109 protein-coding genes (1 of these 109 running past the window's edge) are annotated in these 112443 nt (G+C 70.6%); 59 read left to right on the forward strand and 50 right to left on the reverse strand.

Annotated features, from left to right (window positions below; genetic code table 11):
- The 4 genes from IEZ21_RS47615 to IEZ21_RS17345 all read right to left on the reverse strand — a co-directional run.
- The coding region (locus IEZ21_RS47615; RefSeq protein ID WP_308429634.1) for a biotin/lipoyl-containing protein at positions 1 to 274 on the reverse strand (274 nt) is incomplete at its 3' end.
- A 4-nt stretch (positions 275 to 278) separates the two neighbouring features.
- On the reverse strand, positions 279 to 1304 hold the full coding sequence (locus IEZ21_RS17335) for an alpha-ketoacid dehydrogenase subunit beta (protein ID WP_189322784.1): 1026 nt from the start codon (positions 1302 to 1304) through the stop codon (positions 279 to 281).
- A gap of 5 nt (positions 1305 to 1309) precedes the next feature.
- Positions 1310 to 2236, reverse strand: a complete 927-nt coding sequence (locus IEZ21_RS17340; protein ID WP_189322785.1) for a thiamine pyrophosphate-dependent dehydrogenase E1 component subunit alpha — start codon at positions 2234 to 2236, stop codon at positions 1310 to 1312.
- Between the two features lie 232 nt (positions 2237 to 2468).
- The gene (locus IEZ21_RS17345) at positions 2469 to 3005 is read right to left on the reverse strand and encodes a VOC family protein (RefSeq protein ID WP_189322786.1); all 537 of its coding nucleotides are present in this window, start codon (positions 3003 to 3005) and stop codon (positions 2469 to 2471) included.
- A gap of 245 nt (positions 3006 to 3250) precedes the next feature.
- On the opposite strand from IEZ21_RS17345, the gene IEZ21_RS17350 reads away from it, so the two are divergent.
- From IEZ21_RS17350 to IEZ21_RS17365, 4 genes are all read left to right on the forward strand, one after another.
- Entirely contained in the window at positions 3251 to 4519 is a 1269-nt protein-coding gene (locus IEZ21_RS17350) for an aromatic ring-hydroxylating oxygenase subunit alpha (protein WP_246567830.1), read from the forward strand.
- Positions 4516 to 5340 carry an SDR family NAD(P)-dependent oxidoreductase gene (locus IEZ21_RS17355; protein ID WP_246567832.1) on the forward strand — a complete coding sequence of 275 codons (825 nt, stop codon included), beginning with the start codon at positions 4516 to 4518 and terminating at the stop codon, positions 5338 to 5340. Before IEZ21_RS17350 ends, IEZ21_RS17355 begins: the two co-directional genes overlap by 4 nt.
- Positions 5337 to 7109 carry a PEP-utilizing enzyme gene (locus IEZ21_RS17360; RefSeq protein ID WP_246567834.1) on the forward strand — a complete coding sequence of 591 codons (1773 nt, stop codon included), beginning with the start codon at positions 5337 to 5339 and terminating at the stop codon, positions 7107 to 7109. The genes IEZ21_RS17355 and IEZ21_RS17360 overlap by 4 nt, the downstream gene beginning before the upstream one ends.
- A gap of 72 nt (positions 7110 to 7181) precedes the next feature.
- Complete coding sequence (locus IEZ21_RS17365) at positions 7182 to 7496, forward strand: putative quinol monooxygenase (RefSeq protein WP_189322787.1); 315 nt, start codon at positions 7182 to 7184, stop codon at positions 7494 to 7496.
- 18 nt (positions 7497 to 7514) lie between these two features.
- Here IEZ21_RS17365 and IEZ21_RS17370 read toward each other — a convergent pair whose 3' ends face one another.
- Genes IEZ21_RS17370 through IEZ21_RS17385 form a run of 4 tightly spaced genes read right to left on the reverse strand, consistent with a single transcriptional unit; the run spans position 7515 to position 10525 of the window.
- A complete protein-coding gene (locus tag IEZ21_RS17370; protein WP_189322788.1) occupies positions 7515 to 8567 on the reverse strand; it encodes an NADP-dependent oxidoreductase in 1053 nt (350 codons plus the stop codon).
- A gap of 4 nt (positions 8568 to 8571) precedes the next feature.
- Positions 8572 to 8787 carry a transposase gene (locus tag IEZ21_RS17375; protein ID WP_189322789.1) on the reverse strand — a complete coding sequence of 72 codons (216 nt, stop codon included), beginning with the start codon at positions 8785 to 8787 and terminating at the stop codon, positions 8572 to 8574.
- A 5-nt stretch (positions 8788 to 8792) separates the two neighbouring features.
- A complete protein-coding gene (locus IEZ21_RS17380) occupies positions 8793 to 9122 on the reverse strand; it encodes a 2Fe-2S iron-sulfur cluster-binding protein (protein WP_246567836.1) in 330 nt (109 codons plus the stop codon).
- Entirely contained in the window at positions 9119 to 10525 is a 1407-nt protein-coding gene (locus IEZ21_RS17385; protein ID WP_246567838.1) for an aromatic ring-hydroxylating oxygenase subunit alpha, read from the reverse strand. The genes IEZ21_RS17380 and IEZ21_RS17385 overlap by 4 nt, the downstream gene beginning before the upstream one ends.
- A gap of 337 nt (positions 10526 to 10862) precedes the next feature.
- On the opposite strand from IEZ21_RS17385, the gene IEZ21_RS17390 reads away from it, so the two are divergent.
- Genes IEZ21_RS17390 through IEZ21_RS17405 form a run of 4 tightly spaced genes read left to right on the forward strand, consistent with a single transcriptional unit; the run spans position 10863 to position 15830 of the window.
- On the forward strand, positions 10863 to 12005 hold the full coding sequence (locus IEZ21_RS17390) for a sugar ABC transporter substrate-binding protein (RefSeq protein WP_189322790.1): 1143 nt from the start codon (positions 10863 to 10865) through the stop codon (positions 12003 to 12005).
- Between the two features lie 60 nt (positions 12006 to 12065).
- Positions 12066 to 13655: a sugar ABC transporter ATP-binding protein gene (locus IEZ21_RS17395; RefSeq protein WP_189322791.1), complete on the forward strand. Its 1590-nt coding sequence runs from the start codon at positions 12066 to 12068 to the stop codon at positions 13653 to 13655.
- 16 nt (positions 13656 to 13671) lie between these two features.
- Complete coding sequence (locus IEZ21_RS17400) at positions 13672 to 14784, forward strand: ABC transporter permease (protein WP_189322792.1); 1113 nt, start codon at positions 13672 to 13674, stop codon at positions 14782 to 14784.
- Between the two features lie 2 nt (positions 14785 to 14786).
- Positions 14787 to 15830 carry an NAD(P)-dependent alcohol dehydrogenase gene (locus IEZ21_RS17405; protein ID WP_189322913.1) on the forward strand — a complete coding sequence of 348 codons (1044 nt, stop codon included), beginning with the start codon at positions 14787 to 14789 and terminating at the stop codon, positions 15828 to 15830.
- Between the two features lie 252 nt (positions 15831 to 16082).
- Here IEZ21_RS17405 and IEZ21_RS17410 read toward each other — a convergent pair whose 3' ends face one another.
- The 3 genes from IEZ21_RS17410 to IEZ21_RS17420 are packed head-to-tail and all read right to left on the reverse strand — an operon-like array spanning position 16083 to position 18963.
- Positions 16083 to 16910: a ThuA domain-containing protein gene (locus tag IEZ21_RS17410; RefSeq protein ID WP_189322793.1), complete on the reverse strand. Its 828-nt coding sequence runs from the start codon at positions 16908 to 16910 to the stop codon at positions 16083 to 16085.
- Positions 16911 to 16913: 3 nt separating this feature from the next.
- Positions 16914 to 17678 (reverse strand): SDR family NAD(P)-dependent oxidoreductase, encoded by a 765-nt coding sequence (locus IEZ21_RS17415; RefSeq protein ID WP_189322794.1) that lies wholly within the window; start codon positions 17676 to 17678, stop codon positions 16914 to 16916.
- A 55-nt stretch (positions 17679 to 17733) separates the two neighbouring features.
- Positions 17734 to 18963 carry an acyl-CoA dehydrogenase family protein gene (locus IEZ21_RS17420; protein WP_189322795.1) on the reverse strand — a complete coding sequence of 410 codons (1230 nt, stop codon included), beginning with the start codon at positions 18961 to 18963 and terminating at the stop codon, positions 17734 to 17736.
- Between the two features lie 196 nt (positions 18964 to 19159).
- Here IEZ21_RS17420 and IEZ21_RS17425 point away from each other — a divergent pair, with 196 nt between their 5' ends.
- The 5 genes from IEZ21_RS17425 to IEZ21_RS17445 all read left to right on the forward strand — a co-directional run bounded on the left by IEZ21_RS17425 (position 19160) and on the right by IEZ21_RS17445 (position 25205).
- Positions 19160 to 20698, forward strand: a complete 1539-nt coding sequence (locus tag IEZ21_RS17425; protein WP_189322796.1) for an AMP-binding protein — start codon at positions 19160 to 19162, stop codon at positions 20696 to 20698.
- Positions 20699 to 20747: 49 nt separating this feature from the next.
- The gene (locus IEZ21_RS17430; RefSeq protein ID WP_033318583.1) at positions 20748 to 21353 is read left to right on the forward strand and encodes a histidine phosphatase family protein; all 606 of its coding nucleotides are present in this window, start codon (positions 20748 to 20750) and stop codon (positions 21351 to 21353) included.
- Positions 21354 to 21385: 32 nt separating this feature from the next.
- Positions 21386 to 22579, forward strand: coding sequence for an acetyl-CoA C-acyltransferase (locus IEZ21_RS17435; protein WP_189322797.1), 1194 nt, complete (start codon positions 21386 to 21388; stop codon positions 22577 to 22579).
- A gap of 58 nt (positions 22580 to 22637) precedes the next feature.
- A complete protein-coding gene (locus tag IEZ21_RS17440) occupies positions 22638 to 23597 on the forward strand; it encodes a PDR/VanB family oxidoreductase (protein WP_189322798.1) in 960 nt (319 codons plus the stop codon).
- A 129-nt stretch (positions 23598 to 23726) separates the two neighbouring features.
- Positions 23727 to 25205, forward strand: a complete 1479-nt coding sequence (locus IEZ21_RS17445) for a glutamate-cysteine ligase family protein (RefSeq protein WP_189322799.1) — start codon at positions 23727 to 23729, stop codon at positions 25203 to 25205.
- A gap of 12 nt (positions 25206 to 25217) precedes the next feature.
- On the opposite strand, the gene IEZ21_RS17450 is transcribed toward IEZ21_RS17445, so the two are convergent.
- Together IEZ21_RS17450 and IEZ21_RS17455 are read right to left on the reverse strand one after the other, a co-directional pair.
- The gene (locus tag IEZ21_RS17450) at positions 25218 to 26330 is read right to left on the reverse strand and encodes a Gfo/Idh/MocA family protein (RefSeq protein ID WP_189322800.1); all 1113 of its coding nucleotides are present in this window, start codon (positions 26328 to 26330) and stop codon (positions 25218 to 25220) included.
- Positions 26309 to 27010 (reverse strand): ThuA domain-containing protein, encoded by a 702-nt coding sequence (locus IEZ21_RS17455; protein WP_189322801.1) that lies wholly within the window; start codon positions 27008 to 27010, stop codon positions 26309 to 26311. Before IEZ21_RS17455 ends, IEZ21_RS17450 begins: the two co-directional genes overlap by 22 nt.
- 435 nt (positions 27011 to 27445) lie before the next feature.
- Between IEZ21_RS17455 and IEZ21_RS17460 the strand changes: the two genes are divergently transcribed.
- Positions 27446 to 28384, forward strand: coding sequence for a pectate lyase family protein (locus IEZ21_RS17460; protein ID WP_444544976.1), 939 nt, complete (start codon positions 27446 to 27448; stop codon positions 28382 to 28384).
- 124 nt (positions 28385 to 28508) lie between these two features.
- Positions 28509 to 29132, forward strand: a complete 624-nt coding sequence (locus tag IEZ21_RS17465) for a hypothetical protein (protein ID WP_189322914.1) — start codon at positions 28509 to 28511, stop codon at positions 29130 to 29132.
- A gap of 89 nt (positions 29133 to 29221) precedes the next feature.
- Here IEZ21_RS17465 and IEZ21_RS17470 read toward each other — a convergent pair whose 3' ends face one another.
- The 4 genes from IEZ21_RS17470 to IEZ21_RS17485 all read right to left on the reverse strand — a co-directional run bounded on the left by IEZ21_RS17470 (position 29222) and on the right by IEZ21_RS17485 (position 33091).
- Entirely contained in the window at positions 29222 to 29539 is a 318-nt protein-coding gene (locus IEZ21_RS17470) for an antibiotic biosynthesis monooxygenase family protein (protein ID WP_033318577.1), read from the reverse strand.
- Positions 29540 to 29616: 77 nt separating this feature from the next.
- Entirely contained in the window at positions 29617 to 30960 is a 1344-nt protein-coding gene (locus IEZ21_RS17475) for a D-arabinono-1,4-lactone oxidase (protein WP_246567840.1), read from the reverse strand.
- Between the two features lie 72 nt (positions 30961 to 31032).
- Positions 31033 to 32265 carry an amino acid deaminase/aldolase gene (locus IEZ21_RS17480; protein WP_189322803.1) on the reverse strand — a complete coding sequence of 411 codons (1233 nt, stop codon included), beginning with the start codon at positions 32263 to 32265 and terminating at the stop codon, positions 31033 to 31035.
- A 223-nt stretch (positions 32266 to 32488) separates the two neighbouring features.
- On the reverse strand, positions 32489 to 33091 hold the full coding sequence (locus IEZ21_RS17485) for a TetR/AcrR family transcriptional regulator (protein WP_246567842.1): 603 nt from the start codon (positions 33089 to 33091) through the stop codon (positions 32489 to 32491).
- Positions 33092 to 33309: 218 nt separating this feature from the next.
- On the opposite strand from IEZ21_RS17485, the gene IEZ21_RS17490 reads away from it, so the two are divergent.
- The 3 genes from IEZ21_RS17490 (at position 33310) to IEZ21_RS17500 (ending at position 36013) form a co-directional block, all read left to right on the forward strand.
- A complete protein-coding gene (locus IEZ21_RS17490; RefSeq protein WP_189322917.1) occupies positions 33310 to 34194 on the forward strand; it encodes an SIS domain-containing protein in 885 nt (294 codons plus the stop codon).
- A gap of 42 nt (positions 34195 to 34236) precedes the next feature.
- Positions 34237 to 35091 carry a class II fructose-bisphosphate aldolase gene (locus tag IEZ21_RS17495; RefSeq protein ID WP_189322804.1) on the forward strand — a complete coding sequence of 285 codons (855 nt, stop codon included), beginning with the start codon at positions 34237 to 34239 and terminating at the stop codon, positions 35089 to 35091.
- 130 nt (positions 35092 to 35221) lie between these two features.
- On the forward strand, positions 35222 to 36013 hold the full coding sequence (locus IEZ21_RS17500) for an AraC family transcriptional regulator (protein WP_189322805.1): 792 nt from the start codon (positions 35222 to 35224) through the stop codon (positions 36011 to 36013).
- Here IEZ21_RS17500 and IEZ21_RS17505 read toward each other — a convergent pair.
- Entirely contained in the window at positions 36003 to 37163 is a 1161-nt protein-coding gene (locus IEZ21_RS17505; protein WP_189322806.1) for a methyltransferase, read from the reverse strand. The genes IEZ21_RS17500 and IEZ21_RS17505 overlap by 11 nt on opposite strands.
- Positions 37164 to 37242: 79 nt before the next feature.
- Between IEZ21_RS17505 and IEZ21_RS17510 the strand changes: the two genes are divergently transcribed.
- Both IEZ21_RS17510 and IEZ21_RS17515 read left to right on the forward strand, forming a co-directional pair.
- Positions 37243 to 37905, forward strand: coding sequence for an alpha-ketoglutarate-dependent dioxygenase AlkB (locus IEZ21_RS17510; protein ID WP_189322807.1), 663 nt, complete (start codon positions 37243 to 37245; stop codon positions 37903 to 37905).
- Positions 37906 to 37945: 40 nt separating this feature from the next.
- A complete protein-coding gene (locus IEZ21_RS17515; RefSeq protein WP_189322808.1) occupies positions 37946 to 39187 on the forward strand; it encodes an ROK family protein in 1242 nt (413 codons plus the stop codon).
- Here IEZ21_RS17515 and ilvY read toward each other — a convergent pair.
- Positions 39174 to 40025 carry an HTH-type transcriptional activator IlvY gene (gene ilvY / locus IEZ21_RS17520; RefSeq protein WP_189322809.1) on the reverse strand — a complete coding sequence of 284 codons (852 nt, stop codon included), beginning with the start codon at positions 40023 to 40025 and terminating at the stop codon, positions 39174 to 39176. The genes IEZ21_RS17515 and ilvY overlap by 14 nt on opposite strands.
- Positions 40026 to 40113: 88 nt before the next feature.
- Between ilvY and IEZ21_RS17525 the strand changes: the two genes are divergently transcribed.
- Positions 40114 to 41592 carry a ketol-acid reductoisomerase gene (locus tag IEZ21_RS17525; RefSeq protein WP_189322810.1) on the forward strand — a complete coding sequence of 493 codons (1479 nt, stop codon included), beginning with the start codon at positions 40114 to 40116 and terminating at the stop codon, positions 41590 to 41592.
- Here IEZ21_RS17525 and IEZ21_RS17530 read toward each other — a convergent pair.
- The 3 genes from IEZ21_RS17530 to IEZ21_RS17540 are packed head-to-tail and all read right to left on the reverse strand — an operon-like array spanning position 41589 to position 43219.
- On the reverse strand, positions 41589 to 42008 hold the full coding sequence (locus IEZ21_RS17530) for a tautomerase family protein (RefSeq protein WP_189322811.1): 420 nt from the start codon (positions 42006 to 42008) through the stop codon (positions 41589 to 41591). The genes IEZ21_RS17525 and IEZ21_RS17530 overlap by 4 nt on opposite strands.
- A gap of 33 nt (positions 42009 to 42041) precedes the next feature.
- On the reverse strand, positions 42042 to 42620 hold the full coding sequence (locus tag IEZ21_RS17535) for a DUF4865 family protein (protein ID WP_189322812.1): 579 nt from the start codon (positions 42618 to 42620) through the stop codon (positions 42042 to 42044).
- Positions 42621 to 42631: 11 nt separating this feature from the next.
- A complete protein-coding gene (locus IEZ21_RS17540; RefSeq protein ID WP_189322813.1) occupies positions 42632 to 43219 on the reverse strand; it encodes a TetR/AcrR family transcriptional regulator in 588 nt (195 codons plus the stop codon).
- A 181-nt stretch (positions 43220 to 43400) separates the two neighbouring features.
- Here IEZ21_RS17540 and IEZ21_RS17545 point away from each other — a divergent pair, with 181 nt between their 5' ends.
- The 3 genes from IEZ21_RS17545 to IEZ21_RS17555 are packed head-to-tail and all read left to right on the forward strand — an operon-like array spanning position 43401 to position 46992.
- Positions 43401 to 43682, forward strand: a complete 282-nt coding sequence (locus tag IEZ21_RS17545; protein WP_189322814.1) for an SHOCT domain-containing protein — start codon at positions 43401 to 43403, stop codon at positions 43680 to 43682.
- Positions 43679 to 44434, forward strand: coding sequence for an ABC transporter ATP-binding protein (locus IEZ21_RS17550; protein WP_189322815.1), 756 nt, complete (start codon positions 43679 to 43681; stop codon positions 44432 to 44434). The genes IEZ21_RS17545 and IEZ21_RS17550 overlap by 4 nt, the downstream gene beginning before the upstream one ends.
- Entirely contained in the window at positions 44431 to 46992 is a 2562-nt protein-coding gene (locus tag IEZ21_RS17555) for an ABC transporter permease (protein WP_189322816.1), read from the forward strand. The genes IEZ21_RS17550 and IEZ21_RS17555 overlap by 4 nt, the downstream gene beginning before the upstream one ends.
- 26 nt (positions 46993 to 47018) lie before the next feature.
- On the opposite strand, the gene IEZ21_RS17560 is transcribed toward IEZ21_RS17555, so the two are convergent.
- Both IEZ21_RS17560 and IEZ21_RS17565 read right to left on the reverse strand, forming a co-directional pair.
- The gene (locus IEZ21_RS17560) at positions 47019 to 47561 is read right to left on the reverse strand and encodes an ATP-binding protein (RefSeq protein ID WP_189322817.1); all 543 of its coding nucleotides are present in this window, start codon (positions 47559 to 47561) and stop codon (positions 47019 to 47021) included.
- Positions 47562 to 47746: 185 nt separating this feature from the next.
- Complete coding sequence (locus tag IEZ21_RS17565; protein WP_189322818.1) at positions 47747 to 48070, reverse strand: hypothetical protein; 324 nt, start codon at positions 48068 to 48070, stop codon at positions 47747 to 47749.
- Between the two features lie 369 nt (positions 48071 to 48439).
- Between IEZ21_RS17565 and cds1 the strand changes: the two genes are divergently transcribed.
- Positions 48440 to 49537: an L-cysteine desulfhydrase Cds1 gene (cds1, locus tag IEZ21_RS17570; protein WP_189322918.1), complete on the forward strand. Its 1098-nt coding sequence runs from the start codon at positions 48440 to 48442 to the stop codon at positions 49535 to 49537.
- A 30-nt stretch (positions 49538 to 49567) separates the two neighbouring features.
- Here the strand turns inward: cds1 and IEZ21_RS17575 are convergent, their stop codons facing one another.
- Together IEZ21_RS17575 and IEZ21_RS17580 are read right to left on the reverse strand one after the other, a co-directional pair.
- On the reverse strand, positions 49568 to 50047 hold the full coding sequence (locus IEZ21_RS17575; RefSeq protein WP_189322819.1) for an SRPBCC family protein: 480 nt from the start codon (positions 50045 to 50047) through the stop codon (positions 49568 to 49570).
- A gap of 96 nt (positions 50048 to 50143) precedes the next feature.
- A complete protein-coding gene (locus tag IEZ21_RS17580) occupies positions 50144 to 50974 on the reverse strand; it encodes a DeoR/GlpR family DNA-binding transcription regulator (RefSeq protein WP_033318559.1) in 831 nt (276 codons plus the stop codon).
- A 324-nt stretch (positions 50975 to 51298) separates the two neighbouring features.
- On the opposite strand from IEZ21_RS17580, the gene IEZ21_RS17585 reads away from it, so the two are divergent.
- The gene (locus IEZ21_RS17585; RefSeq protein ID WP_189322820.1) at positions 51299 to 53722 is read left to right on the forward strand and encodes a hypothetical protein; all 2424 of its coding nucleotides are present in this window, start codon (positions 51299 to 51301) and stop codon (positions 53720 to 53722) included.
- Here the strand turns inward: IEZ21_RS17585 and IEZ21_RS17590 are convergent.
- From IEZ21_RS17590 to IEZ21_RS17605, 4 genes are all read right to left on the reverse strand, one after another.
- Positions 53692 to 56136, reverse strand: a complete 2445-nt coding sequence (locus IEZ21_RS17590; protein WP_189322821.1) for a right-handed parallel beta-helix repeat-containing protein — start codon at positions 56134 to 56136, stop codon at positions 53692 to 53694. The genes IEZ21_RS17585 and IEZ21_RS17590 overlap by 31 nt on opposite strands.
- Positions 56137 to 56317: 181 nt before the next feature.
- Positions 56318 to 56923 carry an Rv1733c family protein gene (locus IEZ21_RS17595; RefSeq protein ID WP_189322822.1) on the reverse strand — a complete coding sequence of 202 codons (606 nt, stop codon included), beginning with the start codon at positions 56921 to 56923 and terminating at the stop codon, positions 56318 to 56320.
- A 162-nt stretch (positions 56924 to 57085) separates the two neighbouring features.
- Positions 57086 to 57910: an MOSC domain-containing protein gene (locus IEZ21_RS17600; protein WP_189322823.1), complete on the reverse strand. Its 825-nt coding sequence runs from the start codon at positions 57908 to 57910 to the stop codon at positions 57086 to 57088.
- Positions 57911 to 57975: 65 nt separating this feature from the next.
- Complete coding sequence (locus IEZ21_RS17605) at positions 57976 to 58443, reverse strand: DUF6643 family protein (RefSeq protein ID WP_189322824.1); 468 nt, start codon at positions 58441 to 58443, stop codon at positions 57976 to 57978.
- 299 nt (positions 58444 to 58742) lie between these two features.
- On the opposite strand from IEZ21_RS17605, the gene IEZ21_RS17610 reads away from it, so the two are divergent.
- Positions 58743 to 60041: a TerD family protein gene (locus tag IEZ21_RS17610; protein WP_189322825.1), complete on the forward strand. Its 1299-nt coding sequence runs from the start codon at positions 58743 to 58745 to the stop codon at positions 60039 to 60041.
- 16 nt (positions 60042 to 60057) lie between these two features.
- On the opposite strand, the gene IEZ21_RS17615 is transcribed toward IEZ21_RS17610, so the two are convergent.
- A complete protein-coding gene (locus tag IEZ21_RS17615; protein ID WP_189322826.1) occupies positions 60058 to 61233 on the reverse strand; it encodes a glycosyltransferase in 1176 nt (391 codons plus the stop codon).
- 59 nt (positions 61234 to 61292) lie between these two features.
- Between IEZ21_RS17615 and IEZ21_RS17620 the strand changes: the two genes are divergently transcribed.
- Positions 61293 to 62078, forward strand: a complete 786-nt coding sequence (locus IEZ21_RS17620; RefSeq protein ID WP_189322827.1) for a glutamate racemase — start codon at positions 61293 to 61295, stop codon at positions 62076 to 62078.
- A 96-nt stretch (positions 62079 to 62174) separates the two neighbouring features.
- Positions 62175 to 62738: a hypothetical protein gene (locus IEZ21_RS17625; RefSeq protein ID WP_033318551.1), complete on the forward strand. Its 564-nt coding sequence runs from the start codon at positions 62175 to 62177 to the stop codon at positions 62736 to 62738.
- A 10-nt stretch (positions 62739 to 62748) separates the two neighbouring features.
- Here the strand turns inward: IEZ21_RS17625 and IEZ21_RS17630 are convergent, their stop codons facing one another.
- Positions 62749 to 63813, reverse strand: a complete 1065-nt coding sequence (locus tag IEZ21_RS17630) for an O-antigen ligase family protein (RefSeq protein WP_189322919.1) — start codon at positions 63811 to 63813, stop codon at positions 62749 to 62751.
- A 218-nt stretch (positions 63814 to 64031) separates the two neighbouring features.
- On the opposite strand from IEZ21_RS17630, the gene lnt reads away from it, so the two are divergent.
- The 4 genes from lnt to IEZ21_RS17650 all read left to right on the forward strand — a co-directional run bounded on the left by lnt (position 64032) and on the right by IEZ21_RS17650 (position 69031).
- Positions 64032 to 65645, forward strand: a complete 1614-nt coding sequence (lnt, locus tag IEZ21_RS17635; RefSeq protein ID WP_189322828.1) for an apolipoprotein N-acyltransferase — start codon at positions 64032 to 64034, stop codon at positions 65643 to 65645.
- A gap of 67 nt (positions 65646 to 65712) precedes the next feature.
- Positions 65713 to 66186: an NUDIX hydrolase gene (locus tag IEZ21_RS17640; RefSeq protein WP_033318549.1), complete on the forward strand. Its 474-nt coding sequence runs from the start codon at positions 65713 to 65715 to the stop codon at positions 66184 to 66186.
- A gap of 60 nt (positions 66187 to 66246) precedes the next feature.
- Positions 66247 to 67047 (forward strand): 3-hydroxybutyrate dehydrogenase, encoded by an 801-nt coding sequence (locus IEZ21_RS17645; protein ID WP_189322829.1) that lies wholly within the window; start codon positions 66247 to 66249, stop codon positions 67045 to 67047.
- Positions 67048 to 67105: 58 nt separating this feature from the next.
- Positions 67106 to 69031 (forward strand): helix-turn-helix domain-containing protein, encoded by a 1926-nt coding sequence (locus IEZ21_RS17650; RefSeq protein ID WP_189322830.1) that lies wholly within the window; start codon positions 67106 to 67108, stop codon positions 69029 to 69031.
- 58 nt (positions 69032 to 69089) lie between these two features.
- Here IEZ21_RS17650 and IEZ21_RS17655 read toward each other — a convergent pair whose 3' ends face one another.
- Positions 69090 to 70490 (reverse strand): MFS transporter, encoded by a 1401-nt coding sequence (locus IEZ21_RS17655; protein WP_189322831.1) that lies wholly within the window; start codon positions 70488 to 70490, stop codon positions 69090 to 69092.
- Positions 70491 to 70855: 365 nt separating this feature from the next.
- On the opposite strand from IEZ21_RS17655, the gene IEZ21_RS17660 reads away from it, so the two are divergent.
- Both IEZ21_RS17660 and IEZ21_RS17665 read left to right on the forward strand, forming a co-directional pair.
- Positions 70856 to 73075 carry an NADP-dependent isocitrate dehydrogenase gene (locus tag IEZ21_RS17660; RefSeq protein ID WP_189322832.1) on the forward strand — a complete coding sequence of 740 codons (2220 nt, stop codon included), beginning with the start codon at positions 70856 to 70858 and terminating at the stop codon, positions 73073 to 73075.
- Positions 73076 to 73252: 177 nt separating this feature from the next.
- Positions 73253 to 73534 (forward strand): metal-sensitive transcriptional regulator, encoded by a 282-nt coding sequence (locus IEZ21_RS17665; RefSeq protein WP_033318546.1) that lies wholly within the window; start codon positions 73253 to 73255, stop codon positions 73532 to 73534.
- A gap of 42 nt (positions 73535 to 73576) precedes the next feature.
- Here IEZ21_RS17665 and IEZ21_RS17670 read toward each other — a convergent pair whose 3' ends face one another.
- Positions 73577 to 74842 carry an alpha-L-fucosidase gene (locus tag IEZ21_RS17670; protein ID WP_189322833.1) on the reverse strand — a complete coding sequence of 422 codons (1266 nt, stop codon included), beginning with the start codon at positions 74840 to 74842 and terminating at the stop codon, positions 73577 to 73579.
- 200 nt (positions 74843 to 75042) lie between these two features.
- Between IEZ21_RS17670 and IEZ21_RS17675 the strand changes: the two genes are divergently transcribed.
- Complete coding sequence (locus IEZ21_RS17675) at positions 75043 to 75441, forward strand: SseB family protein (RefSeq protein WP_189322834.1); 399 nt, start codon at positions 75043 to 75045, stop codon at positions 75439 to 75441.
- 13 nt (positions 75442 to 75454) lie between these two features.
- On the opposite strand, the gene IEZ21_RS17680 is transcribed toward IEZ21_RS17675, so the two are convergent.
- Together IEZ21_RS17680 and IEZ21_RS17685 are read right to left on the reverse strand one after the other, a co-directional pair.
- Positions 75455 to 75850, reverse strand: a complete 396-nt coding sequence (locus IEZ21_RS17680) for a MarR family winged helix-turn-helix transcriptional regulator (protein WP_189322835.1) — start codon at positions 75848 to 75850, stop codon at positions 75455 to 75457.
- Positions 75851 to 75953: 103 nt separating this feature from the next.
- Complete coding sequence (locus IEZ21_RS17685) at positions 75954 to 76556, reverse strand: TMEM165/GDT1 family protein (RefSeq protein WP_189322836.1); 603 nt, start codon at positions 76554 to 76556, stop codon at positions 75954 to 75956.
- 367 nt (positions 76557 to 76923) lie between these two features.
- Between IEZ21_RS17685 and IEZ21_RS17690 the strand changes: the two genes are divergently transcribed.
- Positions 76924 to 77298 carry an SseB family protein gene (locus IEZ21_RS17690; protein WP_189322837.1) on the forward strand — a complete coding sequence of 125 codons (375 nt, stop codon included), beginning with the start codon at positions 76924 to 76926 and terminating at the stop codon, positions 77296 to 77298.
- A 21-nt stretch (positions 77299 to 77319) separates the two neighbouring features.
- Here the strand turns inward: IEZ21_RS17690 and IEZ21_RS17695 are convergent, their stop codons facing one another.
- The 4 genes from IEZ21_RS17695 to IEZ21_RS17710 are packed head-to-tail and all read right to left on the reverse strand — an operon-like array spanning position 77320 to position 81501.
- Complete coding sequence (locus IEZ21_RS17695; protein WP_189322838.1) at positions 77320 to 78351, reverse strand: LacI family DNA-binding transcriptional regulator; 1032 nt, start codon at positions 78349 to 78351, stop codon at positions 77320 to 77322.
- Complete coding sequence (locus tag IEZ21_RS17700) at positions 78348 to 79253, reverse strand: carbohydrate ABC transporter permease (protein ID WP_189322839.1); 906 nt, start codon at positions 79251 to 79253, stop codon at positions 78348 to 78350. The genes IEZ21_RS17695 and IEZ21_RS17700 overlap by 4 nt, the downstream gene beginning before the upstream one ends.
- A complete protein-coding gene (locus IEZ21_RS17705; RefSeq protein WP_189322840.1) occupies positions 79250 to 80176 on the reverse strand; it encodes a carbohydrate ABC transporter permease in 927 nt (308 codons plus the stop codon). The genes IEZ21_RS17700 and IEZ21_RS17705 overlap by 4 nt, the downstream gene beginning before the upstream one ends.
- Positions 80173 to 81501, reverse strand: a complete 1329-nt coding sequence (locus IEZ21_RS17710; RefSeq protein WP_189322841.1) for an ABC transporter substrate-binding protein — start codon at positions 81499 to 81501, stop codon at positions 80173 to 80175. Before IEZ21_RS17710 ends, IEZ21_RS17705 begins: the two co-directional genes overlap by 4 nt.
- Before the next feature lie 186 nt (positions 81502 to 81687).
- On the opposite strand from IEZ21_RS17710, the gene IEZ21_RS17715 reads away from it, so the two are divergent.
- Together IEZ21_RS17715 and IEZ21_RS17720 are read left to right on the forward strand one after the other, a co-directional pair.
- Positions 81688 to 83709, forward strand: a complete 2022-nt coding sequence (locus IEZ21_RS17715; protein WP_189322842.1) for a beta-galactosidase — start codon at positions 81688 to 81690, stop codon at positions 83707 to 83709.
- 113 nt (positions 83710 to 83822) lie between these two features.
- Positions 83823 to 85385, forward strand: coding sequence for a glycoside hydrolase family 53 protein (locus IEZ21_RS17720; RefSeq protein ID WP_189322843.1), 1563 nt, complete (start codon positions 83823 to 83825; stop codon positions 85383 to 85385).
- A 64-nt stretch (positions 85386 to 85449) separates the two neighbouring features.
- On the opposite strand, the gene IEZ21_RS17725 is transcribed toward IEZ21_RS17720, so the two are convergent.
- On the reverse strand, positions 85450 to 86034 hold the full coding sequence (locus tag IEZ21_RS17725) for a PadR family transcriptional regulator (protein ID WP_189322844.1): 585 nt from the start codon (positions 86032 to 86034) through the stop codon (positions 85450 to 85452).
- 55 nt (positions 86035 to 86089) lie between these two features.
- On the opposite strand from IEZ21_RS17725, the gene IEZ21_RS17730 reads away from it, so the two are divergent.
- The 10 genes from IEZ21_RS17730 (at position 86090) to IEZ21_RS17775 (ending at position 96022) form a co-directional block, all read left to right on the forward strand.
- Entirely contained in the window at positions 86090 to 86482 is a 393-nt protein-coding gene (locus tag IEZ21_RS17730; protein WP_189322845.1) for a nuclear transport factor 2 family protein, read from the forward strand.
- A 52-nt stretch (positions 86483 to 86534) separates the two neighbouring features.
- Positions 86535 to 87008, forward strand: a complete 474-nt coding sequence (crcB, locus tag IEZ21_RS17735; RefSeq protein ID WP_189322846.1) for a fluoride efflux transporter CrcB — start codon at positions 86535 to 86537, stop codon at positions 87006 to 87008.
- 52 nt (positions 87009 to 87060) lie between these two features.
- A complete protein-coding gene (gene crcB / locus IEZ21_RS17740) occupies positions 87061 to 87435 on the forward strand; it encodes a fluoride efflux transporter CrcB (protein WP_189322847.1) in 375 nt (124 codons plus the stop codon).
- Between the two features lie 71 nt (positions 87436 to 87506).
- Positions 87507 to 88259 (forward strand): FadR/GntR family transcriptional regulator, encoded by a 753-nt coding sequence (locus IEZ21_RS17745; RefSeq protein ID WP_189322848.1) that lies wholly within the window; start codon positions 87507 to 87509, stop codon positions 88257 to 88259.
- Positions 88256 to 89698 (forward strand): amino acid permease, encoded by a 1443-nt coding sequence (locus IEZ21_RS17750; RefSeq protein ID WP_189322849.1) that lies wholly within the window; start codon positions 88256 to 88258, stop codon positions 89696 to 89698. The genes IEZ21_RS17745 and IEZ21_RS17750 overlap by 4 nt, the downstream gene beginning before the upstream one ends.
- Complete coding sequence (locus IEZ21_RS17755; RefSeq protein ID WP_246567844.1) at positions 89695 to 90726, forward strand: asparaginase; 1032 nt, start codon at positions 89695 to 89697, stop codon at positions 90724 to 90726. Before IEZ21_RS17750 ends, IEZ21_RS17755 begins: the two co-directional genes overlap by 4 nt.
- A gap of 54 nt (positions 90727 to 90780) precedes the next feature.
- Complete coding sequence (aspA, locus tag IEZ21_RS17760) at positions 90781 to 92190, forward strand: aspartate ammonia-lyase (RefSeq protein ID WP_189322851.1); 1410 nt, start codon at positions 90781 to 90783, stop codon at positions 92188 to 92190.
- A 91-nt stretch (positions 92191 to 92281) separates the two neighbouring features.
- Complete coding sequence (locus tag IEZ21_RS17765) at positions 92282 to 93223, forward strand: glutaminase (RefSeq protein ID WP_189322852.1); 942 nt, start codon at positions 92282 to 92284, stop codon at positions 93221 to 93223.
- Positions 93224 to 93356: 133 nt separating this feature from the next.
- On the forward strand, positions 93357 to 94754 hold the full coding sequence (gene mptB / locus IEZ21_RS17770) for a polyprenol phosphomannose-dependent alpha 1,6 mannosyltransferase MptB (RefSeq protein WP_189322920.1): 1398 nt from the start codon (positions 93357 to 93359) through the stop codon (positions 94752 to 94754).
- Complete coding sequence (locus tag IEZ21_RS17775) at positions 94751 to 96022, forward strand: glycosyltransferase 87 family protein (protein WP_189322853.1); 1272 nt, start codon at positions 94751 to 94753, stop codon at positions 96020 to 96022. Before mptB ends, IEZ21_RS17775 begins: the two co-directional genes overlap by 4 nt.
- Before the next feature lie 60 nt (positions 96023 to 96082).
- On the opposite strand, the gene rho is transcribed toward IEZ21_RS17775, so the two are convergent.
- On the reverse strand, positions 96083 to 97231 hold the full coding sequence (gene rho, locus IEZ21_RS17780; RefSeq protein ID WP_189322854.1) for a transcription termination factor Rho: 1149 nt from the start codon (positions 97229 to 97231) through the stop codon (positions 96083 to 96085).
- Between the two features lie 275 nt (positions 97232 to 97506).
- Positions 97507 to 98337 (reverse strand): class I SAM-dependent methyltransferase, encoded by an 831-nt coding sequence (locus IEZ21_RS17785; protein WP_373302241.1) that lies wholly within the window; start codon positions 98335 to 98337, stop codon positions 97507 to 97509.
- A gap of 157 nt (positions 98338 to 98494) precedes the next feature.
- On the opposite strand from IEZ21_RS17785, the gene IEZ21_RS17790 reads away from it, so the two are divergent.
- From IEZ21_RS17790 to IEZ21_RS17815, 6 genes are all read left to right on the forward strand, one after another.
- A complete protein-coding gene (locus tag IEZ21_RS17790; protein ID WP_189322856.1) occupies positions 98495 to 99229 on the forward strand; it encodes an SgcJ/EcaC family oxidoreductase in 735 nt (244 codons plus the stop codon).
- On the forward strand, positions 99226 to 99567 hold the full coding sequence (locus IEZ21_RS17795; protein WP_189322857.1) for a YciI family protein: 342 nt from the start codon (positions 99226 to 99228) through the stop codon (positions 99565 to 99567). The genes IEZ21_RS17790 and IEZ21_RS17795 overlap by 4 nt, the downstream gene beginning before the upstream one ends.
- Positions 99558 to 100811, forward strand: a complete 1254-nt coding sequence (locus tag IEZ21_RS17800) for an RNA polymerase sigma factor (protein WP_213089313.1) — start codon at positions 99558 to 99560, stop codon at positions 100809 to 100811. The genes IEZ21_RS17795 and IEZ21_RS17800 overlap by 10 nt, the downstream gene beginning before the upstream one ends.
- Positions 100812 to 100861: 50 nt before the next feature.
- Positions 100862 to 101008, forward strand: a complete 147-nt coding sequence (locus IEZ21_RS17805) for a hypothetical protein (protein WP_189322859.1) — start codon at positions 100862 to 100864, stop codon at positions 101006 to 101008.
- A gap of 88 nt (positions 101009 to 101096) precedes the next feature.
- The gene (locus tag IEZ21_RS17810; protein ID WP_189322860.1) at positions 101097 to 101822 is read left to right on the forward strand and encodes a class I SAM-dependent methyltransferase; all 726 of its coding nucleotides are present in this window, start codon (positions 101097 to 101099) and stop codon (positions 101820 to 101822) included.
- A 43-nt stretch (positions 101823 to 101865) separates the two neighbouring features.
- The gene (locus IEZ21_RS17815; protein ID WP_189322861.1) at positions 101866 to 102594 is read left to right on the forward strand and encodes a CPBP family intramembrane glutamic endopeptidase; all 729 of its coding nucleotides are present in this window, start codon (positions 101866 to 101868) and stop codon (positions 102592 to 102594) included.
- Positions 102595 to 102661: 67 nt separating this feature from the next.
- Here the strand turns inward: IEZ21_RS17815 and IEZ21_RS17820 are convergent, their stop codons facing one another.
- The 4 genes from IEZ21_RS17820 to IEZ21_RS17835 form a co-directional block, all read right to left on the reverse strand.
- Positions 102662 to 103627, reverse strand: coding sequence for an acetylxylan esterase (locus tag IEZ21_RS17820; RefSeq protein WP_189322862.1), 966 nt, complete (start codon positions 103625 to 103627; stop codon positions 102662 to 102664).
- Between the two features lie 104 nt (positions 103628 to 103731).
- Positions 103732 to 104316, reverse strand: a complete 585-nt coding sequence (locus tag IEZ21_RS17825; protein WP_189322863.1) for an Rv1733c family protein — start codon at positions 104314 to 104316, stop codon at positions 103732 to 103734.
- A 210-nt stretch (positions 104317 to 104526) separates the two neighbouring features.
- Positions 104527 to 105315, reverse strand: a complete 789-nt coding sequence (locus IEZ21_RS17830; protein WP_246567846.1) for a ferredoxin reductase — start codon at positions 105313 to 105315, stop codon at positions 104527 to 104529.
- A complete protein-coding gene (locus tag IEZ21_RS17835; RefSeq protein WP_189322864.1) occupies positions 105308 to 105913 on the reverse strand; it encodes a sulfite oxidase-like oxidoreductase in 606 nt (201 codons plus the stop codon). Before IEZ21_RS17835 ends, IEZ21_RS17830 begins: the two co-directional genes overlap by 8 nt.
- Positions 105914 to 106021: 108 nt before the next feature.
- Here IEZ21_RS17835 and IEZ21_RS17840 point away from each other — a divergent pair, with 108 nt between their 5' ends.
- From IEZ21_RS17840 to IEZ21_RS17855, 4 genes are all read left to right on the forward strand, one after another.
- Entirely contained in the window at positions 106022 to 106942 is a 921-nt protein-coding gene (locus IEZ21_RS17840; protein WP_189322865.1) for a quinone oxidoreductase family protein, read from the forward strand.
- 225 nt (positions 106943 to 107167) lie between these two features.
- The gene (locus tag IEZ21_RS17845; protein WP_189322866.1) at positions 107168 to 107956 is read left to right on the forward strand and encodes a putative protein N(5)-glutamine methyltransferase; all 789 of its coding nucleotides are present in this window, start codon (positions 107168 to 107170) and stop codon (positions 107954 to 107956) included.
- Positions 107957 to 108049: 93 nt separating this feature from the next.
- Positions 108050 to 110065, forward strand: coding sequence for an NADPH-dependent 2,4-dienoyl-CoA reductase (locus tag IEZ21_RS17850; RefSeq protein ID WP_189322867.1), 2016 nt, complete (start codon positions 108050 to 108052; stop codon positions 110063 to 110065).
- Between the two features lie 50 nt (positions 110066 to 110115).
- On the forward strand, positions 110116 to 110685 hold the full coding sequence (locus IEZ21_RS17855; RefSeq protein ID WP_189322868.1) for a PadR family transcriptional regulator: 570 nt from the start codon (positions 110116 to 110118) through the stop codon (positions 110683 to 110685).
- On the opposite strand, the gene IEZ21_RS17860 is transcribed toward IEZ21_RS17855, so the two are convergent.
- The 3 genes from IEZ21_RS17860 to dhaL form a co-directional block, all read right to left on the reverse strand.
- Positions 110686 to 111261, reverse strand: a complete 576-nt coding sequence (locus IEZ21_RS17860) for a hypothetical protein (protein ID WP_189322869.1) — start codon at positions 111259 to 111261, stop codon at positions 110686 to 110688.
- A gap of 257 nt (positions 111262 to 111518) precedes the next feature.
- A complete protein-coding gene (locus IEZ21_RS17865; RefSeq protein ID WP_189322870.1) occupies positions 111519 to 111929 on the reverse strand; it encodes a PTS sugar transporter subunit IIA domain-containing protein in 411 nt (136 codons plus the stop codon).
- A protein-coding gene (dhaL, locus tag IEZ21_RS17870; protein WP_189322922.1) for a dihydroxyacetone kinase subunit DhaL crosses the window boundary here: on the reverse strand, positions 111922 to 112443 show its 3' portion. Its footprint extends 78 nt past the window's final position; 522 of the gene's 600 nt are visible here — the last part of the coding sequence; the start codon falls outside the window, past its right edge; it ends in the stop codon at positions 111922 to 111924. Before dhaL ends, IEZ21_RS17865 begins: the two co-directional genes overlap by 8 nt.

Consider the following 112443-nt stretch of genomic DNA (forward strand, 5'->3'; position numbering starts at 1 on the left):
AAGCCGCCGGCGCACCCCCCGGCTCCGGCGGCTGCTCTCCCTCGGCGAGCAGCCAGCCGATGAGCGCCCCGGCGGGGACCGTGGTCCCGGCGGGGACCACGGGGTGGAACAGTCCACCGGCCTCCGCCTCGACGTCCACGTCGACCTTGTCGGTGGCCAGCCGCAGCAGGGCCTCGCCCTCCGAGACAGCGGTGCCGGTGGGCACGAGCCACTCGTCGATCGTGCCTTCCTGCATGGTCAGGCCGATCTTCGGCAGCAGAACCTCGACCGCCACTTCGTCACGACCTTTCGAGGAGACGGCGGCACCCTTGCGCGATGCGGGCGCCATCGGGGACGTACGCCTTCTCCAGAACCGGGGAGAACGGCACGGGGGAGAAGGGGGCGCCGATGCGCAGGACCGGTGCGTCCAGGTAGTCGAAGGCCGCGTCCTGGATCTGGGCGGCGATCTCCCCGCCGAGCCCGCCGAAGGTGACGGCCTCGTGCACGACGAGGACCCGGTTGGTGCGGCGCACGGAGGCGATCATGGTCTCGGTGTCCAGGGGCTGGACGGTGCGGGGGTCGATCACCTCGATCTCGACGCCCTCGGCGGCGAGTTCGTCGGCCGCGGAGAGGGCTTCGCCCACCATGCGGCCCAGCGCGATGACGGTGACGTCGGAGCCCTGGCGCGCGGTGTGGGCCTGGCCGAGCGGGATGCCGTAGATCGGCTCGGGCACCTGGCTCTTGCTGCCCAGCAGGACCTTGTTGAGCATGACGACGACCGGGTTGTCGTCCCGGATCGCCGAGACGGTCAGGCCCTTGGCGGTGTACGCGTCGCACGGCATGACGACCTTGAGGCCGGGCACATGCGCGAGCCAGGCCTCGAGGCTCTGGCTGTGCTGGGCGGCGGCACCGAGGCCCGCGCCGGAGGCGGTCGTGATGGTGAGCGGCACCGAGAGGGCGCCGCCGAACATGTACTTCATCTTGGCGGCCTGGTTGACGATCTGGTCCAGGCAGACGCCGATGAAGTCCATGAACATCAGGTCGACGACGGGGCGCAGACCACGGGCCGCGGCGCCCACGCCGAGGCCGACCAGGGCGGCCTCGGAGATCGGGGTGTCGATCATGCGGCGTGGGCCGAACTCGTCGAGCAGGTTGTCGAACATGCGGAATACGCCGCCGTATCCGGCCACGTCCTCGCCGGCGACGAAGACGTTCTCGTCCTCGCGCATGGCCTGTGCGAGTCCTTCGTTGAAGGCCTTGACGTAGGTCAGTTCGCGGGCCGTGGCGTCCAGGGCGACGGCGGGTGCTTCGGTGATGGTGGTCATGGCGGTCACCCCGAGTAGACGTTGAGGAGCAGGTCGGCGGTGTCGGGCAGCGGGCTGGCCTCGGCGTACGCGATGGCGTCGGCGATGTCGTCCCGGGTGCGCTGCCAGGTGTCGTCAAGCTCCGCGCGGGTGGCGGTGCCGTCGGAGAGGGCACGGGCTTCCAACAGGTCGATCGGGTCGCGGGTCTTCCACTCGGCGACCTCCTCGTCCGAGCGGTAGGGGTGGCGCAGTCCCTTGACGCCCTGGTGGTCGTAGAAGCGGTAGGTCTTGGCCTCGATCATCATCGGGCCCTCGCCTGCCCGGGCGCGTGCGACGGCCTCGGTGGCGGCCTGGTGGACGGCGGCCGCGTCCATGCCGTCGACGATCACGCTGGGCATGCCGTAGGCCGCGGCCCGGTCGGCGACGTCGGTGATCAGCATGTGCTTCGACTGGGGGGTGAACTCGGCGTAGCCGTTGTTCTCGCAGATGAACAGCACCGGCAGACGCAGTACGGCGGCCATGTTGGCGGCCTCGTGGAAGGTGCCGATGTTGGTCGCGCCGTCGCCGAAGAAGGAGACGGCGACGCTGTCCTCGCCCTTGTAGTGGGCGGCGAACGCGGCCCCGACGGCGATCGGGATGCCCGCGCCGACGATGCCGTTCGCGCCGAGCATGCCGAGGCTGAGGTCGTTGATGTGCATGCTGCCGCCGCGTCCCAGGCAGGCTCCGGTGACCCGGCCGTACAGCTCGGCGTACATGTGCCGGAAGCTGACGCCCTTGGCCACGGCGTGCCCGTGTCCGCGGTGGGTGGAGGTGATCTGGTCGTCGTCGCGCAGTGCCGCCATCACCCCCGCGGCCACGGCTTCCTGGCCGACGTACAGGTGCAGGAAGCCCGGCAGCTTGCCGGCCTCCATGAGCTTGCCCGCCTCGGTCTCGAACAGCCGGATGCGCACCATGCGCTCGTGCAGGTCCCTGACGACCTGCGCGGATGCCTGGGCCGCGGCCGGATCGGCCGACTTCTTCTGTGGTCTTGATGACCTGGATGTGCTTGATGTGCTTGAGGCCCGTTGAGCCATCGTCCGCCCCTTCGCCCGAGGGAGGTGTGCTGGTGTGCCACGCAATCGGACTTTGTTATGTCGGTCTACAGTAAGTAGCAGTGGGCACCTTACTGAACAGGCTCTCTAATTACTACGCCTCTGTCCGATCCGGCCCCGGATCGGCGCCCCGCCCGTCGGTCAGCTCCACCGCATTGCCTTCCGGGTCCGCCCAGAAGCTGATCCGCCGCCCCCGTGCCCGGACGACGACCGGGGACGACAGCGGGCGAGCACCGGCAGCAGGCAGTGCGGCGACGACCGGCGCGATGTCCTCCAGGTGGAACGTGAGATAGGACAAGCCGCGGCATGCGGTCAGCGGCGCGGCCGGCGGGGCGGGGACGGGTACGGCACTCACCCGAGGCTGCACCAGCTTGATCCGCCCGCCGGAGGACGTCCCGGACGCCGCCCCGACGGGCACCTGAAGCCATACGACCAGAAGCGGTCCGCCCAGCCCGGCGGGGCCACCGATCGACTGCGGGATGTGCGACCGGTGCACCGGAACACAGCCGAGCGCCTCACGGTAGAAGCGCTCCATCAGTTCCAGGTCGCACACCACGACACCGGCCTCGAAGGGTTGGGTCATCGCCGCCCCCAGGGCGGCCCTGGCCGGATCGGATGCGTCATGGGTCACCGGGCCACCTTCCGTCGGGCTGTTGCCCACCGCACTCCCGCAGCTGGAGCCGATCCCTAGAAAGATCGAGTCGGGCCAGGGCTACCCTCGCAGCAGATAGCGAAGATGACCTGCGGAATGTCGTGCAGCCGACTTCGGCACTTTCTATTGACACACAACACTAACTCCTGTTGTTGTGGCGATCGCAGCGGAGCTGTAGCACCAGAACCCTTCACCAGCTCGCGGCTGGGAGGATTGAGGACATCGTGGTCCAGATCAATTCACCGGAGATCCGAGCGGCAGGCGACGAGCGTCCCCTGCCGCCGCCCGCCCCGGAATACCACTCATGGATCGGCCAGAACCACGCCACCGATGCCGCGAGCGCGGCCATGCGGCAGGACGCGGCCGAGCTCGCCGAGCGCGTCATCGAGCACTACCGCAACAACACGACCCATGAGGCCGAGGAGCAGTGGACGGAACCCGTCGACAACTACCTCGACGCCGACCGCTGGCTGCGTGAGATGGACGCCGTCCACCGGAGTGTTCCGCTCCCCCTCGCCATGTCGTGCGAGCTTCCCGGACCGGGCACCTACAAAGCGCTGGACGTGCTCGGCATGCCGATCCTGATCACCCGGGACCGCAAGGGCGTCGTGCACGCGATGATCAACGCCTGCCGGCACCGTGGCGCCGAACTCGTCGAGCCGGGCTGCGGCGTGGCGAAGCGCATCACCTGCCCCTACCACGCCTGGTCGTACGACCTTTCGGGCGAACTGCGCGGTGTATACGCCGAGAAGACCTTCGGCGACGTACCGCGCGAGAAGCGCAGCCTTGTACAGCTCCCCGTGGGTGAGCGCGCCGGCATCGTCTTCGTATCACTGGACCCCGCCGCCGAGCACGACCTGGACGCCTGGCTCGGCGATCTGCAGCCACTGCTGGAGGGGCTCCGCTTCGCGGACTGCCACCACTACGCCACCCGTGAGCTGACCAGCCCCAACTGGAAGGTCACCCTCGACGGGTACCTGGAGACCTACCACTTCGCCTCGCTGCACACGAAGACGGTCTTCGAGACGAACTTCTCCAACATGATGGCCCACGACACCTGGGGCCCTCACCAGCGCCTCGGTGCCGCCCTGCGGCCCGTCGCCGACGTGGTGGACCTGCCGCCGGACAAGCGTGACCCCGGGGACGTGGTCGGAGCCATCTACTGGCTCTTCCCCGGCCTGGCCATCGCCGGCACCTGGCGCAACAAGATCGCCGTCTCCATCGTGATCCCTCGTACGGCCACCGAATCGGTGACGCAGCAGATCATCCTGCTGCGCGAGCCGGCCGTCACCGAGGAGGAGCGGCACGCCGCCGACCAGTTCGGCGAGTGGTTCTACGAGGTGGTCCGCGACGAGGACTACGCGACCACCTACGGAGTACAGCGGGGGCTCAAGGCCCTCGCCGGGACCGACTTCGTCTTCGGACGCAACGAGCCCGGACTCCAGCACTTCCACCGCACCATCCACCGCCTCCTGGACGAAGCGTCCAGATGACGAACCCTCAGAACCAGCAGGAGAACAGCATGGTGGCTACGGGCAGCCTCGACGGACGTGTCGCGGTGATCACGGGCAGCACGCGCAGCATCGGCCGCGCCATCGCCGAGGCCTTCCTGGCCGACGGGGCCACGGTCGTGATCAGCGGCCGTTCGGAGGTCAAGGGCAAGCAGGCCCTGGAGGAGATGGGCGCCGGGGACCGGGCGGTCTTCCACCCCTGCGACTCCAACAGCCAGGAGGACATCGAGGCACTCGCGGACTTCGCCGCGGAGCGCTTCGGCCGGCTCGACATCTGGGTCAACAACGTCGGTGGCACCTCGGGCTTCGCCCCCGTCCACCAGCTCAGCGACGAGGCCTGGCACGACGCCCTCAAGCTGAACCTCAACGCCTACTTCTACGGCACCCGCCGGGCGCTGCCGAAGATGCTGGAGGGCGGCTGGGGCCGCATCATCAACATCTCCTCCGTCGAGGGCAAGCAGGCCAACAAGCCGGCGATCAGCCACTACATCACCAACAAGCACGCCATCCACGGCCTGACCAAGGCGACCGCCTTTGAGTACGGCACCCAGGGCATCACCTGCAACGCCATCTGCCCCGGCGCCGTCGACACCGACCTGATGCGGGCCGCGGGCCCCGCCGCGGCCGAGGCCGAGGGCATCTCGTACGAGGTGTGGCTGGGCCGCTTCGCCGAGCACGCCGCCACCAAGCAGATCACCACCGTGGAGCAGATCGCGGGCGTCGCCTCGCTGCTCGCGAGCGACGCGGGAGCGGGCATCACGGGCACGCTGATCAGCGTCGACGGTGGAACGTCGCAGTGGTGAGCGAGGGAACGGACGGCGGGAGACCCATCGCCATGAAGCACTGGATCACCGACTGGCAGCGCAGTGAGCGACTGCCCCACTACACCCGGGCCAACGCGGGCGAGACCCTGCCGGAGCCGGCCAGTCCGCTGGGCTGGTCCCTGGTCTGGGGGCGCGGTCTGCAGGGCTGGCGCCGCGGCTTCGTCGAGTTCGGCATCTACCGCGGGGACGAGATCACCGGCGACCGGCCGCCGTTCGTGGGCATCTTCGGTGGTTACTTCTACCTCAACCTGTCGCACCTGCGGCTGTTCGGCATCCGCATGGGGCAGACCGCGGACGACATCGACGCGGCCTTCGTCGGCCAGCGCTCCGACACACCGGTGTACGTGCCGCATCCCGACGACCAGGACCCGGAACTGACGGCCAAGGCCGGGGGGACGCTCCAGCGGATGCTCGGCCAGGCCGACTACCCGCAGGGCGACGCCGACCAGGAGCGGCTGCGCCGGATCCGCCGCGAGCGACCCGAACTGGCGTCCCTGTCCGACATCGAGCTGGTGGCGTACGCCCGCTCCTTGCTGGACGAAGTGGAGACGACCTTCCAACGGCACGTCGAGACCTCGCTGCCCGCGTCGGTCGGACCGGCGATCCTCGGCCCGCTGTGTGCGAGCGTGGACCGTCCGGGAACCATGCTGGACCTCATCAGCGGTCTCGGCGATGTCGATTCGGCCTCCCCATCGACCGGGCTGTGGACGCTGTCCCGGCAGGTGGTGGCCTCGGCCGAACTGACCGCGCTGTTCGACCAGGGTCCGGCCGCCGTGGAGCAGGCGCTCGACGGGGCGAGCGGGGACGTGAAGGCGTTCCGCGACTCCTTCGAGGAGTTCCTGGCCGCCTCCGGCGACCGCGGGCCCAACGAGTGGGACATCCACGCGCTGTCCTGGGAGGCCTCGCCCGTCCAGGCGCTGGCCCTGGTCGACCGGATCCGGCACAGCGCCGACGACGGCTCCCCCGCCGAACGTCACCGCCGGCTGACGGAGCGGCGCGAGCAGATCGCCTCGGAGATCCGGGCCCTGCTCCCGGAGGACGCGCAGCCGATGTTCGACGCCGGAATGCACGCCTCCCAGGTGTGGATCCCGGCCCGCGAGCGGACCAAGGCGAACTGTGTGACCGTCATCAACGAGATCCGGATGACGGTACGTGAACTCGGCCGCCGCGGCGTCGAGGCGGGACGCTTCGCCCGGCCGGAGGACGTGATGATGCTGCTGGACACCGAACTCGACGACTATGTCGCCGGCCCGGAGTCCTTCGGCCCCGTCATCGCGCAGCGCCTCGAGGAGTACGCCGGACTGCACGAGTTGGAGCCGCCGTTCTTCGTCGCCGGTGACGCGCAGACCGAGATCGACAGCTGGCCGCGGCGCGCCGAGGAGCGGACCGAGGCCGCGACCGAGGGCGATGTGCTCAGCGGAGTGGGCGGCAGCCAGGGGACGTACACCGGAAAGGTCCGCGTCGTCACCGACCCGGCCTCCTGCGAGGCGCTGGAGCCGGGAGAGGTACTCGTCGCGCCGATCACCGACGCGGCCTGGACCCCGCTGTTCCTCGTCGCCGGAGCCGCCGTCGTGGACGTGGGCGCGCTCAACAGCCACGCCGTCGTGGTCTGCCGCGAACTCGGCATTCCGGCCGTCATCTCCGTCGAGGGCGGTACGCGACGGCTGCGGGACGGCATGGTGATCACGGTCGACGGCGACAAGGGAACGGTCACCGTGGACAGCGCCCCGGCGGCGCTCGTCATCTGAATCGCCGCGGGCCCGTCGCTTCCCCTGACAGGGGCGACGGGCCCGCGCGCATGACCCGTGGGAAGGACCACCGTGTCAGAGGAAGTCATCGTCGCCGGCTGGATGGACTACGAGGCCGGCGACCGGGACACGATGCTGGGGCAGCTGGTCGAACTGGGGCGCCGGACCCTCGAAGAAGAGCCCGGCTGTCTGGACTACGCCATGACCGCGGACCCCAGCGACGAGCGGCGGATCCGTGTGTACGAGCGTTGGGCATCCCAGCGGGCCCTCGACGAGCACTTCACCACCCCGCACATCAAGGACTTCCGGGCCGCCGCGGCCGGGCTGACCCGCGTGGGAGTCTCCTTGCAGGCCCACGTGATCGCAGCGACCCGCTCCATGCGCTGACGGCCAACTCCCTGCGGATTACGCGGAGTCGCCCAGCCGGACCAGCATCTTGCCGACGTTGCCACCGTCCAGCAGGGACAGCAGCGCCCCGGGAGCGTTCTCCAGACCGTCAACCACCGTCTCGCGCGCGGCGATCCGGCCCGTACGGAGCCAGCCCGCGACCCGCTCCTCGAACTCCGGCCGCAGGTCCTCGTGGTCGCGGACGATGAAGCCGCGCAGGGTCAGCCGCTTGAGGACCGCCTGGATCAACTGGTTGATGTCGGCCGACCGTTGGCCGCTGCCTGCGGACCGCCGCTCCCCGCCGAACTGCGACATCATGCCGCACAGGGCGACCCGGCCACCGGTCCGCAACGCGTGCAGGGCGGCGGCCAGTTGCTCCCCGCCCACGTTGTCGAAGTAGACGTCGATACCGTCGGGTGCCATCCGGGCCAGCGCCTCGCGCACCGGCTCGGCGCGGTAGTCCGCGGCGGCGTCGTAGCCGAACTCCTTCACCAACAGGGCGCACTTGTCCGGCCCTCCGGCGGTCCCGACGACCCGCTCCGCGCCCAGCAGCCGGGCGAACTGCCCGGCGGCACTGCCCACGGCCCCGGCCGCCGCCGACACGAAGACGGTGTCGCCGGGGCGTACCTCGGCGATCCGTGCCAGCCCGACGTACGCGGTGAAGCCGGTCTGCCCGAGCAGCCCCAACCAGGTGGGCAGCGGCGCGAGTTCGGGGTCGATACGACCGGCGCCGTCGGTGTCCGCGGCATCCAGCACGGCCCGCTCCCGCCAGCCCAGCTGGTGGCGCACATACGCCCCTGCCGGCACGGACGAACAGCGGCTCTCCTCCACGACACCCAGCGCCCGGCCGTCGAGCGGCGATCCGGGCGTGAAGTTGTGCGTGTAGTGCTTCTCGGTGCTCTCCAGTCGCCCGCGCATGGACGGGTCGACACTCATGTAGAGGTTGCGGACGAGCAGTTGACCCTCGCCGAGGGACGGCAATGGGCGCTCCTCGACGGCGAAGTCACCGGTCACCGGTTCCCCGTCGGGCCGGCGCACCAGACAGACCACCCGGGTCGTACGGGGCGTCACGGGGTCACTCCTCCGGCTGCTCGGGGACGCGACGTCGGGCGAGGCGGCCCACCCAGCCGGCCATCTGGAGGTCGGCGTGGCGCAGCTCGCCCGACTGCCAACGGGCCTGGAAGTCGAAGATGCCCCGTGCTCCGGTCTTCGGGTCGGTCACCTCGACCAGACCGTCCTCGGTGAGCCGGTACACATGCCCGGTCAGCGGATGGATCACTTGCTTGGACATGGGGCTCACTCCTGCACTCGGCGGCGTACGCCGCGCTTGGTCACGGTCACCGGGCCCTCGACCCGGAGCCGGCAGGCGAGCCGGGTCAGGCCGTCCACGGGTTTGCGGAGGGCTTCGATACCCTCGCGTTCCAGCGGGTCCACAGGTGAACAGTTCTCGGTGCCCTCCTCGACCGCCACGAAGCAGGTACGGCAGGTGCCCTTGCCGCCGCAGACGGTGGGCCAGCGGTATCCGAGCCGCTGGGCGGCGCTGAACAAGTCTTCGCCGTCGAGCACTTCGAGTTCGACGCCGGAGGGCCTGACCGACACACGATGGCCCGCCACACGGTGGGTCACGTGTTCATCCACCGGTCGAGCGTCTGGTTGAAGTGACGGATGCGGCTCTCCTGGTAGTTGGCCAGGGTGATGCCCGGCTTGCGCATCGCCTTCAGTCCCTGCTGGACGTAGGGGAGGTTCTCGCAGTCCTGGTCGAAGACGGGCCCGAGGACACCGAGTTCGGGGATGTCCGCGAATAGCATCTCCTCCGGTACCCAGCGGATCTTGGCCGGGGGCGGCATCTCGCCGGGCTTCTTCGGCGCCGACATGAAGATGATCTCGGCGGTGCAGGAGTCGGGGTCGAGACCGTTGGGTTTGAACCGGTAGATGATGTTGGACTTGGCGCCGCCCCAGGGGTTGAAGTTGGGGAACAGCAAGTAGTTGATGGCGTCCAGGAGTTCGGTGTCGGCGGTCTGGGAGAAGTCCTGGGTCGAGGTGGCCGCCAGCTGTGCGCGCATCCGCTCGGCGAGGACCTGGCGGGCTGTGCCGCCGGCCGGGATCGCCGGCATCTCGTCCCCCTCCTGCATCACCAGGTCACGGCCCTGGGCCGCCGCGTAGAACGCACGCGAGTCGTAGAACGTCTCCAGTACGTCCTCCTCCGTGACGGAGTCCGCCACGTGCGGGCTGGGAGCACCCTGGATGTTGATCATGCGGTTCCAGTTGGGCTGGTCCGCCATGACGTCGTACTGCGAGTTGGCGTCCGCCAGCCACGGCAGCATCTGCGGGTGGGTGGCGATCACATGGAAGGACTCGATGAACGCGTCCTGGGCCACCTTCCAGTTGCAGGGCAGCACCTTCGCGATGTGCAGCGACTTGTAGCGGTCCTCCAGCGGCCAGATGTAGTACTCGTCGAAGGTGCCGCGGTAGCTCTCGAAGGACTCCGCGTACGGGTCCATGTTGATGAAGACGAAGCCGCGCCAGGTGGCCACCTGGGCCTCGGGGAGCGCGAACTTCTCCGGGGTGACATGCGGGAAGTCCCAAGAGCAGGGCGGAGTCTGCATGGTGCCGTCGAGGTTCCAGGCGAAACCGTGGAACGAGCAGCGGAACTCGCCGACGTTGCCACCACTGGTGCGCAGCTTGCGGCCGCGGTGCAGACATACGTTGACGTACGCGCGGATCTCGTCGGGGGCCGTCCGTACGACGATCAGCGAGTCGTCGCCGATCTCGTAGACCTCGTGGTCGCCGACCTCCGGGATCTCGCTTTCCAGGCAGGCGAACTGCCACACGCGCCGCCACACCTGCCGCATCTCGCGCTCCGCCCATTCGCGGGAGACGAAGCGCGCGGAGTCGATGTCCTCGCTGCCGATGTAGTCGTTCCTGTCGTGCCTCAGTGCGGCGGGAACGGGGCGGCTGTCCTGGTCGAGGTAGTCCTGGACGGTGGGCCCGGGGCACCGCGCGGTGACCGACTCCGACGTTTCGTCCATCATCTCTCCTCTGGCAGAAACTTTAGAGTGAGTGTAGTTAGCAGGCGCGGCCGGGAGCAACACTCGCGACGGTGTCCGGATCCCGGATCGGCCGAGGTTGTCGAGAGAAAGTGGCGTCAGAGCGCGAATTCATGGTGACGAACCTCTCCCCAAGCCTGCCGGGGCGTGTCACACTCCGACGCACTTGAGGCTGTAGTGCCTCATAAGTTTCTTGGCCTGAGCGGAGTTGCGCCGCTTTGGCCGCAGTGCCGCCCGGTCACCCCGGCGGCCCGCGCCGTACCCCACGACGGCGGTTCACGCAGCTTTCTCGACCCTCTATGCGTGGGAGCACTCAACGATGAGTTCCAGACCCCGTCGCGCGGTCCGCCGCGCCCTCACCGCGATCGTCCCCGTCACCGCTCTGCTGACGCTCTCCGCGTGCGGCGGCGGTGCCACTCCGGCCGCCGAATCGAAGCCGGAGGCGGCGTCCGACTCCCCCGGCCTGGCCGCAGCCTCGAAGGCCATGGAGCAGTACACCCAGCGCCCGGCCAAGATCCCCGTCACCGAGCCGGTGGGCAAGAAGATCCCCAAGGGCAAGAAGATCGATTTCATCCTGTGCGGCGTCCAGTCCTGCAAGGACCTGGCCGACTACTTCACCGCCGGAGCGAAGGAGCTCGGCTGGGAAGTCAAGCAGATCCCCACCCAGGGCACCCCGGAGTCCGTGCAGGCCGCCTACGAACAGGCGGTGCGTGACAAGCCGGACGCCGTCGTCGCCTCCGGGTTCCCGCGCGCGGTGTACGCCAAGCAGTTGGCAAAACTGAAGAAGGCCGGCATCCCCGTCATCCAGTCGAACGCCGACGAAGTGGTGGGCGACGGCATCTCCCTGCTGAAGAACGGGCCGGCGGACGTCGACGTCCAGGGCACGATGATCGCCTCGTGGGTCGTGTCGAACAGCGGCGCGAAGGCCGACACCGTCTACTTCGACCTGCCCGCGTACACGATCCTCAAGCCCGTCAGGGACGGGTTCGAGACGAAGTACCGCGAGTGGTGCGAGGGCTGCGGGCTGGACACCGTCGACGTGCCGATCACCGCGATCGGCAAGGACATGCCGGACCGGGTGGTGTCGTACCTCCGCTCGCACCCGAAGGTGACCCACGTCGTCTTCTCACTGGGCCTGCTCAACGTCGGCGTCCCGGCCGCGCTGAAGACCGCCGGAATCAACGGCAAGCGCATCATCGTCAACGTCGGCGACGCACAGAGCTACCAGTACATCGAGGGCGGTCTCACCGACGCCGCCATGGCCCTGAACACGTACGAGACCGCCTGGATCCAGGTCGACGCGCTGGCCCGCCACTTCACCGGCCAGCCCATGGACGCGGACCAGAAGGCGGAGCTGCCCAACATGCTGATCACCAAGGAGAACCTGCCGTCCGCCGACGGCGACTTCCCGCTCGTCGAGGACTACCAGAAGCAGTTCAAGGCGCTCTGGGGCCTGAGTTGACCGGCACGGCCCGCCGCCGGCTCCGTGCCGGCGGCGGCGCCATCCACGGATGGAGGAGCGGTGCACGCTGACACGTCGGCGCAGACGTCGCACGGGCGGCACGCCGGGACGGCGGAGGCGGACCGCCCGGTACTACGGGTGGAGGGGCTGTCGAAGCGATTCGGCGGAACCCAGGCGCTGAAGGACGTGGACCTCGAGATCGCCCACGGCGAGATCCACGCGCTGATCGGGCCCAACGGTTCCGGCAAGTCCACCCTCATCAAGATCCTCGCCGGATATCACCACGCCGAGCCCGGAGCGGTCGCCGAACTCGACGGCGAGCCGTTCGACCTGGGCCATGTCACCGGCTCGCGGCACGACCGGCTCCGCTTCGTCCACCAGGAACTGGGACTGGTGGAGGAGCTGAGCGCCACGGACAATCTCGCGCTCAGCCGCGGCTTCGCCCGTACGGCGTTCGGCAATATCCGCTGGCCGGAGATGGAACGGCGGACGACCGCACTGGTCGAGCGATTCGGCCTCGGCATCGACGTACGCCGGCCGCTGGCCACGGCCACCCCCGTCCAGCGCGCGGTGGTGGCCATCGCCGCCGCGCTGCAGGGCTGGGAGGGCCGGCGCGGCGTGCTGGTGCTCGACGAGCCGACCGCCGTGCTGCCGCCGGGCGAGGTGGCCCGCCTCTTCCAGATCGTGCGGGAGATCCGCGACGCGGGTGCCGGCGTGCTGTACGTCTCGCACCGCATGGACGAGATCTTCGCGCTCGCCGACCGGGTCACCGTGATCCGCGGCGGACGCCGGATCGCCACCCGCCTGGTCTCTGAGCTCACTCCCCGGTCACTGGCGGAGCTGATGGCAGGTCAGGAGGCGGAGACTGCCCACCGGCCGCAGCCGCCCTCCGGCGCCGTCGGCAGGGTCGGCGAGACGGGCGAGGCCGCGCTGGAGGTCAGAGATCTGTGGGTCGGCCCGCTGCGCGGCGTCGGCTTCGACCTGGCCAGGGGCGAGCGGCTGGGCATCACGGGGCTGGTCGGCTCCGGCCATGAGGCAGTGCCGTACGCGGTGTGCGGGGCCTGGACCGGACCGGTGCGCGGCCGGGTGCGGATACCGGAACGCTCCCCACGGTGGGTCGACGCGCGGGACGCCGGCGGACTCGGCATCCCTTTGGTGCCCGCCGACCGGGCGACCGAGGGGGTGGTCGGCGACTTCTCGGTCGCCGAGAACATGACCCTCCCCCTGCTCGACCGGCTCCGCGCCCGCTTGGGCCGACTGCACCGGGGACGGGAGGGCGCCCTCGTCGAGGAGTGGATCCGGCGCGTGGAAGTGCGTACGGCCGGACGCGGGGCCCCGATCACCACACTCAGCGGCGGCAACCAGCAGAAGGTCGTCATGGCCCGCTGCCTGGCCCAGCAGCCGCCGGTGCTGGTGCTGTGCGAACCGACGGCGGGCGTCGACGTCGCGACCCGGCAGCAGCTGTACGAGCTGATCGAACGTCAGGCGGGCGACGGCATGGGGGTGATCGTGTCCTCGTCCGACACGGAGGACCTGCTCACGCTGTGCACCCGCGTCCTGGTGGTACGGGACGGCCGGATCGTGCGGGAGATCAGCGGCCGGGACATCACCGAGCCCGCGCTCGTGCACGCCATGGAAGGAACCGAGTGAGAAGGAACCGAGTGACATGACATCCACCCCGACCCGGCCGGCGGAACACCGGCCGGTCACCGACCCGGACGCCCCCGCGGTGTACACCGCGGGGACGCCCGTCGCGCTGGGCCGGCGGGCGGCGGCCGCCCTGTCGTTCCGGAACATCGGCGCCGTCTACGTGTGGCTGCTCATCGTCGTGATCTTCTCCGTGTGGGCGCCGGAGACGTTCCCGACCGCCACCACGGTCAAGCAGGTACTGAACGGCAACGCCGTGGCCGGTCTGGTGGCGCTCAGCGTTGTCGCTCCGCTGGCCGCACGCGTCTTCGACCTCTCCGTCGCCTTCACCATGTCGCTGACCAGCGTGCTGACCGCCCATTTCCTGGTCAACGCGGGCCTCGGCTCCGGCACCGCGATCACCCTGGCGATGACGGCCGCCCTGCTGGTCGGGGTGATCAACGGAATCGTGGTGGTGGTGCTGCGGGTCGACTCGTTCATCGCCACGCTGGCCACCGGCGCACTGATCCAGTCCCTGATCACCATGGTGACCAACGACAGCTCGATCACCGGCCTCCAACTGCTGGCCAAGCCGTTTGCCAGCATCGCCCAACTGGACGCCGGCGGCATCACGCTGCCCGTGCTGTATCTGCTCCTCGCCGCGACGGCCATCTGGTTCCTGCTGGAACACACCGCCACCGGCCGCCGGCTGTACGCGACCGGCTTCAACGAGAACGCGGCACGTCTACAAGGAGTACGCACCGGCCGACTGCGCTTCATGACCCTGGTGACGTCCGCGCTGCTCTCCGGTTTCGCCGGGGTCGTGTTCGCGTCCTCCGTCGGATCCGGATCGCCGACCGCCGGCACGCCGTACCTGCTGTCGGCCTACGCGGCGGCCTTCGTCGGAGCGACCCAGCTGCGTGCGGGGCGCTTCAACGCCTGGGGAACAGTGATCGCCGTACTCCTGCTCGGCACCGGCATCACCGGGCTCGGCCTCGCCACCAGCGCGCCGTGGGCCACGAGCCTGTTCACCGGCTCCGTTCTCATCGTCGCGCTGGTTCTCACGGGTGGGCGGATCGCGCTACCGGCGGTTCTGCGCCGCCGGAAGCCGTCGCCCGCCGAGCCTGTAGCCAGTCCTGACAAGAAGGTCTGATGATGAAAGCGGTTCAGTACCGGGCGGTGGGTGTCGGGCCCGAGGTGGTCGAGGTTCCGGTGCCCGAACCGGGGCCGGGCCAGGTGCTGTTGAAGGTGACAGCCGCGGGGCTGTGCCACTCCGACCTGGCGGTCATGAGCTGGCCCGAGGAAATCTTCCCTTACCCGCTGCCGATGACGCTCGGTCACGAGGGCGTCGGAACCGTCGCGGCTCTGGGTAACGGTGTCACCGAGGTGGCGGAGGGCGACGAGGTGGCGGTGTACGGACCGTGGGGCTGCGGCCGCTGCCGTACCTGCGCCGAGGGCAGGGAGAACTACTGTCCGCACGCCGCCGGGCTCGGCATCATGCCGCCCGGTCTTGGCTCTCCCGGCGCCCTCGCCGAGTACATGGTGGTGGACTCGCCCCGCCACCTGGTGCCGTTGGGTGGACTGGACCCGGTGCAGGCGGCACCGCTCACCGACGCCGGGCTGACGCCGTATCACGCGATCAGGCAGGCGCTGCCGAAGCTGGTGCCGGGCAGTACGGCGGTGGTGATCGGTGTCGGTGGGCTGGGGCATCTCGCCGTACAACTGTTGCGCGCGCTGACGTCGGCCCGGGTTGTCGCTCTCGATGTGAGCAAGGAGAAGCTGGAGTTGGCGCGCGCGGTGGGCGCTCACGAGACGCTGCTCTCCGATGAGGAGGCGGCGACACGGGTACGGGAGCTGACCGGCGGCACCGGGGCGGAGGTCGTGCTGGACTTCGTAGGGGTCGAGGCGACCTTGGCGGTGGCCGCCGCGTCGGTGGCGGTGGCGGGTGATGTGACCGTCGTCGGGATCGGGGGTGGGACTCTGGCGGTCGGCTTCGGTGGGGGGCTGCCGTTCGGGGTGTCCGCGTCGGCGCCGTACTGGGGGAGCCGGGTGGAGCTCATCGACGTCGTCGGGCTTGCGCGGGAGGGGCTGGTCTCCTCCCATGTGGAGACGTTCTCGATCGAGGACGCTCCGGCAGCGTATGAGCGCCTGCATGCCGGGGAGATCGTCGGCCGTGCGGTGGTGCTGCCGCACGGGTGAGCCGGGGCGGCCGCGAGGGTTTTCGCCCCCGCCGCCCCTACCCGTCCCATCCCTCTGGGGCTCCGCCCCAGACCCGTCGGGGGCCAGCCCCCGAACCCCCGCTCCTCAAACGCCGGAGGGGCTGATTTTCCGCGGCCTGGGCTGATTTCCGCAGCTGAGATTCCGCTGCCCGAGAGGATCCTTGCCCAGGGGGCACTTTGCAGCCCAGTCCCGCATCAAGTCAGCCCGTCCGGCGTTTGAGGACGAGGCCGTTCAGGCCGAAAGCGGGGGTCTGGGGGCGGCAGCCCCCAGGGACGGGACGGGAAGGGGCGGCGGGGGTGAAACCACCCTCTCCACACACCGCCGCAACACCGTCACGAACTCCGGCGTCTCCCAAGGCCCCCGGTCCACCCGCCCGGTGTCATCCACACCAAGGTCCTGCACGTCGTACCGCCCCCGGCAGTGCCCGAGGGTGAAGCAGCACACCTCCCCGTAGCCGTGTCGCTTCAGATACAGCACGGGCCGCGGCGCGTCGTCGAGCGCCGCCGTGTCGCCCTCGGCGAAACCGCGGCACGGCCCCGTGTACTCGGCGTGCAGCAGCACCTCCAGCTCCCCGTGCAGCTCACAGACGTACAACTCGTCGGTGACCGTGAACGGCTCGATCCCGGCGACCAGCGGATGGCCGGGCCGGGTGACCTGGACCTCGTACGGCTCGATCGGCGGGTGGGCGACAAACTGGCTGCCAAGCACCTCGGCAAGCTCCCCGAGGAGCCGCGGGGTGGTGAACACCCGCGGCCCGCCGAGGGCCGGCGCCTCGATCACCGCGTTGGTGCCGTGCAGGGCGAGCCAGCGCCCGCCTCGCTCGACGAACCGGGCCAGCGCGGCCCGCTGGGCCGGGCGGGGCCGTACGTCGCAGGTGTAGGTGACCAGCAGGTCGGCCTTCTTCAGAGCGTCGACACAGTCGTAGTCCTGGTGGACGGTGGTCCGCACTCGCGGGTGATCACCGAGCAGTTCCAGCAGCCGCAGCCGCGCATAGTCGAAGTCGTGCCATTTGCCGCCGCAGACCAGCACGGCGTCCAGGCGGCCGGCCGGGCCCGCCACGGCTCAGTACTGGACGCGGGTCAACAGCCCGCCGTCCACCACGAGGTTGACGCCGACGCAGAAGGAGCCGGTCCGCCCGAGCAGGAACGCCACCGCCGCGGCCACGTCCTCCGCGGTGCCGTAACGGCCGATGGGCAGCTTGGCGAGGACCTCCTCGTAGACCTCCGGGCGGCTGGTGCGGATGGTCTCCCAGGCGCCGCCGGGGAAGTCGATCGGGCCGGGGGAGACCGTGTTGACTCGGATGCCCTTCGGAGCGAGGGAGTGCGCCAGAGCCGAAGCATGCTGGACGACCGCGGCCTTCATGGCGGAGTAGGAGTTGGCTCCGGCAGGGCGTGCGGTGTCGGAGGCGTTGGTGGTGCCGATGGCGACCACGGCGGCCCGGTCGGAGGCCTCCAGGTAGGGCATGGCCGCCTCGACGAGTCCAGCGAACGGGACCAGGTCACCGCGCAGGCTGGCCTCCCACGACTCGGGGCCCTTGACGTTGCCTGCCGAGACATTGGACACCAGCAGGTCCAGGCCACCCAGTTCGCCGGCCGCCCGCTCCACGAAGCCCGCGAGCGCGGCCGGGTCGGTGACGTCGACCGGCTCGGCGAACACCGTCGCCCCCTCGCCGCGCAACTCGGCGGCGGCCTTCGCGAGTGCCTCCTCGCCCCGGGCGCACAGCGCCAGCGCGCAGCCCTCCGCGGCCAAGGTTCCCGCGATCGCCCGCCCGATACCCCGGCTCGCACCGGTCACCAGCGCCTTCGCACCTGTCAGTCCCAGATCCATTGAGGTCACTCCTTTGTGATGCCGTGATGGTGTGGTGGCCGTAGCGGCCGGTGTGTCAGTTGCCGGGAAGCTGTGAGAACGGCACCCGGTCCACCCGCGGTTCCGGCGGCAGTTTCAGTACGCGCTCGCCGATGAGGTTGCGCTGGATCTGGTCGGTGCCACCGGCCAGCCGGTACCCAGGGGCGCCGAGCAGGTGCTGGGTCCAGGCGAACGTGCCCGGTTCCCCGGTGTCGGCGCTGATCCGGGCGCCCAGCAGCTCGGCGGCGACCTGCCCCGTGCGGCTCAGCAGGTCGGAGGCCATGAGTTTGGTCAGGGACGCCTCCGGGCCCGGCTTGTCACCGGCGGCACTCGCCCTGGCGACGCGGTCCACGGTGGCGGCACGGAGCGCGGTACGCACGTACAGGTCGGCGAGCTGCTGGCGAACCAGCGGATCTCCCGTGCGGTCGAGCGAGCGCGCGAGGGCGAGCACGTCCGGGAAAGTGCCGCCCTTGCGCCGGTTGCCGCTGCCGGAGGCGGTCCGTTCGAAGGCGAGAGTGGTGGTGGCGACCTCCCAGCCCTGCCCCGGACGCCCGATCCGTAGCCGGTCCGGAACGCGTACGCCGCTGAGGAACACCTCGTTGAACGAGGCACCGCCGCTCATCTGGCGGATGGGGCGCACCTCTACACCGGGTGCGTCCATCGGGACCAGGAACGCGGTGATGCCCGCCTGCTTCACGACGTCCGGATCGGTGCGGGCGAGCAGCAGCCCGAAGTCGGCAAACTGGGCTCCCGAGGTCCACACCTTCTGACCGTCGATCACCCAGTCCTCGCCGTCCCGCCGGGCGCGCGTACGCACCGCGGCGAGGTCGGATCCGGCGCCGGGCTCGCTGAAGAGCTGGCAGGCCAGCAGGTCCGTACGCAGAAACGCCCGTGCGTACTCGTCGCGTTGCTCGGCCGTTCCGAACAGGGAGACCGACATCCCGACCAGGCGCACGGTGACGCTGATCAGCTCGGTGGAGGGCGGCACCTCGAAGGCCGACTCCTCCTGGGCGAAGGCCGCCACGTGGGCGGCGGTCAGGCCCGCTCCGCCCTTGTCCCCGGGGAGGGTCAGGGCCTGGTACCCGGCGTCGAAGCGGGCGCGTTGGTAGACGCGGCAGCGTTCCAGCAGCAGGCGTTCCTCGTCCTCGGGGAGGTTGTGGAAGACGGCGAGGTCACCGGTGGCCTCGGTTTCCCGGGCCGGTTCGAGCACGGTGGCCAGCCACTGCCGGACCTGTGTGCGCCATGCGTCCAGATCGGGCTGGGACATGGCTCCTCCTCAAGTGCAGTTACGAGATGGCGGGTTCAGTAACGAGGAGGGCGTGTGCGGCCCCTTGCCCGCCGGAGCCATGGGCGGATGCTTCCGGCTCGGGTCAGAGTGTTCCGTACTTTCTTGATAAACGCTACAGTCTCGCCATTGACTCTCCCACGCACCGGGAGGGGCCCGAGGAGCCGCCGGAGGAGCCATGTCTCTGCTACCACTCGACCGTCGCGCCCAGGAGACACCCCACGAGCCCGCTCTCGTCGATGATCAGGACGTGCTGACCTGGTCGGAACTCGCCGACCAGGTCGCGCGGGTGGCGGCACGGCTGCTGGAGATCGCGCCCGGCCCCGACGACCGGGTCGCCGTCCTCGGTGACAACGCGATCCCCACCCTGGTGGCCCATCTGGCCGGCCTGCGCGCCGGAGTGGGAACCGTCGCCACCTCCCGGCACCTGATGGTGGGCGAACTCGTCGACCAGATCACCGACGCGGGCGCGACCGGGATCATCTCCGGACCCGCCGGTGCGGTCGCCGCCCTGGAGGCGGCCCGCGAACTGGGCCTGCCGCTCGTGATGCACGGAACCCCGGCCATCGGGCACGCCTTCGAGTGGGACCTGTGGCTGGCAGCGGCGCCCACCGGACGGACCTTGCCGACGGGCCGGGCCGCCCGGCCGCCCCTCGTCTACACCTCCGGAACCACCGGCCGGGCACGCGGCACCGAGGTGCGCTGGGTGAGCGGCCCGGTCCCCGACAGCTCCGCGTACCTGGCCGCGATGGCGGCCCGCCCCGGATTCCCGCCGGGACCGCACCTCGTATGCGGCCCGCTGCAGCACAACGCACCGCTGACGTCCCTGCGGCACCTGACGGCCGGTCAGCAGGTGGTCGTACTCGGCGGATATGACGCGGAGGCGTTCCTGCGCCGAGTCGAGGAGTGGCGGGTCACCTCCACGGTCATGGTGCCCACCCACTTCCAACGCCTGCTCGCCCTACCGGAAGAGGTCCGAAGCCGGTACGACGTCTCCAGCCTCCTCCAGGTCTCCCACACCGGATCTGCCTGCCCGCCGGACGTGAAGCGGGCCATGATCGAGTGGTTCGGCCCGGTGCTGACCGAGTCCTACGGTGCCAGCGAGGCCGGCACCGTGGCACGCATCAGCAGCACCGAGTGGCTGGAGCATCCCGGTTCGGTGGGGCGCGTCCAGCCCCCGTACGAGGTCTTGGTGGCCGACGACGACGGCCGTCCGCTGCCGACCGGCGAGCTCGGACTGCTGGCGTTCCAGGCACCCGAGGGCAGGGGAGTGCGCTACCACGCGGACCCGGACAAGACCAAGGCCGCCTATCTCGCGCCGGGCGTCTTCACGCTCGGCGACATCGGCTACGTCGACGCGAGCGGCTACATCTTCATCACCGACCGGGCCGCCGACGTCGTGGTCTCCGGCGGGGTCAACCTGTACCCGGCCGAGAGCGAGGCCGTGCTGCGCCGGCACCCTGCGGTCGCCGAGATCGCGGTCATCGGTGTGCCCCACCCAGACTTCGGCGAGTCGCTGCGTGCGCTGGTCGTGGCCGCCGGGGACGAGCCGTCGGCCGAGGAGCTGGACCGGTTCTGCCGCGACCGGCTGGCCGCCTACAAGTGCCCCAAGTCGTACGAGTTCGTCCCGAGCCTCCTGCGCAACGCGATGGGCAAGCTCGACAAACGCGCGATGCGCCGCCCCTACTGGCGCTCCGAGCGCACCATCGCCGGCTGAGCCACCACAAGCAACCTGTGCCCGCCCCTCGTACGTACGAAGGATCCCCATGACTGAACTCCTCCTCATCCGGCACGGCCTTCCCGTGGCGGGCGTCTACGACCCGGGCCTGTCGCCGGAGGGCACCGCCCAGGCCGAGCGTCTCGCGGCCTGGCTCGTGCACGAGGACGTCGACGCCCTCTACACCAGCCCCTTCCAGCGGGCCCGCGAAACGGTGGCCCCGCTGGAGCGGCTCACCGGCATGACCGCCGCCGTCCTCGACGACCTGCGCGAGTGGGACACCGACGTCTCGCACCCCTACACGCCGCCGGAGCAGATCAACGCCGACGACCCCCGTTCGGTGGCGCTCTCCGAGGGACGGTACGAGGACTTCGTGCCCGACCTGGACTGGGACGCCTTCCGAGAGCGGGCGGCGCGGGCCATGGACACCATCCTGGACGCCCACCCCGGCGGGCGGGTCGCGGTCGTGTGCCACGGCGGCATCACCAACACCTACCTGGCGACGGTGCTCGGCCTCTCCCGCATGTTCTGGTTCCACCCCGGCTACACCTCGGTCAGCCGGGTGCGACGGATGCCGGGCGGACGCATCGTCCTTCACTCGGTGAACGAGACGGCCCACATGGTCGCCGAGCGCGCCGTCGACGCCATCGCCTGACCTGCCCCCATCCCCTTCAGGAGGTCCCGTCCGTGCCCGGATCCGTCATCGTCGCCGGCGCCAGAACACCCATCGGCAAACTGATGGGCGCCCTGAGCCCGCTGTCCGCCGCCGACCTCGGCGCACACGCCATCAGCGCCGCCCTGGCCGCCGTACACCTGGATCCGGCCGCGGTGGAAGCCGTCGTCATGGGTCACGTCGTCCAGGCCGGAGCCGGTCCCAATCCCGCACGGCAGGCCGCCGTCAGCGCAGGCATTCCGTTCGCCGTACCGGCGAGCACCGTCAACAAGCTCTGCCTGTCCGGCCTGCACGCCATCGCGCTGGCCGATCTCATGATCGCCTCCGGCCGCCACGAGGTGGTCGTCGCGGGCGGGATGGAGTCCATGTCGGGAGCGCCGCACCTGCTGCGCGGATCCCGTACCGGCTGGAAGTACGGACCGGCCGCGGTCGAGGACGCCCTCGACCGCGATGCCCTGACCTGCGCTTTCGACGGAGTCTCCATGGGTGCGGCCACCGAGCGGTACCAGCAGCCGTTCGGCTTCACCCGCGAGGAGCAGGACGAGTACAGCGCACGATCGCACCAACTCGCCCTGCGCGCCCGGGAGTCCGGCGCACTGGCCGCGGAGATCGCCCCGGTCACGGTAACCGGGCGTCGCGGCGAGGAGACGGTAGTGGCGGCCGACGAGGGGATACGGCCGGGGAGTACCGCGGAGAGCCTGGGGCGCCTGAGACCCGCGTTCTCCTCCGGGGGCACCGTCACCGCGGGCAACTCCTCACAGCTCTCCGACGGCGCCGCGGCCGTCATCGTCATGAGCGCGGAACGCGCCCGGCGGGACGGACTGACTCCCCTCGCGGAGATCGGCGCCTACGGCACCGTCGCGGGCCCCGACCCCTCCCTGCTCGTCCAGCCGGCCGGCGCGATCCGTGACGCCCTGTCCCGGGACGGCCGGCTGAAGACCGCCGACCTGGACCTGTTCGAGATCAACGAGGCGTTCGCCGGTGTGGCCCTGGCCTCCGTACGGGAGCTGGACATCCCGCTGGAGAAGGTGAACGTCAACGGCGGCGCGATCGCTCTGGGACACCCGGTCGGCATGACCGGCACCCGGTTGGTGCTGACCCTCGCGACAGAACTGGCGCGGCGTGGAGGCGGTACCGGAGCGGCGGCCCTGTGCGGGGGCGGCGGCCAGGGCGACGCACTGCTGCTGCACGTACCACCGCGAGCCTGACCCCGCACCTCCCGCCCGCGTCCGTCCCCACATCCGTACGAGACCAGGTTGACCCACCATGACCGACCAGCTGCCCCTGGACGAGGAGACCCTCGTCGTGGCGACCCGTACCCACGTCGCCGACGGCGTCGTCTCCCTCACCCTGCGCCGCCCGGACGGCCGGCCGCTCCCGTCCTGGACGCCGGGAGCGCACCTCGATCTGCTCCTGGACGGCGGCCTGATCCGCCAGTACTCGCTGTGCGGGGACCCCGCCGAACCGGACGCGTGGCGCATCGCCGTCCTGCGTGAGCCGCAGGGCCGCGGCGGCTCCGCGTACGTCCACGACCACCTGCCGGAAGGCACCGCCGTGCGCGTCCGCGGGCCGCGGAACAACTTCCCGCTGCGGCCGGCCCCACGCCATCGGTTCATCGCCGGTGGCGTCGGCATCACACCGATCCTGCCGATGGTCGAGGCCGCCGAGGCGGCCGGAGCCGACTGGCGTCTGCTCTACGGCGGCCGCACCCGCACCTCCATGGCGTTCCTGGACCGACTCATGCCGTACGGGGACCGTGTGCTCGTCCGCCCACAGGACGAGTACGGCCTGCTCGACCTCGCTGCCTTCCTCGGCTCACCCGAGGAGGGCACCCTGGTGCACGCCTGCGGCCCCGAACCCCTGCTGCGGGCGGCGCAGGAGCAGTGCGCCGACTGGCCGGGCGGCACGCTGGGCGTCGAGCGGTTCGCCCCGGTGCAGGCAGCCGAAGCCCGCCCCGCCGCGGCCTTCGAGGTGGTGCTCGCCCGCGCCGGGCTCACTCTCACCGTGCCGCCCGACCGCTCGGTGCTCGAATCCCTCGAGGAGGCAGGCGTCGACGTGGACTTCTCCTGCCGCGAAGGCACCTGCGGCACCTGCGAGACCGACGTACTCGACGGCACGCCCGACCACCGGGACTCCCTGCTCAGCGAGGACGAGCGGGCCACCGGCGACACCATGCTCATCTGCGTCTCCCGCTCCTGCGGGCCTCGCCTCGTCCTCGACTTGTGACCGGCCCGGCACCGCCCGCTCGCTCGGTACCGCGGAACCGCGCCTGTGCGCTGACTGTCCGGATTCCACCCGAAGTGCCACGCTGGGGGCACGAGAGGTATCCGCCGAGGGGACTCGGGAGGGGCCACTATGGGACGTGACGTGCCGGCCCTGGTGTTCACGCGGGAGGACCGCCGTCGGTACCGGGACAAGATGCACACCTGCCTCGATGTGCTGACGCAGATGTTGCGCGAGTCGGCTTTCGAGAGCGAGCGCCCCCAGGTCGGGCTGGAGATCGAGCTCAACCTGGTGGACGCCGACGGGCGGCCGGTCATGCGGAACACCGAGGTCCTCCAGGCGATCGCCGACCCCGCCTGGGCGAGCGAACTGGGCCGCTTCAACCTGGAGATCAACATCCCGCCCCGGCAGCTCACCGCCGGAGGTCCAGGCGACTGGGAGCAGACGATCCGCGACGCGCTCAACCACGCCGAGGAACGCGCCTCGGCCGTGGGCGCGCATCTGATCATGATCGGTATTCTGCCGACTCTGGGGGAGGCGGACGTGGGCGAGGCAGCCCTGTCCGGTGATCCCCGGTACCGGCTGCTCAACGAGCAGATCTTCGCGGCGCGGGGTGAGGACCTGCGGATCAGGGTGGACGGCGTGGAGCGCCTGTCGATGTACGCCGACGCCATCACGCCCGAGGCGGCCTGCACCAGCACCCAGTTCCACCTGCAGGTCGACCCGAAGCAGTTCGCGGCCTACTGGAACGCGGCCCAGGCCATCGCGGGCGTACAGATCGCCCTGGCGGCGAACTCGCCCTTCCTCTTCGGCAGGGAGTTGTGGCGCGAGACCCGTATCCCTCTGTTCGAGCAGGCCACCGACACCCGCCCCGAGGAGATCAAGGCTCAGGGGGTACGACCCCGGGTGTGGTTCGGAGAGCGGTGGATCACCAGCGTCTTCGACCTCTTCGAGGAGAACGTGCGGTACTACCCGGCGTTGCTGCCCCTGTGCGACGACGAGGACCCGCAGGAGGCGCTCGACCGCGGGGACATTCCGCAACTGGGGGAACTGACGCTGCACAACGGCACGATCTACCGATGGAACCGCCCCGTCTACGCCGTCACCGACGGCCGGCCACATCTGCGCATCGAGAACCGTGTCCTGCCCGCAGGCCCCACCGTGGCCGACATCATCGCCAACGGCGCCTTCTACTACGGCCTGACCCGTGCCCTGGTCGACGAGGACCGGCCGGTGTGGACACGGATGTCCTTCGCGGTCGCCGAGGAGAATCTGCACACCGCGGCCCGCGACGGCATCGACGCCCGCCTCTACTGGCCCGGCGTCGGTGAAGTACCCGTCACGGAGCTGGTGTTGAGGCGCCTGCTGCCCCTGGCCCACCGAGGCCTTGAGCTGACCGGCATGGACGCGGAGTGGCGCGAACCCCTGCTGGGGATCATCCAGCAGCGCTGCGTCACCGCCCGCAACGGCGCCCTGTGGCAGGCGGAGATGGTCCACCACCTGGAGAAGGCCGGCGCCTCCGACCGATGGGAGGCCCTGCGGCAGATGACCACGACATACATGGACTACATGCACATGAACGCGCCCGCGCACACGTGGCCCGTGGACTGACACCCGCCGACGTCACCAGGCGGCGTGTCCTCTCCACTCCTCAGCAGCCGTCAGCGGAACGGGAACGGGTGGCTCTGCCGACGTCGTCAGCTCGATCCGGCGCCCCTCGGCCGACGAGCGCAGGAGGGCACTCATCGTCTCCAGCACGTGCAGGGCGAGATCGCCGTTCGCGCGAGGCGCCCGCTGCCCGTCGGCGGCGATGAAGTCGAGCAGTCCGACGCCCCGTGCGCCTCCGGAGTAGCCCGCCGACGTCTCAAGCGTGCGCCACTGCGTGTCGCCGAGTTCGAAGAGCCGCACCTCGCCGTCGAAACCGTTCGGATCCGGAACCGTGAGGGTCCCCGTCTCGCCGTGGACCTCGATCGGCGCGGCTGTGGTGGCCACGCCGTCGAAGCTCGTCGTGATCGTCGTCAGGGTCCCGCCCACGTGCTCGAGCACACCGGAGACATGACTGTCCACCTCGACCGGTATCCGCTCGCCCGCACGCGGGCCGGAACCGATGACGCGCTCGGCACGGAGCCGGCCGGCCGCCCCGATCACGGCACGCACCGGACCCAGCAGGTGGACGAGCGATGCCAGGTAGTACGGGCCCATGTCCAGCAGGGGGCCGCCCCCGGCGGTGTAGTAGAAGTCGGGGTGGGGGTGCCAGCGTTCGTGCCCCGGGGTGACCATCACAGCCGAGGCGAACAAGGGGCGTCCGATGCTCCCCTCCTCCACCGCCGCCCGCGCCGTCTGGATTCCGGTGCCCAGGACGGTGTCCGGCGCGCACCCCACACCGACGCCCGCTTTCGCGGCGGCCTCCATGACGGCGTGGGCGTCGGGGAGGGTCGCGGCCAGCGGCTTCTCTCCGTATACGTTCTTGCCGTGGCCGATGGCGCCGAGGGCGATCTGGGCATGGGCCGCGGGAACGGTGAGGTTCAGCACCGTGTCCACGTCCGGGCTGCTCAGCAACTCCTCGACGGTCAGCGCTTCGACGCCGGGCAGTTCGGCGGCGACCGCCGCAGACCGGGAGGCGTCGAGGTCGGCGACCGCGGTGACGCGCACGGCGGGATGGCCGCCGAGCGTGTCCAGGTACGCGCGGGAGATGACCCCGAGACCCACGACGCCTATGCGGTGCGCGTCGCCCACAGCATGCCCCTTTCGACGATGGTGCGGACGTTGGGGTTCTCCAGCACGTCGAGGCTGTGCCCCGGGGTCGTCACCACGATGCGCCCGGCGCCCCACTGACGGGTCCAGACCGCCGGTGAGCGGACCGGCCGGTGCCAGGGCTGCCACGGCCGGGCGGGATGGGTGGTGGTGGCCAGGACGTCGATGAGGTCGTCGTGGAGCACCCAGTACTGCTCGGTGTCCAGCTCGAAGTCCTCGATGCCCGCGGTGACGGGGTGGTCGCGGCCGGACTCGGTGATGTTGATGGTGTGCGGCAGGTAGTTGTCCTCCGCCTCACCCCGGCGCTCGCACGGTTCCTTGCCCGGGTGGGTCGCGAACTGGCCCCCCACCAGATGGAGATAGTCGGAGGAGGCGCGGAACGAGTCGGCGATGCCGCCGTGCCAGCCGGTGAAGCCGGTGCCCGCCACGACCGCCGCACTCAGTCCCGCCAGCTGCTCGGGGGCGATCTCCGACATCGTGATGCACTGCACGACGAGGTCGGTGGCGGCCATCTCGTCCGTATCGGCGTAGACGTCGGTCGACTCCTCGACCCGGACGGTGTATCCATTGCTCTGGAGGAAGGGCAGAAACAGCTTCGTGGCCTCGACCGGCTGATGCCCCTCCCACCCGCCTCTGACCACCAGGGCTTTCTTCCGCGTCATCTTGTCCCTTCATGGGGGCCGGTAGAACAGCGCCATCACTATGCGTCAGCTGCCCGCGCCCTCGAAAGGGGTGCCGGGCATCGCGAAAGTTTCGCAAACCGGACGGGCCGCCGACCCGGGTCCAGTTCGCCAAGCACTGACCTCGCCGGCTGCAGATGCCTGTTGCGGGGTTCCGCACTCCGATCCGTTGACATGCTCAAAACACCTGATTAGCATTCAGGAAATCTTGGAAAGCGCTTTCTCCCTGCTCGTGCCTCTGCATTCACACCTCCGCGCATCCGGTGCGCGGGGTGCATCTCCTGACGGGAGAGTGCCGACATGCACTCGAGGAACCGTACGAAGGCGTCGTTCCCGAAGACGCCCGCAAGGAAGCGTCCGTTACGCACCGCCCGCGGCGTTCCCGCACTCGCGCTCGCCCTGTTGCTCGGCGCGACGATGGTGCCCGCAGGCAGCGGCAGTGCCACCGCGCAGACATCGACGCCACGGGCCGAGACGTCGCCCACCGGCTTCGCCGCGGTCAACGCGCTCGGCCAGAACGGCACCACCGGCGGAGCCGGCGGGCAGGTCGTGACCGCCACCAACACCGAGCAGTTCCTGGAGTACATCGACACAACAGGTCCGCTGGTCATCCAGGTTCAGGGCACCATCGACATCACCAGCAAGCAGGGCGTGCGCCCCAACAAGACCATCGTCGGGGTCGGTTCGTCGGCCGTCATCAACGGCGGCGGCCTGGACTTCTATCGCTCGTACAACGTCATCGTGCGGAACATCAAGTTCACCAATGCCGAAGACGACGCCGTGAACGTCGGCCAGGAGTCGCACCACATCTGGATCGACCACAACGAGTTCGTCGGGGCCGTCGACGGGGCGATCGACATCGTCCGCGGCTCCGAGTACGTCACCGTGTCGTGGAACTGGTTCAACAAGACCGACAAGAGCATGCTGCTCGGTCACTCCGACAGCAACAGCGGCCAGGACACCGGCAAGTTGAAGGTCTCCATCCACCACAACTTCTTCGACGGCTCACGGCAGCGTCACCCGCGCGTGCGGTTCGGCGAACCGGTGCACGTCTACAACAACTACTACAAGGGGAACGCCCTGTACGGCGTCGCGTCGACCATGAACGCGGGGGTGCTGGTCGAGGGCAACCACTTCGAAGGCGTTGAGTACCCCTGCTACTCCGCCTCCGGGTACGACGAGTCGGGGCCGGGCCGGCTGGTGCAGCGGAACAACGTCTTCACCGGGTCAGGAACGTGCGAGACCAACGGCACCGTGACCGAGCCGCGCACCTACTACTCGTACACGCTGGACCCGGCTGCCGACGTTCCCTCGCTCGTACGGGCAGGGGCGGGCGTCGGAAAGATCGGTGGCTGAGCGCCTGCGCTCGCCCCATGGCATTCCGCCCGCAGCGAGACGGACGGACTGATCCGCCGTCACCCCGACACCCGACGGCCCACCCCCACAGGAGGACCCTTCCATGAGCCGACGACGGACGCCGATGCTCACCGAGAGACCACCCATACCCCTCCGCAACAAGGTGGCCGTGGCGGCGCTGGCAGCCGCCATGCTGGCCGGGCCCGGCGTTGCACAGGCCGCCCCGCAGGCCGCACCGGCACCAGCGCAGGAACGGGTGGCGGCCGCCAGCATCACATGGAGCATCGAGCGGGCGAGCAACCCCACCGCGGACCAACAGGACGCCTACAACCGCATCACGGCGGCCATGAACGCCGCGGTGTCCCGCTACAACAACCTCAGCGACCTCGGTAAGAACATCAGGGTCCGCTACGAGCCGGGTGTGCCCACCGCCGACGGCAACATCAACGGAACCATCCGCTTCGGCAGCAACCGCAGCTACATGACCCAGCGGACCGCTCTGCACGAGATCGCCCACACCATCGGCGTGGGGACGAGCTCGGGCTGGTCCCGCCTCGGCGGCAGCGGCACCTGGACTGGTGCGCAGGCCACGGCACTGGTCAGGCAGTTCGACGGTTCGGGTGCCAAACTGTCCACCGGTGGTGGCCACTTCTGGCCGTACGGACTGAACTACGAGAACGAGTTCTCGAACACGGCGGCCGATCGTCACGTCCAGATCGTCGCCGCCATGGTCCGCGACGGTATGTGACCCAAGGGGTCCTGAGGGGTCCTGAGGGGCCCCAGGGGGCCGGTGCTTGGGAGCGGCCTCCGCTCCCAAGCACGTCGGCGGGAGAACGGTCAGTCGGACTTCGGTTCCGCCTGCTGCAGGACCTCCATGGTCCACACGGTCGAGCCGCTGGCAGCCGGCTTGGGCCGGTCGCTCCCGCCCTGGTGTGCTTCCTTCATCGAACCCTCCATCCAGGCCTGGAACGACGCCTCGTCGCGCCACCGGGTGTAGACGAGGTAGTTGTCCGTGCCGTCGACCGGGCGGAGGAGTTCGAACCACTCGAACCCGTCGGCACTCTCGACGAGTCCAGCTCGCGAGGCGAAGCGCTTCTCCAGCGTCTCGCGCTGCTCGGCCGGCACGGTGAGGACGTTGATCTTGACGATGCTCATGGGTTCATCCTGCCGCACAGAACCTCAGCGATGGCGGGCGGCCCAGGCGTACGGGACCTTCAGTGCACCCGGCCGGATCAGTCCCCCAGCACCTGGCGCAGATACGCGTTGCCGAAGCGCCGGTCGGGATCGAGGCGGTCCCGGAGGGCGGTGAACTCGGCGAAGCGCGGGTACGCCTTGGCGAAGTCGTCGGCGCCCCGTGTATGCAGCTTGCCCCAGTGCGGGCGGCCGTCGTGGGCGGTGAAGATGCGTTCCGCGGCGGAGAAGTACTGGTGGTACGGCGTGCCCCGGTACACGTGGACGGCGATGTAGGCGCTCTCGCGGCCCGACGCCGTGGAGAGCGTGATGTCGTCGGCGGGTGCCGTGCGGACCTCCACGGGGAAGCTGATCCGCAAGTCCGAGCGGTCGACCATGGCCTTCAGTTCGCGCAGCGTGTCGACGAGGGCCGCGCGCGGGACGGCGTACTCCATCTCTGTGAAGCGCACCCGGCGCGGCGAAGTGAACACCTTGTAGGGGATCTCCGTGTACGTGCGGGCCGACAGGGCCCGGCTCGAGATCTTCGCGATCGCCGGGATGGTGGCCGGCACGCCACGGCCCAGTGAACTGACCACCTGGAACAGCCCGTTGGAGAGGAACTCGTCCTCGAACCAGCCGCTCAGCCGTCCCACCGGGGCGAGCGGACCCGCGCTGCGGTTGTTGCGCTTGGTGTTGCAGCTGTCGGTGTGCGGGAACCAGTAGAACTCGAAGTGTTCGTTCTCCGCGTGGAGTTCGTCGAAGGTGGCGGTGACCTGGTCGAAGGTCATCGGTTCTTCGCGTGCGGTGAGGAGGAAAAGCGGTTCCACGGCGAGGGTGACCGCGGTGACGACTCCCAAGGCGCCCAAGCCGATTCGAGCAGCGGCGAACACTTCCGGGTTCTGCCGCTCCGAGCAGGTGAGCAAAGAGCCGTCCGCCGTCACGAGTTCAAGGCCGCGGACCTGTGCCGCGATCGAAGCCGACTCACGGCCGGTGCCATGGGTGCCCGTGCTGATCGCGCCCGAGACGGTCTGCTCCATGATGTCGCCCATGTTCGTGAGCGACAGGCCTTCCCGGGCCAGGGCCAGGTTCAGTGTCTTGAGCCGCGTACCCGCATCCACGGTCACCGTGCCGGCCGCACGGTCGATGGCACGGATGCCGGCGAGGTGGTCGAGCCGTACCAGGACGCCGTCGGTCACGGCGGCAGGGGTGAAGGAGTGGCCGCTGCCGACGGGCTTCACCGTCAGTCCGTCCTCGGCTGCCTGGCGTACGACGGCGCGGAGTTCCTCGACCGAGGAGGGAGCGATGTCGCGTACCGGGCGGGCGGTGACGTTGCCGTCCCAGTTCTGCCACACCCTCCTGCGCTCGTGCGCCTTGCTCCGGGGCGTACGGTAGCGGGTTGTCTCCACGACCTTCCTTCCTGATAGTGGCGTAACTGGCTGCGGAAATCGACGAGTTGGCGAGTCAGGTGAGTTGGCGGGTCAGAGGAAGGCGTGTCCCTCGCCGCGGTACGTCGGGACCTGGTCGACGACCTCCCCGCCCGCCACCAGATGGAGCGTGTTCACGCGCTCGCACAGCTCGCCCGCCTTGGCGTGCCGGAACCACACGTGGTCACCGAGCCGCAGTCCCTGCGCCGCCCTGCCGAGTACGGGTGTCTGGACTTCGCCCGCGCCCTCCAGGGGGTTCATCCGCAGGCCCTGGGGCCAACTCAGGGTGGGCAGACGGTCTTTGCCGTGCGGGCCGGAGGCGACCCAGCCGCCGCCGAGGACGGTGGCGATCCGGTCGGACGGGCGGCGTACGACGGACATGACGAAGTAGGCGGCGGGCCGCGGGCGGAAGTGCCGGTAGAAGTCGAACAGTCCCGGTCCGTAGAGCCCTGATCCCGCACCGACCTCGGTGATCACGTGCTCCGACGCGGTCTGCTCGATGGAGCCGGTGCCGCCGCCGTTGACGAACTCCAATGGCTGCACGGCCTCGACGGCGGCGATGGTCGCGGCGCGCCGCTCGGCCAACTCGCGGGCGGAGAAGCGCTGCATGGCGCGGAGCGCGGCACGCTTGAGGGGAGACCCCGGCTGGTTGTCGCCGAGTCCGGCGATCTGGCCCTCGTACGACATGACCCCGGCGAGGTGGAACCCGGGTCGGCCCACGACCGTCCTGGCGAGTTCCGCGGCCTGCCCCGGAGTGTGCACGGGGGAGCGGTACGGGCCGAGGTGGAGGCGTCCGCCGGCCAGCTCCAGTGAGGCGTCCAGATCGATGCAGACGCGGAGGTCGGGTCGGCTGGCGCCCAACACGGCGTCCATGAAGTCGAGTTGGCTGACGGAGTCGACCATGAGCGTGATACGTGAGGCCGCGCGCTCGTCCTTCGCCAGTTGCCGCAACGCGGTGCGGTCCGTGGTCGGATAGCCGATGACCACGTCTTCGTGCTCCTGCGCCAGCCACAGGGCTTCGGGCAGCGTGAACGCGAGAATGCCGCGGTAGCCCTCCCGGTCGAGCGCACGCCGGATCAGGTGGCGGCTGCGGACCGACTTGCTGGCCAGCCGGATGGTGGCGCGTGAGCCGGTCCGGCGTGCCAGATCGGCGGCGTTGGCGTCGAAGGCGTCCAGGTCCACCACGGCGAACGGCGGGTCCAAGTGCTCGGTGGCCCGGTCGAGTTGGGCCATCCGGACCTCGCTGAGACCGAGGAGGACGGAGGTTGCCGATGCCGTCTGTTGCATTCCAGAGGCTCCCTGCTGGCGCGGGGCTTACGTTGCCCGGGCTGAGTTGGTCATACGTACAGGACGCTTGACTCGTACGGGTGACCGTCTCATTCCGAATGAACAGAAGTCAACGTTCTGGGGGCACGGAGACAGGAAGCCACGGAGACAGGGAGGCACGAAGACGGGGGAGCGGGCATGGCGAAGCTCTTCGCCTCCGTAGCGGAGTATGAGCAGGGGAGCGTCAGTCGTCCTCGCCGGCGAGGGTCATGAGGTGCTCGCCCGCCAGGCGGAGGACCTCACGGCTGTGCTCGCTGTTGCGGTCGGCCAGCCAGCACAGCGTCACGCCGTCCAGCACCGCGTTGAGGTAGCGGGCCAGGACGGGAAGGGGCACGGTCCACCGGATTCCCGCGCTCTCGGCGGCTTTCACGAGGAACTCCTGGTGGACTTCCAGGTAGTGGTCGTACTGCCGGCGGGCCAGTTCCTCGAATCCGGCCTGGCGCAGGGCGTAGTGGGTGAGTTCGTAGCCCACCTGGTGCTCTCCCGGGCTGAGTTCCACACCCTCCCAGAAGGTGAACAGGGTCTTGGTGACGCGCGCGCCGAGGTCGTCGCCCTCTGCCGCGAACACGTCCCTGGCCTTGGCGACGCTGCTGTCCGTGAGGCGGGTGATGACCTCTTGCAGAAGCTCCTCGCGCGAGTTGAAGCAGTAGTGGAAGACGCCGAGCGGCATGTTCGCCTCGCCCACGACGGCGCGTGTCGTGGCCTTGGTGACGCCGTCGCGGACCATGACGCGGATCGCCGCGGCGATCAGCTCTTCCCGTCGGTCCTTCGCTGCCATGCGAGCCATTCGGCCGCCGCTCCTTCAAGCATTCAAGAGGGGATGCGTACGAGCATGCTATCGCGGTGTCTTGGACGCTCGACCAACACAACGGCGCCGGTGCGCTCGCACAGCAGCAGGTCGACCGCGGCCTCTCCCGCAAGAACACTCAGCCGGCCCATCCCCGAGCAGTACGCGACGATGGGGCCATGTCAGCCATCCAGTCGGCCATCCGGGGAGAGCGCGGCGTGAGCCATGTCGAGAACGAGCTGAACAGTCAGCCCGAGTGCTGGATCCGGGCCGCCGAGCAGGCCGCGGAGCACACGGCCGTGCTGCCCGCTGCGGGGGAGCGGGTCGCGATCGTGGGCTGCGGTACGTCGTGGTTCATGGCGCAGGCTGCCGCGGCGCTGCGCGAGCAGGCGGGCCAGGGTGAGACGGACGCCTTCGCCGCCTCAGAGTTTCCGTACGGGCGGACGTACGACCGCGTCATTGCCCTCACCCGCTCCGGCACCACCACCGAGGTGCTCGGACTCCTCGGCCGGCTGAAGGGCCGTACGCGCACCGTCGCGATCACCGCGGATCCGCGAACTCCCGTGATGGAGGCGGCGGATGACGTGATCGTGCTCGACTTCGCCGACGAACGGTCCGTGGTGCAGACCCGGTTCGCAACCACCGCGCTCACGCTGCTGCGGGCCCACCTCGGCCTGCACACCGAGGCTGTCGTCGCCGATGCCCGCACCGCACTGTCGGTGCCGCTGCCCGACGGGCTGGTCGGCTCCGTGCAGTTCACGTTCCTGGGCCGCGGCTGGAGCGTGGGGCTCGCGAACGAGGCCGGTCTCAAGATGCGCGAAGCCTCGCTGGCCTGGGCCGAGGCCTATCCGGCGATGGAGTACCGGCACGGCCCGATCAGCATCACCTCCGCCGGAACCGCGACCTGGATGCTCGGCGAGGCGCCGGACGGTCTGGCCGAACAGGTGCGGGCCACGGGCGGGTTGTGGGTCGAGGGCGACCTCGACCCGCTCGCCGAACTCGTCCGCGCCCAGCGACTCGCCGTGGCCGTCGCCGCGGCCCGCGGCCTCGACCCCGACCGGCCGCGCCACCTCACCCGCTCGGTCATCCTCACCACGCCCTGACCGGCGAGCCCGTCACGCCGAAGTCGCCGAAAGGAGAGGCTCGTGCCCCTCGCAGCAACCGGTGAGCTGGTCACCTGGGCGGCCACGGAACGCACCGCTGTCGCCGCGTTCAACATCATCACGCTGGAGCACGTCGAAGCCGTCGTCGCCGGTGCCGAATCCGTGAACGCCCCCGTCATCCTCCAAGTCAGCGAGAACGCCGTGAAGTTCCGCGGCGGACGGCTGCTCCCACTGGCCCGCGCTGCGACCGCGGCGGCCGAACAGGCCTCCGTACCCGTCGCGTTGCACCTCGACCACGTACAGAGCGACGGCCTGCTGCGACAGGCACCCGACGCCGGATTCAGCTCCGTGATGTACGACGCCTCGCGGCTGCCGTACGCCGAGAACCTCACCGCGACGCGGACTGCCGTCCAGTGGGCGCATGACCAAGGACTGTGGATCGAGGCAGAGTTGGGAGAGGTCGGCGGCAAGAACGGCCGGCCACCGCTGGACGCCCACGCCCCCGCCGCCCGGACGGATCCCGCCGAAGCACGCGCCTTCGTCGCCGACTCCGGCGTGGACGCCCTCGCCGTGGCGATCGGCAGCGTCCACGCCATGACCACCCGCACCGCCGCCCTCGACCACGACCTCCTCAAACGCCTCGCCTCCGCCCTCGACGTGCCGCTCGTCCTGCATGGCTCCTCCGGCCTCCCGGACACCGAGCTGACGACGGCCGTCACCGGCGGCATCACCAAGGTCAACTTCGGAACAGCCCTGAACCTCGCGATGACCGGCGCGATCCGCGACTTCCTCATCGCACACCCCAAGGCGGTCGACTCACGCGCGTACCTCACGGTGGCGCGCGAGGCGGTGACGGAGGAGGTGGCGCGGATCATGAGGGTGGTACGAGCTGGCTGAGGTACCGCGCTCCTAAAGGAGGCCGCAGGCCTCTTTAGGGGCGCGGGGAACTGCGCGACCAGCCACAACGCACCCGCACTGTCGAACCGGCCTTCCCAGCGGAGCGCCTAGGCGCTGGTAGATTTTCACCATGCGGGAGACAGAGATCCACCTCGGGGAGCCGCCCGCCGTGGTGAACGCCGGAGTGGGCGTGCACGGCATCGCGAGCCGTACCGATGTGTTCCGGCTGCCCGAGCTGTGGCAGCTGCACCTGTACCAGTACGACGCGGAGCTGATCGTCGACGGCACCTCGCACGCCGTCCGCCCCGGCCGGGTCAGTCTCGTACCGCCCGGCACGACGGTCCGTTTCCGCTACCAGGGCCGCTCCGAACACCTCTACGCGCATCTGCGCATCGCCCCTGCCGGACCGCCGCGCACCATCCCTGTCATGCAGGACGCGGGACCCGAACTCCCCACGCTCACCGGCCTGTTGCTCCAAGCGATCGCTTCCGTGCCCGGCGCGCCCGAACGTACCAGGGCCGAGATCTGGACGGCCCTGTGGCGCATCGCCCACCTCACTCCCGACGCCGGGCGCCCCGGACCGCACCCGGCCGCCACCGCCGCGATCGCGTACATCGAGGCGAACCTGGCCGCCCCGCTCACCGTGCCCGCCGTCGCCCGCGCCGCGGGCGTCTCGCACAACCACCTCACCCGGCTCTTCCGCACCACGACGGGCGACACGGTCGTCGCGTACGTCCGACGCCGCAGACTGGACCGCGCCCACCACCTGCTGCGCGCCTCGACCCTCTCCATCCCGGCCGTCGCCGCGTCCGTCGGCATCCCCGACCTGCAGGCCTTCAACAAGGCGTGCCGACGCGAACTGGGAGCCTCGCCACGTGCCCTGCGCGGCGAGACCGGCCCGCTGTCCGGTGCTACTTCCTGACGGCCTTCAGGACCACGAACTTCGCATCGCTTGCGACGACTTGGCTGTTGCCGAAGAGGCGGCGCAGCTTCACGTGGTAGCCGAGGTGCCGGTTGCCGACCACCCACAGCTCGCCGCCCGGCCGCAGCGCCCGGCGCGCTCCGGTGAACATCCGCCAGGCCGTGGCGTCGGTCATCGCCTGGTGCGAGTGGAAGGGCGGGTTGGTGAGCACGAGGTCGATGCTCGCGGGCGGGACGCCGGTCAGCCCGTCGCCGACGCGGAACTCCGCCTTGCCGACGGCCCCCTCGGAGTTGGCGCGGTACGTCGCCTCCGCCGAGGCCACCGCCGGGTACGACTCGTCCACGAACAGCACCTCGGCCTCCGGGTCGGCCAGCGCCATCGCCGTACCGACCACGCCATTGCCGCAGCCCAGGTCCACCACGCGCCCGGCCCCGGGCCCGTACGGCAGATGCTGGAGGAAGAACCGGGTGCCGATGTCGAGACGCTCGGCGCAGAAGACGCCCGCGTGGTTGACGACGGTGTGGCCGGAGACCGGACCGACGCCGTCGGGCAGCGTGTAGGTGTGCGGCCAGGGGTTCTTCGGCCGGGTGAGTGCGGGGTCCGGCTCGCAGAAGATCAGCCGGGCCTTCTTCTCGGCCAGGGAGGTCCTGGTCGGGCCGAGGATCCGCTCGAACAGCCGCAGCGTCGAGGTGTGGATCTCCTTGACCATGCCGGTACCGACGACGACCGTCCCCTCGTGCACGCCTGGCGCCAGACGCAGCAGCTGGTCCTCGAGGAGCGCGAGGCTCTTGGGTACGCGGATCAGGAGCACGTCGATCCGGTCGGGCGGCGGGTCCTGGGTGGTGAGCAGGCGCACCGATTCCGCGTCGACACCGCCTCGTGCCAGATTCGCGCGAGTCGCCTCCCGGGCGAGGAACGAGTCCGTGATCTGCACCGGCCGCAGCGTGTGAAGGGCGGTGACGAGGGCGCCCCAGCGGTCGCCCACCACGACGACGGTTCCGTCCAGTGGCTGTCCCCGCTCCGCGAGTTCCGCGAGATGCTGCAGCAGATACGTGTCGGAGGCGTCCCAGGCGCGCAGCCGCTCACGGGGGTCCTCGGGGAAACGGGCCAGCTCGTGCTCGCCCCATGGTGTCGCCATACGCTCGGTCATCGTGGGCCCAGGCTAACCGAGCCGCAGCTCATGACGTTTTTCGCCCGTACGTCTCCGAGCGGTGCGCGACGATGGAGCCATGAACGCCGAGCTGTTTCCCCGGAGTCGTACGGAGGTCGCGCCGGGCGCGGTGCACGTGCCGGACTGGCTGGACGCCGGGCGCCAGCGCGAACTGCTCGAAGCCTGCCGCGACTGGTCGCGCCCGCCCGCCGGCCTGCGCACGGTCCACACACCCGGCGGCGGCACGATGACATCGCAGCAGGTCTGCCTCGGCTGGCACTGGTATCCGTACGGATACGCGCGCACGGTCGTCGACGGCGACGGCGCGCCCGTGAAGCCGTTCCCGGAATGGCTGGACGAGCTCGGCCGTCGCGCGGTGGCCGATGCCTTCGGGGGCGACGACGCCTTCGAGGGCGAGCCGACAGCCCCGTACGACATCGCCCTGATCAACTTCTACGACGCCGACGCCCGCATGGGCATGCACCGCGACAGCGACGAGAAGTCCGACGCCCCGGTGGTGTCCCTGAGCCTCGGCGACACATGCGTCTTCCGCTTCGGCAACACTCAGTCGCGTACACGCCCTTACACGGACGTGGAACTGCGCAGCGGCGACCTCTTCGTCTTCGGCGGCCCCGCCCGGCTCGCGTACCACGGCGTACCGCGCGTGCACCCGGGCACCGCACCCGAGGAACTCGGCCTGACGGGCAGGCTCAACGTCACGCTGCGGGCCAGCGGCTTCTAGCCCGTCCCCCATCAGACCGGATCATGGGAGACTCCCCCTCATGAACGGCAAGCCGACCCCCCGAGCAGCGGGAGAAGGAAGCACGCGGACCCGGCTGGACCGCGGACGCGGCGCGCTCGGGCCCGCGTTGGAGCTCGTGCACACGGGACGCGCACCGACGCGGGCCGTGCTCACCGCCGAACTGGGGGTCACGCGGGCGACGGCCGGTGCGGTGGCCGCGGAGCTGGAAGCGCTCGGGCTGATCCGGGTCGACGCCCGCCCCGGCGCCGCCGCCGGCTCGCAGGGCCGGCCCTCTCACCGGCTCCGGCTCGCCGAGGATGGCCCCGTCGCCCTCGCCGCCCAGGTGCACGCCGACGGTTTCCGTGCGGCGCTGGTCGGGCTCGGCGGCCGTATCGTCGCGACCGCGCCCGGCTGCGAGATCGTCGACGCCGACCCGGCGAAGGTGCTCGGCTCGGTCGTCGACGCGGGCGCCCACCTCCTCCAGCAGACGGGACGCCACTGCGTGGGCGCCGGACTCGCCGTGCCCTCCGCCGTCGCCGAACCCGAGGGCACAGCCCTCAACCCGCTCCATCTCGCCTGGCCCGCGGGCGCACCCGTACGGGAGATCTTCGCGGAGCGGATCCACGCGGCCGGGATCACCGGCCCGGCGTTCGCCGCCAACGACGTCAACCTCGCCGCGCTCGCCGAGCACCGGCACGGCGCGGGCCGTGGCGCCCGCGACCTGCTGTGCGTGGCCACGGGACACCGCGGCGTCGGCGGCGCGCTCGTGCTCGACGGCCGTCTGCACACGGGCAGTTCGGGCCTGGCACTCGAAGTCGGCCACCTCACGGTCAACCCCGAGGGCCGGCCCTGCCACTGTGGCAGCCGAGGCTGCCTGGACGTCGAGGCGGACCCGCTCGCCTTCCTCACCGCGGCGGGCCGCGACCCCGGCCCCGAGGTCTCGCTCCTCCAGGAGGCGAACGACCTGATCCGCGACCAGTACGCCGACCCGGCCGTCCGCACGGCCGCCGAGGCACTGATCGACCGGCTGGGCCTGGGACTTGCGGGACTGGTCAACATCCTCAACCCGGACCGCATCATCCTCGGCGGACTCCACCGCACCCTCCTCGACGCCGACCCGGAGCGCCTGCGCGCCGTCGTCGCCGACCGCAGCCTGTGGGGGCAGAGCGGCGGCGTACCGATCCTCGCCTGCACGCTCGACCACAACAGCCTGGTGGGAGCGGCCGAGTTGGCCTGGCAGCCGGTGCTCGACGACCCGCTCGCCGCGCTCACGGCCCGGTAAGGCTCCACAGCGCCGACATCAACGGCCGCCGCAGATCGGTGCGTCGTACGCACAGGCCGATCGGGAACGGCTCCGGTGGGGGAGTGGCGGGCAGCACGGTCAGCCGGTCACGCACCGCGCTGTTGTCGAGCACGAGACGGGGTACGACACCGGTGCCGCAGCCGAGCGCGACCAGCGTCAACAGCCCTTCGTGGCCGTCGGGTTCGGCCGCCACGTCGGGCGTGACGCCCCGCCCGCGAAACCATCGGTCGGCCGCCTCGCGCACCAGGCCGCGGTGCGGCAGCACGAACGGCCCGTCGAGCCCGGCGTCCGCACGGTCGCGGGCCGTCACAAAGACCAGCTCGGTCACCGCCACCGTCCGACTGACCAGCGGCCCCGGCAGCCGCGCCGGAATGCCTGCGACCGCCGCGTCGACCTCGCCCTCGTCGAGCCGGGCGAGCGCGGCAGCCGCGTCGCCGGTGCGCAGGTCGAGACGTACCTGCGGATGTGCGGCGCGAAAGGGTGCGAGGAGGTCGGGCAGCAGAGCCTGACATGCCGTCACGGTCGCGAACACGGCGAGCCTGCCGGTGAGTTCGGCCGGATCCGGGTGCTCCTCGCGGTACGTGCGCCACAACCCCAGCGCCTCGATCGCGTACGCGCGGAAGCGGTGCCCCTCCGCCGTCAGCGACACCCCGCGCGGGCCACGGTCGAAGAGCTGGTGGCCGAGTCCCGCCTCGAGGCGCTGCACGGTCCGGGTGAGCGTCGCGGGGCTGACATGACAGTCCAGACTCGTCCGGCCGAAGTTGAGCGTCTGCGCCAGATGAAGGAACAGCCGCAGCTCGCGGTGGTCATTGACCATGCCATCACCTGTGTCTTTCATTTCACGCAACACCCCGCTGCACAAGTTGCGCTTGCCGCAACATACAGCCGGAGCCTACAACTCGACCATGACCTCGACTGTGACCTCGACGTACGCGTCCACCGTCTTCCCCCTCGAAACCATGACCGTCCCCGGCGGCACCGAGACGATCCTGCGCGGCGGCCGCCATCTCTTCCCCCTGCTACCGCGGGCCTTCGCGGGCGTCCACCGCATCGGCGTCATCGGCTGGGGCCCTCAAGGCCGCGCCCAGGCAAGCAACTTGAGGGACTCTCTGGCCGGTACGGACATCCGCGTCGCCGTCGGACTACGCCCCGGTTCCGCCTCGGCCGCCGACGCCCGCGCGCACGGGTTCACCGAGGCGGACGGCACGCTCGGCGACTGGCTCACCGTCACCGCCGAGAGCGACCTGGTGATCCTGCTGATCGCGGACGCAGCGCTCGCCGCCCACCACCGGGAACTCTTCGCGGCGCTGAAGCCCGGCGCCACGATCGGCCTGTCGCACGGCTTCCTGCTCGGCCATCTCCGGGAAACCGGCGGTGAGTTCCCCGCCGGGCACGGGGTGATCGCCGTCTGCCCCAAGGGCATGGGCGACTCGGTGCGACGGCTGTACCTCCAGGGCGCGGAGATCAACGGCGCCGGAATCAACAGCAGTTTCGCCGTGCACGCCGACCCCGAGGGCCACGCCGTCGACCGTGCGCTCGGCTGGTCGGTCGCGCTCGGCTCCCCGTACACCTTCCACACCACACTGGACAGCGAGTACCGCTCCGACATCGTCGGCGAGCGCGCCATCCTGCTCGGCGCCGTCCACGGCATCGTCGAGAGCCTGTACGCACGCTTCCGCCTCGCCGGCGACGACCCGGTGACCGCGTACGAACGATCCTGCGAGAACGTCACCGGCCCGATCGCCCGCACCATCTCACGCGCTGGCCTGCGGGGGGTGCGCGAGAACCTCGACCCGGCGGGGCGGGACATCTTCGACCGGGCGTACACCGCGACGTACGGGCCCGCCCGCGACCTCGTCGCCGAGATCTACGACGAGGTCACCGACGGCACCGAATTGCGCAGCGTGATCCTCGCCGAACAGCGCCTCGGCACCCGCCCGATGACCGAGATCGGCGGCTCGCCCATGTGGGCGGCGGGCGACGAGGTACGCGCCCGGCGAGCCCAACGCGCGCTGCCTGTCGACCCGTTCACGGCGGGCGTCTTCATCGCCACCATGACAGCCCAGATCGACGAGTTCGCCGAACGCGGTCACCCCTGGTCGGAGATCGTCAACGAGGCGGTCATCGAGGCCGTCGACTCACTGCTGCCGTACATGCACGCCCGCGACGTGGCCTACATGGTCGACAACTGCTCCCGCACAGCCCGCCTGGGCGCCCGCCGCTGGGGCCCACGCTTCCAGGCGGCGTACGAGCAGATCGCCTTCCCAGCCTCCGAAAACCCCGCGGACCAGGCCCTGTTGAACGCCTTCACCACAAACCCGGTACACGAGGCGCTGGCCGCGGCGGCGAAACTCCGGCCGTCCGTGGACATCGCCGTGGTCTAGCCCGAGGACGAGGGTCCGGCCGGAGCAGCGGAGGCGGAGTACTGTGCCACGCCCTCGCCGAAGGACCAGTCGATCGGCTCGTTCTCGATCAGGTTGACGAACACGTTCCGCGGCTCGGTCCCCGCGTAGTCCCGGGCGAGTTCGGCGATCCGCCGGTACAGCGCCTGCTTCTGCGCCGGGGTCCGCCCGGAGCGCAGGGTGATCGTGACGTACACGAGGCCGTCGTCCCGGTGGATCCCGAGGTAACCGTCGTCGTAGCGCAACATGCTGTGGCTGCCGTCATGGCCGACCAGGACCTGGAACCGGTCGTCGGGCGGGATCCCGATGGCCTCCACCAGGGCGTCGTGCACGGCACGGCCCAGGGCGTCGAGCCGATCGGGGTCGGCTCCCAGGGCGTCGATGCGGACGAAGGGCATGTCGGTGGCTCTCCTTCTCGACCAGGGGGTGTCTTACAGGGTTCGCGGCAACTGGTCCCGCTGCGGGGCGGACATATGCAGCACCTCGTACGCGTCGCCGTCCGCCTCGGGGGTGTCGTGCTCCCAGAGGGAGAAGTGGAGGAGCTCCCAGCGGCTGGGGTCGACGACGGCCGCCGCGAGCACCGCGCCGTCCTCACCTGCCAGCCGCTCGGCCTCCCGTGCTGCCTCAGCCCCGGCCTCTGTCAACTGGGCGCCGTTCGGCACCTGTTGGCGCCGCAATACCGCGACCCGTGCGGGGGAGTCGGCGGCGCCGCCCTCCTCGTACGCCAGTCCGGTCCACTGCCGGACCGACGGCCTCCCGAAGTCGTCGACGATGCCCTGGAAGGGACCTCCCCAGAGGAAGGAGTTCATGCTGGCCACGGTGTTCCACAGATAGAACGGGGCGTACTGGTTCACCGGTGATCCGTGCACGCCGCGCTCGCGCATGAGGTACGTCTTGAAGCCGAGGCCTTCCCAGTCGTCGAGCAGGTGCCCCTTGCGTGCGACTCGGTCGCGGATGACGGCCATGTCGTAGTCGGCGGGGAGGGTGAGCGCGTACTGCGTGGCGTGCAACGAGTGCCTCCTCAGGCGGGACGGGCGGGACGGTCTTTCGGGGCGGCGGTCGCGAGCAGGGACAGCAGCCCTCGTACACCCGCGTCGAAGGCCGCGGGTGAACCGGACGCGCGAGCCAGGACGTAACCGCCCTGGACGGTCGCGACGACGGCTGCCGCGATCTCCTCGCCGTCCAGCGAGGGCGCGAACTCGCCCTGTTCCTGGCCCTCTTCGACGATCCCGGCGAGCCGTTCCCGCAGCCAGTCGAGCGTCTCGTCGACCGGTGCGCGCAGCTCGTCGCCGGCGATCACGTCGGGGTCCATCGTCAGCCGCCCTATGGGGCAGCCGCGCAGCACATCGCGCTCGCGCCGCAGATACGCCTCGATGCGCTCGTACGGCGTTCCCGGACCGTCGAGTACTCCCGCGGCGGTAGCCCGCATCTCCTCGGCGGTCCGCCGGATCGCGGTCAGGGCGAGGTCCGGCTTCCCCTTGAAATGGTGGTACATGCTGCCCTGCCCGGCGCCCGCGCGCTCAAGGATGGCCTTGGGGCTGGTGCCCACGTAACCGCGCTCCCACAGCAGCTCACGGGTGGACTCGATCAGACGCTCCGGCGTGCTCATACAAGCACTGTACATACTAGTAGTTACAGAAGTCGATCCCCGTGAGGAGCAACGGTGAGCAGCCCGCGTACTCCCTCGGAGGTACGCGCACTGCCGCTGGCCGTACGACGACCCGGGACCCCTGCGGGACGACTCTCGGAAGCGACACGCAAGGACATCGCTACCGAGGAGTTGACCGATCATGCAAACTCTCGCGCACTTCGGCGACGGCGGGCCCGGCCCGTGGATCCTGTTCTTCCCGGTGATCTGGGCACTGGTCATCGGCGGCGGCATCGCGCTGCTGCGCCGCACGGTGTGGCGCGGACGCCGCGGCCCCTGGCGACCGGCCGCCGAGGAGAACTCGCCCATCACCGTGCTCGGCCACCGCTTCGCCTCCGGCGAGATCGACGAGGACGAGTACTGGCGCCGGCTGTCCGTCCTGGACGAGCAGTTCGGCCGGACCGGCAAGGGCGGTGCGACATGACCGCGACGACGACCACCACCACGCGCACCGCCGCCCGCGTCGTCGACGCCGTGAAGGTGTACGGCAGCGGCGACACCAGCGTGCGGGCCCTGGACGGGGTGAGCGTCGACTTTCCGGCCGGCCGCTTCACCGCGATCATGGGGCCCTCGGGCTCCGGCAAGTCCACCCTGATGCACTGTGCGGCCGGACTCGACACGCTCACCTCGGGCACCGCCCACATCGGCGACACCGAGCTGGGCACCCTCGACGACCGCCGCCTGACTCTGATGCGCCGCGATCGCGTCGGTTTCGTGTTCCAGGCGTACAACCTGGTGCCGACCCTGACCGTCGTGGAGAACATCACGCTGCCGCTGGACCTGGCGGGCGACACCGGCGACAAGGAATGGATCGACGCGCTGATCGACGTCGTCGGCCTGCGCGGCCGGCTGCATCACCGGCCCTCCGAGCTGTCCGGTGGCCAGCAGCAACGCGTCGCCGTGGCACGGGCGTTCGCCGGCCGGCCGGACGTCGTCTTCGCCGACGAGCCGACCGGCAACCTGGACTCCCGCTCCGGCGAGGAAGTCCTCGGCCTCCTCGGCCGCACGGTGCGTCAGACGGCCCGCACGGTCGTCATGGTCACCCACGACCCCGTGGCCGCCGCCCACGCCGACGAGGTCGTGTTCCTCGCGGACGGGCGCCTGGTCGACCGGATGACCTCCCCGACCGCCGACAAGGTCCTGGACCGCATGAAAGCCTTCGAGGTGCCGTCATGAACGCGTCCCTGCGCATCAGCGTGTCGTCCCTGCGCGCCCACAAGCGGCGCTTCGCCGGTACGTTCCTTGCGGTGCTTCTCGGAGTCGCCTTCCTGGCCGGCACCCTCGTCATGGGCGACACCCTGCGCGCCAGCTTCGACACGATGTTCGGCAACGCGACGAGCGGCACCGACGCCGTCGTCCGCAGCGCCGACACCATCACCACGCCGGGCGAGAGCCAGGGTGTACGGCGGCCCGTCGACACCGGCCTGGTGAAGAGGATCGAGGACACGCCCGGCGTCGCCGCCGCCGTGCCCAACATCGAGGGCGCGGGCCAGCTCATCGGCGCCGACGGCGACCCCATCGGCGGCGCGGGCCCGCCCACGCTCGCGGGCAACTGGATCGACGACCCGAAGCTCAACCCGTACCAACTCGCCGAAGGGCGCGCCCCGTCGAAGTCCGGCGAGGTTGTCGTCAACCGCGGCACCGCCGAGCGGGGCGACCTGAAGATCGGCGACACCACGACCCTGCGTACGCCCGACCCGGTCAAGGTGACGATCGTCGGTCTCGCGACCTTCGGCGGCGAGGACGGCATGGCGCAGGTGACGTTCACCGGTATGACGCAGGCCGACGCCGAGAAGTACCTGACCGCGAAGCCCGGTGAAGCCGCGGCCATCCAGGTGCGGGCCGGTCCCGGCACCAGCCAGCAGGAGCTGGTGGACGCCCTGACTCCGGTACTGCCCAAGGGAATCGAGGCGATCACCGGCCAGGAGTCGGCCGCGGAGAACACGGACATGATCTCCGGCCAGTTCCTCAGCCTGTTCACCACCTTCCTGCTGGTGTTCTCGGGCGTGGCGCTGCTGGTCGCGACCTTCTCCATCCACAACACCTTCGCGATCGTCGTGGCCCAACGCACCCGGGAGAACGCCCTGTTGCGTGCGCTTGGCGCCTCGCGTCGCCAGGTCACCGTCTCCACGCTCGTCGAGGCGAGCGCCGTCGCCGTGGTGGCGTCCGCGGCCGGCCTGGCGGGCGGTATCGGTATCGCGGCCGGGCTGCAGGCGCTGTTCCCGGCGATCGGATTCCCTTTCCCCGACGGCGACTTGGTGATCAGCGGCCTGTCGATGCTGCTGCCGCTGGTGGTCGGCGTCGTGGTCTGCCTCGGATCCGCGCTGCTGCCCGCCGTCCGCGCCGGACGCACCACACCGCTCGCCGCGCTGCGGGAGACGGCCGTCGACCAGTCCGGCGCGTCCCGCACCCGCGCCGCCGTGGGCGGCGGACTCGGCGCGCTGGCCATCGCGGTCACGCTGACCGGGGTGTTCGTGAGCCCGTCCCTGTGGCTCGCGGGCTCCGGCGCCCTCCTGGCGCTCGCCGCCTTCGTGGTCCTCGGCCCGGTCGCCTCCACCACAGCCGTACGCGCCCTCGGCAGCCCACTCGACCGGCTGCGCGGTGTCACCGGCGGACTCGCCCGCCGCAACGCCCTGCGCAGCCCGAAGCGGACCGCCGCCACCGCGAGCGCGCTGATGATCGGTGTCGCCGTCGTCTCGCTGTTCACGGTGTTCGGCGCCTCGCTGAAGGCCACCATGGACCAGACCGTGTCGCGGTCCTTCGCGGGCGACGTCGCCGTCAGTACCCCGTCGTTCGGCGCGGGCGGCAGCGGACTGAGCCCGCGGCTCGCCGGCGCCATCGCGGAGCGGCCCGAGGTGGACACGGCGGTCGGTCTCGGGCGGGGTGTCGCCGAAGTCGACGGCAAGGGGCGCGCGTTGACGGTCACCGACCCGGCCGCGCTGGAGCGGACCTTCGACCTCGGCACGGTCCAGGGCTCGATGCGGGACCTCGGCTCGGACGGTATCGCCATCACCGAGAACGAGGCCGACAAGCAGGGCCTCAAGACCGGCGACAAGACCCAACTCACCTTCACCGACGGCAAGAAGGAGACCTTCACGGTCCGCGTGCTCTACGGTCAGTCGGAACTCGCGGGCGAGTACGTCATCACCCGCGAGGCCTGGGCCCCGCACCGCACCCAGGACTCCGACACCCTCGTTGCCGTCTCCTTCAAGGACGGCGTGAGCGCGGCCGACGGCAAGGCGGCGGTCGAGAAGGTCGCGGCGGCGTACGGCAATCCCGAGGTGCAGACGCGCGACGAGTACGCACAGTCCTCCGCCGGCGGCATCGACATGATGCTCACCCTGGTCTACGCACTGCTCGCGCTCGCGGTGCTGATCGCGCTGCTCGGCATCGCCAACACGCTGACGCTCGCGATCCATGAACGCACCCGCGAACTGGGCCTGTTGAGGGCGGTCGGGCAGACCCGGGCGCAGCTGCGCGCCATGGTCCGCTGGGAGTCGGTCCTGGTCGCCGCGTTCGGCACGGTGGGCGGACTCGTCCTCGGCGGCTTCCTCGGCTGGGTGCTCGTCAAGGCGTCCGACGGCGCCAGTGACAGTGCTTTCGCCTTCTCCCTGCCGCCGGCCCAGCTCGCGCTGGTGGCGCTCGTGGGCGTCGCGGCCGGAGCCCTCGCGGGCCTGCGCCCGGCCCGGCGGGCCGCACGCCTGGACGTGCTGCGGGCCATCGCGACCGAATGAGGAGCGACGTCCTGGTCACCGCCCGGTCAGCCGGCAACGGCCGACCGGGCGGGAGCGTGTCCGGACCTGACCCTGCCCGCCACATGCTCCACCTCCGCGAAGCTGCGGGACACGGCAGACGCAGTCTCCGCGGCTGCCCGGTACGACGGACGGGCGGGCAGTTCCACCGCGGGGCAGGGCGCCGCGAGCGTGAACCACACGACCTTGCCCGACTCGCCGTCCGGCCGAACCCCCCAGCTCTCGCTCAACGCGGCGACCATCGCGAGGCCGCGACCGCAGGTGGCGGTGACGTCGGCGTCCCGTACCTCGGGAAGCCGGGGATCGTGGTCATGCACCGAGACCGTGAGCCGGTCGAGCAGCAGCTCGATCTCCACGGTGCACAGCTTGTCGGGCTCGGCATGTCGGTGAACGTTGGTCAACAGCTCGGTCACACCGAGCGCGGCCCGGTCTATCAAGGGGTCGAGATGCCAGTAGCGCAATTGCGCCGAGACGATCCTGCGGACCTGGCCTATCCGCGACGGCAGGGCTTGGAGCTCCACCGTGCAGTGCCTGCTTGGCTGACTGATCACGGCTGCGACTCCCCGAATTGAGGTCCGGAAGAAGACGAGTACGGATCCAGCAGGGTGCCCGCGTGCAACGGCCGCCTGCTGTTCATGACCGGCGTGCGCTGATTCGTAGCGTAATCGCCGGTGAACCCAGAGTGACGTGGGATCAGCGTGACTCAGGGGATGGGGTCCTGCAACTCGTGGCACTCTCAGTGCCCGCGCCCCGCCGCCCTGCGCACCGCTTCGATGAACCGGCGGGCGGCGGGCGGTCCGGGCTCCCCCGGAGCGGGGTCGTGTTCACCCAGGGTGAGCGTGTAGCGGGTGCCGTTGACGTCCGCCAGTGCGCGGTCGTCATGGGCGAACCACGGCTTCGACGCGCGGACCGCCTGCACCGGGGCGCTGTCGATCTCGCTGCCGTAACTGGTGAGCAACTCCAGCCTCCCGTCGCTGATCCGGACCTGTCCGGCCCGGGTGAGCGAACGCAGCCTCTTCCCGATTCGCACGCCCGTGGCCGCGAACTCCGGCTCCGCCATGATGCCCCGCCCCCTTGTGCGCTATGGCTGTGCTCCGGTCCTGATCCAGTGTGCGTCGCGCTCGGGATCGCCGTCTCGTACTCATGCGTCGGGTTCGCCGTCCCCTGCGGTGCAGTCTGCACGTCCCCCGCGCCGAGCACCAGTGCGCACGCGGGCGTCAGGCGCACGGCCCGGCGCACTCGGGCGGATGCGCCCCCCACCACTGTGTACCAGTGATTCCTTTGAGGTGCTCAAAGGTACGTTTATGCAGGTGAGAAGCGTGCGGAAGCTGTCTATGATCGAGGCGTCCGACCCGCCGAACCGGCGTCGGCCCACCCCTTAAGGAGCCCGGCCGTGATAACCCCACAGCAGGCCCGCACCCACGAGCCGATGGCCACACTCGACGTCGACCACAGCGACACGGAGTACCGGCGCTGGCTCAAGGAAGCCGTACGCAAGGTCCAGGCCGACGCCAACCGCTCCGCCGACACCCACCTGCTGCGCTTCCCGCTGCCCGAGAAGTGGGGCGTCGACCTGTATCTCAAGGACGAGTCCACCCACATCACGGGCAGCCTCAAGCACCGCCTGGCCCGCTCGCTGTTCCTGTACGGCCTGTGCAACGGCTGGATCCGGCGTGGCCGACCCGTCATCGAGGCGTCCAGCGGCTCCACGGCCGTCTCCGAGGCGTACTTCGCGAAGCTGATCGGGGTCCCCTTCATCGCGGTCATGCCCCGCACGACCAGCGCCGAGAAGTGCCGACTGATCGAATTCCACGGCGGGCAGTGCCACTTCGTGGACGACCCACGCAAGATGTACGAGGAGTCCGCCGCCCTGGCGGCCGAGACCGGCGGCCACTACATGGACCAGTTCACCTACGCGGAACGGGCCACGGACTGGCGCGGCAACAACAACATCGCCGAATCGATCTTCCGTCAGCTGAAGTTGGAGCGCTACCCCGAGCCCGCGTGGATCGTCGCCACGGCCGGCACCGGCGGTACGTCGGCGACCCTCGCGCGCTATGTGCACTACATGCAGTACGACACCCGTATCTGCGTGGCCGACCCGGAGAACTCCTGCTTCTTCGAGGGCTGGACGACGGGCAACGCGGACGTCACCACCGACTGCGGTTCACGCATCGAGGGCATCGGTCGGCCACGCATGGAGCCGAGCTTCGTACCGGGCGCCGTCGACCGGATGATGAAGGTGCCGGACGCGGCGAGCGTGGCCGCCGTACGCGCACTGGAGGCGTCCATCGGCCGCAAGGCGGGCGGCTCGACCGGCACCGGGCTGTGGAGCGCCATGAAGATCGTCGCCGAGATGGCGGCCACGGGCCGCACGGGAAGCGTCGTCACGCTGCTGTGTGACCCCGGGGACCGCTACCTGGACAAGTACTACTCGGACGAGTGGCTGGCCGGGCAAGGGCTGGACATCGCGCCGTACGCGAAGGCGATCGAGTCACTGCTGGCTACGGGGGTGTGGCCGGACTAGGCGTTATTGAGGTGCACGCGCGCGTGCACCTCATGCCCGTGCTGAGGCGAGCCGCCGGTCCAGCTTCACCACCGCGTCCCGGAACGCGCGCCCCAACCCCGGTCGCCCCAGCTTCACCGTGAAGCGGAACGCCGCGGCTCCGTCGGCGGCAAAGGTCCACTGCACCCGCGTACCCGTGCCGTGCGGGGTCAGCCGCCATTCCTCGACGAGGGCACGGACCCCGGGGGCGTTGGTCTCGTCGACGCGGTACGTGTACACCTCGGCGGGCTCGGCCGCGAGCACCGTCTCCTGGAAGCGCGTACCGCCCTTGAGCCGGATCTGCCGCCCGGCGCCGCCCTCGGTCGGCCGGGCCAGCGTCACCGCCGAGAACCACTCCGGCCAGCCCGCCACGTCCTCGGCCAGCGCGCGGAAGACCGCCTCCGGAGGCGCGCTCACCGCTCTTGCGAACACCAGACGCACAGGAGCGGCCTGGACGAAGTCGAGCCCCACCGGGCGCAGTTGGTGAGCCACGTACGAAAACCCCTTCGTGGGAACGGAATCCGGACAGCGTCGAACCCGAGGTGAATGGTGGAACAAGGGCGCACGGGCACGATAACTGGCGGCCCGTCAGATGTCTGTACCCTCCTCGGGCTCGCCCGCCACCACCAGGCGCCGCAGATGCTCGGAGACCTCAGCGCGCGCCTCGGCGGGCAGCCCGGCGTCCGTGACCAGCGTGTCGACCTGCTCCAGCGCGGCGAACGAACTCAGCCCCACCGTGCCCCACTTGGTGTGGTCCGCGACCACGACGACGCGTCGCGCGGACTGCACGAGCCGCCGGTTCGTCTCGGCCTCCGCCAGGTTCGGCGTCGACAGGCCCGCCTCGACCGAGATGCCGTGCACACCGAGGAACAGCACATCGAAGTGCAGCGCCCCGATCGCCTGGTCGGCGACCGGCCCCACGAGCGAGTCCGAGGGCGTACGCACACCACCCGTCAGTACGACCGTGGCCGCACCCTGTCGCTGTCCGGAGGTGCGCTGCGCCGCATGGAAGACATCGGCCACGCGCACCGAGTTGGTCACGACAGTCAGGTCCGGCACATCGAGGAGCTGATGGGCGAGCGCGTACGTCGTCGTGCCGCCCGACAGGGCGATCGCCGTGCCCGGCGCGACCAGGCTCGCCGCGGCCCGCGCGATGTCCTCCTTGGCGGTCAGCTCCAGTCCCGACTTGGCCTCGAAGCCCGGCTCGTGGGTGCTCGCCTCGACCACCGGGACCGCGCCGCCGTGCACCTTTTCCACCACGCCCTGCCGGGACAGCGCGTCCAGATCGCGGCGGACCGTCATGTCGGAGACGCCGAGCTTCCTGGTGAGTTCGTTGACGCGGACGCCGCCGCGCCGCCGGACCTCGTCGAGGATCAGAGCGCGGCGCTGCTCCGCGAGGAGGTTCTGATTCTCACTCACGTCCGCTCCGGTCCCTTCGCCTTGTCCTGCCCGACACTGCCTCGAACCCCCTCCGCCCCGTCCGACCCCCTCCGACGAGGACATTCTCCCCGCCTGAGGCCCCAAGGGCGTCCCATACTCGCACGGGTGACCACCTCTTGCGCCACTGCCTGTGTCCACACGCACACGTCACGCGGGCAACGCAGGGCCGTCGCTGTCACACGGATCGGGGAGATTCGGTGACCAGGGGTGCGCACCGACCCCGGAGCCGGGATTCTTGTACCTGCACATGACACATGCCCACAGGCATCACGCCCACAAGGCGTCACGGGGGAAGCGAAGACAGTGGAGCGTTCACAGGAGCGTGCCTCGACGGGACCGGCGACCAGCGCTGAGCGGCGGCCCGAAACGGCCGACACCGCACTTGAACTCCTGGTCCACGGCGTGGGCGGCACCACGCCCGAGGAGATGCTGAACGATCCGCGCACCGTGCGGATCACCGGCGACGAGACGGCCGCCGTCTTCCGCCGTATCGACGACGCCGACGCGGAGAAACGGCCCGACGACTACCGCGGCAAACCGGTGCCCGAGGCGTACGTCTGGTGCAACCTCACCTCCGGAAACGGGTCCCGCGCTCTGTGGCTGCTGCTCCTTCCGTTCATGGTGGTCAATCTCGCCCACTGGATGCGGCCCACGGTGAGCGACAACCGGACGCGGACGGTACGCCTCTACGGCCTGCTCGTCCGACTGGTGAGCCTCACCCTCACGGTGCTGCTGGTCGCCGCCGCCTGCGAGGTGGCCCTCGACCTGGCCGCCTGGCAGTGCGCGGGCACGCGCGCGTGCGCAGCCGACCACACGTGGCTGGGCTTCCTGGCACCCGTCGAGTCCGGCGACGGCTGGTGGAGCCAGCCCGGCCGCCGCCTCGCCCTCGCCGCCCTGGTGCCGGCCGCCCTCACCGGCCTGTTGTGGTATCTCTCCCACCGCACCTGGAGCGCGTACGAGTCCCAGCAGCCGATGACCGACGGGGCCGACCTGGACGAAGACACCGGCCGCCTGGGTCTGGGCCGCCCCGGCTTCTGGTACGGGCGCCGCCTGGTGGCCCGGCTACGCGCCGCCCACACCGCCGCGGGCCTGCTGACGGTCACCGCCGGCGTCGGCACCTCCGCCGCCCGCCACGACCGCGGGGGCGGCGGGCCGGTCGTCCTGGAGGCCCTGGGCTGGGTCCTGAACACAACTCTCGTGGTGGGTGCGGTCGTTGTGGTGTGGGTCGTGTGCCGCAGGGGCCGCAGCGAGCGCCGTCTCGACCGGCAGCTCGACGGGGCCCTGGTGCGCTGGCTGCCCGTCGGTTCGCTGGTCCTGCTCGCCCTCACCGCCGTGTACGCGGGCTGGTCGCGTCCTCAGTGGCGATCGGCCGCGCGGCTGCCGGGCGACGCGACCTTCGGCGGCATCGTCCTCGTCCAGGGCCTGCTCGTGATCGCGATCGGCGTGGTCGCCCACCTCCTCTACCGCTCCCACCCCGACACCCGCACCGCGATGCGCGGACTGGCCGGGCCGGCCGTCGCCATGCTGGCCTGCGCGCTCGGCGGCGTGTTCTCCGGGGGCGTGGCCCAGCGCGTCGCCGACTGGCTGGACGGCACCGGAGGTTCGATCAAGGGCCCGCCGGTGTTCCTGACCTGGCAGGCGTCCGTCATCCCGCCCCTCCTCGTCGTCCTCCTGGTGCTCTTCGCCTGGCTGGCCCGGCGCACGGTGCAACTGCGCCGCGCCGCGATGAGCGAGGTGGAACAGGACTACCCCTCGGAACCCAAGGACACCGAGCGTACCCGGCGCATCGCGCGCACACGCGCGATGGCCTCGCTCACCGACCGGGCCCCCCGCATCATCGGCCTCACCTCCATGGTGACGCTCCTGCTGGGCGTCGTGGCCCTGGTGGGCGCCATGACGGCCGACGAGGTGCCGGGCGAGGCCGCGCAAGGGACGTACGCCTTCGTGGAGGGCGCGGCCGAGACCGCGCAGGCGCTCGGCTCCTGGCTGATCGGCGTCGGCTTCATACTGTTCGTCACCTGGGGCCGCCGCGCCTACAAGGACCCCTCCGCCCGGCGCACCATCGGCATCCTGTGGGACGTCGGTACGTTCTGGCCGCGCGCGGCACATCCCTTCGCACCCCCCTGCTACGCCGAGCGCGCCGTACCCGACCTGACCTGGCGCATGGCCACCTGGACGCGCACCACAGGCGGACGGCTCGTCATCTCCGGGCACTCCCAGGGCAGCGTCCTCGCCGCCGCGGCGGCCTGGCAGCTCACTCCGTCGGTCCGCAAGCGAGTCGCGCTGCTGACCTACGGCTCACCCCTGGAGCGGCTCTACGGGCGCTGGTTCCCGGCCCACTTCGGCCAGTCCGCGCTCAGCGGGCTGCACCGCGAGATCGACTGCTGGCGCAACCTCCACCGGGCCACCGACCCCATCGGCGGCCCCGTCCTGCTGCCCGGCGACTGCGGCCCGAAGGTCGACCGCGAGCCGCTCAAGGACCCCCTCGCATACGGCCGGACCGCTGAACACCCGCTGCCCGCGCCGATCCTCGGACACTCCGACTACCAGGCGGACCCTGCGTTCGCCGAGGAGCGGCAGCGGCTGCTCACCCGGCTCAGGCCGGATGTGCCGGGACCGCGCCCGGAGGGCGAGCCTCCGCCCGGTCCTGGTGCGGACGGTGAGCCTGAGCCCGATCCGGGCGCGGACGTCGAGCCTCAGGGCAACTCGGGCAGGTCCTCGGCGTAAAGCAGGGTGAGGTCGTCCGTGCTCGGCTCGGCGAACTGGGCGACCCGCCCCGCGTGCCGCTCCACCATCGCCTCGAACGTCTGCCGCGCGGTGCGGCCGTTGCCGAACGCGGGCCCCTTCGGGATGGCCGTGAAGTACTTCAGCAGCGCCTCGCCCGCGCCCGGCGCCAACCGGTACTCGTGCTCCTCGGCCTGCTGCTCCACGATCCGCAGCAGCTCCTCGGGGACGTAATCGCTGAAAGTGATGGTCCGTGAGAAGCGGGACGCGACCCCGGGGTTGACGCGAAGGAAGCGTTCCATCTCGGCCGTGTATCCCGCGACGATCACCACCACCGCCTCCCGGTGGTCCTCCATCAGCTTCACGAGCGTGTCGATGGCCTCGCGCCCGAAGTCACGTCCCGAGTCCTCCGGCGACAGTGCGTACGCCTCGTCGATGAACAGCACGCCTCCGCGCGCCTTGTCGAAGGCCTCCTGCGTACGGATGGCCGTGGAGCCGATGTGCTCGCCGACCAGATCGACCCGGGACACCTCGACGAGATGGCCCTTCTCCAGGACGCCCAGCGAGGCCAGGATCTCGCCGTACAACCGGGCGACGGTCGTCTTGCCGGTGCCGGGGGAGCCCGTGAAGACCAGATGGCGCCGCACGGAGGCCGCCTTGAGGCCCGCCTGCTGGCGGCGGCGGCCCACCTCGATCATGTCGGTGAGGGCCCGCACCTCGCGCTTGACGCTGTCGAGGCCCACCAGCGCGTCGAGTTCGCCGAGCACGGCCTTCGATGTGCGTGCGGGCTGCTCCGGCTGCCCGGGTTGCTGCGCGGTGACGAGCGGCTCCTGCTCGGTCGTGCGCTGGCCCGGGATGGCGCCCAGCAGACCGGGGGAGTGGCTCGTCGTCTCCACGGCCGTCTGAGCTGCCGGAGGCCGCACCCCGGCGCTCTCGTCGCTCGTGCAGTCCTCGACGACGGGCCCGCTGCCGGAGGCCTGGTCGCCGCCCGCGTCCGCGAACTCGTAACCCCCGCGCGCGCAGCGCTCCGTACGGCATTTCCTGAGCGTCGTACGGCAGCCGTCGATCACATGGAAGCCGTAGCCCCCGCTGCCCGTGACCCGGCAGCCGTGGAAGCTGCCGCGGCCGCCGGCCGAGACGTAGAAACCGGCCTCCGCGGGAGAGTCGACCGTGCAGCGCTCGACGGTGGGGTCGGCGCCCTTGGTCACGATCACACCCGTCTGCGCACCGTCGATGGTGCAGCCCGAGAGCGTGCCTCCGCTGCCGTGGTCCCGGAACCAGGCGCCCGTCGCGGCGTCCCGGATCCGGCAGTCGTCGAGCTGTGCGGTGGCGCCGTCGCTCACCGACACCGCGGTGTTGCGCACCTGCCACAGATCGCTGTCGACGACATCGGCGCGTGAGCCGCGGTCGAGCACGAAGAGGGCGTCCGGCACGTCGTGCACCCGGCACGAGTCGAGTACGACGGTCGCGCCGTCGCTGACCCAGACCGCGGGGTAGTCGCCCGTACTGTCATGGATCTCGCACTGGTTGGCGTCCACGCGGGTGCCGGGGTCCCACACCGAAAGGCCGTTGCGCCCGAACTGCCGCACCGTGGAACGGGTCATCGTGAGGACCGAGCGGGAGCGAAGATCGACCGCGTTCTCCGGGATGTCGTGGATCCGGCAGTCGGCGAGCGTCAGAACGGCGTCCGTGTCGAGCGTGACACCGTCCGCCGTGGTCCGGTGCACCACGCAGTCGGTGAGATGCGCCGTCGCCCGCGCGGTGACCTGGACGCCGCTGCCCCTGACCTCGTACACCTCGCAGCCGACGGCCTCCAGCGCGGAATGCTCACCGGTCACCGACAGACCCGCCCCCGAGGCGTGGTGCACCCGGCAGCGCTCCAGGCGCGGGTGGGCGGCGCCGCGTACGGCGATGCCCGACTGGCCGGCCGCCACGACCTCGCAGTCCTCGAACACCCCGCCCCCGCTGTCCAGTACGGCGATGCCGACGCCCGCAGGATTGTCGACCGTGCAGCGCCGCACGGTCGGACGCGCACCGCCGCGCACCTCGATCCCGGCCGCGGAACGCGTGACGATCCGGATGTCCGTGAGCTCCGGCGCTCCCTCCTCGACGAGCAGCGCGGGCGCCGCCGCGTCCTGGCCCTCCACGAGCAGGTCCTGGACCACGGCGGACGCACGCACCGTGAGCGGCACACCGTCGACGGGCGCGATGCGCACGGAACCGGGGGAGCCCTCCGGGCCACGCAGAGTCACCGTCCGCTGGACGACGAGGTTCTCCCGGTACGTACCGGGCGCGACGGTGAGCACATCACCGTCGCCCGCGGCCTCCAGGGCGGCGGCGAGCGATGCGTACTCACCCGTGCGGCGTCGCCACCGAGACGTGCCGGTGTGCGTCACCTGGACCGTGCCCTGTGCCATGGCGCTGTTGTGCCCCCACCTCGTCGTACGCGGGTCCTGAGAGGCTCCTCGTCGCTCCCCCTCGCCCCCGACCGGTCAGCTCACGGGGGTTCGGAAACAGCCTCTCACGACGATGCCGAACAGTTCGGCCGGTCCACCGTAGCGTGCGCGGGCAGGGGGAGTTGACCGGAGCGGGAGGCTGTCAGCTGCCCGTGCCGGTCCTTCCCCAGTCCGGTCCGGCCTGCGACCACGCCAGGTCCCAACGGGCGTACCGGCGGCGCACCATGCGCCACAGGACCAGCCTCCGGGAGCCCTCGACGAGTCCGGCGCAGGCTGCTGCCGCGCCGAATCCGGCGAGCACGGCGTGCGTCGTCGCAGTGGCGGTGTCCAGGGGGCGGCCCACTATTCGGCCCTGCTCGTCGGTCCACAGCGTGAACCGGTCGCCGGCCTGTGGGGACTCGAGGGCGGCCATGACCGTGCCCTGTTGCTCGGTGCCGTCCGGGCCCTTCCAGTTGGCGAGCACACGGTTGTGGGAGTCGCGCGCCGAGGACGTCTCGGGGTCGGGGTCCAGCGGGCTGCTGTCCGCCTTCTTCACGACGGTCGCCTCCACCAGGTGACGGTCCAGGCGCTGCTGCCGTACGGACTCCCGCAGGGCGTCCTGGGCGGCCGAGCCGACCCACGCACCGACCACGGGCGCGGCGACCAGGACGAGCAGCAGAGCAGCCATGGCCACCCAGGCCTCGACGAGATCGGTCGTACGGCGCAGCGGATTGCGCCGCCAGCGCCAGAGTCCCCTGATGGCCCGCAATGTCCCGCACCCCCTTCCGCATCCGTGATAACCCCCGGCGGAGCCGTCCACGCACGAGGCCGGGGAAGAGAGAGTGAAATCACCCCTCGCGCCGACCCTTTCATGAACTTCTCACAAGGCCTCAACGGGCGTGCCCGGCGCCGTGGTTCCCCACGCGAGGGTCTATTCGAGGATTCTGACCGGATCTCCCACGCGCACGGTGCCGAGGGACTCCGGCACGAGGTTCTGCCCGAAGACCAGCTTGCCGTCGAGGCGGCGGTGGCGGCCGAGCGTGCGCAGCGGTTCCCCGCCGCGCTCGGCGGTGTCCTGGTCGGTGGTGGTCACGACGCAGCGCCCGCACGGCTTGGCGATCCGGAAGGTGGCCTCGCCGACGGCGATCCGCGACCAGCCGTCCTCGGCCCAGGCGTCGGCGCCGTCGACGACCACGTTCGGCCGGAAGCGGTTCATGGGGAGCGGGCCCTCGTCGGGCCGCTCGCCCCGCGCTATCAGGGCGTTGAGGGCGTCGAGGGACGCGAGAGTGGTGAGCAGCAGGGGATAGGCGTCGGCGAAGCTGACGGTCTCGCCCGGACGCGCGTACTCCGGATCGAGGGGCCGACGGGTGGCCGGGTCGTCGAGATGCACGAGACGCACGTCGAGCCCGAGATACTCGCTGAACCATGCGTGCGCCGCGGCGTCGGCGGGAACCCCCTCCACCTTGTCGCGCACCATCTCGACCGTCGTCGTGCCGATCGGCTCGGGCACGGGAACGGCCAGCGATTCACGGCCGGGTCCGGACAGCAGAACACCGCCGCCGGGCTGTGGCTCGGCGGCGGCCAACGCCATGCGCGGATGCGCACGTTGGGTGATGACCTTGCTCGTCTCGTCGATCAGCACCCAACGCCGGTCGCCCGCCAGGCCCCATGGCTCCACGACGGCCTCGCGTGCGGCAAGGCCCCTGGCCGCCTTGAGCGGATAGACGTGGACCGAGTGCAGCACCGACATCGACATGAGGTCATCCTGCCAGCCGGCACTGACAACCTCCTCCGAGGGGGCCGGCAGATCGGAGCGAGGCCTCAGTATCCGCCGCGGTATTGCTGCTGCTGCCCGTTGTACGGATCCTGATACGGCGCCGGAGCCGGGCGGGGAGTTGCGGGGCGCATCGCCTCGTAGCCCGTACCGCCCGCCACGGGACGCTGCGGCTGTACCGGACGCTGAGGCTGCTGGCCCTGGGCGCCCGGGTAGCCGCGCGGCCCGGCTGCCTGCTGCTGCGGGATGTACGGCGCGGCAGCCTGCTGCAGCGGCTGGGGCTGCTGGGCCTGCGGGTAGCCGTACGACGGCATCTGCGCAGAAGGGCCGGCCGGCAGGGCGGGCAGCGCTGCCGGAAGCGCGGGCAGGTGGTTGCCCGTGTCGTACGCCGAGGGGACCCGGATCGGCGCGATCTGCGGGGTACCCCGCTCTGCGACGAGCGAGTCGTAGATCGGAGTGTCCGGGAAGGAGGCGGAGTAGTAACCGCCGCCATAGGTGGAGCGGGGGGAGGTCATGGCACATAAGTTAAGCCCACGATGTGCTGGTTGGGGAGACCGATAAGAGGGTTGTTTTTCGTGTCGGCAGTGACGGGCCATCCCTAATGTGAGCGAACTTGTAGAAAAGGGGCAGCGGTTGAAGTTGAGATCTGGTAAAGGCCGAGTTCCGGAAGGGTTACTGGCGAGTCGGGTGACCTTCCCGCGAACCGGGTCATGGGCGTTCGGTGTTCGCTGGAATAGGTTGGCGAAGAACGGCTTCTTGTACTGAACTGAAGCGCGATCCGGCGCGGAGACACCCGATGGGGGCGGACATGTCAATGCCTAAAGGTTCGAATGTTCCGGTGCCGACGGCCGGACTTCGCGTCGAATTGGGGTGGGGTTCCGGCCCCGGTGTCCCCGACGCGGATGCCTCGGCGCTGTTGCTGGTCTCCGGGAAGGTCCGGTCGGACGACGACTTCGTTTTCTTCAACCAGCCGACGCACGCGTCCGGCGCGGTGCGACGCGAGGGCAAGAAGGACGCCGGCGGTCAGGTGACCGACACACTGGTCGTCGATCTCGCGCGCGTGGAGCCCGCGATCGAGACGGTGGTGCTCGTCGCCTCCACGGACGGTGGCGCGTTCGGGCAGGTGCCCGGCCTGTACGTCCGGGTCCTCGACGCACAGCAGGGTACGGAGGTCGCGCGCTTCGACAGCGAGGGCGCGACCGTGGAGACGGCCTTCGTGCTCGGGGAGTTCTACCGCCGTCAGGGCGCCTGGAAGTTCCGTGCCGTCGGGCAGGGCTACAGCAGCGGGCTGGAGGGGCTGGCCACGGACTTCGGGATCACGGTGGACGAACCGCAGCAGGCGGCGCCGCCCGCGTCCACGACGCCATCGCCCGTGCTCTCGACGCCACCGCCACCCGCGCCCGTCGCCCCGCCGGTCACGGCCGCGCCCCCGGTGACGCCGTCGGCCGCGCCGCCCGCCCAGCCCGCCGCCCCGGTACGCCTGACCAAGGTCACGCTCACCAAGGAAGCCCCGTCGGTCTCGCTCACCAAGCAGGGCGGCACCTCCGGTGCCATGCGCGTGAACCTCAACTGGCAGGTGCGCAAGCAGTTCTCGGGGTGGCGCAGCAAGCTGGGCCAGGCCGTCGCCATGCACGCGGACCTCGACCTCGACCTGTGCGCCCTGTACGAGCTCTCCGACGGCAGCAAGGGCGTCGTCCAGGCGCTGGGCAACGCCTTCGGAGCGCTGCACCAGCCCCCGTTCATCCATCTCGACGGCGACGACCGCACCGGGGCCTCGGCGAGTGGCGAGAACATGAGCATCAACCTCGACCACCAGCAGTACTTCCGCCGCATCCTCATCTTCGTCACCATCTACGAAGGGGCGCGATCCTTCGCCGACCTGGACGCCACGGTGACCCTCCAGCCGCTGCACGGTGCGCCCATCGACTTCTCGCTCGGCGAGTGCACCGTGCCCTCGACGGTGTGCGCGCTGGCTCTCATCACCAACACCGGCAGCGATCTCGTCGTCCAGCGCGAGGCCCGCTTCCTGGTTCCCGAGCGCGGCGTGAGCCCGCAGCGCACCGTCGACTACGCCTACGGGTGGGGCATGAACTGGACCCCAGGCAGGAAGTGACCCTGAAAGCGGCCTCTCACCGCTGCTCGGGCGCCGTATCGGGACGGGTGTAGGTGCGCCCCTTCCATGCGGCGCCGCGCCCCCTGTAGTGCTGCACCGCGGAATCCACCGTCATGAGGAGGTACAAAAACGCGGTGACCGGCAACAACAAGGCGAGCAGGAGCGGCTGTCGGTAGTAGCGGAGCATCGGCAGATACGTCGCTGTCATCAGCAGCCACGCGAGCCCGCCCGCCGTCGCCGCCCCGGCGCTCCCCGCGGCGAGACCCACGAAGAGCGCCACAGGGGGCACCAGGTACACCACGGCCAGGCCGACGACCGTGCCGACCAGCAGCAGCGGGTTGTGCCGCAGTTGGGCGTACGCGCTGCGCGAGACCATCCGCCACAGGTCGTGCAGTCGCGGATAGGGGCGCACGCTGTCGACCTTTTCCGCGAGCCCCAGCCAGATGTGGCCCCCGGAGCCCTTGACCGCCTTCGCGAGCGCCACGTCGTCGATGACGGCGTGCCGGATGGCGTCCGGAATCCGGGCCTGCTCGGCGGCATCCGCGCGCAACAGGACGCAGCCGCCCGCGGCGGCGGCTGTCCGCGACGCCTTCACGGCGATCCGGCGGAACGGATACAGCTGCGCGAAGAAGTACACGAAGGCGGGTACCACCAGCCGCTCCCAGACGCTCTCGACCCGCAGTCGCGCCATCTGCGAGACGAGATCGAAGCCTCCGGTGCGGGCCGCGGACACCAACTCCCGCAGGCTGTCCGGGGCGTGGGCGATGTCCGCGTCCGTCAGCAGCAGATACTCGGGTGCACGCGCGCGTGCCAGGCCGATTCCGTGCCGTACGGCCCAGAGCTTGCCCGTCCAGCCTACGGGCGGCTCCCCGGGCGAGCCGACGGTCAGCGGCAGTCCGCCGTGCCGCTCGGCAAGCTCGCGGGCCAGTTCCCCGGTGCCGTCCGAACTCCCGTCGTCGACCAGGAACACCTCGGCCCGCCCCGGATAGTCCTGCGCGAGGAGCGACGGCAGGCTGCGCGGCAGTACGGCGGCTTCGTCCCGCGCCGGTACGACGACGCAGACGGACGGCCAGTCCTCCGGCTCCCGGCGCGGCGGCAACCGCAGATCCGTACGCCAGAAGAAGCCCTGTCCCAGCAGCAGCCACAGCCATGCGGCGAGCGATCCGGCGGCGGTCCACACAAGGGCGTTCACGGGCCGCAGTCTGCCCCACCCAAGGGGGCCCGTTGGGGTGGATCGTCTATGGTGACCGGGTGAAGATCGCGCTCATGGACTCCGGAATCGGGCTGCTCGCGGCAGCTGCCGCGGTACGTCGTCTGCGGCCCGACGCCGATGTCGTTCTGTCCTCCGCCCCTGAGAGCATGCCCTGGGGGCCGCATTCTCCCGAGTACGTGACCGAGCGCGCCCTCGCCGTCGCCGAGGCGGCGGCGGCCCACCGGCCCGACGCGCTGATCGTCGCGTGCAACACCGCCTCCGTGCACGCCCTGCCCGCCCTGCGCGCCCGCCTCGAACCGGACCTGCCGGTCATCGGCACGGTTCCGGCGATCAAGCCCGCCGCGGCGGGCGGCGGACCGGTCGCGATCTGGGCCACGCCCGCCACCACGGGCAGCCCCTACCAGCGTGGTCTCATCCGGGAGTTCGCCGCCGGAGTGACCGTCACCGAAGTGCCGTGCCCGGGACTCGCCGACGCGGTGGAGCAGGCCGACGAGGCCGCCGTCGACCGGGCGATCGCCGCCGCCGCGGCGCTCACCCCGGACGATGTAAGGGCCGTTGTCCTGGGCTGCACCCATTACGAGCTGGTCGCTGAGCGCATTCGCGCGGCCGTGCGGCAACCCGGGGGCGCCCCGCTCGTCCTGCACGGCTCGGCCGGCGCGGTGGCCGCCCAGGCGCTGCGCCGCATCGGCGCACATCCGGCTCCGGGGGCGCCCGCGGGGGGCACTCTCACGGTGTTGCTCAGCGGACAGGAGGCGGCCCTGCCCGCGGCGTCGCTGACATACGCCGAGGGCAGGCTGCTGCAAGCAGTCAGCCCCGCGCGCTGAACCTCTCGCCACGAACCGGACGCCTGACATCCACTCGGACCAGTAACTGTCCGCAACCCGATGCCCGCGCTGCGGAATCTGAGTAGTCTCAAAGCCATGAGGCATCCCCACGGCGAGAAGGACGCTGACGACGCCCCGCATCCCGAGGTCTGGCACGGCCGTGCGACCAACCGGGTGCAGTGGCTGCTCGCGCTGAGCGGCGCCGCCTGTATGGCCCTGGGAATCGAGCTGGCCGTCGACTCGGCCTGGACGTCGGGCATCGTGCCGCTCCTCATGTCCGTGATCGGCTGCATCGCCGGGGGGCTCCTGGTCCTCTTCGGCACACTCGCGTTCGTGCACGTCGCCGTGAAGGTCGACAAGGAGTGCCTGGAGGTGCGCTGCGGCCACATGGGCCTGCCGCGCCGCCGGATCCCCCTCTCCCACATCACCGGCGCGGACTTCCTGCCCCGGGTCACCCCGCGCCACTGGGGCGGCTGGGGCTACCGCTGGCGGCCCGAGAAGGGGACCGCTGTGGTCGTACGGCGCGGTGAGGGCCTGGTGCTACGGCTCGGCGACGGGCATTCGTTCACGGTCACGGTGGACAACGCGGAGGCGGCCGTACGGGTCATCCGGGCCCGTCTCGCGTCGACGACATCGGCCACTCGGGGCACTGCGCTCTGACGCAGCCCGGTCACGGGCCTGATCGGCCGCTGTGGGTGCGCCCGCCCTCGTCCACCGTGCTCTGCGGCACCTCGGGCAGGGGACGGGCCGTGGCGAGCCCCGCGAGCAGTCCCGCGCCCGCCGTCACCGTGGGGAAGCTCAGTGCGTTGCCGACCGCGGCGATCGCGGCCAGCGCAGTGAGCGCGGCGCCCGCGGTGAGCGCGACCGACGTGGGGCGCGGCGTGCGCCACAGTGCGTACAGGATCCAGCAGAACACCGCCGCGAGCAGCACCACGCCGAGGAGCCCCTGCTCGGCCGCTTGCTGAAACGGCGCGGAGTATGGCTTGCCGTCCGTCGGCGGCGACTGCGTGACCGTCGGGCTCAGCTCCGGGAACCGTCCCGGGCCGACGCCAAGGCCCGGCTCCTGGTGGGCCATGTCGAGCGCGTCGCGCCACAGCTGGACCCGTTGCTGGGTGAGCTGGCCCTCCAAGGCGGAGGTCAGGCCGTCCGGCAGCGCGTTCTCGGCGATGGCCCAGGTCGCGCCGGTCACCAGGCCCGCGGCGAGGGCGAGGCCGGCGAGTCCTGGGCCGCGGCGCATGCGGTCGGCGGCGAGGGAGCACAGCAGTACGCCCGCACAGGCGATACAGCCCGCCGTCGAGCCCAGGAATGCCGAGGCCACCCCGATCCCGGCGGCCAGCAGCCGCAGCCCGAGCCGCATCGCCGGTGGGCGTGCCGCCCAGGCCGCACAGCACGCGGCCCCCGCGGACAGGGTCAGCAGAGCCGCGGTGGAGCCGGTCTGCCCGAGCGGCGAGATGACCTGCGGCCCCGGTGCCGTGTTCGGGGCGGCGATCGCGAGGCCAAGACCGGCAAGCGCACCTGCGCCAGGGGCGGCGACCGGCAAGTACGAACCACACATCCGCCCCGAGGCGTAACCGGCGGCCACGGCGAGCACCGCGAGCAGCACCCCCTCGGGTCGGCCACCGTGCACCGAGGCGGAGATCACGGACCAGGTCGCGCAGCCACCGAGCACGATCACGCCCGTCACGTCCGAAACGGTGCGTCTGTCGTGCGCCGACACCGGCCCGGCCGACGTCATTCCCGTGGACCCCACCCGCCGCCCCCCGACCCATGACGGACCCCGACCGAATGGCCGGATACGGCCGTACGTGAAGGGCTTCGGCACACCGTAACGGGTGGTGCGCCGCTTTGTGGACGAGTTGCGCAGAAACGATGCAGCTGTCGGGTGGAGCCGCCTGGCCAGGGGCGGACGGACCGCGCTGTCGGTGGCCAGGTCACGCGCCGTACACTCCCCGAGTGACCGCCACAGCAACATCCGTAGACCAGCCGGAACAGCTCGGACCGCAGGACCGGCCCGCATCGCGCGGGGCACGGCTGGTGCGGCGGTTCGGTCCGGCCGTCGTCGCGGCGCTCTCCGGAGTGCTCCTCTACGTCAGCTTTCCGCCGCGCACCCTGTGGTGGCTCGCCCTCCCGGCCTTCGCGGTCTTCGGCTGGTGCCTGCGCGGGCGCACATGGAAGGCGGGCCTACGGCTCGGCTACCTCTTCGGTCTCGGCTTCCTGTTGCCCCTGCTCGTATGGACCGGGGTGGAAGTCGGTCCCGGACCGTGGCTGGCCCTCGTCGTCATCGAGGCGGTGTTCGTCGCACTCGTCGGCGCCGGCGTCGCGGCGGTGTCGAAGCTGCCCGGCTGGCCCGTGTGGGCGGCGGCCCTGTGGACCCTCGGCGAGGCGGCACGCGCGCGCGTGCCGTTCGAGGGTTTCCCCTGGGGCAAGATCGCCTTCGGCCAGGCGGACGGGATCTTTCTGCCGCTCGCGGCGGTGGGCGGCACTCCGGTGCTCGGCTTCGCGGTCGTCCTGTGCGGCTTCGGGCTGTACGAGATCGTCCGCCAGGTGATGGAGATACGGCGCACCCGTGCCGTACGACGTGGGGCCGCCGCCGCGGCACTGCTCAGTTTCGCACTCCCCGTAGTCGGCGCTTTCGCCGCCCGCCCCCTGGTCAGCGACACGGCGGAGGACGGCACCGCCACCGTCGCCGTCATCCAGGGCAACGTCCCGCGCGCGGGCCTCGACTTCAACTCCCAGCGGCGCGCCGTGCTCGACTACCACGCCCGGGAGACCGAGCGCCTGGCCGCGCAGGTCAAGGCGGGCAAGGTCCCTCAGCCGGACTTCGTACTGTGGCCGGAGAACTCCTCCGACATCGACCCGTTCAGCAACCCCGACGCGCACGACGTCATCGAAGCGGCCGTCAAGGCGATCGGCGCGCCCGTCTCGGTCGGCGGCGTCGTCGAGAAGAACGGCAAGCTCTACAACGAGCAGATCCTGTGGGACCCGGACAAGGGGCCCGGCGACACCTACGACAAGCGGCAGATCCAGCCGTTCGGCGAATACCTCCCGCTGCGCTCACTCATCGGCGCCATCAACGAGGACTGGACGTCCATGGTCCGCCAGAACTTCAGCCGGGGCAGCGAGCCGGGCGTGTTCACCATGGCGGGCACCAAGGTCGGGCTCGCGACCTGCTACGAGGCCGCCTTCGACTGGGCCGTGCGCGACACGGTCACCGACGGCGCCCAGATGATCTCCGTACCGAGCAACAACGCCACGTTCGACCGCAGCGAGATGACCTACCAGCAGCTCGCCATGTCCCGAGTCCGCGCCGTCGAGCACAGCCGCACCGTCACCGTCCCGGTCACCAGCGGCGTCAGCGCCGTGATCATGCCCGACGGGAAGATCACACAGCGCACCGGAATGTTCGTGGCGGACTCGCTGGTCCAGGAGGTGCCGCTGCGCTCCTCCGAGACCCCTGCCACGCGTCTCGGTGTACTCCCGGAGGCGCTGCTCGTGCTGGTCGCCGTCGGCGGCCTCGGCTGGGCGGTGACGGCGGGAGTCCGCGCCCGACGCGCCGGTGACGTGTAGCCGTACGCCGGTCGTACGCGCCCTGCGCCTCGCTGGAGTGACGGAGCCGGGCCGTTAGGGTCGCTCCATGGCTACTCCTGACTTCATCACCGCCATCCGGGCCACCGCCGGCCGGCAACTGCTCTGGCTCCCCGGAGTCACCGCGATCGTCCTCGACGACGAGGAGAGAGTGCTGCTGGGACGCCGCTCGGACACCCGCAAGTGGTCGGTGATCGGCGGCATGCCGGACCCGGGTGAGCAGCCGGCGGCCTGTGCGGTGCGGGAGGTCTACGAGGAGACGGCGGTGCGCTGCGTCGCCGAGCGGGTCGTCCTGGTGCAGGCCCTGGAGCCGATCACCTACGAGAACGGTGACATCTGTCAGTTCATGGACATCACCTTCCGCTGCCGGGCCGTGGGTGGTGAGGCACGCGTCAACGACGACGAGTCGCTGGAGGTCGGCTGGTTCCCGGTCGACGCCCTGCCGGAGCTGAACGAGCACGGACTGTTCCGGATCAAGCAGGCGCTGTCCGAGGAACCCACGTGGTTCGACCCCATGGCCTGAGGGCGAAGTGTGGGTGACGACCACATCGGTTGGGGCGTGGCTGCTGCCTAGGGTCAGGGCATGACCGCGCCCAGCGCCCTCGCAGGCCCCCACGCCCCGTCCCTCGACCTCGGCGGCCGCACCGCCCTCGTCACCGGCGCCGCAGGCGGCATCGGCCGCGCGTGCGCACTGCGGCTCGCCGCGGCGGGGGCCAAAGTGCGGGCGGTCGACCGGGAGGCCGGGGGCCTGGAAACGCTCGGCGAACAGGCCCGGGGCCTCGCGGGCACCGTCGAACCACACGTCCTCGACCTCACCGACCTGGACGCCGCGGAGTCCGCCGCCGCGGGCACCGATGTCCTCGTCAACAACGCCGGGCTGCAACTGGTGCGCCCGATCGAGGAGTTCCCGCCCGACACCTTCCACACCGTGCTGACCGTGATGCTGGAGGCCCCGTTCCGGCTCATCCGCGGGGCACTGCCTCACATGTACGGGCAGGGGTGGGGCCGCATCCTCAATGTGTCGTCGGTCCATGGGCTGCGCGCCTCTGCTTTCAAGGCGGCGTATGTGGCAGCGAAACATGGACTGGAGGGCCTCTCCAAAACCGCTGCCCTGGAAGGCGCCCCCCATGGCGTCACCTCGAACTGTGTGAACCCCGCCTATGTGCGCACCCCACTGGTCGAGAAGCAGCTGTCCGACCAGGCGGCAGCCCATGGGATCCCCGAGGAGCGGGTGCTGACCGAGATCCTGTTGCGGGACAGCGCCGTCAAGCGACTCATCGAACCGGAGGAGGTCGCCGAGGCGGTCGCGTACCTGTGCAGTCCGCAGGCCTCCTTCGTCACCGGGACCTCGCTCGTCCTCGACGGTGGCTGGACCGCGCACTGAGCGTGAGTCGTCCACAGGGCTGGTCGGGCTGTCGGTGCGGTGAGTAATCCTGGTGGACATGTCTCGCGATCAATTGCAGTCCGCAGGGCGCTCCGAGGCGAGCGCCGAGGCGCCGTTCCTCGAGCTGCTGGCCCGGGGCGCGTCCGCCGACGCGTACGAGCAGCCGGTGCTGCTCGCCCGTGCCGACGGACTGCCGCCCGAGCGGGTCGCCGCTCTGGAGCACGCCAAGGTGCTCGCGCTGCGCGTGCGCTCCGAGATGGAGGGACGCCGCCGACGCGAGGCCGAGCTGTCCGCGCTCTTCGAGACGGCCCACGACCTGGCGGGACTGCGCGATCTCGACGCCGTGCTGCAGGCGATCGTGCAGCGCGCGCGGTCGCTGCTGAGTACGGACGTCGCATACCTCAGCCTGAACGACCCGGCCGAGGGCGACACGTACATGCGGGTCACAGAGGGCTCGGTGGCGGCGCGCTTCCAGCAGTTGCGGCTCGGCATGGGGGAGGGGCTCGGCGGGCTCGTCGCCCAGACGGCCCGCCCCTATGTCACCGACGACTACTTCAAGGACGACCGTTTCCAGCACACGTCGACCATCGACGCGGGTGTACGGGACGAGGGGCTGGTGGCGATCCTCGGTGTGCCGCTGACGCTCGGCCCGCATGTCATCGGCGTGCTCTTCGCGGCCGACCGCCGTGCGCGGGTCTTCGAGCGGGAGCAGATCGCGCTGCTCGGATCGTTCGCCGCCCTGGCGGCCGCCGCCATCGACACCGCGAACCTGCTCACCGAGACCCGTGAAGCACTCGGGGATCTGGAGCGGGCCAACGAGATCATCCGGGACCGCAGCGGGGTGATCGAGCGCGCTTCGGACGTGCACGACCGGCTCGCCGAGCTCGTCCTGCGCGGCGGCGGGGTCCACGACGTGGCGGCCGCGGTCTCCCAAGTCCTCGACGGCACTGTGGAGTTCGCGGAGGCGGGCGCCGCACCCGGTGATGCCCTGGAGGTATCACGCGCCGAAGGACACGCCGTCCGGCACGGGGACGACTGGGTCGCGGCCGTCGCCGCCGGCGGTGAACTGCTCGGCGCGCTGCTGCTGCACGGCCATCCGGGGCTCGACCCCGTCGACCAGCGCACCCTGGAGCGGGCCGCCATGGTCACCTCGCTCCTGCTGCTGGCCCGTCGCTCGGCCGCCGAGGCCGAACAACGCGTCCGCGGCGAGCTGTTGGACGATCTGCTCGACGCGCGCGACCGCGATCCCCGGCTGCTGCGCGAGCGTGCCGCCCGGCTGGACGCCGACCTCGACGCCACCCACGTGGTGCTGGCCGCTCGTCTCGACTCCACTGTCGCCGACGCCGACCACGAGGCAGCCGCCCGCCGCAGGCTGTGGTCCGCCGCGTCCCACCTCGCCGCCACCCGGCACGGCCTGGCCGCCGCCCGCGACGGTGGCACAGTCCTGCTCCTGCCCCTGCGTCCCGGTGACACCGCGACGGACCTGGCCCGCCGCACGGCCGGAGACCTGGGCACCGCCGTCTCCGAGGCGGTCACCGTCGGTGCCTCCGCGCCCGTCGAGAACCTCACCGCCCATCCGGACAGCGTGGCCGAGGCCTACGCGGAAGGGCAGCGATGCCGCGACGCGCTGCGACTGCTCGGCCGGGCCGGGGACGGCGCCGCCGCCGAGGACTTCGGGTTCCTGGGACTCCTCCTCGCCGGGAGCCGGGACATCTCCGGCTTCGTCGAGCGCACCATCGGCCAGGTCGTGACGTACGACGCGAAACGCGGCACCAATCTCCTGCGCACCCTCGACGCGTACTTCACGTGCGGCAGGAGCCCGGCGCGCACGAGCGACGAGCTGCACGTCCACGTCAACACGGTCGCGCAGCGCCTGGAGCGGGTGGGCCGGCTGCTCGGACCCGACTGGCAGAGCCCGGCCAGGGCCCTGGAGATCCAACTCGCCGTACGGCTGCACCGGTTGTCGTCCACGGCGCGACATTGACCCCCGCACGCACGGGCGCACGGGGGTCGGTCTCGGGGAAGCTCGCCGTGAAACCGGCTCAGACGGGACGGGCGTCAGCGGCACGGGCCGACGTCGTCGCGGCCTCCGCGTCCTCCTGGCCGTCCTCACCCTCCCATTCCGCGAGGTCACGGTGCCGGGTCTCCTTCGCCACCCCCACCGCGATCAGTGTCAGTACGACCGCCCCGATCACGTACAGGGCGATCGGAGTGGAGCTGTCGTAGTCGGCCAGCAGTGCGGTCGCGATGAGCGGCGCGGGCGCGCCCGCCGCGACGGACGAGAACTGTGCGCCGATCGAAGCGCCCGAGTAGCGCATACGGGTCGCGAACATCTCCGAGAAGAAGGCGGCCTGCGGTGCGTACATGGCCCCGTGCAGGACCAGGCCCACGGTCACGGCGAGAATCAGGTTCCCGAAGCTCCCGGTGTCGATGAGCGAGAAGAACGGGAACATCCACACACCGACTCCCGCCGCGCCCAGCAGATACACGGGCCGACGGCCGACGCGGTCCGACAGGGCGCCCCAGGCCGGGATGACGGCGAAGTGCACGGCGGAGGCGATGAGGACCGCGTTCAGCGCGGTCTGCTTGGAGAGACCGGCCGATGTGGTGGCGTACACGAGGATGAAGGCGGTGATCACGTAGTAGCTGATGTTCTCCGCCATACGCGCGCCCATCGCGATCAGGACGTCGCGCCAGTGGTGCCGCAGCACGGACACGAGCGGGAGCTTCTCGGCGGGTCCGTCCTGGGCCGCCTTGCGCGTCTCGGCCTGCGCGAGGGCCGCCTTGAAGACGGGCGATTCATCGACAGACAGACGAATCCACAAACCGACGATCACCAGCACGCCCGACAGCAGGAACGGAATACGCCAGCCCCAGGACATGAAGGCGGCGTCCGAGAGGACCGCGGTCAGCAGCGACAGCACACCCGTCGCCAGCAACTGCCCGGCGGGCGCCCCGGTCTGCGGCCACGAAGCCCAGAACCCGCGCCGCCGCGCGTCCCCGTGCTCCGACACCAGCAGCACGGCGCCTCCCCATTCGCCGCCCAGCGCGAAGCCCTGCACCAGGCGCAGCGCGGTGAGCAGCACCGGGGCCGCCGTACCGACGGTCGCGTGCGTGGGCAGCAGTCCGATCGCGAAGGTCGCCCCGCCCATCAGCAGCAGACTCAGCACCAGCAGCTTCTTGCGCCCGAGCCGGTCGCCGTAGTGCCCGAAGACCAGCGCCCCGAGAGGCCGGGCCGCGAATCCCACCGCGTACGTCAAGAACGAGAGCAGCGTGCCGACGAGCGGGTCGGAGCCCGGGAAGAACAGCTTGTTGAAGACGAGCGCGGCGGCAGATCCGTAGAGGAAGAAGTCGTACCACTCGATCGTGGTGCCGATGAGGCTCGCGGCGACGATCCGGCGGAGGTTCGAGGGTGGCGGGGGAGCGGTTGCTGCGGAGGCCATGAACACCACTTCCAGGCGGGCGGGGACGCTTACTTGTCGGCACAACCTAGGAAGACGCACGTCCATGGCACATGTGGGGGGACAACATAGTTTTTGGCGCCAGTGTGCGGCCACTCACCATGAGCGGGCGGAAGGTCCGGCGATGACGGCTGGCGGGAGTGTGCGTCGACGACTGCGTACGGCTGGAACAGGGCCGCCAGAAGAAGAGGCACTGCGCGTGATGGCGAAGGCCTGAGGGCGGAGACCAGCTGAGACCCCGGGTGTGACGCAGCCATGGCTCACTTGTGCGGGCTCCTGTCCGGTGAGGGCCGATCACGAGATATCTTGATGTCGAGCAATGTTGCAGACGTGGAGCGGAGCACCCGGTGACTGACTCGACCATCATCTATACGCACACTGACGAGGCCCCGGCCCTGGCGACGCATTCGTTCCTGCCGGTGATCCAGGCCTACGCCTCGACGGCCGGGGTCACCGTGGAGACGCGGGACATCTCCCTGGCGGGGCGGATCATCGCTCTCTTCCCGGAGTACCTCGAAGAGGGGCAGCGCATCCCGGACGACCTGGCCGAGCTGGGCGCTCTCGCCAAGACGCCCGAGGCGAACATCATCAAGCTGCCGAACGTCTCGGCGTCGATCCCGCAGCTCAAGGCCGCGGTCGCCGAGCTGCAGGAGCAGGGCTACGCGCTGCCGGCCTACCCGGACGACCCGAAGACCGACGAGGAGCGCGACATCCGCGCCCGCTACGACAAGGTCAAGGGCTCCGCCGTCAACCCGGTCCTGCGCGAGGGCAACTCCGACCGCCGCGCCCCCGCCTCGGTGAAGAACTACGCCAAGGCCCACCCGCACCGCATGGGCGCCTGGACCTCCGAGTCGAAGACCAACGTCGCGACCATGGGCGTGGACGACTTCCGTTCCACGGAGAAGTCCGCGGTGATCTCCGAGGCCGGCGCGCTGCGCATCGAGCTGAAGGGCGACGACGGCTCCACCACCGTGCTGCGCGAGTCCGTACCCGTACTCGCCGGTGAGGTCGTCGACGCCTCCGTGATGCGGGTCGCCGCACTGCGCGAGTTCCTGACCGCGCAGATCAACCGTGCCAAGTCCGAAGGCGTGCTGTTCTCCGTGCACCTGAAGGCCACGATGATGAAGGTCTCCGACCCGATCATCTTCGGTCACGTGGTGCGCGCCTTCTTCCCGAAGACGTTCGCGAAGTACGGCGAGAAGCTCGCCGCGGCCGGCCTCACCCCGAACGACGGACTCGGCGGCATCTACAAGGGCCTCGAGTCCCTGCCAGAGGGCGCCGAGATCAAGGCCTCCTTCGACGCCGAACTCGCCGAAGGTCCCGAGCTGGCGATGGTCGACTCCGACCGTGGCATCACCAACCTGCACGTCCCCTCCGACGTCATCGTCGACGCCTCCATGCCGGCCATGATCCGCACCTCCGGCCACATGTGGGGCCCGGACGGCGAGGAGGCCGACACGCTGGCCGTCCTGCCGGACAGCAGCTACTCGGGCGTCTACCAGGTCGTCGTCGACGACTGCCGCGCGAACGGCGCCTTCGACCCGTCGACCATGGGCTCGGTCCCGAACGTCGGCCTGATGGCGCAGAAGGCCGAGGAGTACGGCAGCCACGACAAGACCTTCGAGATCCCCACCACGGGCACGGTCCGTCTCGTCGACCAGGCCGGGAACGTCGTCATCGAGCAGACCGTCTCCGCCGGCGACATCTTCCGCGCCTGCCAGACCAAGGACGCCCCGATCAAGGACTGGGTGAAGCTGGCCGTCACCCGCGCCCGCGCCACCGGCGACCCGGCCGTGTTCTGGCTGGACGAGACCCGCGCGCACGACGCGCAGCTGATCGCGAAGGTCAAGCAGTACCTGCCGGAGCACGACACCGAGGGCCTGGACATCCGCATCCTGAACCCGGTCGAGGCGACCAAGCTCTCCGTGGAGCGCATCCGCCGCGGCGAGAACACCATCTCGGTCACCGGCAACGTCCTGCGTGACTACCTGACCGACCTGTTCCCGATCCTGGAGCTGGGCACCAGCGCCAAGATGCTCTCGGTCGTCCCGCTGATGAACGGCGGCGGCCTCTTCGAGACGGGCGCCGGCGGTTCCGCGCCGAAGCACGTCCAGCAGCTGGTCAAGGAGAACTACCTGCGCTGGGACAGCCTGGGTGAGTTCCTCGCGCTGGCCTCCAGCTTCGAGCACCTCGCGCAGACCACGGACAACGCGCGCGCCCAGGTCCTCGCGGACACCCTCGACCGCGCGACCGCCCTGTTCCTGGAGAACGACAAGTCGCCGAGCCGTCGCGTCGGCGGCATCGACAACCGCGGCAGCCACTTCTACCTGGCCCTCTACTGGGCCCAGGAGCTGGCCAAGCAGACCGACGACGCGGCGCTCGCCAAGGCGTTCGCCCCGCTGGCCGAGACGCTGACCACGCAGGAGCAGACCATCGTGGACGAGCTACTCGCGGTGCAGGGCTCGCCGGCCGACATCGGCGGCTACTACCGGCCCGACCCCGCCAAGGCGTCGGCCGTGATGCGCCCGTCGGCGACGCTCAACCAGGCGCTCGCCACGCTGGCCTGACGGCTCGGTTCGCGAACAGGCTGCGCGAGCAGAACGAACACGCCAGAAGGAACCCGTTCCGCCCCGGTCGGCAGTGAGCCGACCGGGGCGGTCCCGTCTCTGTACCGAGGGCCCGGCAGGCCGGGGGAGCGGCGGCGTAGAGTACCGGGCGGGGTATACGACGAGGGAGCGCTTCGTATGGAACTGCAGATGGCGGCCGACGAGCTGAAGTCCGTGATCAACCGGCTCAAGCGAGCGCAGGGGCAGATAGCGGGCGTGATCAACATGATCGAGCAGGGCCGCTCCTGCGATGAGGTGGTGACCCAACTGGCCGCGGCCTCAAGGGCGTTGGACCGTGCCGGGTTCGCGATCATCGCGACAGGTCTGGAGCACTGCATGGCCCCCGAGAACGGTGAGCCGGACATGGACCGCGATCAGATGCGGGCCCGCCTCGAGAAGCTCTTCCTCTCCCTCGCCTGACCCGGAGTACTCGGGGCATACGAGCGCTACCGCGGCGGAGCCTCAGTCCCGCCCCGCCCCCCGGTACAGATCCAGCTCCCCGTCCAGCTCGACGGCCAGCACCGTGGCCTGATCGTCCAGGTCGGCCGCAGCGGGCGCGTCGATCCAGGTCACGCCCGGAACCGCGTCCAGGCCGCCGGTGACATGGTGGCCCAGTTCGGTGCCCGTACCCAGAACCGTGGCTCGCAGGACCCGGTTGCGCAGTCCGCGTACGGAGACGGTCTCGCGCGGTGCGTCGAAGCACACCAGGTACAGCGTTCGCCGGTCGGCGGACAGCGTGCTGGGACCGTAGTGGTGCCCGGCGGGCAGCCCGGCGACCGTCCCGTACACGGCGTCGGCATGACGCGCGATCCACGCGCCGAGGCCCTCCAGGCGTTCGACCTGCTCCTCGGGGATCGTGCCGTCCTCCCGCGGCCCTGCGCCGAGCAGCAGATTGCCACCCATACCGATCGTCTCCGCGAAGTAACGCACCAACTGGCGCACCGACTTGAAGTCGCGGTCCTGCGGCCGGTAACTCCACGAGTCGTTGATCGTGAGACACAGCTCCCATGGACCCTCCGGGGCCTGGAGCGGTGCACCCTGTTCCGGAGTGGCGTAGTCGCCGTAGCCGAGCATGCGGCCGTTGAGGATGGTGTCCGGGTTGCCCGCGAGGATCAGTTCGGCGAGCTCGCGCATCCGCCACTGCTCCTCCGTGCGCTCCCACTCGCCGTCGAACCAGAGAATGTCGGGGCGGAACCGCTCGACGAGCTCGCGGACCTGGCCGTCGCGGTACGTGAGGTAGCGCGTCCAGGCCTCCGGGTCCTCCTTGCCGGGCTCGGCGTGCGAGTAGGCGTTGGGCTCCACGAGGTGTGGTCCCGGGTGCCGCTCGCTCGGGTAGTCCGGGTGGTTCCAGTCGGAGTGCGAGTAGTAGAGGCCGATCTTGAGGTCCCTCGCGCGCAGCGCGTCGACGAATCCGGTGACGAGATCGCGGCCTGCCGGTGTGTCCCGGACGACGTCGAGATTGCGGTGGTCCGTATCCCACAGGGCGACGCCGTCGTGGTGCCGGGTGGTGAGCACCGCGTACTTCGCGCCGATGCGGGCGAACAACTCGGCCCAGGCGTCCGGGTCGTAGCGCGACGCGGTGAAGCCGTCGAGCTGTTTCATGTACTGCTCGTGCGTCATCTCGCCGGTGTAGAAGGACCAGGACTCGGCCGCTCCGCCCACGGCGTAGACGCCGTAGTGGATGAAGACGCCCAGCTTGGCGTCGGGAAACCAGGGTTGCATCGGCATACGCCCACGCTATGCGCGACGCCGCGGACGGCGCGTGGGCGGCGGTCACCACTACTGGTCCGTTTTCACCATGCGCGGGGGCTCGGCAGTACGATCCGGAAATGTAGGTATGCCAGGACGTCCGAACGGGTACGCGAGTCACGCGCCCGGGGCGAACGGTGTCCCGGGTGGCCGAGAACGCCACTACGTCGGGATGTGCCATGGAGATACCCTCGAACGACAGCGCCACCTCGGAGGCCGAGCGAGCGCTGAGCGTGCTGGCCGAGAACACTGAGGACGACGCGGCGCTGGACACGCTGGCCGGTACGGACGTGCTGGTCCCGGTGCCTGATGACGCCGACGACGAGGCGGTGGCCGATCCCACGATGGTGGCGCTGCCCGTACTGGAGCAGGACGGCGAGGAGCCGCTCGTGCCGGTGTTCACCTCGGAGGTGCGGATGGCCGAACTGCTGCCGTACGTCTCCCGCTACCGGCTGGTGCCGCTGGGCGCACTGGCCTCCCAGTGGCCCACCGGGGATCTTTCGCTGACGATCGACGCCAGCTCCCCGCACGGCCTGACGCTCAACTCGGAGGGCGTACGCACGCTCCTCGTCCGTTAGCGGAGCGTGCGCCTCACTCGCCCTTCAGCATGCGCGCGAGCGCCGCGCGCTGCAGTGGGCGTACCTCGGTGTGCAGGTCGCGGCCCTTCTGGGTGAGTGCGACCCACACCCCGCGGCGGTCTTCCTGGCAGACAGAGCGCTCCACCAGGCCCTCCTTCTCCAGGCGGCCGATGAGGCGGGACAGGGCGCTCTGGCTCAGGTGGACGCGCTCGGCGATGTTCTGCACACGGCACTGCTCGCCCGGATGCGTGGCCGCGTCCGACACCAGGATGTCGAGGACCTCGAAGTCGCTGGCTCCCAGGCCATGCGGATGCAACTCGCGGTCGATCTCGCACATCGTGCGCGCATGCACCGACAGGATGTCCCGCCACTGCTCCTCGAGCCGGGAATCGGTCTTCTCCGCTGCCATATATGCACGGTAACAGAAAATGAACCTTTGTTGACCGTGCAACTAGTGTGCGTGCATGCAGGTGGCACGCGGGGAGGGGAGCGTAGCTCCAGGGGTCGGCAAGTCAGCCGGTGAAGATCTCGACCACCGACCACACGGCCAGGCCCAGCATGCACAGCCCGCCGATGCGCTGGACGGTCTTCAGAGGTACGCGCTTGGCGATGAAGCGGCCCGCCAGCAACGCGAGGGCGGAGACCGACATGAGGGCCGCCGCGGAGCCGAGGGCCACGGACGCGATCCCGTTCGTGGCCGCGAGGTTGGCGGTCGTGATCTGCGTCAGGTCGCCCCACTCGCTGATGAAGACGGCCATGAAGGCGGTCGTGTAGACCGGCCAGAACCCGGTGACCGTCCGGCCGTCCGCATCCGCCTCGTCGTCGTCCCCTTCGCCGCGCAGCAGCATGAAGGCGCCGAAGGCGAACAGCGCGGCCGAGACGGTTTTGACGGTCCAGTCGGGCAGCAGGCCGATGAGGCTGCCGGCGCCGACGGCGATCGCGACATGCACGACGAACGCGGTCGACGTGCCGAACCACACGTACAAGGGCCGCATGCGGGTGCCCATGGCCAGCGACGCGAACATCGTCTTGTCGGGCAGTTCGGCGAGGAAGATCAGCCCGAAGGCGGTGATGACCGCCAAGGGGTCGAAAGACGCCAGGGGGGCGAGAGACATCCGGGTGGCTTTCTGTACGGGCCGGGCCCTCCGGATCTTCGCGAAGCGCCCTCGGCTGGGGCGACGGGAGAACCGATCGGCCCGGCATGACGGGTGCACCGCACGGCGTGCGAGCACATCAATGCCTGGCCGAAGGTCTCGCCCACCCGCATGTTCACGCGGGCCCGGCCACCGGGAACCCGTGGGCTCCAGTGTGTCGACGACCGGTTCGCAGAGCTACTCCCCTTCGCGATCACCCAGTCTACCGGTCATCCGCGCGTGCTTCGCATGAGTGTGCGGACGGAGGGTAGGCGAGAGTTGTCCCACAAGGACGGTCCCACGCGGACGGAACACCTCGTCCGCGGGACACGAACGGAACGCCACCCCCATGACCAGCCCTCCCGACGAAGACACGTCCGCCGACATCCTGCGCGCCCTGGGTGTCCTGGCGTACGACGGACAAGACAGCGAGGCGCGGGCCCTGTTGGCCGGGAGCAGAGTGCTGGTGCCGGCCGACTCTCTCGACGACGTGGACGCCCCGGAACTGAAGCTTGCCCTGACGGGCTGTGCTGTGGAGGTCTTCACCTCGGAGGAGCGGATGGCCCAGGCGCTGCCGGACGTGCAGACCTACCACCTCGTACCCCTCGGCCTGCTCCCGGCCCACTGGCCCGAGAGGGGCCGCTCGCTCACCATCGACCCGGGTTCGCCGGACAGCCTCACGCTGTCGGCGGACGGCGTACGGTTACTGCTCGGCGAACCCTGAAGCCGCGCCCTGTCGCAGGGCTCAGGTCGACCGGCGCTTCACCAGCTCCGTCGGCAGGATCATCGCCGCCGGGTCCTCGCCGCCGATCTGGGCGAGCAGCAACCGCACCATCTCGGCGCTGATGCGGTCGTAGGGCTGGCGGATCGTCGTGAGGGCCGGAGTGGCCTCTGTCGCCGCGCTGGAGTCGTCGAAGCCGCCCACGGACACGTCCTCGGGCACCCGGCGGCCCGCCCGGCGCAGCGCCGCCAGGGCGCCCTGTGCCATCAGGTCGGAGGCCACGAACAAGGCGTCCATGTCGGGGGCCTGCGCCAGTAGCCGTTCGGTGCCCGCCTCGCCGCTGGCCCGGCTGTAGTCGCCGGAGACAATGAGCCGTTCGTCGATCTCGACGCCGGATTCCGTGAGCACCTCCTTGTAGCCGGCGAGGCGGTCGACACCGCCCGGGGTGTCCAGCGGGCCGCTCACCATGCCGATACGACGCCGCCCCAGCGACAGCAGGTGGCGCACCATGTCACGGGCGCCGTCCCGGTCGTCCGCGGCCACGTAACTCACCTTTGAGCTGAGCCCCATCGGCTTGCCGCACTGGACGAGGGGCACCCCCGCCGCGCGAAGCTCCTCGGCGACCGGGTCGCCGGAGTGGCTGGAGACCAGCAGCACCCCGTCGACATGGCCGGCCGTGATGTACCGCGTTATGCGCCGCCGTTCGTCCCGCGTACCCGCCAGCATCAGCAGCAGCGGGATGTCGTGCGTCGCCAGCGCCTGAGTGCAACCGCTCAGCAGGACATTGAAGTTGGGGTCCTCGAAAAACCTCTCCTGCGGTTCGGTGAGCAGGAAACCGATCGAGTCCGAGCGTCCGGTGATCAGCGAGCGGGCGTGCCGGTTGACGACGTAACCCGTCCTGCGGATGGCCGCGTTGACCGCCTCCTGCGCCGCCGGGCTCACATAGTGCCCACCGTTGAGTACGCGGGAGACGGTGCCGCGCGAGACACCGGCCTCGCGCGCCACGTCATGGATCGTCGGCGGCTTCCGCCGGCCCCCCGTCGAGTGCATGGTCATGACTTTACGGCTCCGGACAGCAGGTCGAGGCTCCAGAACCGCTGGATGACCAGGAACAGCGCGATCAGCGGGATCACCGCGAGCAGGGCTCCCGTGATCACCAGCGTGTACAACGCCGGGGTGTTGGCGCCCTGCTCGAGAAGCGTGAACAGACCCAGCGTGATCGGGAACTTCTCGTCGTCGCTGAGCATGATGTACGGCAGCAGGAAGTTGTTCCACACCGCCACGAACTGGAACAGGAAGACGGTCACCAGACCAGGCACCATCATCGGCAGCGCGACCCGGGTGAAGATCCGCCACTCGCTCGCCCCGTCCATTCGCCCGGCCTCGACCACATCACTCGGCACGGCCGCGGTGGCGTAGATACGAGCGAGGTAGACGCCGTACGGCGAGAGGACCAGCGGCAGCAGCACCGACGCGTACGAATCCGTCAGGTCGGCCTTGGCCAGCAGCAGATACTGGGGGATCGCCAGGATCACCGGCGGCATCAGCACGCCCGCCAGGAGGATGTTGAACACGGTCTCGCGGCCACGGAAGCGGTAGATCGCGAGGGCGTAGCCGCTGAGCGCGGAGACGGCTGTCGACAGGAGAGCGCCGAGGCCCGCGTAGAGGGCGGAGTTGCCCATCCACTTCCAGTAGACGCCGTCACGATAGGCGTTGAGGTCCTTCACGTTCTCGGCGAAGCCGGTGCCCGGCAGGAACGTGAACGTCGAGAACAGCTCACGGCCGGACTTGGTCGCCGCGATCAGCACCCAGGCCACCGGCAGCAGGCAGTAGATCGCACCCAGCAGCAGCGTGACCGTCGGGACGAAGGCGATCCGGCGCCGCAGCGGCGGCCCCTGGGCGGTGCCGGGCGTCGTGCCCGCGGCCGGAGCGGCCTTGCGGACGGCAAGAGAACTCATCGTGCTTCCCCCTGCTGCTTGGTACGGGAGTTCGCGGCTCGCAGGAAGCCGAAGGACAGGAGGAGCGTGACGAAGGCGATGATCACCGCGGTCGCGGCCGCCGAATAGATGTCGCCGTTTTGGAAGGCGTCCTGGTACACCTTCATCAGCGGACTCCAGGTCGTGGAGATGGAGTTGGTGAGCGGCTTGAGGGTGGTCGGCTCGCTGAACACCTGGAGCGTCGCGATGATCGAGAAGAAGAAGGTCAGCACCAGCGAGGGCGCCACCATCGGGATCTTGATCCGCAGTGCGATCTGCAGCGGGGTCGCACCGTCCAGCTTCGCCGCCTCGTGCACCTCGGCCGGGATGGCCTGCAACGAGGTGTAGATGACGATCATGTTGAAGCCGGTGCCGCCCCACACCGCGATGTTCGACAGCGCGGCGTACAGCCCCCCGCCGTCCAGCAGGTCCGGCTGCGGCAGCCCCAGCTTGTCGAGCACGAAGTAGAAGGGGCTGACGTCCGGCAGATACAGGAAGCCCCACAGCAGCGCCGCGACGACTCCGGGAATGGCGTACGGCAGGAAGATCGCGAGCCGGGTGAAGGGCGCGAGGCGGACTCGTTCGGTGTCGAGCATCAGCGCGAACAGCAGGGCGAGGCCGAGCATGACCGGGACCACGATGGCGCCGTACCCGAGCACGCGCAGCGCTCCGTCGAGCAGCTCCGAGTCAGTGAGGGCGTCGGTGTAGTTCTCCAGGCCCGCCCAGACCTCGCTGCGGGCGCCCGAGCCCAGGCCCAGGCCCTTGACCTGGACCTTGTGGAGGCTGAGCCAGATCGCGTAGCCGATGGGGAGCGCGAAGAACAGGGCGAAGAGGGTCGTCGCGGGGAGGAGGAAGGCATACGGGGCCCCCTTGACCCCGTACGACTTCCGGCGTGCGCTTGTCACTCCGCGACCTCGAAGCCCTGCTTCTTCATGTCGGCGACGGTGTCGTCCTGCATCTTCGTGAGGGCGGCACCGAAGTCCGACTTGTCCTTGGCGGCCTTGCCGAACGCGTCCTTGAAGGTGGTGTACGCGACGTTCACGTTCGGGCCCCACGCGGAGGGCGCCGTGGTCTTCGCGATCTCGGAGGCCTGGGTGTAGAAGTCCGGCTGGTTGGAGAAGAAGGCCGGCGGCTCGGCGAACGCGTCACTGGTCTGCGCGGTCGTGGCGGCGGGGTAGATGCCGCCCTCCTTCGCGAGCGCGGTCAGCGCGGCCGGGTCCGTGTTCAGCCAGGAGGCGAACTTCGCGGCGGCCGACTTGTTCTTGGAGTCCGTGGTGACGGCCGTGGAGGAGCCGCCCCAGCTGCCCGTCACGTTCTCGCCGGCCGACCACTGCGGCAGCGGGGCCATCGCCCACTTGCCCTCGGTGTCGGGAGCGGCGGTCGTCAGCGTGCCGGGCGCCCAGACCGCGCTCACCCAGGCGATCTGCTTGCCGGTGTTGAGCGCCTTGTTCCAAGCCGGCGTGTACATCGGCTGGTTGTCGATCGCGCCCTCCTTGACGAGACCGCCCCAGAAGTCGGCGACCTTCTGCGTCGCCGCGTCGTCGATGCCGACCTTCCACTGCTCGCCCTCGGTGGTCCACCACTTGGCGCCCGCCTGCTGCGCGAGACCCGCGAACTGTCCGGAGTCGTTGGCGGAGAACGTGGTGAGGTCCGTCTCCGGGGACTTCTTCTTCAGCGCGCGGGCAGTCTCCGCGAACTCCTCCCAGGTCTTGGGGACTTCGAGTTCGTACTGCTTGAAGAGGTCCTCGCGGTAGTAGAACATCATCGGCCCGGAGTCCTGCGGGATCGCGTAGACCGCGTCCGAACCCAGCGTCGTCTGCTGCCAGACGCCCTCGGCGAACTTGTCCTTCACGCCGTCCACCTCATCGGCTATGTCGGCGAGCGCGTCATTGCTGACCAGAGTCGGCAGGGCCTGGTACTCGGCCTGCACCAGGTCCGGGGCCTTCTTGGCCTTGTGCGCGGTGAGGATCTTGGTGACGAGGGTGTCGCCGGACGCCTGCTTCTTCACCGTGACGGTGATCTGCTCGTCCTTGCCCGGGCCCTTGTTCCACAGGTCGGCGACCTTGTCCATGCCCGGCGTCCAGGACCAGTACGTCAGCGAGACCGGCCCCGAGTCGGCCGCGTTGTCATCATCGGACCCGCCCGAAGAGCCGCAGGCGGCGAGTGCGGTGGCGCCAAGAACGACGGCGACCGAGGTGGCCACGAGGCGACGCAGCTTCGTGTTTGGCATGGATCTATCTCCCCTGACCTGGGTCCCCGCTCTACTGCGGGAACCGTGCCATGCTTCTGTGAGCGTTCACAGTAGAGAAACATCCAGGACACTTGTCAATGGTTGTTGCTGTGCGGTTATGTTGGGCTCGCGCCGACAGCGGCGTGTGTGCACGTTCCCAACTGATCGATAAACCGGGAGAGATCCATGCCGGAGACCACCCCCAAGGGCCTCACCAGGCTCGCCTTCGGTGGGGACTACAATCCCGAGCAGTGGCCGGAAAGCGTCTGGCATGAGGACGTCCGGCTGATGCGCGAGGCGGGCGTCACGATGGTGAGCGTCGGGATCTTCTCCTGGGCCCTGCTCGAACCCTCACCCGGGGCCTATGAGTTCGGCTGGCTCGACCGTCTCCTGGACCTGTTGCACGAGCACGGGATACGCGCCGACCTCGGTACGCCGACGGTGGCACCGCCGGCCTGGTTCTACCGGGCGCATCCCGAGGCGCTGCCGATGGCCGCCGACGGGACGCGGTACGAGTTCGGCTCGCGCGGCGCCATCTGCCACAGCAACCCGCACTACCGCGAGGCCGCCGCCGCCATCACGACACAGCTCGGTGAGTGGTACGCCGACCACCCCGCGCTCGCGATGTGGCACGTCCACAACGAGTACGGCGTCCCCGTCTCGGCCTGCTACTGCGAGTCCTGCGCCGCGCACTTCCGCCGCTGGCTGGCCGCGACGTACGAGAGTGTCGACGCGGTCAACGAGGCCTGGGGAACCGCTTTCTGGGGCCAGCGGTACGCGGACTTCGACCAGATCAACCCGCCCCGCGTGACCCCCACGGTCGGCAATCCGGCCCAAGCGCTCGACTACAAGCGCTTCGCCGACGCCACCATGCGCGAGAACTTCGTGACCGAGCGGGACATCCTGCACCGCTTCTCGCCCGGCATCCCGGTCACCACCAACTTCATGACTGCCCTCAGCCAGTGCGACTCCGTCGACTACTGGGCCTGGGGCCGCGAGGTCGACCTCGTCACCAACGACCACTACCTGATCACCGACGGCCGCCGGACCCACGTCAATCTCGCCATGGCCGCCGACCTCACCCGCTCCGTCGCCGGCGGCGCCCCCTGGCTGCTGCTCGAACACTCCACGTCGGGCATCAACTGGCAGCCCCGCAATCCCGCCAAGGCCCCCGGCGAGATGGCCCGCAACTCCCTCGCCCATGTGGCCCGCGGCTCCGACGGCGCCCTGTTCTTCCAGTGGCGGCAGTCACGGCGCGGCGCGGAGAAGTTCCACTCGGCGATGCTGCCGCACGCGGGCACGGACTCGCGGGTCTGGCGCGAGGTGGTCGAACTCGGCGCGTCCGTGGGCGCGTTGGCGCCGATCCAGGGCACGCGCACCGTCGCCGACGTGGCCGTGCTCTGGGACTGGCACTCCTGGTGGGCGCAGACCCTCCAGTGGCGCCCCAGCGAGGACCACGACCCGCGCGAGCGCGCCGACGCCTTCTACGAAGCCCTCTTCGACCGCCACCTCACCGTCGACTTCGCCCACCCGGAAGCCGACTTGTCGGCCTATCCACTTGTCGTCGTGCCCGCGCTGTATCTGATGACGGAAGCCGCCGGGCAGAATCTGCAGGAGTACGTCGAGAACGGCGGCACCCTCGTCGTCTCGTACTTCTCCGGCATCGTCGACGAGCACGACGCCGTGCACGACGGCCCCTACCCGGGCCCCCTGCGGGACGTACTCGGCCTGACCGTCGAGGAGTTCTCGCCGCTGCTGGCGGGCGACCGGGTGCAGATCGCAGGGCCCGACGGCTCCGAACTCACCGGTGACGTGTGGTCGGAGTTCGTGGTGCCGCGCGGCGCCGAGACCGTGTGGACATACACCGACGGACTCACCGCCGGCCACCCCGCCATCACCCGGCACCGGCTCGGCGAGGGCACGGCCTGGTACGTCTCCACCCGCCTCGGGTCCGACGGCCTCGACGCCCTCGTGGGCTGGGCCGCCGAGGACGCCCGCATCGCGCCGCGCGCCGACCTGCCGCGCGACGTCGAAGTAGTGCGCCGCACCGGCGAGTCCGGCACCTACCTCTTCGCGATCAACCACACCTCGTCGGACGCCAAGGTGCCGCTGGAGGCGCACGGCACCGAGCTGCTGACGGGCGAACGCGCCGCGGGCCGCCTCGCGGTTCCCGCGGGAGCCGTCCGGGTCGTACGACTCGACGGCTGAGCCGACTCCCTCCGCCCGCGTGAGCCGCACGAGCCGCGGGCGGAGGGGCTTCCTCTCCGCCATCAGGAGGGGTACCCCCCATACCCATCACGTCGAAGGGACGACGGACGACGATGTTCCATCCCAGACGCACACTCAAGGCCCTGCTGCTGCCGCTCGCGGCCGGGCTCGCCCTCACCGCCCTGCCCGCACAGTCGGCGGTGGCGGCGAGCACACTCCAGAACGTCGGCTTCGAGTCCGACGGTTCCGGTGCCGCCACGCCCAGCGGCTGGTCGGAGTACGGTTCCACCGGCGCCTCGTTCGTGGAGTCCGGTGGCCGCAGCGGCAGTTACCGTCTGTCGCACTACGCCTCCTCCGCGTACAAGGTGGAGACGTACCAGTACCTCTCCGGGCTGACCAACGGGAACTACACCCTCAGGGCCTGGGTGCGCTCGGGCGGCGGTCAGAAGTCCGCGTACCTGGCGCTCAAGAACTGCGGAAGCGCCGAGCAGCGCACCGATCTGCCGGTCTCCAGCAGTGGCTGGATACGCATCGTCGTGCCCGTCTCGGTGACGAACAACCAGTGCACGATCAGCATCAACTCCGATGCCAACGCGGGCAACTGGATCAACGTCGACGACCTGACGTTCACCTCGGGCACGACCAACGGCCTGGCCATCAAGGGCTCTGACGTCTCGTCACTCGCCAAGAGCGAGGCCAAGGGCGGCGGCTACCGGACCAGCTCCGGCAGCACGGGGGACGCCCTCGCCATTCTCAAGTCCCACGGGCACAACTACGCCCGCCTCAAGGTGTGGGTGAACCCGGCCGACGGCTACAACAACAAGGCCCGCGTCCTCGCGATGGCCAAGCGCGTCAAGGCGCAGGGCATGAAGCTTCTCGTCGACTTCCACTACTCGGACTTCTGGGCCGACCCGGGCCGCCAGGACAAGCCCGCCGCCTGGGCCGGGCACTCGTACAGCCAGTTGAAGACGGACGTCTACAACCACACGTACGACGTGCTGAACGCCCTGAAGGCGCAGGGCACCACGGCCGACATGGTGCAGGTCGGCAACGAGACCAACGGCGGCATGCTCTGGAACGAGGGCTCCACCGACAACTGGGGCCAGCTCGCCGGGCTGCTCAACTCCGGCTACGACGCGGTCAAGGCGGTCAACTCGTCCACGACCGTGGCACTGCACCTCGCCAAGGGCGGCGACCTCGCGGGCACCCGCTGGTGGTTCGACAGCGCACGCTCCAACGGTGTGAAGTTCGACGTCATCGGTCTGTCGTACTACGGCTACTGGCACGGCTCGCTCACCGACTTCCAGACCACCCTGGACGACGCGGCGACCCGCTACGGCAAGCCGGTCTACGTCGCCGAGACGGCCTACCCCTTCCGTCTTGGCAGCGAGGACTCGCACGAGGACATCATCAACACGAGCGGTGAGCTGGTGGCCGGATACCCGGCCACCACGGCCGGGCAGACCGCCTGGTTCCGCGACATCATGAACATCGTGGAGGCCGTCCCGAACAACCGCGGCCTCGGTGTCTTCTACTGGGAGTCCACCTGGACCGCGGTGAACGGCAACGGCTGGGACCCGACCGACCCGTCGTCGGGCAACGCCTGGGAGAACCAGGCCCTGTTCGGCTACGACGACCGGCCGCTTCCGGCGATGTCACTGTTCAACCGCCGGTGACGCACTGACGGACACCGGCCGACCGAGGGTCCGCCCGCGCGCGAAGCGTGGGCGGACCCTTTCGTCACGTACCGCCGCGGCCGTCGCTGCTGTCGGCCTTCGCCCGCCGCTGAAGGATCGCCAGCACCTGCTCGCCCCAGCGGACGGCGGCCTTCTCGAACTCGATGCCGCCCAACAGCGTGAGATACGGGCCCACACGCTCGGACCGGGTCAGATGCTCGTCCTCGGTGCGGCCGTCGAGCAACCGCAGCCGGAGTCGTTCGTACCGGGCCAGTTTCGCCCGGGCCCATTCGATGCGCTCCTCGACGGCAGCGCGTACGGCCGTGCCGTCACCCTGGTCCACCGCCTGCAGCTTGACCAGCAGCTCGTCGCGGATCGCGGTGGGCCGGGGCGGGGCGGCCGTGAAGTCGTACAGCGCACGCCGGCCCGCCTCCGTCAGCGCGAAGAGCCGCTTGTCCGGCCGACGTTCCTGGCGTACGACCCTGGCCTCGATCAGCCCCTCGGACGCCATGCGGTCCAGCTCGCGGTACAGCTGCTGGGGTGTGGCCATCCAGAAGTTGGCGACCGACGCGTCGAAGGTCTTCGCCAGGTCGTACCCGGAGGCCTCGCCGTCCAGAAGCGTGGCCAGCAGAGCGTTGCGCAGTGCCATGAGAGGAGCGTACTGTCCGACACACCTAATCAACAAATTGACTATGAGGTGGGCCATGAACCCCTTCCGCAAGGCCGTCGAGGACCGCGACCACGAGGCCGTCGTCGCCCTGCTCGCCGAGGACGTCGTGTTCACCAGCCCGGTAGTGTTCAAGCCGTACGCCGGAAAGGCGATCACCGCGGCGCTCCTGGGCGCCGTCCTGCGTATCTTCGAGGACTTCCGCTACGTCCGCGAGATCGCGAACCCGGACGGCCGCGACCTCGTCCTCGTCTTCGAGACGCGCGTGGGCGACCGGCAGATCCAGGGCTGCGACCTGCTGCACTTCGACGAGGACGGCCGGATCGACGAGCTCACGGTCATGGTCCGCCCGCTGTCCGGTGCCCAGGCGCTCCAGCAGGCGATGGCGGACCGGTTCGAGAGCATCGAACGAGGGGCGGCGAGCACCTGAGAACCACGGAGAGTTAGCCTGATCTCCTGCCACGACCAGGAGATCTACGTTCATGACAGCGCTCCGATCCGAGAAGGTGGACGGGCCCGGGAAGCTCCGTGTGCCCGCCGGGCGGCCGTCGTCGTGGCATGGACAGGGACCGGTCGTGGCGGTGGTCGCGGTCGGCGGCGCGCTGGGCGCGGCTGCCCGGTACGGAGCCTCGCTGATCTGGCCCACGCAGACCGCCGCCTTCCCCTGGACCACGTTCTGGGTCAACGTCATCGGGTGCGCCGTGATCGGCGTCTTCCTGGTCGTGATCAGCGACGTGTGGGCGGCGCACCGGCTGGTCCGGCCCTTCTTCGGCACCGGCGTCCTCGGCGGCTTCACCACCTTCTCGACGTACGCCGTCGACATCCAGAAACTGGTCGACGAGGGCCACCCCCGGACCGGCCTCGCCTACCTCGCCGCCACCCTCGTCGCGGCGTTGGCGGCGGTGTGGCTCGCGGTGGTGGCGACCCGCAAGGTGCTGGCATGGAGGCGGCGATGACGAGGGTGACCGGCGACGCCCTACAGCTGACGATCTTCATGGGCGAGTCGCCGTGAACTGGCTGTTGGTGATCGCCGGCGGCATGGTCGGCGCACCCCTGCGCTACCTCACCGACCGCGCGGTGCAGTCCCGTCACGCCACGGTCTTCCCCTGGGGCACCTTCACCGTGAACGTCATCGGCTGCCTGATACTCGGCACACTGGCCGGCGCTGCCGCGGCCGGAGCGGCCTCCTCGCATCTCCAACTGCTGCTCGGCACCGGCCTGTGCGGCGCGCTCACCACGTACTCCACGTTCTCGTACGAGACCCTGCGGCTGGCCGAGGGTGGGGCCCGTTTCTATGCCGCCGTCAATGTGATCGCGAGCGTGGTCGCAGGGCTCGGCGCGGCCTTTGTGGGGGTTTCGGTCGCTGAGGCTCTGTGGGTGTAGCTGACCGAGTCTCCCGGCGGTCCGTCTCGAACCCTTGACAGTCACCTCCCGTTCCCCGCAGGATCACCCCCGTGAACCTGTCAGACAGCCAGACAGGTGGCTCGGTCCCGCGGCGCGTCAGCGCGATGGAAGCGGTGCTCAGTCATCTCCGGAGTGCGATCGAGCGCGGCGAGTACGCCGTGGGGGACAAGCTGCCGTCCGAGGCGGAGCTGTGCCGGAGCCTCGAGGTCAGCCGTCCCGTGTTGCGGGAGGCGTTGCGGGCCCTGCAGACGATGGGCCTGACCGTGTCCCGTACCGGCAAGGGCACGTTCGTCGTCTCGAACGGGCCGGTCGTCGACCCCACTTTCGGCGACTACGCGGCCAGCGACCTGATAGAGGTCCGGCGCCATGTCGAGATCCCCGTCGCGGGCTACGCCGCCGCCCGCCGCACACCCGAGGACCTCGACCATCTCGCCCACCTGCTCGACCGGATGGAGCACGAGACCGACACCACCGCCTGGGTGGCCATGGACACGCTCTTCCATCTCGCCGTCGCGCAGGCCGCGCAGAACCCGGTCTTCCGCCGCGTGATCGAGGAGATCCGTGACGCGCTGGCCCGCCAGTCCGCGTTCCTCAACGAACTCGGCGGCCGTCGCGAGCAGTCCAACCGCGAACACCGGGCGATCGTCGAGGCGTTGATCGACGGCAGCGAGCGCGACGCGACCGAAGCCATGGCCCACCACCTCGACCGCGTCGAGACGACCCTCACCGCGATCGTGCGACCCGAGGGCGCCGAAAACACCGACAGCACAGACACCCCCACAGAAGGCGAGACCCCAGCGTGAGCGAGCAGTCCCTCGACGAAGAGATACGGAAACCGGCCGCTCACGTCGACGCCGGAGACGCGGGATACAGCAAGTCCCTGAAGTCCCGGCACGTCAACATGATCGCCATCGGCGGCGCCATCGGCACCGGCCTCTTCCTCGGCGCCGGCGGACGGCTCGCCGAAGCCGGCCCCTCGCTCTTCATCGCGTACGCCGTCTGCGGAATCTTCGCCTTCCTCGTCGTCCGCGCCCTCGGCGAACTCGTCCTGTACCGGCCCTCCTCCGGCGCCTTCGTGTCCTACGCGCGGGAGTTCCTCGGCGAGAAGGGCGCGTACACCGCGGGCTGGATGTACTTCCTGAACTGGGCGACCACCGGCATCGCCGACATCACCGCGGTCGCCACCTACACCCACTACTGGGGCATGTTCTCCGACATCCCGCAGTGGGTGATCGCGCTCATCGCACTCGCCGTCGTCCTCACCGTGAACCTCATCTCGGTGAAGTACTTCGGTGAGCTGGAGTTCTGGTTCGCGATCATCAAGGTCGGCGCCCTGGTCGCCTTCATGTTCATCGGCATCTTCCTGCTGGCCACCCAGCAGCCCGTGGACGGCAACACCCCCGGCCCGTCCCTGATCACCGACAACGGCGGCCTCTTCCCCAACGGCCTGCTGCCGATGCTGCTGATCGTCCAGGGCGTCGTCTTCGCCTACGCCTCCGTAGAGCTCGTCGGTGTCGCGGCGGGTGAGACGGAGAACCCGGAGAAGATCATGCCGAAGGCGATCAACTCCATCATGTGGCGCGTCGGTCTCTTCTACGTCGGCTCCGTGGTGCTCCTCTCGATGCTGCTGCCGTGGTCGTCGTACAGCGCCGGCGAGAGCCCCTTCGTCACCGTGCTGTCCAACATCGGCATCCCGGCCGCGGGCGGCGTGATGAACCTGGTCGTGATGACCGCCGCCATGTCCTCGCTGAACTCCGGCCTGTACTCCACCGGCCGCATCCTGCGCTCCATGGCGATGGCAGGCTCGGCGCCGAAGTTCACCTCGGTGATGAGCCGCAGCCAGGTCCCGTACGGCGGAATCCTGCTCACCAGCGGTATCTGTGTACTCGGTGTCGGCCTCAACTTCGTCGTCCCCGACGACGCGTTCGAGATCGTGCTGAACTTCGCGGCCATCGGCATCCTCGCCACCTGGGGCATGATCATGATCTGTCACCTGGTCTTCTGGCGGAAGACACAGGAAGGCGAGCTGGAGCGCCCCAGCTATCGTCTGCCGGGCTCGCCCTGGACCGAGCTCGTCACTCTGTTCTTCCTCGCTTCCGTGCTGGTGCTGATGTACGCCGACGGGGGAGCGGGACGTACGACCGTGATGTGTCTGCCGCTGATCGTGGCGGCCCTGGTGGCGGGATGGTTCGCCGTACGGCGCCGGGTGGCGGCCGTACGCAAGTCCGGAGCCGACGCGTGAGCTGCCTCAAAACCTTTGCCGAACAGGGCAGTTCACTGGCCGAGGCGCCCACGATCCGGGAGCCGCTGCACGCGCCCGTCGCCCAGCTCGTACGTGGCGGTGTCATCGAGGGCATCCACTACGGCTCGGTCGTCGTGCTCGGCGCCGACGGGATGGTGGAACTGCAGATCGGCGACATCGAGGCGGCCTTCTACCCGCGCTCGGCGCTCAAGCCCGTACAGGCGGTGGCCATGCTGCGGGCCGGGCTGCCGCTCGACGGGGAGCTGCTCTCGCTGGCCGCGGCCAGCCACTCCGGCGAGGAGCGGCATCTCGCCGGAACCCGGCGGATCCTGGAGCAGGCCGGGCTCCCCGAGGAGGCCCTGCGCAATGTGCCGGACCTGCCGTACGACCCGGTCGTACGGGAAGCCTGGGTGCGCGAGGGGCGGCTGCCGTCGCAGCTCGCGCAGAACTGCTCGGGCAAGCACGCGGCGATGCTCTACACGGCGCACCTGAACGGCTGGTCGCTCGACGACTACCTCGACCCCGCGCATCCGCTCCAGCAGGCGATCGCGGAGATCGTCGAGGACCTCACCGGGCAGTCCATCGCGCACGTGTCCGTCGACGGCTGTGGTGCGCCCTTGTTCTCCATTTCGCTGCACGGGCTCGCGCGCGCCGCCGCCCGGATCACCACCGCCCCGCCCGGCACACCCGAGGCGCGGGTCGCCGACGCGATGCGTGAGCACGCCGAAATGGCGTCCGGCTCCGGCCGCGACGTCGCCGCGCTGATGAGGGCCGTGCCGGGGCTGCTCACCAAGGACGGCTTCGAGGGCGTACACGTCGCGGCGCTTCCCGACGGGCGGGCGGTCGCCGTGAAGATCGCGGACGGCGCGGACCGGGCCCGGCTGCCCGTGGTCGCCGCCGCCCTCGCCCGCTGCGGCGTCGACCCGGTCGTGCTCGCCGAGTTCGCTCAGGCGCCGCTGTTCGGGGGCGGGGAGGTGGTCGGGAGCATCCGGCCGGCCCGCGCACTGGAACCGCTGGCTGACGCCTGATCCGCTCACGCGGGCCTGATCCACCCCTTCTCCTGAAAGAAGAGCCGCACCGATATGACCGCCGCCGCAGCCCATCGCAGCGAGCACGACCTGCTCGGCGACCGTGACGTCCCCGCCGAGGCGTACTGGGGCATCCACTCCCTGCGCGCCAAGGAGAACTTCCCCATCACGGGCACCCCGATCTCCGCCTACCCGCACCTGATCGACGCACTGGCCGCCGTCAAGGAGGCCGCCGCCCGCGCCAACGAGGAGCTCGGTCTGCTGGAGCCCCGCAAGGCGGCGGCCATCGTCGAGGCTTGCCAGGAGATCCGGGACGGGAAGCTGCACGACCAGTTCGTCGTCGACGTCATCCAGGGCGGCGCCGGGACCTCGACGAACATGAACGCCAACGAGGTCGTCGCCAACCGGGCGTTGGAGCTCCTCGGACATCCGAAGGGCGCGTACGAGTTCCTGCACCCGAACGAGGACGTCAACCTCGGCCAGTCGACCAACGATGTCTACCCGACCGCCGTCAACGTCGCCACCATCTTCGCGGTGCGCGGGCTGCTGAAGGCGATGGCGGTGCTGCAGGACGCCTTCGCCGCCAAGGCCGTCGAGTTCCGTGACGTGCTGAAGATGGGGCGTACGCAGCTGCAGGACGCGGTGCCGATGACGCTCGGTCAGGAGTTCTCGGCGTACGCGGTGATGCTGGACGAGGACCGCAGCCGGCTCGCCGAGGCCGTCGCGCTGATCCACGAGATCAACCTGGGCGCGACCGCGATCGGCACCGGGCTCAACGCGCCCGCCGGATACGCCGAGGCCGCGCGCCGGCACCTCGCGGACATCACCGGGCTGCCGCTGGTCACCGCCGCCAACCTGGTCGAGGCCACGCAGGACTGCGGGGCCTTCGTGCAGATGTCCGGGGTGCTGAAGCGGATCGCGGTGAAGCTCTCGAAGAGTTGCAACGACCTGCGGCTGCTGTCGTCCGGGCCGCGCGCGGGCCTGAACGAGATCAACCTGCCGCCGGTACAGGCCGGTTCGAGCATCATGCCCGGCAAGGTGAACCCGGTGATTCCCGAGGTTGTCAACCAGGTCGCCTTCGAGGTGATCGGCAACGACGTCACCATCACGATGGCCGCGGAGGCCGGACAGCTCCAGCTCAACGCCTTCGAGCCGGTCATCCTGCACGCCCTGTCGGAGAGCATCACGCATCTGCGCGCCGCCTGCCTGACCCTGGCCGAGCGCTGCGTCGCCGGGATCACGGCCAACGAGGACGTGCTGCGCGAGGCCGTCGAGAACTCCATCGGCCTGGTCACCGCGCTCAACCCGTACATCGGGTACGAGGCGGCCACCGGCATTGCGAAGGAAGCCCTCGCGACGGGGCGCGGAGTTGCCGAACTCGTTCTGGAAAAGGGCCTGTTGCCTCCCGACCGGCTGGCCGCGCTGCTGCGGCCGGAGGTACTGGCGGGCTCGCGGGCCAACTGAGACGCGCGGGTGCCCGCGGTGTGCTGGTCGGGCACACGATGATGGCGCGGGCACCCGTGCCCACCCGCCTCGGCGGGGACCGAACGGCAGAATGGTGATCATGGCAGTGTCTTCGTCGTCCCTCACCCTCCAGCCCGTCCTGGACCGCATCGCCGCCGAGATCGAGAACATGCCCGCACGTGGTCGGCCCGCCGACTACATCCCGGCGCTCGCGGCATGCGACCCGCGTCGGTTCGGCATGGCCGTCGCGGAGCTGGACGGCACGGTGCACGGGGTGGGGGACTGGCGGCAGCCGTTCTCCGCGCAGTCGCTCACCAAGGTCTTCACCCTCGCGCTCGTCCTGGCGGGCGGGGGCGACGCCCTGTGGGAGCGCGTCGGACGCGAGCCCTCCGGCAACCCCTTCAACTCGCTGGTGCAGCTGGAGTACGAGAACGGCATCCCGCGCAATCCCTTCATCAACGCGGGTGCCCTTGTCGTCACCGACCGCCTGCACACCCAGACCGGCGACGCGGCCGGCACCCTCCTCGACTTCCTGCGCGCGGAGAGCGGCAACGAGCACCTCGCCATCAACAAGGACGTCGCCGCCTCCGAGGCCGCCCACGGCGACCGCAACGCCGCCCTCGGCCACTTCATGGCGTCGTACGGAAATATCGGCAACCCGGTCCCGGCACTCCTGGACCAGTACTTCCGGCAGTGCTCCATCGAGGCGTCCTGCGCCGACCTCGCCCTCGCCACCGGATTCCTCGCCCGCCACGGCGTACGGGCCGACGGCACGCGCCTGCTGACCCGCAGTCAGGCCAAGCAGGTCAACGCGGTCATGCTGACCTGCGGCACGTATGACGCCGCGGGCGAGTTCGCGTACCGGGTCGGCCTGCCCGGCAAGAGCGGCGTCGGCGGCGGCATCATCGCCGTCGTTCCCGGCCGCTGCACGCTGTGCGTGTGGAGCCCGGGCCTGGACGAACGGGGGAACTCGGTGGCGGGCGTCGCGGCCCTTGAGCGTTTCACGACACTGACGGGACTGTCCGTGTTCTGAGGCGGTTGTTCTCAGGCGGATTTGAGGGGTGGTCGCCGTTCGGTCAGACGGCGGTCACACGGCGGCTGCCGATCAGAGAGACGCGTGTCGCTTTCCGGCCACTCGGCGTTGACACGCTTCCCGAGTGTTGGCCATGGGTTTCTCCGTCGATCTGCGTCGCTGTCAGGTGCTCGGACTTGTGGGTTCGGGCTTTCTCGCGGCGGGAGGTGAGACGGCCGGGGCTCTGCCGGTGCGGGAGCTGCTGGCCCCGGCCTCGGCGCGGGCGGCGCTCGGCCTGGTCGGTGTGTACTTCGGGGTGGTGCTGCTGATCGCCGCCTGGGCCCTGCTGGGGCGGGTGATCCGAGGGCCCGAACCGCCAACTCCACGCGCTCTGTTGATAGTTCTCGGCGTGTGGGCCGCCCCGTTGCTGCTCGCACCGCCGTTGTTCAGCCGGGACGTGTACAGCTACCTCGCGCAGGGCGCCATGGTCGACGCGCACATCGACGTCTACACCCACGGCCCCGCACGGCTCGGCGGGCCGCTCGCCGACGAGGTGGCGCCCGTGTGGCAGCACACCGCGACGCCGTACGGTCCCGCCTTTCTCGCCGTCGCCTCCGCGCTCTCCGGGCTGACGCGGGGCGAAGTACCGGCCGGGCTGTTCGGGATGCGGGTGGTCGCACTGCTCGGCGTGGCGCTGATGGCCGCCGCCCTGCCGAGGCTCGCCCGGCACAGCGGCGCCGACCCGGCCGCCGCGCTGTGGCTCGGCGCGCTCAACCCGCTCGTGCTGCTGCACCTCGTCGCCGGCGCGCACAACGACGCCATCATGCTCGGGCTCCTCGGCATCGGACTGGTGGCCGCACTCGGCCGATGGCCCCTCCTCGGCGCCGTGCTCGTCACGCTCGCCGCCCTGGTCAAGGTCCCGGCTGTACTCGGTCTCGCGGCCGTCGTAGCTCTCCAAGTGCGGGCAGGGCGCGGCCTGTTGAAGTCCACGGTGACGACTGCGGCCGCCGCGCTCGCCACCACTGTCGCCGCAACCGCCGTCGCCGGTACGGGATACGGCTGGATCAGCGCCCTCAAGACACCCATCTCACCGCACAACTGGTCACCCACCAGCGTCCTCGGCCGCGCGACAGGGTCCCTCCTCGAGGACCTGGGCAGCGACCTCGCGCCCCTCGCCCTGCCCGCCTGGCACGCCCTCGGACTCGTGGCCACGGTCGTCGTCATACTCGCCATATGGCTGCGCCGCCCCCGGCTCAGCCCCGTCTACGCACTCGGCCTCAGCCTGGCGACGGTGGCTGTCCTCGGTCCTGCCATCCGGCCCTGGTACGCCCTGTGGGGCCTGTTCCTCATCGCCGCCGCGGCACCCAGCACGTCGGTACGCCACCGGGTCGCCGCCGTGACCGGAGTGCTCGCGCTCGGCGTCCTGCCCAGCGGCAGCCCACCGGACCTCGAACAGCTGGTCCTGGCCGTGTCGGGCGGCGTGCTCGCGGTGGTCGTGCTCTGGCAGGCCCACCAGACGTCGAACGCGCCGGTCCTGGAGCGCACCGCATGAGGCTTCCGCGTACGGAACGGGGACGGCTCGCCTTCGTACTGGTCCTCGTCGCCGCCGTGGCGCTGTTCACCGCGGCCGTGCCGCTCCTGCGCGGCTGGTTCGACCTGCGGGTGTACCACGGGGCCGTGGACGCCTGGATCCATCACGGCGGCCGTATCTACGACTACCACGTGCCGGGGACGGCGTACGGCTTCACCTACCCGCCCTTCGCGGCGGTCAGCATGGTGCCGATGGCGCTCCTCGGACTGCACGCCGCGATCGCCGTCGGACTGCTCCTCAACCTCGCCGCGACAGCCGTGGTCCTCGGGATTCTGGTCCCGCGCGAGCTGCGTCGCCGGTACGGCTGGTTCGGCTTCGCCCTGGTCGTCTGCATGCTGGCGATGTTCGAACCCGCCCGCGACACCGTCAGCTTCGGCCAGGTCAACCTTCTGCTGCTGGCCCTCGTCCTCGGCGACGCCTGGCTGCTGTCCACCGGGCGCGGTCGCTGGGCGGGCGTGGGCATCGGGCTTGCCGCCGCGATCAAGCTCACGCCCGCGATCTTCATCGTTCTGCTGCTGCTCGCCAGGCGCCCCCGCCCCGCCGCGCTCGCGGCGGCCGTCGCCGCGAGCGCCACCGTCCTCGCCGCCTGGGCGGCACCGGAGCCCTCCCGCTTCTACTGGACCGAGGCCGTCTGGGACACGACTCGCATCGGCCGCCTCGACTACGTGTCCAACCAGTCCCTGCAAGGCGTACTGGCCCGGCTCGCCGACCCCGCCGAACCGAGCCGTATCGCCTGGGCGTTGGCCGCTCTCGCCGTCCTCGGAGTCTGGGCCTGGCGCACCCACCGGGCCATCGCCGCCGACGACCTGATGGGCGCCTTCGCCCTGACCGGGCTCGTCGCCTGCCTGGTCAGCCCGATCACCTGGGTGCACCATCTCGTGTGGTTGCTGCCGTCCTTCGCGATCCTCGCCGAGGAGGGACTGCGGCGCCGACGGCTGCTGTGGGCCGCGGGCGTGTCGTATGTGCTGTTGTGCAGCAGCGTGGTGTGGCTGTGGTTCGACGACGCGTCCGGCATCGACGGCTTCCTCGGCAGCAACATCTACGTGTGGATCACCCTCGGCCTGCTGTTCGCCCTGCCCGTCGGTCAGACACGCGTGAACCATCTGGTGCGCAGCACCACGGCCACAACTCCCGCACCCAGACAGGCCGCCCCCGAGATCGCCCCCGCCGCCGCCCACCGGTCGGAGCCGCCGGCGATCACCAGCCACGACCGGGCGGAGAGGCCGTAGGGCACCTTGGTGCCCCGGCCCTGAGCCGTACCTGCGTGGCAGGGCCATGCGGGCAGAGGCTCACCGACCGCCGGGCACGGTCGGCTGGACCTGCCGCAGAAACGTGGCGTTGTCCGGTGTCTCCCGCATCCGCTCCAGCAGGGTTTCCAGCCCCGCCTGCGTGTCGCCGCGGGAGTGCAGGGCGCGCCGCAGCCCGCGTACGGCCGCCAACTCGCTTGCGGGAACCAGGAGTTCCTCACGGCGGGTACCGGACGGGGTGACGTCGACGGCCGGAAAGATCCGCCTGGACGCGAGCGTGCGGTCCAGGCGCAGCTCCATGTTGCCGGTGCTCTTGAGCTCCTCGAAGTAGAAGTCGTCGGCACGCGAGCCCGTCTCCACCAGCGCCGTGGCGAGGATCGTGAGCGAGCCGCCCTCCTCGGCCAGGCGCGCGGCACCGAAAAGCCGCTTGGGTCCGTGGAGCGCGGCGGCGTCGACACCGCCGCTGAGAGTGCGGCCACCTGCGGCGGCAGCGTTGTTGTGCGCCCTGCACAGCCGGGTCAGCGAGTCGAGGAGGATCACGACGTCCTGGCCCGCCTCGACGAGCCGCTTGGCCCGCTCCACGGCCAGCTCGGCGAGCGCGATGTGCTGCTTCGGCCCCTGGTCGAAGGTCGAGGCCAGCACCTCACCGCGTACGGAACGCCGCATGTCGGTGACCTCCTCGGGGCGCTCGTCGAGCAGCACCACCATCAGATGGCACTCGGGATGGTTGCCGGCCACGGCGGCGGCCAGTTGCTGGAGCAGCACCGTCTTGCCGGTCTTCGGCGGGGCGACGATCAGGCCGCGCTGGCCCTTGCCGATCGGCGAGACCAGGTCGATGACCCGGGTCGTCAGGCCGCCCGCCGGGTGTTCGAGCCGCAGCCGCTCGCGCGGGTGCAGCGGGGTGAGGTCACGGAAGTGCGGGCGGGAGCGCAGCTCTTCGGGCCTGCGGCCGTTGACCCGCTCGATCCCGGTGAGGGCGCGCTGCTTGCCGCGTACGGCTACGCCTTCGACGAGGTCGCCCTTGCGCAGGCCGTACCGGCGGATCAGCGCGGCGGAGACCTGGAGGTCGGTGGACTCGGGCAGGCAGCTTGCGGTGCGCAGGTGGCCCTGCCCGTTGGAAGTGATGTCGAGTACGCCGGTGGCCTGCTCCTGCGTGTGCGAAGTAGGCGGGCGTTCGAGTGTGGTGGTCATGTGGGTGTGTCCTTTCGCGGACGAAACCATGGGGTCATGAAGGGGAGAGGCCGAAATGGCGGGGCGGCATGGGCACGCCCCGTACGGCGGAGACATCACCTCTCGTGCGGCGGGCGGAACGCCCATGGCCGTACGTGAAGAGAGGTGGTGCGGAGAAGCTGCTTCGCCGGTCGGAAAGAGACGGGCGGATCAGCTGACTGAGATGAGACAAGCACCGGCGCCCGAGAAGGGGCGTACACAAGTGCTAGAACAACCGTAGCACAGAGGGATTTTGATCAGCGGCGGGCCAGGAGTCCGTACAGGAGCGGGATACGCGGGGAGCTGTCCGGCAGGCGCCACCAGCCGGAGGGGGTGCGGTTCATCTCGGGCCAGCGGGGCCAGGGTAGTTCGTCGCTCTCCCGCAGCCGCTCGATCCGCAGACCGGCTCCGACCAGGGCGCCCACGACCTCGCCGAGGCCGTGCATCCACTCGTAGCTGTCGGTCGCGCCCTGAACGGGCGGGCCGTCCGTGTACGTGTACCTGCCGCTGCGGTGGACGGCCGTCCCGCGCCCCAAGTAGTCGTGCCGCAGCAGGAGTTCGGAACCCTCGCCCTCGGCGGGCTTGGGGCCCAGGGAGTTGAGGAGGGGATGGAACTCGGCGATGTACAACCGGCCTCCCGGACGCAGGAGTTGGGCGACCGTCGCCGCCCAGCGGTCCAGGTCGGGCAGATAGCACAGAGCGCCCTTGCCGGTGTAGACGACGTCGAACCGCCGCCCGCCGAGGGCCTCGACGGCGTCGTACACATTGGCCCGTACGTACTCGACGTCGGCGCCCGCCCGCCCGGCGATGTCGGCCGCGGCCTTGACCGACGCCTCCGAGATGTCGAGGCCCACCGCCCGGGCACCGCGCCCGGCGAAGGCGATCGTCTCGGTGCCGAGGTGGCACTGGAGGTGCAGCACGTCGCGGCCGGCGAGTTCGCCGAGGTCCTCCCACTCCCAGGCGGCGAACCAGCGCTCCGGGTCGAGGGAGGTGCCGAGGCCGTAGAACCGGCTGGCGAGGTGGACGGGGGTACGGGCGTCCCAGTTGGCCTGGTTGGCGCGCATCATCCGCTCGTGCTCGTCGGGCATGGTCATATCCAACCGTGGACGGGCGCCGGGTGGGAAGGACTCCCGGATGCTCCCGAATGTGGCTGCCGTCCGGCAGGACAATCATGGGGAGGTGTCGATTCGGCGCGGGCCCGTTCGTCGGTGGGGTGTCAGGACCTCATGAGTACCAGGAGGAACCATGAAGTACATGCTGCTGGTCTGCGGTGACGACACCGCCGACACCTCGGGCATGGCGTCCGTCGAGCCCTGGGTGGAGGAGCTCGGCGACCGCGGTGTACGGCTGCACGGCCACCGGCTGCGGCTGCCCGCCGAGGCGGTCACCGTTCGGGTGCGCGGCGGTGAAGTGCTGCGCACGGACGGGCCGTTCGCGGAGACGAAGGAGTACGTCGCCGGGTACGACATCCTCGAGTGCGACACCATGGAGGAGGCCATCGAGGCGGCCGCGAAGCATCCCGTGGCGACCATCGGGGCCATGGAGGTGCGCCCGTTCTGGGAGGACGAGGACGCCGAAGGAGAGATCCGCCGCCTCGACGACGAGATGACGCGGGCCACGCGCGAGCGGGACATCGATCGGATGGTGGCCTTGTACGCGCCCGATGTCGAGGTCTTCCACCCCATGACCGGCCTGGAGCAGCGCGGGATCGACGCCTTCCGCAAGGCCCAGGAGTGGTGGTTCTCCACCGTGACCGGACCCGTGAGCCGTGATGTGCTCGACTTCCGTGTCCGGGTGGACGAGAGCGTCGCGTTCAGCCACGCGCTCGTCCGGATGCGCGCCACGCTGACCACCGGGAAGCCGCTGGACAGCACGGTACGGGTGACCACCGGCTACCGCGCCGCGGGCGACCGCTGGCAGATCGTCCACCAACATCTGTCCGTCCCGTTCGACGCAGGAGTAGAGGAGACCCGGTCATGAAGTACGTGATGTTCATCTGCACCCCGGTCGGCGGCGCGGAGCTCAGCCCGGAAGAGATCGCCGAGCACCCGGACTTCACCTCGTACATCGACGAGGTGCGCTCCAGCGGTGTGGTGAAGGGCGGCGCGCGGCTGCGGCCGTCCACCGACGCCACCACCGTGCGCGTCCAGGGCGACGAAGTGCTGCTCAGCGACGGGCCGTTCGTGGAGTCCAAGGAGTATGTCGCGGGCTTCGACATCATCGAGGTCGCCGACCTCGACGAGGCCATAGCCCTCGCCTCCAAGCATCCCGCCGCACTCGGCGGCGGCTCCGTCGAGGTGCGGCCGGTCTGGGAGTGAACGATGTCGAGGAGGCGGTGGCCGCCGCCTTCCGTGAGGAATGGGGCCAGGTCGTCGCCACCCTGATCAGGGTGACCGGCGACTGGGACCTCGCCGAGGAATGCGCGCAGGACGCCTTCGCGCAGGCCCTGGACCGGTGGCGGCGCGACGGAGTCCCGCGCCGCCCCGGCGCCTGGCTGACCACGACCGCGCGCAACCGCGCCCTGGACGTGCTGCGCCGGGAGGCGGTGGGGGCGGCGAAGCTGCGGGAGGTGGCGGTGCTGGCGCGGGACGACGGGCCGTACGACCCGGACGACGAGGACGACAGCGGGGTGACGGACGACCGGCTGCGGCTGATCTTCACCTGCTGCCATCCGGCGCTGCCCATGGAGGCGCGGGTCGCCCTGACCCTGCGTACCCTCGCGGGGCTGACCACGCCCGAGATCGCCCGGGCCTTCCTCGTGCCCGAGGCGACCATGGCGCAACGCGTGGTGCGGGCCAAGCGGAAGATCCGCAACGCCGGAATCCCGTACCGCGTACCACCCGCGCATCTGCTGCCCGAGCGCACCACGGGTGTACTCGGCGTCGTGTACCTGCTGTTCAACGAGGGGTACGCCGCCACGTCCGGCGCCGATCTGGTGCGTACGAACCTGTGCGCGGAGGCCATCCGACTCGCCCGCGTGCTGGCCCGGCTCATGCCCGACGAGCCCGAGGCGCTCGGCCTGCTGGCGCTTCTGCTCCTGCACGATGCCCGGCGCGGCACACGCGTGGACGCGGCGGGCGAACTGGTGACGCTGGAGGACCAGGACCGTACGGCATGGGACCGCGCCGCGATCGACGAGGGCGCCGCCCTGCTGGAGACCGCCCTGCGCCGCGGCCGGCCGGGCCCGTACCAGATCCAGGCCGCCATCGCCGCCTGCCACACCACCGCCGCCACTTCCGAGGAGACCGACTGGGCCGATATCGCCGCGCTGTACGGGGAGTTGAGGCGCTTCGTGCCCTCCGCGGTGGTGGAGCTGAACCGTGCGGTGGCGGTAGGCATGGCCGAGGGACCGGAGACGGGGCTGGCCCTGCTGGCCGAACTGGAGAAGGCGGGCGACCTGGCCGAGTACCACCTGCTGCCCGCCACCCGCGCGGATCTCCTGCGGCGCATGGGGCGGACGGCGGAGGCGGCCGAGGCGTACGCGCGTGCGCTGGAGCTGGTGGAGAACGACGCCGAGCGGCGATTTCTCGAGAAGCGGCTCGCGGAGTGTCGATCGGTGTAGGGGGTGTTCGTCGGTGGGGTGAAAGCACCTACACGACACTGGAGGATCCCATGACCGCCACCGTTCCCACCCGCCGTACCAAGAAGATTCGCTCGCTCCTCCGCCTGCGCCGCCACCCCCTGCCACCCTGTGCACCCGGCGACCGAGGGCCGGGCGGGCCCGACATCTGGCTCGCGGGCCTCCGCCTGGGGAGCTGAGGGCGCCAGCCGAACGCGCACCTGGTCGCGTTGGGGCGAAGCTCCCCTTCCGAACCACAGCGCGCTCGCCCTGGCTAAGCTGACCTCGATGTTCACCCCGCAGGGCCCCACGTTCCGCGAGCTCGCCGTTCAGGCGCTGTCGTCCGTCGAGCACGGATACGACCTGCTCGCGCCGAAATTCGACCACACACCGTTCCGTACGCCGGACCCCGTACTGCGCTCCGTCGCGCGGGAACTGGAGCGGATCGGACCGTTCGACAGCGGGCTCGATCTGTGCTGCGGCACCGGCGCGGGCATCGACGTGCTGCGCACGGTGTGCCGGGAGCGGATCACCGGCGTCGACATCAGCGCGGGCATGCTCGCCGTGGCCCGCGAGCGGACGCGTGCCGCCGGGCCGCCGGCCGCATGGGTACGCGGCGACGCCCGCGCTCTGCCGTTCGGTCCGGCCTTCGACCTGGTGGTCAGCTTCGGGGCGTTCGGCCACTTCCTGCCGCGCGAACTGCCCGGCCTGTTCGCCCAGGTGCACTCGGTGCTGCGGCCCGGCGGACGGTTCGCCTTCCCCGTCGTGGCCCCGCCCCGCCCCGGCTCTCCCGGCTACTGGGCCCTGCTCGCCTTCGACACGGCGATGCGGGTACGCAACGCGGTGTGGCGGCCCCCGTTCGTCATGTACTACCGCGCCTTCCGCCTCAGCGACGTACGCCGCGAACTGATCCGCGCCGGCTTCGTCGTGGACCTGCACACACTCCCCGAGTTCGGCAGCAGAGACGACGGCAGCCCGCGCTGCCGGATGGTGGTGGCGACGCACCAGGGGTAGCCGAAGCCTGGAGGATCAGTGCTTCCCATTGAGGGCGACTGAGGTGACAGAGCAGCTTTCGCAGCGCAGGCAAGGCGGCCGGACGTCCACCGCGACAGCGCTCGTGGGCGCCGTCACGCTGCTGGTGCTCACGAACCTGGTCAACAACCGGTGGGCGCCGTCCTGGGTCGTGCTCAGCTCCGCGATCGCCTCCGCCGCGCTGATCGCGATCATGTTCCGGGCCGGTGGCGGCTGGGCCGACCTCGGACTCTCCCGGGAGACGCTGGGCCGCGGACTGCGCTGGGCGCTCGCCCTGGCCGGGATCGTCGCGGCGGTGTACCTGTGTGCGGCGGCGCTGCCCGTAACCCGCGGGCTGTTCGAGGACGAGAGGGCGAGCGGGCTGAGCGGCGCGGAGGTCGTCGGCCGGGTGCTGATCAAGGTGCCGATCGGCACGGTGCTGCTGGAAGAGGTCGCCTTCCGCGGGGTGCTCTACGGACTGGTGCTGCGCGCTCGCGGCGCCGTCGCGGCCACCGTGTTCTCCTCCGTGCTGTTCGGTCTCTGGCACATCCTCCCGTCGCTCCACCTCACCGGCTCCAACCAGGCCGTGGGCTCGTTCTTCGGGCAATCGCCTCTCGGTACCGTCCTGGCCACCCTCGGCGCCGTGCTCCTCACCGCCGCGGCAGGCTGCCTCTTCTGCTACCTGCGACACCGCACCGGCAGCCTGCTCGCCCCCATGGGACTCCACTGGGCGACCAACGCGCTCGGCTACGTGTTCAGCTCTGTACTGGCCTGAACCGGCCGGGTCCTCGCTTCCCTCGGCGAGGACCCGTAACTCTGCGACCGCGACGGTTCCGCTCCTTCTACAGGCGCTTCGGCAGCCACGCCAGCTGGGCCGCCTCCTGGTAAGGGCCACCGCCCTCATGATCGTTGAAGTCGTACACCTCGATCGTCTTGTCCTCGTGCGGCCAGGCGTTGAAGGCGGCGAACACCGTCGACGGCGGGCAGGTCTGGTCCTCCAGGGCCGCGGAGAACAGGGCGGGCGCCCGGCCGCGCGCCGCGAAGTGCACGCCGTCGAAGTAGGACAGCGTGCGCCGCACCTGCTCGGTGCGGCCGCGGTGCGTCTTGAGGTAGTTGCCGATCTCCCGGTACGGATCGCGGTCCGTCAGCGTCGTCGCGCGCGGGAAGTCGCACAGGAACGGCACGTCCGGGGCGATCGCCGCCAGGTCCGGTACGAGACCGCCGACCGCGATCGTGATGCCGCCGCCCTGGCTGGAACCGACCGCCGCGGTGTGCGAGGCGTCGATCAGCGGATGCGAGCGGGCCGCCTCCACGGCCCGTACCGCATCGGTGAACAGCCGCCGGTAGTAGTAGCTTTCGGGATCCTCGACCCCTCGGGTCATGAAACCGGGATACGCGGGCGCGCTGCCCACCGGGTCCGGTGTGTCACCGCCTCCCCAGGCACTGCCCTGGCCGCGGGTGTCCATCACGAAGTGCGCGAAGCCCGCCGAGGCCCACAGCAGATGCGTGTGCGGAAGGCCGCGCCCGCCGCCGTACCCGACGAACTGGACGACCGCAGGGCGAGGCGTGTCCGCCCAGGCGGGCAGCGTCAGCCAGCCCTTCACGGGGTGACCGCCGAACCCGGCGAACGTGACGTCGTACACCTTCACGGTCTTGAGATGCGTCTCGACCGGCTCGAAGGAGGCGTCCAGGTCGTGCTCGCGCGCCTCCTGAAGCGTCTTGGCCCAGAAGGCGTCGAAGTCCTCGGGCTCGACGGACGCGCTGCGGTAGTTCCGGAGCTGGTCGAGGGGCAGGTCGAACAAGGCCATGGATGACCGCCTTTACGGGATCACGGGTCAGGGTGCGGATGATCACACCGTACGGGCGCCGTCGGCGGGCCGCCAGGCCCTTTTCACGCACCGGCCGGGCCCGGTCATGCCCAGCGTCGGCTCCACTCAGGACCCGTACGGGCCCACTCGCGTTCCCACTCGGTCATGCGGCGGTGGAGGGCGACCCGGCGTACGACGAAGTGCCCCACCAGGACAGCGGCCGCGGTGCCGCCCGTGGCGCAGCCTCCCACCGCGAGCGCCTGCTGCCAGATCGCCGTGCTGTCCGCCGGGGCGGCGACGACCCGGCCCGTGTCGTCCAGCCACACATGGGTGCGGTCGCCGGGGCGGGTGCCTGCCGGGACGCGGGCCTCACCCGTGCGTTCTCGCTCGCCGGGCTCGGTCCAGCGCACGGCGACCCAGTAGGTGGGCTGCTTGCCGCCCGTGGCGGTGGGTGTCTCGGCGGGCGCCTGCTCGGTGACCTCCGCGCGCACCCGATGGCGTTCGGCCCGCTGTTCCGCGGCCGTGTCCCGCGCCGTGTCGTATGCCTGCCAGCCCGTGACGAGCCCGGCCAGCGGGGCGCCGAGGCACAGCAGGACGGCGACGACCAGGGCCGTCCACGCCTCCACCACGTCACAGTGCCTGCGCAGCGGATTGGGCCGCCAACGCCAGCCGCGCACCCGCGTGCCCATGTCCACGCCTCCTCATCGCTCGCGTCCGGCGGTCACCGTCCGGTCCCGGAGCGGCTGGTCACCGTCGTACGCCGCCCGAGTTCCCCGTCGGCGCCGGATGGACCCCGTGAGGGGCCATCTCGTGGCGGTGATCTCGTGGCGGTGAGTGCCCACACCGCCGGATCCGCCCGCGCGCGACTGAGGCACCGCAGAGCGGAGTGAGGAGAAGCGTCAGCCGAAGCGCTCGATCCGGATGCGGTCCACCGGCTGTCCCGCGTCGACGAGGAGCCGCGAGGCATGCTCGGCGAACCCGTTGGACCCGCACACGTAGGCCTCCCACCCGCCGTCCGGGCGGTCGGCCAGGAGTTCCGCCACCTGCGCGGCCGACAGCCGCCCCACGGGCACGCCGGGCGGCGCGTTGCGCGTGAACACGGGTGTCGTCTCGGCGCCGTACTCCGACGCGTAGATCAAGTCCTCGGGCCCGCGCGCCGAGACGAGCAGGCGCAGCGGTACGGACAGTCCGCGCGCCCGGTGGTGGCGGACCATCGACATCAGCGGTACGACACCGGAGCCCGCGCCGACGAGCAGGGCGGGCCGGTCGCCGGTCCAGGCGAAGAAACCGCTGTTCGGGCCGCGGACTTCGACCTGGTCGCCCGGCTCGGCGACCGTGTGGAACCAGCCCGACACCTCGCCGCCCTCGACATGGTCCAGCGTGAGCTCGATGTGCCCCGAGTCGTCGGGCGGCGACGCGATCGAATAGTGCCGCTGGGCGGTGTAGCCGTCCTCCGCGGTGAGCCGCAGCATCACGTGCTGGCCGGGCACATGGCCCCGCCAGCCGGGCACGGCGAACCGGAAGGTCGCCGCGCGCGGAGTCTCGCGGCGGATCCCGGTGAGCGTGGCGCGCTGCCAGGTCGTCGCCGTGTCGTTGTTCACGGCGATCCGGCCGGGCACGGCGAACCGGGTCTGGGGCGTGAACGTCCCGGTCGCATGAAGGTCTTCGGTCGTCGGAGTCTCAGTCACCGGCGTAGCGCTGCTCTTCCCAGGGGTTGCCGCGGTGGTGGTAGCCGTTCTGTTCCCAGAAGCCCGGCTCGTCGTGGTCGAGGAGCCTGAGGCCCGCGATCCACTTGGCGCTCTTCCAGAAGTACAGATGCGGTACGAGCAGCCGCGCCGGACCACCGTGTTCCGCGGGCAGCGGCTCGTCGCCGTACTCCCAGACGATCCAGGCGCGCCCGCCGGTCAGATCGGCCAGCGGGAGGTTCGTCGTGTATCCGGTGTGCGCGTACGCGACCGCGTGCGTCGCCTCCGGCGCCGGGCGTACGAGGTCCAGGAAGGCGTCCAGCGACACGCCCCCGAAGCGCACCCCGAACTTCGACCAGCTTGTCACGCAGTGGATGTCGCCCTCGTACGCGGATGCCGGCAGCGCGTGCGCCTCGTCCCAGGACCAGGTGCGCGGCTCGGCCACCAGCCCGTCGACGGTGAACGTCCAGTCCGCGGGCGCCAGTTCGGGCGTGACCTCGGCGGACAGGACCGGCCAGTCGTCGCCCGTGTCGTACTGACCGGGCGGCAGGCCGGAGTTGGGGACGCGCGGACGTCCGGTGAAGCCTCGGGTGACATGCATCGGGTCCACGGTACCCGGCGCCCGCGCGGGGAGTTGTCGGGGAATAGCAGTCCGGCGATCTTCCTTACATGCTGAGCAGGCGCAGCCCGGTGGAGGAAGAGGAAGCAGATGCCCAAGGCGTACGTCTTCACGCGGTTCGGCGGTCCGGAGACCGAGACCCTCGTCGACCAGGACCGGCCGAGTCCCGGTCCCGGTCAACTCCTGGTCGCCGTACGGGCGGCGGGCGTGAACCCCGTCGACTACAAGCAGCGCAACGGCTACGCCCGCCCGGGCCAGACGGCGCGCGAACTGCCCGCGGTGTTCGGCAACGAGGCCGCCGGAGTGGTCGAGGAGATCGGCGAGGGAGTCACCGGCTTCGCGGTGGGCGACGCGGTGTTCGGCAATCCGGTCGGCGGTGGCTACGCCGAGTACACCCTGCTGCCCGTCGCCGTGACCGCGCACAAGCCCGAGGCGATCTCCTTCACGGACGCGGCGGCCCTGCCGGTCGCGGGGGCGACGGCGTACGACGGCATCCGTCAGCTCGATCTGCCGGCCGGTTCGACGCTGCTGGTCACGGGCGTCGGCGGTGGCGTGGGCGTGGCGGCCACCCAGATCGCGCGCGCCTTCGGGGTGAAGGTCATCGGCACGGCCAGTGCGGGCAAGAAGGACTTCGTCGAGTCGCTCGGCGCCGTGCATGTGCCTTCGGGCCCGGACTTCGTGGCCGGCGTACGGGCCGCCGCCCCGGACGGCGTGGACGCGGTCTACGACCTGATCGGCGGCGAGGTCCTCGAAGCCGCGGCCGAACTCCTCACCGACCGCTCGAAGTTGATCACCGCGGGCGGCAAGGACATCGTGGGCCGCCTCGGCGGCGCCCCCGTCGCCCGGGCCCGCAACGCCGCGATCCTCGACGAGGTCGCCCACCTTGTGGCCGACGGCAAGCTGAACCCCCTCGTCACGCAGACATTCCCCTTGTCCCGCGCCGGGGAGGCACTGCGGCTGGTGGAGGACGGCCACGCCCGCGGGAAGATCGTCATCGACGTCGCCGGCTGAACATCCCGTGGGGAACGGCCGGGGCACAGGGCGTCCCGGCCTCGTGGTGGCAGCCGGAGGCCGTGTAACGTTGCCGTCCGGCTGTGGACCGCCCCAGCCGTGCAGGGACCGAGGAGGTGAGCCCCATTACCGCTGTGTCAGCTCGGGTGCTCTCGCCTCAGGGGTTCACCGTCATCAGGTGACCGGGAGAGCGCCCTTCGGGTTCCCGAAAGGCTCTCGGCTTCCATGCCCTTCTCCTCCGTCCCTTCCGTTTCGTACGCCGCTGTTGTCGCCGCTCTCCGCTCCGCGGGCTGTGTCTTCGCCGAGGACGAGGCGCGACTGATCGTCTCCACTGCCCGCACCTCGGCCGAACTCACCGCCATGGTGGACCGCCGCTCCGCGGGTCTGCCTCTCGAACACGTCCTGGGCTGGGCCGAGTTCTGCGGTCTGCGCATCGCCGTCGAGCCGGGCGTCTTCGTGCCACGCCGACGTACCGAGTTCCTGGTCCAGCAGGCTTTCGAGGTGGCTCCCGAAGCCCCCGTCGTCGTGGACCTCTGCTGCGGCTCGGGCGCGGTGGGCGCCGCCCTCGCCGCCTCCCTCCCCGGCGCCGAGCTGCACGCCGCCGACATCGACCCGGCCGCGGTGCGCTGTGCCCGCCGGAACGTCGGCACGCACGGCCACGTCTACGAGGGCGACCTCTTCGAGCCGCTGCCGCACACCCTCCGCGGCCGGGTCGACGTCCTGGCAGCCAATGTGCCGTACGTCCCCACCGAAGAGGTCGGCCTGCTGCCCCCGGAGGCCCGCGACCACGAACCCCTCATGGCGCTCGACGGAGGAGGAGACGGGCTCGACATCCTGCGCCGGGTGACCGCCGAGGCCCCGCAATGGCTGGCCCCCGGCGGCTCCCTCCTGGTCGAGACGAGCGAGCGCCAGGCGCCCACGGCATTCGAGGTCTTCGCCGACAGCGGGCTGGTTCCCCGCCTGACCGTGTCCGAGGAGCTGTACAGCACGGTCGTCATCGGAACGAGGTCCTAGTCACATCGGCCCCTCCATCTTTGTGCAACTAGTTGCACAAAGCTCGGCCCCTCGTCTACAACAGACGTGATGACACCGCGCACGGAGGGGCCCATGAACCGTTACCCGCACCTGCTGACCCCGCTCGACCTGGGCTTTACCACCCTGCCCAACCGCGTGCTCATGGGCTCCATGCACGTGGGCCTGGAGGAGGCGGAACGCGGCTTCGAGCGTATGGCGGAGTTCTACGCGGCCCGGGCGCGCGGGGGAGTGGGGCTCATCGTCACGGGCGGCATCGCGCCGAACGAGGCGGGACGGCCGTACGAGGGCGGCGCCAAGCTCACGACCGGGGCGGAGGCCGAGCAGCACACCGTCATCACCGAGGCCGTGCACCGCGAGGGCGGCAGGATCGCCATGCAGATCCTGCACTTCGGGCGGTACGCCTACCACCAGGACCTCGTCGCGCCCAGCGCCCTCCAGGCCCCGATCAGCCCCCATGTCCCGCACGCCCTCACCGACGACGAGGTCGAGCGGACGATCGACGACTACGCCCGCGCCGCCCGCCTCGCCCGGCAAGCCGGCTACGACGGCGTCGAGATCATGGGCTCCGAGGGCTATCTCATCAACGAGTTCATCGCCACGCAGACCAATCACCGCGAGGACCGCTGGGGCGGCTCGTACGAGAACCGCATGCGCTTCCCGGTCGAGATCGTCCGCCGCGTACGGGAGGCGGTCGGCGAGGACTTCGTCATCATCTACCGGCTGTCGATGCTGGACCTGGTGCCCGGCGGATCGACACTGGACGAGGTGATCACGCTCGCTCGGGCCGTCGAGGCCGCCGGAGCGACGATCATCAACACCGGTATCGGCTGGCACGAGGCGCGGATCCCCACCATCGCGACCTCGGTGCCGCGGGGCGCGTACGCCTGGGTGACCAAGAAGGTCATGGGTGCCGTCGCGATTCCGCTGGTGACCACCAACCGCATCAACACCCCTGAACTCGCCGAGGAGTTGCTCGCCGAGGGCTACGCCGACATGGTGTCCCTGGCCCGTCCGATGCTCGCCGACCCCGACTTCGTCAACAAGGCGCGGGACGGGCGCCCCGACGCCATCAACACCTGCATCGGCTGCAACCAGGCCTGCCTCGACCACACCTTCAGCGGCAAGATCACCTCCTGCCTGGTCAACCCACGCGCCTGCCACGAGACCGAGCTGGTCCTCGCACCGACCCGGCGGCGCAAGCGCGTCGCCGTCGTGGGCGCCGGGCCCGCCGGACTCGCCTGCGCCGTCTCCGCCGCCGAACGCGGCCACGACGTCACGCTCTACGACGCGGAGAGGGAGATCGGTGGCCAGCTGAACGTGGCCCGCAAGGTCCCCGGCAAGCAGGAGTTCGACGAGACGCTGCGCTACTTCCGTACGCAGCTCCAACTGCGGGGAGTGGAGGTGCGGTTGGGCACATACGTGACGGCGGGCGACCTCGCCGGCTACGACGAGACAGTGATCGCCACCGGCGTCGGCCCGCGCACCCCCGACATCCCCGGCGTCGACCACCCGAGCGTCGTCGGCTACCTCGACGTGCTGCGCGACAGCGTGCCCGTCGGCGACCGTGTCGCGATCCTCGGTGCGGGGGGCATCGGCTTCGACGTCGCCGAGTACCTGACCGACAGCGGCGACAAGGCGAGTGAGGACCCGGCGACGTACTTCCGGCAGTGGGGCGTCGACATGGACCACCGGACGCCCGGCGGCCTCGCCGCGCCCGAGCGGCCCGCCCCGCCGCGCTCCGTCCACCTCCTGCAGCGCAAGCCGTCCAAGGTCGGCGCCGGGCTCGGCAAGACCACCGGCTGGATCCATCGCACAGAGCTCAGGCACCGGGGCGTCACCATGGTCCCGGGTGTTCAGTACGACCGGATCGACGACGAAGGCCTGCACGTCACCGTCGACGGGCAGAGCACCGTCCTGCCGGTCGACACGATCGTGCTCTGCACCGGCCAGGAGCCGCGCCGCGACCTGTACGACGAGCTGCGCACCGCCGGTCGCAGTGTGCACCTCATCGGCGGCGCGGACGTGGCCGCCGAACTGGACGCGAAGCGCGCGATCAAGCAGGGCACGGAGCTGGCGGCGGCGCTGTAGCCCAGGGAGCAGCATGGGTCGGCTTTCGGCGGCGTACTTAGGATGAGTTCATGTCACTCCCGCACGCCATCCTCACCGCCCTCCTCGAGAAACCGTCGTCGGGCCTTGAGCTGACCAGGCGTTTCGACAGGTCGATCGGCTACTTCTGGTCGGCGTCGCATCAGCAGATCTATCGCGAGCTGGGAAAACTGGAGGCCGTCGGCTACATCCGGGCCCTCCCCGCCGAGCAGCCGACCCGCGGGCAGAAGAAGAGCTACGAGGTCCTGCCCGCGGGCCGCGCCGAACTCATCCGCTGGACCGCGGCCTCCCAGGACCCCAAGCCCCTGCGCGACCCGCTGCTGCTGCGCCTGCGGGCCGCAGCCGTGGTCGGCACCGCGGGCATCGAGGAAGATCTGCGCCGCCATCTCGACCTGCACCAGCGGCAGTTGGCGGAGTACGAGGAGATCCAGCAGCGGGACTTCCCGCCCGGCAGACAGACGCCCCAGGACCGGCTCCAGCACCTCATCCTGCGTGCCGGGATCGACTTGGAGACCTTCTGGACCCACTGGCTGACGCATGCGCTTCAGGAGTTCGGGCGACTGCCCGCCGAGGACTCGGCTTCCCGGGGGCCAACGGTGTGATCAGAGCCGGTTGGGCTTGGAGCGGCGGCGCAGGACCCAGGCCGTGGCCCCGACACCCGACGCCACCAGGACCCCGCCCACCGCGTAGGTGACGGTGCTGTAGTCCTCGGTGGAGCCGCCCGCGCCGCCCATGACCCCGCGCGTCGGCGAGGGCGAGGGGGTGCGCGTGGGCGTGGGTGAGGGCGATCGAGGTGGGGGGGTCGTCGTGGAGATCGTGGGGCCCGAGCCCGTGGACACGGTGACGGACTGGGTGCCCGCCGTCGAGCCGTTCGCGCAGACCACGATGACGGTGTACGTGCCCGTGCTGACGCCCGACCAGGAGGCGCTCTGGCTGCCCGTGCTCCTGGTCAGCGGCACTTGGCGGCCCTGGGCGAAGTTGGCCTGGCCGCTGGAGAGCAGCGAGGCGTTGCCGCCGGTGGGGCACGCGGTGGTGTTCACCTGGACCGTGGACCCACTGGAGGTCACCGTGATCTGCGTGTTCACTGCCGCAGCGGGCCCGGCGGTGAGGGCCAGCGGCAGCGCGGCGGTGGCCGCCACGGTCAGACCGGCGCGGACGAACATCTGAGTGGTACGCATTGACTGCCCTCCGGCGGCACGGTTGGCGGTACATCCCATGCGCCGCCGAGGGTTGGGAAACGCCCGTGCTGCCCTGGGACGAGCCAACGTGCCCCGCACCACCCCCGCACGCGGGCCGAGCCCGATCAGGTGACGGATTCCGCCGTGCGGCGCGCCATGGCGTGTCGCCGGACCGGCGGCCCGATCCATCCGTATGCCTCCGCCACCGCCCGGCCGCCCTCCGTGGTCACCATCGCCCGACCGTGGCCGTGGCCATGTCACACCTTTCGGTACGTGTACGCCTCCGAAGCCGCCGCCTCCACCGCCACGAGGTCCGCTCCGGCCGAGGCGGTGACGACCGCGGCCACCGCGCCCTCCACGAAGGGGGCGTCCACGAGGCGGGTGTGGGCCGGAAGCTCGTCGCCTTCGGCCAGGAGGGTCTTCACGGTGAGGACCGCGCTGCCGAGATCGGTCAGTACGGCGACACCGGCGCCGCGGTCCACGGAGGCGGCCGCGGCCGAGATCAGCTCGGCGCTGGTGCCGAGGCCGCCGCCCTCGACCCCGCCCGCCGGAGCCACCGGCGCGGTCGTGCCGCCGCCCGCGAGCCCTACCGCCAGCTCGGCGACCGAGGCGGCCACCGCGGCGCTGTGCGACACGAGCACGATGCCCACCAGCTTCTCGTCACTCACCGGCCGCCTCCTCGAGGGCCGCGATCAGCAGAGCGGAAGAGGTGGCACCGGGATCCTGGTGCCCGATGCTCCGCTCGCCCAGATAACTCGCCCTGCCCTTGCGGGCCTGCAAGGGCGTGGTAGCGAGGGCGCCCTCCTCGGCGGCGGCCCGAGCCGCCGCGAAGGACTCGCCGAGCGCGTCGACCGCGGGCACCAGCGCGTCGATCATGGTCTTGTCGCCCGGCGCCGCCCCGCCGAGCTGCATCACCGCGTCCACCCCGGTGCGCAACGCGTCCGTGAGCTGCTCCTTGCTGACCTCGGCAGCGTCCCCGAGCGCCTTCCCGGTACGGCGCAGCAGCGTGCCGTACAACGGGCCCGACGCACCGCCCACCGTCGAGATCAACTGGCGTCCGGCGAGCATGAGGACGGCGCCCGGCGTGCCCAGTGCCTCCTTCTCCAGTGTGGCCGTCACGGCCGTGAAGCCGCGCTGCAGATTGCTGCCGTGGTCGGCGTCGCCGATCGGCGAGTCGAGGGC

The organism is Streptomyces flaveus (genome assembly GCF_014647675.1).
GTDB classification, from domain to species: domain Bacteria; phylum Actinomycetota; class Actinomycetes; order Streptomycetales; family Streptomycetaceae; genus Streptomyces; species Streptomyces flaveus.

What these genes read in the sequence shown, in the direction of transcription:
- IEZ21_RS17335 (WP_189322784.1), bottom strand. Translation starts at nt 1,304, where the DNA reads ATGACCACCATCACCGAAGCACCCGCCGTCGCCCTGGACGCCACGGCC.
- IEZ21_RS17340 (WP_189322785.1), bottom strand. Translation starts at nt 2,236, where the DNA reads ATGGTGCGCATCCGGCTGTTCGAGACCGAGGCGGGCAAGCTCATGGAG.
- IEZ21_RS17355 (WP_246567832.1), top strand. Translation starts at nt 4,516, where the DNA reads ATGACGAACCCTCAGAACCAGCAGGAGAACAGCATGGTGGCTACGGGC.
- IEZ21_RS17375 (WP_189322789.1), bottom strand. Translation starts at nt 8,787, where the DNA reads ATGTCCAAGCAAGTGATCCATCCGCTGACCGGGCATGTGTACCGGCTC.
- IEZ21_RS17385 (WP_246567838.1), bottom strand. Translation starts at nt 10,525, where the DNA reads ATGGACGAAACGTCGGAGTCGGTCACCGCGCGGTGCCCCGGGCCCACC.
- IEZ21_RS17390 (WP_189322790.1), top strand. Translation starts at nt 10,863, where the DNA reads ATGAGTTCCAGACCCCGTCGCGCGGTCCGCCGCGCCCTCACCGCGATC.
- IEZ21_RS17400 (WP_189322792.1), top strand. Translation starts at nt 13,672, where the DNA reads ATGACATCCACCCCGACCCGGCCGGCGGAACACCGGCCGGTCACCGAC.
- IEZ21_RS17405 (WP_189322913.1), top strand. Translation starts at nt 14,787, where the DNA reads ATGAAAGCGGTTCAGTACCGGGCGGTGGGTGTCGGGCCCGAGGTGGTC.
- IEZ21_RS17415 (WP_189322794.1), bottom strand. Translation starts at nt 17,678, where the DNA reads ATGGATCTGGGACTGACAGGTGCGAAGGCGCTGGTGACCGGTGCGAGC.
- IEZ21_RS17420 (WP_189322795.1), bottom strand. Translation starts at nt 18,963, where the DNA reads ATGTCCCAGCCCGATCTGGACGCATGGCGCACACAGGTCCGGCAGTGG.
- IEZ21_RS17425 (WP_189322796.1), top strand. Translation starts at nt 19,160, where the DNA reads ATGTCTCTGCTACCACTCGACCGTCGCGCCCAGGAGACACCCCACGAG.
- IEZ21_RS17430 (WP_033318583.1), top strand. Translation starts at nt 20,748, where the DNA reads ATGACTGAACTCCTCCTCATCCGGCACGGCCTTCCCGTGGCGGGCGTC.
- IEZ21_RS17440 (WP_189322798.1), top strand. Translation starts at nt 22,638, where the DNA reads ATGACCGACCAGCTGCCCCTGGACGAGGAGACCCTCGTCGTGGCGACC.
- IEZ21_RS17445 (WP_189322799.1), top strand. Translation starts at nt 23,727, where the DNA reads ATGGGACGTGACGTGCCGGCCCTGGTGTTCACGCGGGAGGACCGCCGT.
- IEZ21_RS17455 (WP_189322801.1), bottom strand. Translation starts at nt 27,010, where the DNA reads ATGACGCGGAAGAAAGCCCTGGTGGTCAGAGGCGGGTGGGAGGGGCAT.
- IEZ21_RS17460 (WP_444544976.1), top strand. Translation starts at nt 27,446, where the DNA reads ATGGTGCCCGCAGGCAGCGGCAGTGCCACCGCGCAGACATCGACGCCA.
- IEZ21_RS17465 (WP_189322914.1), top strand. Translation starts at nt 28,509, where the DNA reads ATGCTCACCGAGAGACCACCCATACCCCTCCGCAACAAGGTGGCCGTG.
- IEZ21_RS17470 (WP_033318577.1), bottom strand. Translation starts at nt 29,539, where the DNA reads ATGAGCATCGTCAAGATCAACGTCCTCACCGTGCCGGCCGAGCAGCGC.
- IEZ21_RS17480 (WP_189322803.1), bottom strand. Translation starts at nt 32,265, where the DNA reads ATGCAACAGACGGCATCGGCAACCTCCGTCCTCCTCGGTCTCAGCGAG.
- IEZ21_RS17485 (WP_246567842.1), bottom strand. Translation starts at nt 33,091, where the DNA reads ATGGCTCGCATGGCAGCGAAGGACCGACGGGAAGAGCTGATCGCCGCG.
- IEZ21_RS17500 (WP_189322805.1), top strand. Translation starts at nt 35,222, where the DNA reads ATGCGGGAGACAGAGATCCACCTCGGGGAGCCGCCCGCCGTGGTGAAC.
- IEZ21_RS17505 (WP_189322806.1), bottom strand. Translation starts at nt 37,163, where the DNA reads ATGACCGAGCGTATGGCGACACCATGGGGCGAGCACGAGCTGGCCCGT.
- IEZ21_RS17510 (WP_189322807.1), top strand. Translation starts at nt 37,243, where the DNA reads ATGAACGCCGAGCTGTTTCCCCGGAGTCGTACGGAGGTCGCGCCGGGC.
- IEZ21_RS17515 (WP_189322808.1), top strand. Translation starts at nt 37,946, where the DNA reads ATGAACGGCAAGCCGACCCCCCGAGCAGCGGGAGAAGGAAGCACGCGG.
- ilvY (WP_189322809.1), bottom strand. Translation starts at nt 40,025, where the DNA reads ATGGTCAATGACCACCGCGAGCTGCGGCTGTTCCTTCATCTGGCGCAG.
- IEZ21_RS17525 (WP_189322810.1), top strand. Translation starts at nt 40,114, where the DNA reads ATGACCTCGACTGTGACCTCGACGTACGCGTCCACCGTCTTCCCCCTC.
- IEZ21_RS17530 (WP_189322811.1), bottom strand. Translation starts at nt 42,008, where the DNA reads ATGCCCTTCGTCCGCATCGACGCCCTGGGAGCCGACCCCGATCGGCTC.
- IEZ21_RS17540 (WP_189322813.1), bottom strand. Translation starts at nt 43,219, where the DNA reads ATGAGCACGCCGGAGCGTCTGATCGAGTCCACCCGTGAGCTGCTGTGG.
- IEZ21_RS17545 (WP_189322814.1), top strand. Translation starts at nt 43,401, where the DNA reads ATGCAAACTCTCGCGCACTTCGGCGACGGCGGGCCCGGCCCGTGGATC.
- IEZ21_RS17550 (WP_189322815.1), top strand. Translation starts at nt 43,679, where the DNA reads ATGACCGCGACGACGACCACCACCACGCGCACCGCCGCCCGCGTCGTC.
- IEZ21_RS17555 (WP_189322816.1), top strand. Translation starts at nt 44,431, where the DNA reads ATGAACGCGTCCCTGCGCATCAGCGTGTCGTCCCTGCGCGCCCACAAG.
- IEZ21_RS17565 (WP_189322818.1), bottom strand. Translation starts at nt 48,070, where the DNA reads ATGGCGGAGCCGGAGTTCGCGGCCACGGGCGTGCGAATCGGGAAGAGG.
- cds1 (WP_189322918.1), top strand. Translation starts at nt 48,440, where the DNA reads ATGGCCACACTCGACGTCGACCACAGCGACACGGAGTACCGGCGCTGG.
- IEZ21_RS17590 (WP_189322821.1), bottom strand. Translation starts at nt 56,136, where the DNA reads ATGGCACAGGGCACGGTCCAGGTGACGCACACCGGCACGTCTCGGTGG.
- IEZ21_RS17600 (WP_189322823.1), bottom strand. Translation starts at nt 57,910, where the DNA reads ATGTCGATGTCGGTGCTGCACTCGGTCCACGTCTATCCGCTCAAGGCG.
- IEZ21_RS17605 (WP_189322824.1), bottom strand. Translation starts at nt 58,443, where the DNA reads ATGACCTCCCCCCGCTCCACCTATGGCGGCGGTTACTACTCCGCCTCC.
- IEZ21_RS17610 (WP_189322825.1), top strand. Translation starts at nt 58,743, where the DNA reads ATGCCTAAAGGTTCGAATGTTCCGGTGCCGACGGCCGGACTTCGCGTC.
- IEZ21_RS17625 (WP_033318551.1), top strand. Translation starts at nt 62,175, where the DNA reads ATGAGGCATCCCCACGGCGAGAAGGACGCTGACGACGCCCCGCATCCC.
- IEZ21_RS17630 (WP_189322919.1), bottom strand. Translation starts at nt 63,813, where the DNA reads ATGACGTCGGCCGGGCCGGTGTCGGCGCACGACAGACGCACCGTTTCG.
- IEZ21_RS17640 (WP_033318549.1), top strand. Translation starts at nt 65,713, where the DNA reads ATGGCTACTCCTGACTTCATCACCGCCATCCGGGCCACCGCCGGCCGG.
- IEZ21_RS17645 (WP_189322829.1), top strand. Translation starts at nt 66,247, where the DNA reads ATGACCGCGCCCAGCGCCCTCGCAGGCCCCCACGCCCCGTCCCTCGAC.
- IEZ21_RS17650 (WP_189322830.1), top strand. Translation starts at nt 67,106, where the DNA reads ATGTCTCGCGATCAATTGCAGTCCGCAGGGCGCTCCGAGGCGAGCGCC.
- IEZ21_RS17655 (WP_189322831.1), bottom strand. Translation starts at nt 70,490, where the DNA reads ATGGCCTCCGCAGCAACCGCTCCCCCGCCACCCTCGAACCTCCGCCGG.
- IEZ21_RS17665 (WP_033318546.1), top strand. Translation starts at nt 73,253, where the DNA reads ATGGAACTGCAGATGGCGGCCGACGAGCTGAAGTCCGTGATCAACCGG.
- IEZ21_RS17670 (WP_189322833.1), bottom strand. Translation starts at nt 74,842, where the DNA reads ATGCCGATGCAACCCTGGTTTCCCGACGCCAAGCTGGGCGTCTTCATC.
- IEZ21_RS17675 (WP_189322834.1), top strand. Translation starts at nt 75,043, where the DNA reads ATGGAGATACCCTCGAACGACAGCGCCACCTCGGAGGCCGAGCGAGCG.
- IEZ21_RS17680 (WP_189322835.1), bottom strand. Translation starts at nt 75,850, where the DNA reads ATGGCAGCGGAGAAGACCGATTCCCGGCTCGAGGAGCAGTGGCGGGAC.
- IEZ21_RS17685 (WP_189322836.1), bottom strand. Translation starts at nt 76,556, where the DNA reads ATGTCTCTCGCCCCCCTGGCGTCTTTCGACCCCTTGGCGGTCATCACC.
- IEZ21_RS17690 (WP_189322837.1), top strand. Translation starts at nt 76,924, where the DNA reads ATGACCAGCCCTCCCGACGAAGACACGTCCGCCGACATCCTGCGCGCC.
- IEZ21_RS17695 (WP_189322838.1), bottom strand. Translation starts at nt 78,351, where the DNA reads ATGACCATGCACTCGACGGGGGGCCGGCGGAAGCCGCCGACGATCCAT.
- IEZ21_RS17700 (WP_189322839.1), bottom strand. Translation starts at nt 79,253, where the DNA reads ATGAGTTCTCTTGCCGTCCGCAAGGCCGCTCCGGCCGCGGGCACGACG.
- IEZ21_RS17710 (WP_189322841.1), bottom strand. Translation starts at nt 81,501, where the DNA reads ATGCCAAACACGAAGCTGCGTCGCCTCGTGGCCACCTCGGTCGCCGTC.
- IEZ21_RS17715 (WP_189322842.1), top strand. Translation starts at nt 81,688, where the DNA reads ATGCCGGAGACCACCCCCAAGGGCCTCACCAGGCTCGCCTTCGGTGGG.
- IEZ21_RS17720 (WP_189322843.1), top strand. Translation starts at nt 83,823, where the DNA reads ATGTTCCATCCCAGACGCACACTCAAGGCCCTGCTGCTGCCGCTCGCG.
- IEZ21_RS17725 (WP_189322844.1), bottom strand. Translation starts at nt 86,034, where the DNA reads ATGGCACTGCGCAACGCTCTGCTGGCCACGCTTCTGGACGGCGAGGCC.
- IEZ21_RS17730 (WP_189322845.1), top strand. Translation starts at nt 86,090, where the DNA reads ATGAACCCCTTCCGCAAGGCCGTCGAGGACCGCGACCACGAGGCCGTC.
- crcB (WP_189322846.1), top strand. Translation starts at nt 86,535, where the DNA reads ATGACAGCGCTCCGATCCGAGAAGGTGGACGGGCCCGGGAAGCTCCGT.
- aspA (WP_189322851.1), top strand. Translation starts at nt 90,781, where the DNA reads ATGACCGCCGCCGCAGCCCATCGCAGCGAGCACGACCTGCTCGGCGAC.
- IEZ21_RS17765 (WP_189322852.1), top strand. Translation starts at nt 92,282, where the DNA reads ATGGTGATCATGGCAGTGTCTTCGTCGTCCCTCACCCTCCAGCCCGTC.
- mptB (WP_189322920.1), top strand. Translation starts at nt 93,357, where the DNA reads ATGGGTTTCTCCGTCGATCTGCGTCGCTGTCAGGTGCTCGGACTTGTG.
- IEZ21_RS17775 (WP_189322853.1), top strand. Translation starts at nt 94,751, where the DNA reads ATGAGGCTTCCGCGTACGGAACGGGGACGGCTCGCCTTCGTACTGGTC.
- rho (WP_189322854.1), bottom strand. Translation starts at nt 97,231, where the DNA reads ATGACCACCACACTCGAACGCCCGCCTACTTCGCACACGCAGGAGCAG.
- IEZ21_RS17785 (WP_373302241.1), bottom strand. Translation starts at nt 98,337, where the DNA reads ATGCCCGACGAGCACGAGCGGATGATGCGCGCCAACCAGGCCAACTGG.
- IEZ21_RS17790 (WP_189322856.1), top strand. Translation starts at nt 98,495, where the DNA reads ATGAAGTACATGCTGCTGGTCTGCGGTGACGACACCGCCGACACCTCG.
- IEZ21_RS17795 (WP_189322857.1), top strand. Translation starts at nt 99,226, where the DNA reads ATGAAGTACGTGATGTTCATCTGCACCCCGGTCGGCGGCGCGGAGCTC.
- IEZ21_RS17805 (WP_189322859.1), top strand. Translation starts at nt 100,862, where the DNA reads ATGACCGCCACCGTTCCCACCCGCCGTACCAAGAAGATTCGCTCGCTC.
- IEZ21_RS17810 (WP_189322860.1), top strand. Translation starts at nt 101,097, where the DNA reads ATGTTCACCCCGCAGGGCCCCACGTTCCGCGAGCTCGCCGTTCAGGCG.
- IEZ21_RS17820 (WP_189322862.1), bottom strand. Translation starts at nt 103,627, where the DNA reads ATGGCCTTGTTCGACCTGCCCCTCGACCAGCTCCGGAACTACCGCAGC.
- IEZ21_RS17825 (WP_189322863.1), bottom strand. Translation starts at nt 104,316, where the DNA reads ATGGGCACGCGGGTGCGCGGCTGGCGTTGGCGGCCCAATCCGCTGCGC.
- IEZ21_RS17835 (WP_189322864.1), bottom strand. Translation starts at nt 105,913, where the DNA reads ATGCATGTCACCCGAGGCTTCACCGGACGTCCGCGCGTCCCCAACTCC.
- IEZ21_RS17840 (WP_189322865.1), top strand. Translation starts at nt 106,022, where the DNA reads ATGCCCAAGGCGTACGTCTTCACGCGGTTCGGCGGTCCGGAGACCGAG.
- IEZ21_RS17845 (WP_189322866.1), top strand. Translation starts at nt 107,168, where the DNA reads ATGCCCTTCTCCTCCGTCCCTTCCGTTTCGTACGCCGCTGTTGTCGCC.
- IEZ21_RS17850 (WP_189322867.1), top strand. Translation starts at nt 108,050, where the DNA reads ATGAACCGTTACCCGCACCTGCTGACCCCGCTCGACCTGGGCTTTACC.
- IEZ21_RS17855 (WP_189322868.1), top strand. Translation starts at nt 110,116, where the DNA reads ATGTCACTCCCGCACGCCATCCTCACCGCCCTCCTCGAGAAACCGTCG.
- IEZ21_RS17860 (WP_189322869.1), bottom strand. Translation starts at nt 111,261, where the DNA reads ATGCGTACCACTCAGATGTTCGTCCGCGCCGGTCTGACCGTGGCGGCC.